This window comes from Streptosporangium sp. LJ11 (assembly GCF_051918945.1).
Lineage (GTDB): Bacteria > Actinomycetota > Actinomycetes > Streptosporangiales > Streptosporangiaceae > Streptosporangium.
The window spans coordinates 1-109,641 of record NZ_JBPXMB010000027.1; the positions used below are offsets into that span (position 1 = coordinate 1).

Here is a 109,641-nt window from a genome sequence, read left to right on the forward strand (position 1 = left end):
CGGGCATCCTTTCCGGGAATCGGGGAGAAGACGTCGAGGGGCGACATCACGGCCGCGCACTCACGGCGAGGCCTCAGAGACAATGGGCGCATGGCGCATCGACGGGCGCACGAACAGTTGTTAGCGCTAACATCACTGCGTGCACCTCGTCCCTGCGAGCTTGACAATGGGGCGATTGATTCCCGATGAAGGGCCGGCGATCGGGTCGCATTCATGTTTCTGTTGTATTTCCGCAAAGTGTTTAGGCTTTACAGGCGGGATGTCAACATCTCGCTACAAGAAATTCGTCTCCGTGCGGTCGACATCCTGCGGCAGCGGCGATGGCGTGCGGTGCGGGTCTCCGGCCGCAGACGGTTATATCGCCTGTTCAACCCTCTTTTCGGTGCCCGTAGCCGGTGGCCCGGGTCGTCGTGCCGGCCTCCGGGCCGCGGGTCGGAAGGTCCTGTACGGTCGATGACAGCGGGTGTTGACCGCACTGATGTGAACGAACGCGGACACTGGTGTGATGTCGATGTGACCCGCCGCCCTGTCGCGGTTACGGGCCGCGCTTCGCGCCGGTCGCCCGGCCGACAAGCGCCGCGGTGATGAACGTGCCCGTGGTGGGCGTCATGGTGGCCGGTGGCACCCTGTGGGGGCCGGCACCGTTGTCTTCCCTACCCGGCGGCTCCCGGACGGCCGCGCACGGCACGGCCGCGCACGGCACGGTCGCGTGGCGGCGCCCGGGGGGCGGGTGCCAGAATCGGGGTGGCCGGTGACCCCGGCCGCCCTTTCGTCGTCCGCGCCGCGACCCCGTGCCGGGACCCGGAGCCCGTGGACACGACCCCCTCCCCGCGAACCCTGGGGCGGGTCTCCACGCTGGAAGGACTCAGATGACCGTTGAGCGCGTTCTGCCGACCGGCGACGCCCATGACCTCCTGGACCTGGTCCGCGACCTGATCGGCAAGGAGGTCGCCCCCCGGGCCGCGGCCGACGAGTCCGCCGGGCGCTTCCCCCGGGAGGTGTTCACCACGCTCGGCCGCGCGGGGCTGCTCGGCCTGCCCTACCCCGAGGAGCACGGCGGGGCGGCGCAGCCCTACGAGGTCTACCTGCAGGTGATCGAGGAACTCGCGGCCGGCTGGCTGGCGGTCGGTCTCGGCCTGTCGGTCCACACGCTGTCGTGCTTCCCGGTGGCCGCCTACGGCACCGCCGAGCAGCGCGCCGCGCTGCTTCCCGAGATGCTGGGCGGCGAGTGGCTGGGCGCCTACTGCCTGTCGGAGCCGCAGTCGGGGTCCGACGCCGCCGCGCTGACGACCAGGGCGGTTCCCGGGGACGGCGGCTCCGCCGGTCCCGCCGGCTACACCGTCGACGGGGTGAAGGCCTGGATCACCCACGGCGGCGCCGCCGACTTCTACACGCTGATGGCCCGGACCTCGGACGACGGCGCGCGCGGCATCTCCTGCTTCCACGTGCCCGCCGGGACGGAGGGGCTGTCGTTCGGCGCCCCCGAGCGGAAGATGGGGATGAAGTCCTCGCCGACCGCCCAGGTCCGCTTCGACGGGGTGCGGCTGCCGCCCGAGGCCCTGCTGGGCTCCGAGGGGGAGGGGTTCCGGATCGCGATGGCCGCGCTGGACGGCGGCAGGCTCGGCATCGCCGCCTGCGCCGTGGGCGTGGCCCAGGCCGCCTTCGAGACCGCCACGGCGTACGCCGCCGAGCGCCGCCAGTTCGGCTCGCGGATCATCGACTTCCAGGGCGTCGGCTTCATGCTCGCCGACATGGCCACCCAGATCGCCGCCGCCCGCGCCCTCTACCTGGACGCCGCCAGGCTGCGCGACGCGGGCCGGCCGTACGGCACGCGGGCCGCGATGGCGAAGCTCTTCGCCACCGACGTGTGCATGAAGGTCACCACCGACGCGGTCCAGGTCCTCGGCGGCTACGGGTACGTGGAGGACTTCCCGGTCGAGCGCCTCATGCGGGAGGCCAAGGTCCTGCAGATCGTCGAGGGCACCAACCAGGTCCAGCGCCTGGTCATCGGCCGCGCCCTCGCCAAGGAGGCCGGGAACGCCGGGCGGTGACCTCCACGGCGTCCACGGTGTCCGCGCCGTTCAGGACGTCCACGGGCCGGTGACCCGCCGGGTGGTCCCGGCGACGGAGGTCAGGGCCGGGAGCGGGGCGTCGCCTCCCGGCCCCGACGCCGTGTCGGAGCCCGTACCTCGGCATCGGGGTCCGGACGTCGGCGTCAGGGCCGGATGTCGGCGTCAGGGCCCGGAGGCCGTGCGAGAGCCCGCACGTCGTGGTCAGAGCCCGTACGTCTCCAGCAGCCGCAGCCAGATCTCGCTGACCGCGGGGAAGGACGGCACGGCGTGCCAGAGCCGGTCGAGGGGCACCTCGCCGACGACCGCGATCGTCGCGGAGTGCAGCATCTCGCCCACGTCGGGGCCGACGAAGGTCACTCCCAGCAGGACGCGGCGCCGCTCGTCCACGACGGCCTTGGCCCTGCCCCGGTAGTTCTCGCCCCGCAGGTAGGCCCCCGTCACCCTGCCCAGGTCGTACTCGACCACGCGGACGTCGAACCCCTCGGCGCGGGCCTCCGCCTCGATTTTGCCGACCGAGCACACCTGAGGGTCGGTGAAGACCACCTGCGGCGCGCCGTACGCGTCCGCCGCGTCGCGCAGGCCCGGCAGGTCGTCGGACTCGCCCTTGGCCCGCGCCGCGATGACGTCGCCGCACACCCGCGCCTGGTACTTGCCCATGTGGGTGAGCAGGGCGCGGCCGTTGACGTCGCCCACCGCGTACAGCCAGCCGCCGGAGACGCCGGTCGCGCGCATGCTGTCGTCGACCTCCACCGTGCGTCCCGGCTCCAGGCCGACGGTCTCCAGTCCGAGGTCGCCGGTCGCGGGACGCCTGCCGGTGGCCACCAGCAGCTCGTCGGCCTCGACGGGCGGTCCCTCGGACAGGTGGACCGTCACCGGGCCCCCCGGCGTGGGCCGCTCGACCCGCGTCACCCGGACGCCCGTGCGCACCGTGATACCCGCCTCGGCGAACGACTCGGCCACCAGCTCCCCGGCGAACGGCTCCATCCTGCCGAGCAGCCCGCCGCGCGCCAGCACCGTCGTCTCCCGGGCGCCGAGCCCGTGCATGGCCTGGGCCATCTCGCAGGCCACCACGCCGCCGCCCAGCACGGCCAGCCGCCCCGGGACGCTCTTCGCCGCCGTCACCTCGTGGCTCGTCCACGGCGACGCCTCCGCCAGGCCGGGGATCGGCGGGACGGCCGCGTCGCTGCCGGTGGCCAGCACGACCGCCCGCCGGGCGGTCAGCGCGCGGACCGAGCCGTCCTTCCCGGTCACCACGACCCGTCCGGGACCGTCCAGCCGCCCGTGCCCGCGGACGAACTCCGCGGGCACGTTCCTGATCCACTCGACCTGGCCGCCGTCGTCGAAGTGGGACACCGCCTCGTCCCGCCGGGCGAGCACGGCGGCGGCGTCGATCGGGCCCACTGTCAGGCCGGGCATCCTGGAGACCTCGGCGGCCAGTTCCACCGGGCGCAGCAGCGCCTTGCTGGGAATGCACGCCCAGTAGGAACACTCGCCGCCGGCCAGGTTCCCCTCGACGATCGCGGCGCTCAGCCCTCCCTTGACCGCGCGGTCGGCGACGTTCTCGCCCGCGGGGCCCGCGCCCACAACCACCACGTCGAACTCGTCCGACACGACTTACCTCCCAAAGAGAACCGGCCCGTCGACCGTGCGCCATCTCTGGCGACGCGGTCCATACCAGCTTCGCATCCTCCCGCCAAGGCCGTGACCGGGGCCACCCTCCGGTGACCCCGGCGGGTACGGGACGAGGCCGTTCCATGGGCCGCCCGTGGGCCGCGGACCCCTCTCACCCCTCCCGCGGGCGTCCGGTGAAGAGCGTGACGGGCCCTTCGAGCTTCACGCCGTCCACGACGATGTCGACGACCTCGTTGTGGAAGGCGACGTGATCCCTGATCCTCCCGGCGGCCGGGATCGGGTCGGGGTAGGCCCAGGCCACGTCGGCCGGGACGGAGCCGCCCTGGCGCGCCGACCAGGAGGACGCGACTCCCGGACCAGCACCGGGCGGCGGCTGTCGACGACGGTGACGTCGCCCCTGGTCCCGCGGACCCAGCGCTCGCCGGGCTCCCCGTTGAACGTTCCCGACGCGGGCACGGCCTACGCCTCCGCGAGTTCGGTGACGTAGGGCCTGCGCTCGCGCCAGGCCGCGGTCTGGTCGGGCCGTCCGAAGACCCGCAGGTACTCCTCCACCTGCCCGCCGGCCTGGTCCCACAGCAGCTCCGGCTCGAAGTCGCTGCCCTCGGGGCCGACGAACGGCTCCAGCGGCTCGATCACCGTGTCGAGGCTGGGATGCCAGAAGACGCCGGTGGAGCGCCGGGTGACCGTGCCGCCACCGCGGGCTGATCTGGCCGGCTCTGACAGGGGTGCGGCCGGAACACGGAGGAAACGGGTCGTGGACCGAGCCGGCAGCCGGCCGGCGGCGGTCGCGGCGTCGTCGTCCAGGAGTACGCGAAGCGCCCACAGCCGCACCGGGCCGACGTCACGGGGCCGGCGCGACGGCGTCGCAGGACTCGCGTGCCCGCGACGAGGACGACGGAGACGGCGCGGCGGGTGACCGGCGCGAGAGCAGATATCCCGTCAGCGCGGTGAGCAGGCCGGCCAGGCCGGCCGCCGCGAAGCCGCCCGCGGGCACGGACGCGTCGATCGCCACTCCCACGACCGGGGCGCCGAGCGCGAACCCCGCGCTCGCCGCCGAGGACTGCATGCCGGTCGCCTCACCTCGCACACCGGCCGGCGCCAGCCGGCTCACCGCGTCGGAGACCGTGGAAAGGGTCGGCGCGGTGAGCAGCCCGGCACCGATGACGGCCACACACAGCCAAGGCCAGTCACGGGCGAGTCCGGCCGGAACCGTCAACAGCCCGAGCAGGCCGAGCAGCAGCCAGGTGGGCATCGGCCGGGGCAGCGCTCCGTACACCAGACCGCCCACGACGGACGTCACCCCGAACACGACGACGACCACGGCCGCCCACGAGACCTGACCGGCTTCTCGGAGAGTGGCGACGATGGCCAGATCGACGCCGCTGAGCAGCATCGCGACGCCGAACCCCATCGTCAGGACGGCGACCATGCGCGCTCCCAGCCACTCCCGGCGCCTGGGCCGGCCCGCCGCCTCGCCGCCCGCCTCGTCCTCGGCCCGCATCGGCGGGTCGAGCAGGGCGATCCCCGCCCCGCCGACGACGATCGCGGCGCCCACTCCCCACGCCACCACGCCGGGGGACACCGTCGCCGCGCACACGATCACCGCCGCCGGGCCCACGATGTACGACAGCTCGCCCACCACCGACTCCAGCGCGAACGCCGCCCGCCGCTGCCCCGCCGCCGTCATGGCGGCGATCGCCTGCCGGGTGACCGACTGGACCGGCACCATCAGCAAGCCGGCGGCGAAGGAGGCGCACAGCAGGATCGCGTACGGCAGCACGGGCACGGCCGACCAGAACACGAGCTGCGGTACGACCGTGGCGAGCAGCACGGTACGCAGGCCCCGCCGGTCGATCATCCGGCCCAGCAGCGGCCCGCCCAGCGCGACACCGGCGGTGAGCGCCGCCACCACGGCCCCCGCCGCCGCGTAACTCATGTCGAGGGCGATGACGACGTACATCGTCAGCGCCGTCGCGTCCGCCGTGATCGCGGCACGAGCGAGCAGCGAGACGCCCAGCAGCGGCGTCATCCCCGGCACCACGAGCACCTGTCGAAATCTGATCACCGCTTCAACGCTAGGTCACCCCGAATGCCATAGGAAGCCGTCAATTCGTTGGACCAGGCATAATGAACGCTTATGGCACGTGATCTCGACACCGCCCTGCTGCGGTCGTTCGTCACCGCCGTGCGAGCGGGCAGCATCAGCCGTGCGGCGGCGGCGCTCGGCCGTACCCAGCCGGCGCTCAGCCAGCAGCTGCGCAAGCTCGAAAGGGCCGTCGGCAGCCCGCTGCTGCACCGGGCGCCGTCCGGCGTCTCGCCGACCCGGGCGGGCGAGGAACTGCTGCCCTACGCCGAGCGCATCCTCGCCCTGTCGGCACAGGCACTCACCGAAACAGGACGCGCGCTCACCGGGCACTGCGGGGTGGGACTCCTCGAGGATCTCGCCGCTTCCCGCCTTTCCCAGGCACTCGCCGACCTCGCGCGGCTGCACCCCGGCGCGACGCTGGAGGTGCTCAGCCTTTCCGGCGCGGAGATGCGGGAGGCCTACGACACGGGCCGTGTCCACCTCGTGCTCGACGAGGTCAAGGACCTTCCCTGGCCACCGCGCTGGACGGTGCGGCTGCCGCTGGTCTGGGCGGTCGGGCAGGGGGTCGCCATCGACGCCGACCCGCTGCCGGTGGTGCTGTTCTCGAACACGTGCGCCTGGCGGACGTCGGTGCTGGAGGCGATGGAGGCGATGGAGGGCACGGGGCGCCGCTGGCGGGTGGCGTTCGAGAGCAACAGTCTCGCCGGGGTGCTCGCCGCGCTACGGGCCGGGCTCGGGGTCGCGGCGCTTCTGCCCGCCAACCTCGAACCGGCCATGGCCTGCCACGACGCGGCCGCGTTGCCCGCGCTGCCGGACGTCGAACTCGGCCTTGCCCGCCACCCCGGCACCGAGGGCGACGCGCTCGTCGACGCCGTGGAGACCGCCCTCCGGCGGATGATCTGAGCGGTACGCGGGTTCTTCCCGATCACCGCCTTGCCGGATCGGCCGGTGTGCGGCGGGTGCACGACGATCTCGGGGAGACCCTCCGCGCCGGAGCCTGGAGTGAGGACGTGGCCGTGGACGGCCGCCGGCCGGGCGGCCGTCCTGCGGTGGTGCGGAGACCGTCTCGTGCCGGTTCCGGTGGTGGCGGCCGGTGGCGGCCGGTGGCGGCCGGTGGCGGCCGGTGGTGGCCGGTGGGCCCCGGCCCGCTAGCGGCGGCGCCCGCGCGCCTTGAGGGGAGTCATGGGCAGCTCGGGCGCGGGCAGCGGGGCGGCTCCCGCGCCGGGCACCGTGCCGAACGCCTCGCCCTCCATCCACTCCCGCCGGAACCCGGCGATCTCCTCGTGGCTCCGGCCGACGAAGTTCCACCACATCACGATCCGCTCTTCGAACGGCTCGCCGCCGACGAGCAGCAGCCGCCCGGGGCCCTCGGCGCCCAGGGCCAGCTCCGAGCGCCCGCTGCCCAGGTAGAGCAGCGGCCCGGGGGAGAGAGCCGTCTCGCCGACCCGTACGGTGCCGGACAGGGCCAGCGCGGCGTACTCGAAGCCGGGACGCAGCGGGACCGAGGTCCCGGCACCCGCCTCCAGCGTCACCTCGGCCCCGACCAGCGGGGTGTGGATCGTCGCCGGGGAGGTGACACCGCCCAGCTCGCCCATGATGACGGTCACCGTCACTCCTGGAGAGGTCAACGCGGGCAGCGCCGGGTGGTGCTCGAAGGCGGGGGCGGCGTCGCGGGCGGCGGAGGGGAGCGCCACCCACAGCTGGACCCCGTGCAGCACGGCCTCGGCGGGCGACTCCTCCGAGTGGGAGATGGCCCGCCCGGCGGTCATCAGGTTGAGCTGGCCCGGCCTGACCAGCTGCTCGCTGCCGACGCTGTCGCGGTGCAGGATCTCACCCTCCACGAGCCAGCTGACGGTCTGCAGGCCGGTGTGCGGATGCGGGGGGACGTGCATCCTCGCCCGCTCCGGGCCGTAGTGGTCGACGAAACACCACGCGCCGACCATCCTGACGTCCCGGTTCGGCAGGGTTCTGGTGACCTTCATCGCCCGGGGGCCGCCCAGCACCACGTCCCGGCCGGTCAGTAGCTCGTTCACCGGCTCCGCCGCCACGTCCGCGAGGCCGCCGCAGGCCGACGCGCGCGGATCCGTTTCCAGATTGCTCATCCCGCGAATGTACGTCGCGATCCGCCCATACCGGGCATCGGGTGGCGTCGTTCCCCGGGAGGGGATCACGTGCGTGGCCGGCGGCGGGTTCCGGTATCTTTCGTCCACCCCGCCGGGCACCTACGGCCACGGCGGGACGGACACCGCGTGAAGTGAGAGGCCGAATGACCACCGAGACACCTCCGAGCGGATCCGGCAAGAGCCGCTGGAGCGCGCAGACGTGGTTCAACGTCGTGCTGCTCGTCATGGCCGTCCTGCTGGGGGTGTCGGCGATCGTCGGCGCCACGGTCCTGAAGAACGCGGCGTCCGCCTCCAACAGGCTGATCGACCACATCTCGGTGGGCAGGATCCAGGCGGAGCGCCTGCAGGCGACCCTGCTGAACCAGGAGACCGGGGTGCGGGGCTTCGTCATCACCGGCAAGGAGGAGTTCCTGCAGCCGTACGTGGACGGGCGGCGCGACGAGATCTCCGTGTCGTCGCAGATCGAGCGGCTGGCACCGGGCACGGAACCGCTGCGGGCACTCGACGAGGTGGGACGGCTGGCCGCCGAGTGGCGGGCCCGCTACGCGGAGCCGATGATCACCAGTGTCAGGGACGAGGGCCCGGAGAGCGTGAGCGCCGCGCAGTCCGAGGAGAGCAAGCGCTCCTTCGACGCCGTCAGGAAGGCGCTCGACACCCAGAACGCCGCCTGGGCCCACGCGAGGGAGCGGGCCCGCGCCGAGCTGGAGGCCGCCCGCACGGTCAGGGACGCCACCTTCTTCGGCATCCTGGCCGCCTTCCTGGTCACCATCGTCACGGTGGCGGTGCTGCTGAGGATCGGAGTGTTCGGCCCCCTGGCCCGGCTGCGCGAGGCCTCGCGACGGGTCACCATGGGAGACTTCGCGCACCACGTCGACACCGGCGGCCCCGCCGACCTCGCCGAACTGGCCGACGACATGGAGGCGATGCGCCGGCGCATCGTCACCGAGCTGGAGGAGGCCCGAGGCGCCCGGCTGCAGATCGCCGCCCAGGCCGAGGAGCTGAAGCGCTCCAACGCGGAGCTGGAACAGTTCGCCTACGTGGCCTCGCACGACCTGCAGGAACCGCTGCGGAAGATCGCCTCGTTCTGCCAGATGCTTCAGCAGCGGTACGCCTCCCAGCTCGACGACAGGGCCAACACCTACATCGACTTCGCCGTGGACGGCGCCAAGCGCATGCAGGTGCTCATCAACGAGCTGCTCACCTTCTCCCGGGTGGGACGGATCAGCCGGGAGCCCGTCGAGATGGATCTGAACGACGTGGTCGGCAGGGCCCTGGTCAACCTCTCCGCGGCGGTGGAGGAGTCCGGGGCCGAGATCGAGGTCGGCGACCTGCCCACCGTCGTCGGGGACCGGACCCAGTTCGTGATGCTCTGGCAGAACCTGATCGGCAACTCCCTGAAGTTCCGCGACCCCGGCCGCGCGCCCCGGATCGGGATCGAGTCCGAGCGGCTCGACGGCGAGGTGCGGATGACCGTGACCGACAACGGCATCGGCATCTCCCCCAACTTCGCCGACAAGATCTTCATCATCTTCCAGCGGCTGCACCAGCGGGACGCCTACGAGGGCACCGGGATCGGCCTGGCGCTCTGCCGGAAGATCGTGGAGCAGCACGGCGGCACGATCCGGCTGGACACCGAGTACACCGGGGGAGCCCGCTTCGTCATCACGCTGCCCGCCGAGGCCGTCTCTCCGGAGCGGGAGGGCGAGGCCGAGACCGAGGCCGGACGGGAGGACCCCGCGGAGATCGCGGTTGGGACCGTGCCGTGACACGCGGACGGTACGCGCGGTATCCGAATGCCGTTACCGTTTACCGGATGGAGGAGATCGACCGCCGTATCGTCACATTGCTGGCCAGGGATGGCCGGATGAGCTTCACCGATCTCGCCAGGGAGACCGGGCTCTCGGTGTCGGCGGTGCACCAGCGGGTGCGCCGGCTGGAGAAGCGTGGCGTGCTGCGGGGATACGCCGCGCTGGTCGACTACGACGCCATCGGGCTCTCGCTCACCGCGTTCGTCTCCATCAAGCCGATAGACCCGGCCGCCGCCGACGACGCCCCGGAGCGGCTGGCCCATCTGAGCGCCGTCGAGGCCTGCCACAGCGTGGCCGGGGACGAGAGCTACATCCTCAAGGTCCGGGTGGCCTCACCGATCGCGCTCGAGGAGCTGCTCAACCAGATCCGCACCGCCGCCAACGTCTCCACCCGCACCACGGTCGTGCTCAGCACGCCGTACGAGCACCGCACCCCGGAGCCGGCGGGCGAGGACGGCGGGAGGCCCGAGGAGCGCGCCTGACCGTCCCGGGGACGCTCCCCGCGGGTGCGTGACGGGCCCGCGCCGGCGTCCTCCCGGCGTGGCGACCGCGCACCTCCCCGGGAGGATGTTCCTGGTTTGCCGGGAACGAGGTGATTGCTCCAAGCTGGACGGGTGCCTCCCAGAAAGATCATCATCGACTGCGACCCGGGGATCGACGACGCGCTGGCGCTCGTCCTCGCCCACGGGAGCCCCGAGCTGGAGATCCTGGGGATCACCACGGTCGGCGGCAACGTCGAGCTGGCCAGGACCACCGACAACGCGCTGCGGCTCCGCGAGTTCCTGGGGTTCGGCGGCGTGCCGGTCGTCGCGGGCAGCGCGGGCGCGCTCCTGCGCCCCCGGGTGAACGCGGCCGGGGTGCACGGCGATTCCGGCCTCGGGGACGCGCTGCTGCCCCCGGCGTCGCTCCCGCCGGCCGCCGGGCACGCCGTGGACTTCATCATCGAGACGCTCCGGGCCGACCCGGGCGAGGTGACCCTGGTCGCCATCGGCCCGCTGACCAACGTGGCGCTCGCCGTGCTCAGGGAACCCGCGATCGTCGGCTGGGCGCGGGGGCTCACGATCCTCGGCGGGTCCTACACGCGGGGCAACTTCTCTCCCGCGGCCGAGTTCAACATCGCCGCCGACCCGGAGGCCGCCGCGGTCGTCTTCGGCGCGGGCTGGACGGTGACCATGATCGGTCTCGACGTGAGCCGCGGCGCCGTGACCACGCTGGCGGTGGCGGAGCGCATGGCGGCGATGGGCCGGCTCGGCACCGACCTGCTCCTGCCGTGCGTGCGGTTCTACGGCGTGATCACCGCCGAGGACGGGCCCGCGATCCACGACGCCTGCGCGATCGCCCACCTGATCGACCCGTCGCTGATCATCCTCGAACCCGCCGTCGTGGACGTCGAGACGGCCGGCCGCTTCACCGCCGGGATGACCGTGACCGACTTCGCCCTGCGGGGTCGCGCCCCCAACGCCCTGGTCGGCACCTCCCTCGACGTGGGCCGCTTCTGGGACCTCCTGCTCACCGTCTACGCCCGGGTCGCGGAGTCGATCGAGCCTTGAGGCCGGTTTCGGGGGACGGATCCCTCAGGGGATGATCCTGCGGCGGCGCAGGTCGCCGAGGATGTCCAGGAACATCGCCTCGGTATCGACGTACTCGTGGAAGCCGAAGCGCCGGGCCTTGGAACCGTCGGCGAAGAAGTCGTAGTCCCAGGAGAACACGGCGTCACCGAAGGCCCAGGAGGACACGTCCTCGTACGGGTGCGGCTCCAGCCCGTACTTCTCGGTCATGGAGTTCCAGAGCGGGCCCTTGTCGGCCATGACGACGTCGAGCGACATCGGCAGGGGAGGGGCCACCTCCAGGTCGAAGAACCCGGCGATCTTCGGCCACATGTCGTTCCAGCGGAAGAGGTCGCCGTTGTTGACGTTGAACGCCTGGTTGGCGCAGCGCTCGTCGGTCGCCGCCCAGATGGTCGCCCTGGCCAGCAGTCCCGCGTCGGTCATCTCCAGCAACGTGTCGTAGGCCCCCGGCCTGCCGGGGAAGCGCAGCGGCAGGCCCAGTTCCTTCGAGACGGCGCCGTACACCGCGATGACCATGGCCAGGTTCATCGGGTTGCCGAGGGCGAAGCCGCACACCACCGACGGGCGGATCGCGGTCCACGTCCACCCCGAGCCCTTCTGGCGCTCCTCGAGGAAGTTCTGCTGGTCGACGTTGAACTCCGGCGGCATGTGGTGCGGGTCGCTCTCGCGGGCCGGGGTCTTGAAGGGGCCCAGGTGCGCGCCGTAGACCTTGTATCCCTGCATGAGGCTGACGTGCCGCAGGCCCGGCGCCACCGGCTCGACCGCGTCGACGACGTTGACGAGCATGGCGAGGTTGGGCGGGACGAGCTCGGCCCAGGTCGGCCGGTCCTGGTAGGCGGCGTAGAAGATGTGGGTCACGTCGACGAGCTCGCCGAGCTTCTTGGCGCAGTCTTCCCGGTCGAGCAGGTCGGCCCGTATGTGGCGGACCCGGCCTGTGCTCTCCCCGCCGCGGCGTGACAGGCCGATGACGTCCCAGTCGCCGAGCGCCGCGAGGTGGTCGACCAGGTTGCGGCCGATCACCCCCTGTGCCCCGACGACGAGGGCGACCTTGGGCTGCGTGCTCATGGGTTCTTCTCCTGATCCGTGCGAAGCCTCCGCCTTGGACCGCGTCCCCCGCGGGAGGCCCGTGAACGGAGGCGGGGACTCGATTCTGCGTCGACCCATCGTCATAAGTCCAAGTGATGTTTTTTGTCCGGCCGATAAAAATTCTCTATGACGACGTCCGGGACCGGCAGAAGCCGCCCGCCGACATGGCCGTTGTGGGAGTTGTCGCGAAACTCCTCGCGCAGGGCGTCCGGCCGGCCCTGGTGGTTCTCGGCCACCAGGTGGCCGGCGATGGGCGGGCTGCCGAGAAAGGTCACGTCGTGTTCTCACTCTCTCCGGTTTCCTCGCCGGGACGCCGCAGCGTCCTGGCCTGCGCTGATGATCGAAACGTCGCGCCCGGCGGCCAACGTGAGCTGAGCCTCACTCCTTCAGAAACATAAGTAAAAATTATACTTTCTATGCTTGTGATAACTTCTGTGCATGCTGAGTCTGCGGCAGCTCGAGTATCTGGTGACGGTCGTCGACCAGGGTTCCTTCACACGGGCCGCTGAGACCCTCCACGTCACCCAGCCGGCCCTGTCGCACCAGATCCAGGCTCTGGAGCGGACGGTCGGCGCGCGGCTGCTCGAACGGCTGCCCAAGGCGATCCACCTCACGGCGGCCGGGCGTGCGATGCTGCCGCACGCGCGGGCCACCCTGGCCGACGCGGCCCGCGCCCTGTCGGCCGTACGCCGGACGACCGGGCTGGCCGGGGGAGAGCTGCGGCTGGCGACGGTCTACTCGATCAGCCTGGGCGTGCTGCCCGCTGCGCTGCGCGTCTGGAGCGGGCTCCATCCAGAGGTCGACGTCAGGCTCTTCGAGCACCGCCACGCCGGCGAACTGGCGGAGGCGATGGCGAGCGGGCAGGCCGACCTCGCCGTCGGTCCCCGGCCCGCGTCCTGGGCGGGGCCGGTGCGCACGCTCGGTGCCGAGGAGTTCGTCGTGGCCGTCTCCTCCGGCGATCCCCTCGCGTCCGGCGGGGCGACCTCGGTGGACCTGCACGACCTGCGCGACCGCCGCTGGGTCCACTACGCCCCCGGCAACGGCCTGGCCGACATCCTGGACCGCGCCTGCGCGGAGGCCGGGTTCCGGCCCAGGATCGCGGTGCGCACCGAGCAGACGGCATCGGCTCCAGCCCTCGCGGCTGCAGGTCTCGGACCCGCCCTCATCCCCGCCAACATCGTGCCCGGCGGGTACAAGGGCCACATCCTCCGGCCGAGGCCCGCCGTGACCCGCGTCCTCACCGCCTACGCTCGCACCGGGTTCGACGCCCTCGGCGGGGCCTTCCTCGCACTGCTCACCGAGAGCACGGCGGCCACGCTCCTTCCCCTGCCGGACGCCCACCCGGCCTCCTGAGCGTTCGGCTCCCCGCACGCCGCGGCCCGCGCCGTGAGATGCGGGCCGTGCGCGGCGTGATGTCAGCCCATCACGTCACCCCGTCATGCCGGGGAGTGTCATCCCCGTGAGGTCATGTCCAGAGGTCTCATGTCCGGGGGCGGAAGTGGGCCCGCAGCCGGGCCCTGGCCTCCTCGGTGGCGCCGAGGGCGTCCAGGCCCAGGAGGGCGGCGCCCATGATGGGCGCGACGTCGGCGACGATCAGCTTGGCCTGCGGCGCGCTCCCGGCGAAGCCGCGTTCCAGCAGCTCGCTCATGAGCGGGTGGCGGGCGGTGAGCACGCCGCCGCCCAGGACCACCTCCATCGGGACGGAGAGCAGGTCCAGGCGGCGCATCGCGACCACCGCGAGCACGACGACCTCCTCGGCCATCCGCGCCACCAGCGAGCGGGCCACCCCGTCCCCCTGGGCCGCGACCGCCATCAGCGCCGGCACCAGCTCGTTCAGCCTGCCGTAGGGCAGCTCGCCGAAATGGACGGCCAGGGACACCTCCTCGACGGTGCGGGTGCCGAAGTGCTCGCGGACCGCGGCGGCCAGCGCGCTCGCCGGGCCCCGGCCGTCCTCGGCGCGCACCGCGTGCCAGAGCGTCTCCTCGCCGAGGCCGAGGCCGCCGCCCCAGTCGCCGGTGAGCCGCCCCAGCGCCGGGTATCTCGCCACCTCCCCCGACGGGGAGACCGCCACCGCGTTGATCCCCGCGCCGCACACCACGGCCACCCCCGCGGGCCCGGAGGCCCCGGCGCGCAGCAGCGCGAAGGTGTCGTTGCCGACGGTCGCCTCCCTGCCGTACCCCCGGGAGAGGATCTCCTCGCGGAGCGCCTCCTCCTCCACCGGCAGGTCCGCGCCCGCCACGTAGGCGGCCACGTGGTCGGCGTACGGCGTGGCCGCGCCGGGGCCGAGCGCGGCGCGCACGGTGTCGCCGATCGCGTCGATCGCGACGCCCACCCCCGTGGTCTGGGGCTGGAAGGCGCCGCCGCGCCCGGTGGCGAGGACCGAGCCGTCCTCGGCCACCAGCGCGATGTCGGTCTTGCTGTTTCCGCCGTCGACCGCCAGGACCGTTCTCACGCGGTCGCCCAGGACAGGTGCCCGCGGTTGGCCTCGATCAGGCGCCTGGCCAGGTCGCCGGAGAGCGAGGCCTGGCCGATCAGCGGGTGGGCCAGCAGCGCGTCGGCGACGCGGTCCTCGCCGCCGTGCAGCGCGGCCTCGATCGCCAGCGTCTCGTACGCCGTGACGTGGGCGATGAGCCCGGCGAAGAGGGGCTCCACCGGGGCGACGGGCAGCGCGGCCGCGCCCGCCGAGGTGATCGTGGCCGGGACCTCGATGACCGCCTCGTCGGGCAGGAACGGCAGCGTGCCGTCGTTGCGCAGGTTGACCACCTGGGTGTCGCCGCGGTCGCCGGCCAGCGAGGCGATCAGCGCCACCGCCGCCTCGGAGTAGAAGGCCCCGCCGCGCTTGCCCAGCAGCTCGGGCTTGGTGTCCACCGCCGGGTCGGCGTACAGCTCCAGCAGGGTCTTCTCCATCGCCGCGACCTCGGCCGCGCGCGACGGCTTGGCCCGCTGCTCCTCCACCACCAGGTCGTGCTCGTAGAAGTAGCGCAGGTAGTAGGAGGGCACCACGCCCAGGTGGCGGATGAGCGCGGCGGGCAGGCCGACGTCCCGGCCGATCTCCTCCGCGTGGCTCTCCAGCAGCTTGGGCAGCACGTCCACCCCGTCCAGGTGGACGGCCCGCTCCCAGGTGAGGTGGTTCAGGCCGACGTGGCCGAGCGAGATCCGCTCCGGGGCCACGCCCAGGTTCGCGGCGAAGCGGCGCTGGAAGCCGATGGCGACGTTGCACAGGCCGATGGCCCGGTGCCCGGCCTCCAGGAGCGCCCTGGTGACGATGCCGACGGGGTTGGTGAAGTCGACGATCCAGGCGTCCGGCGCGAGCCTCCTGACCTTCTCGGCGATGTCGAGCACCACCGGCACCGTGCGCAGCGCCTTGGCCAGCCCGCCCGCGCCGGTCGTCTCCTGGCCGACGCACCCGCACTCCAGCGGCAGCGTCTCGTCCACGTTCCGCGCCGCCTGGCCGCCGACGCGCAGCTGCAGCAGGACCGCGTGCGCCCCGGCGACGCCCTCCTCGACGGAGGTGGTCGCGACGACCGTGGCCGGGTGCCCGGCCCGCGCCAGCATCCGGCGCGCCATGCCGGACACCAGCTCGAGCCGGTGGGTGTCCGGGTCGACCAGCGCGATCTCGGTCAGCGGCAGCTCCTCGCGCAGCCGCGCGAACCCGTCGATCAGCTCCGGCGTGTACGTCGAGCCGCCCCCGACAACGGCGAGTTTCACCCTTTTACTCCTGTCAGCGTGACGCCCTCGATGAAGACCTTCTGGGCGAAGAAGAAAACAATGATCACCGGGGCCATGACGAGCAGCGTCGCCGCCATGGTGAGGTTCCACTGCACGCTGTGCAGTGCCCGGAAGGACGCCAGCCCGAGGGAGAGCGTCCAGCTTGCCTCGTTCGTGTGGGCGTAGAGCAGCGGACCATAGTAATCGTTCCAGCAGTAGAAGAACTGGAACAGGCCCACCGCCGCTATCGCCGGGCGCGCCATCGGCAGGACCACCCTGATCAGGGTCCGGAAGTCCGAGCAGCCGTCCACCCTGGCGGCCTCGGTGTACTCCCGGGGAATGCTGACCAGGAACTGCCGGAGCAGGAAGATGGAGAAGGCGTCGCCGAGCAGCATCGGCAGGATCAGCGGCCACAGCGTGCCGGTCAGGTCCAGGCGCGCCCAGATGAGATAGACGGGGACCGCGACGACCTGGGGCGGCAGCATCATCATCGTGATGACCGCGAGGAAGGCCAGCCTGCGCCCCCGGAAGCGGAAGCGGGCCATCGCGTACGCCACCGGGATCGACGACAGCAGCATGAACGCGGTGCCGAGCCCGGCGTACAGGAACGTGTTGCCCAGCCAGGCCAGCAGCCGTGACCTGGCGAACACGTCGGCGAAGTTGGCCCAGTTCCAGGTGCGCGGCCACAGGTCGCCGGTGAGCGCCTGGTCGTTGCTCATCACGGCCGTCAGCGCCACGAACACCAGCGGTCCGACGAACATCAGCGACAGCGCGACGGCGAGGGCGTGGGTGGCGATCCAGTACAGGATCACCCGGCCGCGCGGGCCGCGCGGCCCGCGGGAGGCGGGCCGTGCGGCCGGGGTGGCCGAGGCGGTGAGGGCGGTCACCGGTCCCCTCCTTCGTCGAACGCGCGGAACCTGCGGAGCAGGATGAGGGTGAAGACCGTGGAGAAGGCGAACAGCAGCAGGGCCAGCACGCAGGCGTAGCCCATGCTGAAGTCGCGGAAGCCCACGTGGAACAGCCACTGGGCCAGCGTCAGCGTCGACAGCTCCGGGTAGCCGGGCACGAAGGTGCTGCCGGGGGAGTCGGTGACCCCCGCCGCGACCCGGGAGGCGATCATCGCCTGGGTGAAGTACTGCAGGGCGTAGATGACGCCGGTGACCGTCGAGAACATCAGCACCGGCGAGATCGTCGGCAGCGTGATGCTCCTGAACTGCCGCCACGCGCCCGCCCCGTCGATGGCCGCCGCCTCGTACAGGTGCTTGGGCACGTCCAGCAGCGCCGCCAGGAAGATCATCATGGTGTTGCCGATGCCCCACATGGCCAGCATGGTCAGGCCGGGCTTGGACCAGTCCCTGTCGCCGAACCAGTCGGGCGCGGCGATCCCGAAGAGCTCGATGAACTGGTTGAGCGGCCCCGAGGGGTTCAGCAGGAACACGAAGGAGACCGTGCCGGCCACCACCGGGATCAGCGACGGCAGGTAGAACACCGTGCGGAAGAAGCCGACGCCCGCCTTGAGCCGGGTGAGCAGCCACGCCACGCCCAGCCCGAAGAGCACCTGGGCGGGGACCATGAGGACCACCAGCCACAGCGTGTTCCCGATGGAGACCCAGGCCCGGTCGTCCACCAGGAAGTAGCGGTAGTTGTCCAGGCCGATGAACTCAAGCGTGAACAGGTCGTAGCGGTGGAAGGAGAAGTAGACCGTCGCCGCGAGGGGGTAGGCGAAGAAGACCGCGAACCCCACCAGCCAGGGCGACATCCAAAGGAGGGCCTTGAGGCCCTCGCCGCGCCGCCACCTGGGCGGCGCGGCGTGGACGGTGCTCATCGAGGATCAGCCCCCGGAGAGCTTCATCTTGTCGTCGAGGCGCTTGTCGACCGCGGCGAGCCCGGCGTCGAGGTCGGTGGCCGAGCCGTTCTCCCACTTGACCAGGAACTCCTGCAGCGAGTCCTGGTTGAAGGTGCTGTTGACGTTGGCCGGGACCGTGCTCGTCTTCGGGTGGGCGAAGATGTCGAGGAAGGTCTGGAAGTTCGCGTCCTTCTTCAGGTCGGGCGACTCCAGCGACGCCTTGGTGGTCGGCACGTTGCGCAGCGCGTTGGAGAGCGTGACCAGCGCCGAGGTGTCGGTGGTCAGATACTTGACCAGCTCCCAGGCGGCCTGCGGGTTCTTGGCGCCCTTGGGCACGCCGATCACGGTGCCCGCGGTGAAGCCGCTGCCGTACAGGTCGGGCTTGGTGTCGGAGACCGGGAGCGGCGCGGTGCCGTAGTCGATGTCCCCGGCCTCGTTGGCGAGCATGGCGTTGCGCCACTCGCCGTCCAGGATCATGGCGATCTTGCCCTTGTAGAAGGGGTGGTCGGCCGACCACTCCTGGCCCAGGCTCTTGCGGAACTTCTCCAGCTTGTCGTACCCGTACCAGTCGACGAGCTCCTTCTGCCAGCGCAGCAGCTCCTTCCACGCCGGGTCGGAGCCGACCGCCGAGGTGCCGTCCGGCTTGTACCAGGTCGCGCCGACCATCGGGCCCATGTGCGAGGCGGAGTTCTCGTAGTACTGGAAGCTCGGGACGAACCCGGCGACCTTGATGTTCCCGTCGGCGTCGCGGACGGTGAGCTTCTTGGTCAGCTCGGTCAGCTCCGAGAGCGTCCTGGGCGGCTGCTCGCCCTTCATCAGGGCCTTGTTGTAGTAGAGCCCGTACGCGTCGGCGAGCAGCGGCATCACGCACCGCTTGCCCTCGTACTCGGTGTAGGAGCGCGAGACCTCCGGCAGCACGGACAGGTCGATGCCGTCCTGCTCGATCACCGAGGTGAGGTCCTGGAACGTTCCGCTGCGGCACCACTGGGCCACGTTGTCGGTGGTGAACGAGGAGGCGACGTCCGGCGCCTTCCCGCCGCGCACCGCCTGGGTGATCTGGTCGTCCTGCACGCCCTTGACCAGCTTGACGGTGATCTGGGGGAACTTCGTGCGGAAGCCTGCGACGGCGTCCTCGAACGCCTTGACCTCGGCGGGCGCGGAGAACCCGTGCCACAGCTCGATGGTGGAGGCCGGCAGCGCCGCGGAGGCGGAGCCCGACGGTCTGGGCTGGGAGCCCAGCGCGGGCGCGCTCTCGGTGCCCGCGGTGCAGGCGGTCAGGGTGGTGGCCGTCAGGGTGGCCAGGGCGAGGGTGAGAAAGCGTCGGTGCACGACGGCTGCCTCCTGGGGGCGGGGGATCTGGCGGGGTTCCGGGCGGGGTCCAGCGGGGCCGGGCGAGGTCCGTACGGTCCGTACGGTTCGGGGCCCGTGCGGGGTTCGGGGGGTCAGGAGGGGACGGTGGAGCTGAAGACCTCGTCACGCGCGGTCGCGAGGGCGAGGTCGAGCGCGCCGGCGAGGACGGGATTGCCCTCGACGGTGGACAGCAGCAGCGGGGGCCGGGGGATGGTGAGCGCGTGGAGCTCGTGCTCGACGAGCTCGCGCAGGGTGTCGCCGCCGGCGAGGAGGGTCCCGCCGGTCAGCACGATGATCTCGGGGTCGACGACGGAGGTGATCGCGGCCAGCCCGACGGCCAGCCGGGAGGCGATGTCGCGCAGTCCGGCGCGGGCGTCGTCGGCGCGCCTGCCGGTGGACGCCGAGGCCTGCACGGCGTTCAGCACCGCCTGCGCGGGCGCGGTGCCGCGCACGCCGTACGACCTGAGGATCTTGAGCACCGCCGGGCCGCCGGTGAGGGCCTGGTAGCCGTGGTTGGCGTAGCGGCCGGTGTCCCTGGCGGTCGGCGCGCCGGGGGTGGGCATGTAGCCGACCTCTCCCGCGCCGCCGGTGGCGCCCCGGTGCAGCCGCCCGCCGAGGACCAGCGCGGCGCCGAGGCCCTCGTCGGCCCAGAGCAGGACGAAGTCGCGATGGCCGCGGCCCACGCCGTGCGCCTGCTCGGCCTGGGCGACGAGGTTGACGTTGTTCTCCACGGCGACCGGCACGCCCAGGCCGTCGCCGAGGGTGCGGACCAGGTCCGGGATGTGCCAGCCGGGCATGTCCTTGCTGGTGGCGTACGCCATCCTGCCGGTGCCGGGGTCGATCGTGCCCTGGACGCCGATGACCACGCGCCGCAGCGCCGCGGGGGCGCCCGCGCCCTCCAGCGCGGCCCGGACCCGCTCCAGCGCGTCGCCGCCGGAGCGGCCGGGGCTGGGCAGGTGGTGCTCGCCGACCACGGCGCCGGTGATGTCGGCGACCCTGACGTCGATGCCCGCGCGGGTGACGTCCAGCGCGGCGACGTGCGCGGCGGCGGGATTGAGCCGGTACACCTCGGCGGTGCGACCGGGCAGTCCCTCGCGGATGCCGTCGAGCACGACCAGGCCCGCCTCCTGCAGGCGGATGAGAAGCTGTGAGGCGGTGGGCTTGGACAGGCCGGTGAGGGCGCCGATCTCCGGGCGGGTCAGCGGGCCGCGCTCCAGCAGCGCCTGCAGGGCGGCGCGGTCGTTGATCGCGCGCAGCAGGCTGGGAGTGCCGGGCGTCGGCTGGGTCACTGATCCTCCGCGTGCGTCCTTGCATCCACTGATGACGCAAAGTTAGGAAACTTTCCTAACTTCGAGTGAATGTAAGGAACCCGGCGGATTTTCGTCAAGCAGGCAGGGAGCGCCGCAATCAAGCTGTGATGACGGAGGGGCGGGTAAACTTCTCGACGGACCTGCTAAGGTGATGGTTTGTCATAACAACCAGCGCAATGGCCCGGAGTATCCCATTACTAGCAACGATAATGGAGCGACGGCAACCCGTCAAATCGAGCTGACCCGGGAGCAGGAGTATGTTTCCTGCCTTTATGCCCGGCTCGATCTGCTGCGCGAGCGCACCCAGCGGCAGCTGGACGGCGTCCTCGCGCAGGGCGGAAGTGGCGGCACGCATCAGAACCGCTCCGAGCGCGACAGCTTCGCCGGGATGTACGCCGAGCGCCTGGGCCGCCTGTGGGCGGTCGAGAACGGCCTGTGCTTCGGCCGGCTCGACAACGCCGACGACACCTCACTCTACATAGGCCGCATCGGCATGGCCGACGACGACCAGCGCCGGATGCTGATCGACTGGCGGGCGCCGGTGGCCCAGCCCTTCTACGGCGCCACCCCGGCGGCCTCGATGGGCGTCACCCGCCGCCGCCACCTGCAGACCAAGGGCCGCACGGTGATCGGGATCGACGACGATCTCCTGGACCTCGACAGCCTCACCGAGGAGGACGTGGCCACCCTCAACGGGGAGGCCGCGCTGCTGGCCTCCCTGGGGGCCAAGCGCACCGGCCGGATGCGCGACATCGTCGCCACCATCCAGTCCGAGCAGGACCGCATCATCCGCTCCGACCTCAACGGTGTGCTGGTCGTGCAGGGCGGTCCCGGCACCGGCAAGACCGTGGTCGCGCTGCACCGCGCCGCCTACCTCCTCTACACCCACCGGGAGAAGCTGGCCCGCAGGGGCGTGCTCATCCTCGGGCCGAACCTGACCTTCCTGCGCTACATCGAGCAGGTGCTGCCCTCCCTGGGCGAGACCGACGTGCTGCTGTCGACCGTCTCCGAGCTGTACCCGGGGGTCGTCCCGGGCCGTAAGGAGCGCCCCGAGGTGGCGGCGGTCAAGGGCGACGCCCGGATGGCCCAGGTCGTCGCGCGGGCCGTGCGCGAGCGGCAGCGGGTGCCGCGCAAGCCGATCGAGATCAAGCTCGACCGCTACACCCTCCGGCTGGAGGGCAACGTCCTGGAGGCCGCCCGCAGCCGGGCCGCCCGCTCCAAGAGGGCGCACAACGAGGCCCGCGCGGTCTTCGTCCGCCACCTGCTCAACGCGCTCGCCCGGCAGGCCGCCAGGCAGCTCGGCAAGGGCATGATCGACGACGACGAGCTGGCCGACATCCGCGAGGACCTGCGCACCGAGCGGCCCGTCAAGGCGGCCCTGAACCGGCTGTGGCCCTACGTCACCCCGCAGCAGCTCCTGATCGGGCTGTTCACCTCCCGCGAGCGCCTCGACCACGCCGCCGCCGAGTTCGGCGAGGCCGAGCGCGAGCTGATGCTGCGCGAGCCGCCCCGCACGGGGGAGAACTGGTGGGCCGAGTCCGACGTGCCGCTCCTGGACGAGGCCGCCGAGCTGCTCGGCGACATCGACCCCGCGGTGCTGCGGGCCGGGGCCTGGATGGCCGAGGAGGAGCAGGCGGCGCAGCGCGCCGCCGCGCTCGACGAGCGGCAGCACCAGCTCGCCTACGCCAAGGAGGTCCTGGAGCTGACCGGCCTGTCCGACATCATGGACGCCGAGAAGTTCGCCGCCCGCCACCTCGGCGACGACGTCTTCCTGACCACCGCCGAGCGCGCGGCGGCCGACCGCACCTGGGCCTTCGGCCACGTCATCGTCGACGAGGCGCAGGAGCTGTCGCCGATGGACTGGCGGATGCTGATGCGCCGCTGCCCGACGCGGTCGATGACGATCGTCGGCGACCTGGCCCAGACCGGTTCGTCGGCCGGGGCGCGTTCCTGGGGTCGGGTCCTCGACCCGTACGTGTCGGGGCGCTGGCGCGAGGAGACCCTCAGCGTCAACTACCGCACCCCGGCCGAGCTGATGGCCGTGGCCGCCGACGTGCTCACCCTGGTCGACCCGGCGCTGACCGCCCCGGCCTCGGTCAGGGAGACGGGGTCGCACCCGTGGGCGACCTCGCCGACGGCCTCCCTCGGCGAGGTCGTCAAGGCCGAGGTCGTCGAGGGCGGCCGGCTCGTCGTGATCGTCCCCGAGTCGCGCGCCGGGGAGTTCGGGGAGATCGTGGTCCGCTCCGTCGACGGCGCGGTGGCCGGGCCGGGGGCGGCGGCCCTGGACGCGCAGGTGGCGGTGCTGACCGTCGCCGAGGCCAAGGGGCTGGAGTTCGACGCGGTCGTCGTGGTCGAACCGGAGCTGATCCTGGGCGAGTCCCCGCGCGGGGCGAGCGACCTTTACGTGGCGTTGACCCGCGCCACCCAGCGGCTTGGCGTCGTGCACGACGGTCCGCTCCCCGGCGCGCTCGCTCGACTTGAGAGACATCGGATCACATGAGACCATTGACGGCTCTCGTCGATCATGTCCCAGCTGCGAAAACTTGATGTTTCCGCAGTTGGTGACACGGTTGACATCTGCGCTGGGCTCGGTAGTTTGCTGCCCAGTCCAGCACGGGACTGGCCGGTCGGCCGCCTTTCGACATCGCCGTCTCCTGCGCCCGTGACGGGGGATCACCCCGTCCGTACAGCCAGGCGCAGGGCCGGCAGTCCGTCGAGGCGGGGCACTCCTTCCGGGCGGGGGGTTGGACCCAGGAGGGGTCCGGGCACCCAGTAGACAACGGCAATCCGCGCTCGCCGCCGACGGGACGGAACCGGTCCGAAGGGTCGCCCGGGCCCTCTTCCCGCTCCCGTGCGAGCGCCGCAAGCGTCGGGGCGGCCCGGGGTGTCGAAAAGGACACCCCGGGCCGCCCCGTTGCCGCGTCTGAAGACACTTGTGGCAGTTTTTGTCGGATTTATCGTGCTTTAGTGTTGTTTCTGATTGATATGGTGCAGGGCTTTTGGGGGCGTGCCCACCGGGCGGTAGCGTTCCGGCTAGGAAGACCGGCTGGGAAGACCAGGCGCCACCCGCCCGCACGACATCGCAAGGAGCCCCGCCCGTGGTGCAGGACAAGACGGCCGTCCCGGTACCGGAGAGGCCCGCGGCGGGCGATCCCGCGGACGGCTCGGCGGCCGGCCCGGTGAGCGGTCCGGCGGGCGGTCTCGTGGACCGTCCGGTGGCCGGGGGCGCGGACGGCCCGCCCGGCGCGGAGGACCCGTCCGGCGCGGAGACCCCGCCCCCTGCCTCGCGCCTGGCACTGCCCGCCCGCGTCGCGGGCGCGGTGGCCGGCGGCCTGCTGATGTTCCTCGCCTTCCCGCCGCTCGGGCTGTGGTTCCTCGCGCCGCCCGGCATGACCCTGGCGGTCCTGGCGGTCCGCGGCACCCGTCCGCGCCGGGGCGCGTGGCTCGGGTTCCTGGCCGGGGCCGCCCTGCTGCTGCCCGGCCTGCACTGGGTGAGCCCGATCGGCGCCGACGCCTGGCTGGGCCTGGTCGCGATGGAGAGCGTCTTCTACGCCGCCTGGGGGGCGGGGGTCGCCCTGGTGACCCGGTTGCCCCTGTGGCCGTTGTGGAGCGCCGCGCTCTGGGTGGCGGCCGAGTGGGCGCGGGGATGGTTCCCCTTCGGCGGATTTCCCTGGGCGCGGGTGGCCTTCAGCCAGGGGGAGTCGGTCTTCACCCCGTACGCCGCGCTCGGCGGGGCGCCGCTGGTGAGCTTCGCGGTGGCCCTGTGCGGCGGCCTGCTCGCCCTGGCGGCGGTGCGCTCGTTCCCCGCCCTCCGCTCGATCGCGGCCTCCCGCCCGATCGCGTCCTCGGGCCCGCCGGCGTCCTCTGGCCCGCCCGCCTCTCCCGGCCCCCGCCCCGCCCGGGGCGCGCGCCGGGGACGGGCGCTGGCCCTGCCGCTGGCCCTGCCGCTCGCCGGGGCGCTCGCCGTGCCGGCCGCGGCCCTCGCCGTTCCCCGGTACGGAGACGAGGGCAGGAGCGTGACCGTCGGCGTCATCCAGGGCAACGTCCCAGGCCGGGGCATGCACCCGCTGGGCGACGAGCCCGCCGTGGTCCTCGGCAACCACACCCGGATGCTCCACCAGATGGCGCGGGACGTCAGGGAGGGCAGGACACCCCGCCCCGACCTCGTCGTGCTTCCGGAGAACTCCACCGACATCGACCCGCTGAGCAACGAGTTCGCCCGGAACGAGATCGACGCGGCGGTCAAGGACGTCGGGGTGCCCGTCCTGGTCGGCGCCGTGGTCAGGATCGGCGAGAACAACCGGGCGACCCGCAGCATCGTCTGGGACCCGGTCACCGGTCCCGGCGCCTACTACGACAAGCAGCAGCTGGTCCCCTTCGGGGAGTTCACCCCGCTCAAGGGTCTCGTGCTGGCCCTGTTCGAGCGGGCCTCCCTGGTCGGCAGGCAGTCGGTGGCGGGCACCCGCGACGGCGATCTCAGGCTGGGCCCGGTGACCGTCGGGGCGATCAACTGCTACGAGGTGGCCTTCGACGGCATCGTGGGCGACACCGCCAGGACGGGCGCCACGCCGCTGGTGGTGCAGACCAACAACGCCACCTACGCCCTGACCAACCTGCCGCCCCAGCAGCTCGCCATGTCCCAGCTGCGGGCCGTGGAGCACAATCGAGCGGTGATCACTTCCGCGATCACCGGCATATCGGCGTATGTGACCCCGAGCGGTTCGATCGCCTGGCGGACCGGCGAGCTGGTGCCGGCCATGAACGTGCTGACCGTTCCGGTCAGGACCGCGCGGACCGTCGCCACCCGCGTGGGCGCGCTGCCCGAATGGGCCCTGATACTTGTGGGTGCGGGTGCGGTGGCCGCCGCCTGGCGGCGCCGGAGACCCCGCGTGGGGCACTCCGTGAACCGGGAGGATGATCAGCAGGTGGGAGACGCGTGATGAAGCGGAGGCTTGGTCGGGTGCTCGTCATCGTCCCGACGTACAACGAGCGGGAGAACCTGCCGCTGATCACCCGGCGGCTGCGCGAGGCGGTGCCCCAGGCCCACCTCCTGATCGCGGACGACGACAGCCCCGACGGCACGGGGGCGATCGCCGACAAGCTGGCGGCCGACGACGACCACGTCCACGTGCTGCACCGGCCGGCCAAGCAGGGACTGGGCGCCGCCTACATCGCGGGCTTCCGCTGGGGTCTGAAGGAGGGCTTCGGCGTCCTCGTGGAGATAGACGCCGACGGTTCCCACCAGCCGGAGGAGCTGCCCAAGCTGCTGGCCGCGCTGGCGAAGGGGGCCGACCTGGCGATCGGGTCCCGGTGGGTGCCCGGCGGCAAGGTCGTCAACTGGCCCGCCTCGCGGGAGTTCCTGTCGCGCGGCGCCAACATCTACACCCGGCTGGTGCTCGGCCTCCCGGTCAGGGACGCCACCGCGGGCTTCCGCGCCTACCGCGCCTCGGCCCTGGAGAAGCTCAACCTGGACGACGTCGAGTCGCGCGGCTACTGCTTCCAGGTGGACCTGACCCTGCGTACGGCCGTCTGCGGGATGCGCGTCAAGGAGGTGCCCATCACCTTCGTGGAGCGCACCGTCGGGGCCAGCAAGATGAGCCGCGGCATCGTGGTCGAGGCCCTGTGGCGGATCACCGTCTGGGGCGTCACCGGCCTGCCCGCCCGCCTGCGCCGCCGCCGCGACCGCCGTCGCTGACCTCGCGGCTCCGCGGCTCCGGGGTCTCGCGTCCACCCGGACGGTCCGGGCGGCCCGGACGCGGCTCCGCGGTCCCGCGGCCGGGCCGTCCGGGGCGCTCCCGCGAGGCCGCCGGACTCCCCGGGGGGCGCGATCCTGAGAGTCCGCTGAGGACGCCGTCCACGCTGAGCGAAAGCGGAACGCGCCGCCGCTCCGGGACGTTGTTCATGTCGTACGGCTGTCGCACGAGTTGAGGCGAAAATGCGCATTCTGCTGTTCCTGACCTTCCTCGTGGTGCCGGTCCTCGAGATATGGGTGCTCATCCAGGTCGGCCAGGTCATCGGCGGGTGGCCGACGGTGGCCCTCCTGCTCGCCGACAGCCTGCTCGGCGCCTGGATCGTGCGCCGCGAGGGCCGCCGGGCCTGGCGCAATCTCCAGGGCGCGCTGCAGAGCGGCCGGATGCCCGACCGCGAGCTCGCCGACGGCGGGCTGGTCCTCGTGGGCGGCACGCTGCTGCTCACCCCGGGGTTCCTCACCGACATCCTCGGCTTCCTGTGCCTGCTGCCGTTCACCCGGCCGATGGTCCGCAGGCTCGGATCCTGGTTCTTCGCCCGCCGGGTCCGCACCCTCGTCGCCAGGAACGCGGCGGGCGCCGGGCTCGGCTCGCCGTTCGGCGGCCCGGGATCTCCCTTCGACGTGCTGCGCGACGCGGGGAGGCCTCCGGGCTCGGGGCCGGTCGTCCACGGCGAGGTCGTCCGCGACGAGCCGGGGGGCGCGGGGGCGCCGGGTGGCGCCGGAGACTCCGGCCGGGGTCTCACCGATCGCTGAGCGCGGCCAGGCGGCGCAGCGAGAACCGGAACAGGGCCGCGTTCAGCGGCTTGATCACCTGCCAGCCGAGCCGTCCGGCCGCGCCGAACGGCACGTCGAGATCCTCCTCCCAGACGATCGTGCTGCCGCCGCCCTCGCGGGGCAGCACGCGGAAGACCCCGGTGCCGCGCACCGGCCACCCGGTGTGCCGGACCCCCACGCTCCTCGGCGGGTCCCACTCGGTGATCTCCATGGTGTCGAGGAACCCGGCCGGTCCCACCCCGGTGAAGGCCTCCAGGCGGCTCCCGACGCTGTGGCCGTTCCCGGCGGTGACGCGCGCCCGGGTCAGGACCATCCACTCGTCGTGTCTCGGCCAGTTGGTGAGCACGGCGAACACCCGTTCCGGCGGGGTGTGCGCGTCCACCGAGACGCTGATGCGGGAACTGGTCATGCCCGGATCCTTCCCTCGTGGCCGGTGGCCGACCCTCGGGCGTCGCCGTGTCCGTGAGATCCTGCCATGGACGTTGACAGGAAAACCCTGTTTTTCTACCTTTTAAGTCGGAATTTCGCATGACTCGGAATCGTGAGGGTGTGACGGCGCGACACGCGCCGCGGCGAGCCCGGGGCGGTCCGCGGCCGCGAGAACGGGGAGAGGGGCGGTTTCGCACATGACCGCGTTCACGCAGGGAACCGGCCTGGTCGAGGTCCGGCCGGTCGGCTGGGACGACGCGGCGGCCGTGGCGCTCCGGCGGGCCATGACGGAGGAGATGGACGCCCGCTACGCCGACGTGCTCGCCGCGGGCCTCATGCCCAGCGGCATGAACGTCGAGCCGGGGACCGTCGCCTACACCGGGGTCGCCCACGCGGCGGAGGGCGTCGCGGTCGGCCACGTGGCGCTGCGCCGGCTCGGTGACGACATGGAGCTCAAGCGGATGTTCGTGACCCCGTCCCACCGGGGCACCCGCGTGGCGCGGGCCCTGCTGGCCGCCGCCGAGGACGCGGCCCGCGCGCTGGGCGCGCCCCGGGTCGTCCTGCAGACCGGTCCCCGCCAGCCGGACGCGGTGCGGATGTACGAGCGGGAGGGCTACACCCCCATCCCCGTCTTCCCTCCCTACGACCGGCTCCCGGGCTCCCTCTGCTTCGAGAAACTCCTCTGACGCGGGCTTCGCACGCCGGGGGCCGGGCGTTCCGGTGGATCTCCCGCCCGCCGGGAGCCGGGCCTTGGCCGGTCCCCGGACACGGGTTCGCCGGCCCGGCCGAGGGAACGGCCGGACCGGCGAGGCGCTCGCGGGCGTCCGTCTAGGACGGGGACGCCGCGTACTCGGGACTGTCGACGTAGATCTGACCGAAGTCGATCGCCGGGGCGAAACCGGCGAAGTTGCGCTGGACCTCGGCTCTCTCCGCCGTGTTCGGGTTCGGGTTGGTGCAGCTCGTGCCCGCGCTCGCGCCGGACATCAGGTCCGTGCACCGGCCGGTACGCCGGTCGGGCAGGCCCAGGATGTGGCCGATCTCGTGGGCGGCGATGCGCAGCGGGTTGTGGCCCTGCGCGGTCGCCTGCCGTCCCATCCACACCGTTCCGCGACCCAGGCTGATGGGCTGCGCGCGGGGCCAGCCGTTGTCGGCGAGCACCACGAAGTCCGCGGGGCTGCCGGCCACCAGTCGTACGTTCGAGACGCTGGAGTTCCAGATCTGGGCCGCCTGGTCGACGGCGGACCGGAACTCCGCGGCCCTGCTCGCGTCGTATCTGAGCACGCGAACCGCCGCGGTGCGGGCGTCCGCCGCGTGGGCGGGCGCCGCCTGGGCGGGGGTGACCGTCACCAGGAAGGCCAGCCCCAGGATGAGGGCGACGCCGAAGCGGATGATCCTTGACATCTCTAGCGGGCCTCCTCGGCCATCGGGGGGTTGCTCACGGGGAGCAGCTGGTGAGGAGGCGAGATCAGCCGGTGACGAGCGTCAGCCCGTACGCCGAGAGGATCTCGTTGACCGGCTGGTGGTAGGTCGTGCCGCCGACGCTGCAGTTGCCGGAGCCGCCTGAGGTGACACCCTGGGCCTGGCTGCCGGAGATGAACGAGCCGCCGGAGTCGCCGGGCTGGGCACACGCGCTGGTGCGGGTCAGGCCGCTCACCGTGCCCTGCGAGTACCTCACGCTGGCGTTGTGCTGCTGGATGACGCCGCAGCGCCAGCCGGTGGTGGAGCCGGAGCGGCAGATCGAGGCGCCGACCGAGGCCTGGGTGGAGCCGCGCACGGTGACGTTGGCGCCGCCGGAGCCGCGGACGTAGGGGGTCACGGTGTGGCCGGGGGTGGAGACCCAGGCGTAGTCGTTGCCGGGGAACGACGAGCCGTAGAAGGTGCCGGAGGGGCTGCTGGTGGTGGCTCCCGCCCTGCCGCAGTGGCCGGCGGTCACGAAGCCGGGGGCGCTGCCCCGGCGCGCGGAGAAGCCGATGCTGCAGCGGCTGCTGCCGATGTAGTAGGCGTTGCCACCGATGATGTTGATGAAGGCCTGGGGCTGCTCGGTGGAGAGCACCACCTTCACGACGCCCTTGTCGGCGCCCGCGGCGGCGGCGAGGGCCTCGCCCGCGGCCTGGCTGCCGGCGAGGATCACGACGCTGTTGGTCGTGACGTCGACGTACCAGAGGGACGCGCCGGCCTTCGCCTCCGCCGACGCCCCGTCGAGCTTGGCCTTGACGGCCTCGAGGTTGGCCAGGGAACGGCCGACGATCACGGGCTGCGCGCCCTTGGCCCTGATGGCGCCCGCGTCGGCGGCGTCGGTGGTGGCCACGGAGAGCTGGGAGGCGTCACCGTTGAGCCAGGCGCCGGCGTACTCGGCGCCGAGCTCCTGGGTCAGGGCGGCCTCGGAGGCGGCCGCGCGGTGCTCGTTGGCCAGGCGCTGGACGGCCTGCTCGGCGGTGAGACCGAGGTCGCGCTGGAGGGCCTCGATCATCGTTGCGGGAGGCTGGGCAGGGGGGGCGGATGCCGCGACGGCGGGCGCCACGGTGGCGACCAGGTACAGGGCCACGGTAGCGGCGCCGGTCAGGAGGGTACCTCGACGTAACATGAACACTCCTTGTGAGGGGTGATGTCAAGGTATGGGGGAGAGGCCTGCGGAGGGATCTCCCAAAGAATCCCTATCGCGATGTTATGGGGACCTTGATGGCTTTCTGGGGCGATGAACGGTGAGGGCACGGCGACCTGTGCGAGGACCGCGGACGCCTTTCCCCTGGAGGCGTGATGTGACCGAAACGGTCGAGGAATATGGCCGAAACGGCGGGCGAGTGATCGACGATCGCGTGATTTCCCCCTCGCGCGGCCGGGGGGAACTCTGGAAGACTGGTCGCCGCGCCTTCGGCGCACGGGTGCCGACTTTTGACAGCGATCAAACGGAGCAGCGTCGATGACTTGTTCTGGACATCCAGAACTCGCGAGGATGGGTCGCTGCGCCGCACGTGCGGCCGCCCGCGGGGAAGGCTCCCTCGCGGGATCCGTTCCGTGTCTCCCCCGGACGCGCCCCGCGCGGACCGTCGTCCCGGCCTCCCACCGTCCGGCCGTCACGGCACGGATGTCACAGAAGGACACGTGTCATGACTGACGAAGCCGCCGCCGACGGCGGGAGCGAGGAGACGGCGACGCTGCCGCGCCGCGTCGACGCGCTCCGGTGCCCGCACACCGAGCCCGGCGAGCGCCGCTGCGTCCTGCCACCCGACCACGATCTGGACCACGTCTACCCGCACCAGAAGGCTCCCGCGCTGTGCGCGGGTGAGTGACGGGCCGGCCGCCCACCGGTCGTTCCCGCCTCCGGCCCCGCGGACAGGCCCGCCGGTGCGGGGGAGATCCCCTCAGAGGGCGCCGGCCACCTCGGCGGCGGCCACGGCCGCGCGGACGGCCTGCGCCGGGTCACCCTCGTGGTAGCGCCGCTCGCTGGGTTCGATGTTGTCGAGGAACTCCTGGTAGCGGAGGGCGTACGCGAGATGCTGCAGCGGTTCCGCCAGGATCAGCGCGCGGGCCGGGTCGCAGCCGGGGACGCTCGCCGCCCACGTCTCGCACCAGGCCTCCGCCGCCGCCTCCCAGCGGTCGGCGGGCAGGAAGTCGCGGGGCCGCAGCCCGTCGAGGGCGGGGTGGCCGTAGTGGCTGTCGGCGAAGTCCAGCACGACGGTGCCGCGCGGCCCCGACACCCAGTTGCCCGGGTGGAAGTCGCCGTGCACCAGCGTGCACGGCAGGCCGCAGGACTCCAGCGCGGCGGTCAGCGACGGCAGGCGGTCGGCCAGCCGGTGGGCCAGGCGCAGCTCCCCGGCGTCCAGGTCGCCGGCCGCCTCGCCGTCGAGCAGCCCGCCCACCAGGGCGGCCAGGGCCGAGGGCGTGCGGTCGAGGAGCCCGCCGGGCCGCCCGCCGCCCCAGCGCCCGGCGAGGGCCGCCTGCGCCCTCGCCAGTCGGCTCACCGCCTCGGCGACGATCTCCCGCGGGGCGTCGCGACAGTCGGCGCCGGGCACGTGCTCCAGGAGCACCCGCCGGTTCGGGGTGTCGGCCGCCACGACGGCGGGCACCAGGCCGGGGTCCTCCGCCGCGAGCATCCCGATCGCGCGGGCCTCGTCGGCGGCGAAACCAGGAGTGATCTTCAGCCAGACCGGCCCCGGACTCGTGGGGATGCGGAACAGCCCCGCCAGGTTCCACGTCCTCACCTGACGCGCGGGCCCCTCGGGGGGCCTGCCCGCCTCGCGCAGCGCGGTCCCGGCCCAGCCCAGTGCCTCGCGCACCCCCGAGGCCTTCGCCCACTCCGCCCGGTGCGCCACGGGGGCCGTCAGGTCCGCGGGCGCGGACGGCCTCCCGGCCGCGTCCGCGGCGCCGGACCCGAAGGAGGCCGGGCCGGCCGCAGGGCGGCCGAGGGCCTCGACGTGGTAGGTCGTGTGGCCCTCGCGGGGGCCGCGGCCCCGATCCTCGGCGTCGACCAGGCGCAGCACCACCACGGGCGTGCCGAGCGTCTCCTCCAGGTGGGCCACGACCGATCCGACCTCGGCCCACCAGGGGTCGGCCACCGGGAACGGCCCGACCGTTCCCAGCCACTCGTCGCCGGCCGTCACGAGGGCGCTCACCGTGCGGCCCGACGCCTCGGCTTCGCTCACGGGGTGCTCACCGTGCGGCCTGATGCCTCGGCTTCGCTCACGGGGGCGTTCACCGTGCGACGCGATGTTTCGCTCACGCGGGCAGTGTGCCGTCGGGGAGGCCGTCGCCGCCACGGGTTTTCGCCGGGCCTCCTCGGGCCTCCCCTGGCCCTCCCCTGGCGGGGAGGGTGCCCGGTCAGTGCCCGGGGCCGTGGTCGTCGAACAGGGACGGCTCGCGCCGCCGGTTCGGCCGCGCGTGGGGTTCCATCGGCCCGGCGGGGTGGCGGTCGTCGCCCGCGCGGTCGCGCCGCAGCTGCGACCGGAGTTCCGCGTCCTCGCGCAGCTCCTGCTCGGAGGGGGACAGGAAGATGGCCAGGAGCAGTCCGAGGGTGAGCAGGCTGATCCCGACGAGCAGGGGCAGCATGAAGTCCATCCCCTGTGCCCCGCTCGCCGGCGCGGCGTCGGCGTGCGCACCGACGCCGACGGCGAACATGCCGGTGTAGTGCATTCCATTCACTGCGAGTCCCATCAGCAGGGCGGCGCCGGTGGTGGCGAGCGCACCGCGTACGCGCAGGCTGAACCAGAGCGCCACCGTCGCCGCGACCACGGCGATGAGCAGCGACAAACCGACCAGCAGAGGGTCGTAGCTCACGGGCGCGGACATGTTCATGGCCGCCATGCCCAGGTAGTGCATCCCGGCCACGCCCAGGCCGGTGAGCAGCCCGCCGCCGACGAGCGCGCCGGTGCTGTTCTCCCTGCGCGAGACCAGGAAAAGGCCGGCGCCGACGACGACGACCGCGAGCAGCGCGGACGCGACGGTCAGCGGTACGTCGTAGCGGATCGACGTGCCCTGCACGTCGAAGCCCATCATCGCGATGAAGTGCATCACCCAGATGCCGGTCCCGCCGATGGACAGGGCCGCGCCGCCGAGCCAGAGCGCGCGCGAGCCGCCCTCCGCCCCGCGCGCCCGCGCGGCGAGCAGCAGCCCCAGCAGACAGCCGATGCTCGACATGAGGTACGAGGCCGCCGGCGTGACGAACCCGTAGGCGAAATGGTCGATGGCAGGCATGGCGGGCTCCTGGCGGAGGGGAGAGGGTTGGAACGTGCCAAAGGAAGGTCGGGTCTGGCGGCGTGCGGGATCGGTCGTGGGGTGGCCCGGACCGTGACTGGTTGACCGACCAATCACTGCGAGGGGTGCTCACCTTACAGTTCCGTGGCTCCGAATGGCCATAATGGGGTGATTAAGAATGTCTAAAAGGATCACTCGGTGACTGTTCCGCTCACGTGAAGTGAACATTCCAGGAGAGGAGGAGAGCCGATGACCAGGCTCACCGGTCAAGGACGGAAGACGCCGCCCCCGGTATGGCCGGAGGACCGCTACGAGGTCGTCTGCGAGCGTGACGAGCCGCACGGGGGCACCCGCGACCGCTACCACTTTCCCCGGCACGCGGTGCACTCGGCTCGTGACCTGGAGACGGCCGGGCTCGCCAGGAGGGTGCGCGTGGTCAGGCTGTCCGACGGAGCGGTGATCTACGACCGTGTCGACGGCGTCGACCTGCCCGCCGACGAATGGTGATCCACCGTTCCCCGGAGGAGGGCGGGGGAGCCGGGTCAATCCCCCGGGCGGGGGTAGAGATTCTGGATGGACGCCGATGCGCCACCCGCGCCGGCCGCCCTGGGTGGTGCCGTGAGTGTCGAGGAGTGGTCGTGGACGGATCCATGTCATCTGTACCGCGAACGGACGGGAATCGCGGGAACGGCAGGATGAGGCCCTGCGAAGGACGCGCGAGAATGCTCGCGGGACTGGCCGAGGCCAGCCACATGAGCGCGATGGAGGATCTACCGGCCATCGTCGAGGAGCACGCCGCCCACGTCGGGCTGTACGACGTGCTGATCTACCTGGCCGATCTGCAACAGGAAGTGCTGCGCCCGCTGAACGGCCATGGCGCCGGTGAGGAGACGGATCGGGAGAAGGGCGAGCTGCGGATCGACGGGACGCTGGCGGGCCGGGCCTTCCAGGAGGTGCGCATCCTGTCCAGGCCCCCTCTGGAAGACGAACCGGGCCGTTGGTGGGTGCCGCTGCTCGACGGCACCGAACGCCTGGGGGTACTGCGCGTCAGTCTCCGGCCGCGGACGGACGGGAAACGGGCCCAGGAGGACATGAGGCATCTCGCGTCCATGGTCGCGCTGCTGCTGGCGAGCAAGCACTCCCAGAGCGACTCCTACGCCCGGCTGGTACGGACCCGGCCGATGAACGTCGCCGCCGAGATGCAGTGGAACCTGTTGCCGCCGCTCACCTTCGCCACCGAGAAGGTGGTGATCGGCGCCGCGCTCGAACCGGCCTACGAACTCGGTGGCGACGCCTTCGACTACGCGCTGGCCGGCGATTCCGTCCACCTGGCCATCTTCGACGCGATGGGCCACGACGCGTCCGCGGGGCTGACCGCGAACCTCGCGGTGGCCGCCTGCCGCAACCGCCGCCGCCAGGGCGCCGACCTCGTCGAGGTCAGCGAGGGGATCGAGGAGGTGCTGATCGAGGAGTTCGGCGTGGGCAACCGCTTCGCCACGGGGATCCTGGCCGACCTGGACATGCGTACCGGCGTGTTCACCTGGGTCAACCGCGGGCACCACCCCCCGGTGGTGATCAGGAGGGGGCGCTGGGTCGCCACCCTGCAGTGCCCGCCCGCTCACCCGATGGGTCTCGGCCTGGGACTGGCCGTGACCCCGTGCGGGGAGCAGCTGGAACCCGGCGACCGCGTGCTCCTCTACACCGACGGCATGACCGAGGCCCGTAACCGGCTGGGGCAGGAGTTCGGCCTGGAGCGCTTCGTCGACTTCATCATCCGCCGCAACGCCGACGGCCTTCCCGTACCGGAGACCTTGCGCCGCCTGATCCGCAGCGTGCTGGAGTATCACGACGGGAGGCTGCAGGACGACGCGACCGTCCTGCTGGTGGAGTGGCGGGGCGGCGCCCAGGGGAAACTGCGCCTCTGAACCGGGCGCCGCGGAGGCCGTGCCGTCCGTGCCGCCCGTGCCGGACGCGGGGCGCCGGGGTCAGGGCGCGGACAACCCCGGAGGGTAGGGGCTCTCGCCGTCCCGGATCGCCGCGAGCATCCGGGCCGCGTACGCCCGCACGGCCTCGTGCAGGCCGTGGCCGAAACTCACGCGGGCCACCCCGAGGTCCGCCAGCTCGCCGAGCGACGGCGTGCCGGGGCGGAACAGGATGTTGATCGGCCCGCCGATCCCCTCCACCAGCGCGCGGACGGCCCCCGCCTCGGCCGCGAAGATCGGATAGACGCAGTCGGCGCCCGCCTCCAGGTAACGGCGGCCCCGCCGCACCGATTCGGCCAGCCTCTCCTCGGCGCTCCCCGTACCGTGGATGTAGGTGTCGACCCGGGCGTTGATCACCAGGTCCACGCCCGCGGCGGTCGCGGCGGCCCTGACGGCGCCGAGGAGGGCGGCCTGCTCGTCGACGTCGGCCATCGCCCCGGTCCGGGGGTCGGAGTCCTCCAGGTTGCAGCCGGACGCCCCCGCGGCGACCAGCCGCTCGACCAGCTCCGCGGGCTCCAGCCCGTAGCCGCGCTCCATGTCGGCGGTGACGGGCAGGCCGACCGAGCGGCTGATCCTGGCGATCGCGGCCAGCATCTCCCCGACGGGCGTCTCCTCGCCGTCGTCGTACCCGAGCACCGGGGCGATCGCGGCGCTGCCGGTGGCGATCACCGGGAAGCCCGCCGCCTCGACGGCGCGGGCCGACGCGGCGTCCCAGACGTTGGGCACCACCAGCGGGCGGCCGGGTACGTGCAGCGCCCGCAGCGCCGAGGCCTTCCCGCGGGCCGTGGACGCGGTGCCGCCGGTGTCCTCGCTGGTAGAAGTGGTCATGGGAGCGACCCTAGGGGGAGAGCGGACCGATCTTAAGGGCCAATTCCGCGCCAATCCATTGGGCCACTTCCCCTCGGGCCCGCCGCCGGGGGAGGAGCCGGACGCCCTTCCGTGGCCGGGACGGCCCTCCGGGATCGGGAAAGCGTGAGACCCCCGGCCCTGGTGGGCCGGGGGTCTCACGCTTTCCGAACTCTCTGAAATCGGTCAGGCGCTCTTGCGGCGCTGGGCGCGTAGAATCGCCAGGCGCTCGTTGAGCACCTCCTCCAGGTCCTCGATCGTGCGGCGCTCCAGCAGCATGTCCCAGTGCGTCCGTGGGGGCTTGGCCTTCTTTGCCTCCGGCAGCTCGCCGTCCACCCGGAGGGCGGTCGCGCCGCACATGCGGCACTCCCAGGTCGCCGGGATCTCGGCTTCAGCGGCAAGCGGAACGTCGAATCGATGACCCTTCGGGCAGGTGTAGGACACCTCCTGGCGCGGGGCCAGATCGGTGTTGCGGTCGTTCTCGTAGCTGGTCGCCCCGAGTCTGGTGCCGCGTAGCGCACGCTCGCCCATGTCTGAATGCCTCCTGAGGGCCCCGTCGTGAGGGGTTCGTCTCCCACGGCGTACAACGCTTGATACCGTGTGTGGATTCCCACAGACAGGGTGATCCAATCGCACGTTCTTGACCCGGTCTGCGGAGGGCCCTCTTTTCTGGGGTTTCTCAGATGCGTTCGGGCACCTGGTTTCCGGCCGCCCTGATGGCCTTGGGCAGGTCGATGAGGGCGAGCAGCACGAAACCGAGCACGAAGAAGATCATCAAAGAGATGATGCCCAGGCGGTAGCTGTCGGTCAGCTGGAGCGCCAGGCCGAGGGTGAACGAGCCGAGGAACGTCGAGCCCTTGTCGCTGATCTCGTACAGGCTGTAGTACTCCGCCTCCTTGCCCTTCGGGATCACATGGGAGAACAGCGACCGCGACAGGGCCTGGGTCCCGCCCATCACGATCGCGATGGCGAACGCCAGCGCGAAGAAGGGCAGGGCCGCGCCCCTGGGCAGGAAGTAGGCCACGGCCACCACGGCGATCCAGGCGATCAGCGCGACCATCACGACCCGCTTGGCCCCGTACGAGGCGGCGAGCCTGCCGAGCAGCAGGGCTCCGAAGAAGGCCACGAACTGCACCATCAGGATCGCCTGGATCCGCACGTCCTGGGCTAGCCCGAGCTCCTCCTGGGCGTAGGTGGCCGAGAAGGAGATGACGGTCTGCACGCCGTCGTTGTAGATGAGATAGGCGACCAGGAAGCCCAGGGTCAGCGGGTAGCGCCGCAGCTCCCTGATCGTGCGGCCCAGCTGGCGGAAGCTGCCGGTCACCGCCTGGACGGTCGACTCGGCGCCCGAGGGGAGCGCCCGCCGGTTGCGCAGCCGCAGCAGCGGGATGATCGTGAACCCGCCCCACCACAGGCCCGCGGACGACAGGGCGATGCGCACGGCGTCGCCCTCGGTGACGCCGAAGGACTCGTGGTAGAGGAAGAGCACCAGATGGAGGGCGAGCAGCAGGCCGCCGCCGAGGTAGCCGAAACCCCATCCCCTGGCGGAGACCTTGTCACGCTCGTCCGCCGTGGCGATCTCCGGCAGGAACGAGTTGTAGATCACGAACGCGGCGGCGAAGGCGACGCTGGACACCAGGAACAGCGCGCCGCCCAGCAGGTAACGCCCGTCGGCGACGAACCAGAAGCAGACGGTCGCACCGGCGCCGAGGTAGGCGAACAGGCCGAGAAGCTCCTTCTTGCGGCCGGTGTGGTCGGCCAGCGCGCCCACCAGGGGCATCAGGATGATCTGCAGGATGGCCGCGAAGCCCACCACGAAGGAGTAGTAGGCGCTGGGCCGCACGTCGAACCCGATCACGTCCACGTACGGGCGCCCCTGGGCGGCGGCCTCCGCGATCGTCGTCAGGTACGGGCCGAGGAAGACCGTCAGGATGGTGGTCGGGAAGGCGGAGTTCGCCCAGTCGTAGAAGTACCAGCCGCGTTGCTCGCGGCGCCGGGACTGGGGGGAGTCCTCGACGGCCTGTTCGGAGGTCATGAGCGGTCCTCGGTCTGTCGGGAGGCGGGGGGAAATCGGGGAATCGAGGGAGGAGCGGGGAACGGGCGGAGGACTCGCGCCCGCGCGGCCTACGCGGCGAGACGACCTGGATACCACTGGCCGCGGGACTCCAGCACGTCGCGCAGCCCCGAGATGTTGTCGGTCATCAGGCCGTCCACACCGAGGTCGAGCAGGCGTTCCATCACCCCGGTGTGGTTGACGGTCCACACGTGGATCTGCATGCCGAGCGCGTGGGCCGTGCGGATCAGGGCGGGCGTGGTGATCCGCAGGCCGCGGAAGCCCACCGGCACCTGCGCGCACGGCACACCGGCGCGGGCCAGGCGGGCGAGCAGGCGGCCGTACCCGGAGGTGGTGGCGGCGGCGCGCAGGGTCGCCACGCCGCGCGGGCCCAGCGAGGAGCACACCTCGCGGCCGACCGCGGCGCGGGCCCTGGCGAGCCGCTCCTCGGAGAAGGAGGTGAGGCAGATCCGGTCGTGGGAGGCGGTCCTGCCGATCGCCCGGGCGAGCGGCGCGATGGCCGCCGACTCCTTGACGTCGATGTTGAAGCGCGCCTCGGGCCACGAGCCCAGCAGGTCCTCCATCAGCGGTATCTCGTCCACGCCGCCGATCCGCGCCTCGCGCACCAGCCGGTACGGCAGCTCGGCGATCCGGCCCCGGCGGTCGGTCACCCGGTCCAGGGTGTGGTCGTGGAAGGCCAGCAGCACCCCGTCGGCGGTGGCGTGCGCGTCGGTCTCCAGATAGGTGTAACCGAGTCCGACGGCCCGCTCGAAGGCGGGAAAGGTGTTCTCCCTGCCCTCGGCGGCTCCACCCCGGTGGGCGAAGGGCAGGGGGCCGGGATGGTCGAGGAAGGGATAACGGCGTTGCACGTGCAGGAGTATGCCCCCTGCGAGCTGGACGCGTCATCGCGGGCGGGTGAACGTTTGGATCACAAGGTGCCGAACGGGACGCGGCCGGACCCCGGGCAGGACTTTGCCCTGGCCTGCCCATCGCCGTGGATGATGGGAAATACCTGGTTGTCCACGGCCGACCTCGCTGTTTCGCCTGATTTCCGGTTTTCCGGGGCGCGGCGGCGTCGAGGCGGAGGTCCGTGAGAACGGAGGCCGCGCATGAGCAAGGGAAGCACGTCCGGACGCCTGGCGAGCGTGAGCGGTTTCGCCGACGACCGTCTCGGCACGGCGGGATTCCTCAAACGGAACATGCGGAAGATCTTCCCTGACCACTGGACCTTCCTGCTGGGGGAGATCGCTCTCTACTCGTTCGTCATCCTGCTGCTGACCGGCACGTTCCTGACGTTCTTCTTCAAGCCCGTCATGGAGGAGGTCGTCTACAACGGCTCCTACTCGCCGCTCAAGGGCATCGCGATGTCCGAGGCGTACGCCTCGACACTGGACATCAGCTTCGACGTGCGCGGTGGCCTGCTGATGCGGCAGATGCACCACTGGGCGGCCCTGCTGTTCATCGGCGGCATGATGATCCACATGCTCCGGATCTTCTTCAACGGGGCGTACCGCAAGCCGCGGGAGCTGAACTGGCTGATCGGCGTCGCCCTGCTGGCCCTCTCCCTGTTCGAGGGCCTGACCGGCTACTCGCTGGCCGACGACCTCCTCTCCGGCGCCGGGTTGCGGATCACCGCCGGTGTGGCGCAGTCACTGCCGCTGGTCGGCACCTGGCTCACCTTCCTCCTCACCGGCGGCGAGTATCCCGGCGATGAGATCATCCCGCGGTTCTACTCGATCCACATCCTGCTCCTGCCGGGCATCCTGCTGGCGCTCATCACCGCCCACCTGATCCTGACGTGGGTGCTGAAGCACACGCAGATGCCGGGCAAGGGCCGCACCAACGACAACGTGGTGGGCGGGCCGACCTACCCCTCCTTCATGGCCAAGTCGGGCGCCTACTTCATGTTCACCTTCGGCGTCATCGCGCTGCTGGGCACCTTCGCCCAGATCAACCCCGTCTGGCTGTACGGCCCCTACACGCCGTCCGACATCTCGGCGGGCTCCCAGCCCGACTTCTACCTGGCGTTCCTGGACGGCTCGCTGCGCCTGATGCCCTCCTGGGAGATCAACCTCTTCGGCACCGAGGGGGGCACGCTGCCGATGAGCGTGATCATCCCGGCGCTGCTCCCGCTGGGGATCATCCTGGTGGGCCTGGTCCTGTACCCGTTCGCCGAGCAGTGGGTCACCGGGGACCGCCGCGAGCACAACATCGTCGACCGCCCCCGCAACAACCCGCACCGCACCGCGATCGGCATGTCGGCGGTCACGTTCTACGGCGTCCTGTGGCTGATGGCCGCCACCGACGTGATCGCCGCGAACTCCCGCCTCTCGATAAACGAGATCATCTACACCGGCAGGGTCCTGGTCTTCCTCGGTCCGGCCGTGGCGTACTACGTCACCTACCGGATCTGCCTGGGCCTGCAGCGCCGCGACGCCGAGGCTCTCGGGCACGGTGTGGAGACCGGTGTGATCAAGCGCCGGCCCACGGGGGAGTACATCGAGGTCCACGTCCCGCCCATGGAGTCCATCGAGGCCCAGGTGCGCGGCAAGGAGCCGGTCCCGATCCTTCCGGGGACGGCCGAGGACGGCGACGGGGAAGGTGTCCCGGCGCACAACGGGAAGCATCACCCGCTCCGCAGGCTTCGCGCCATGATGAGCAGGGCGTACGGCGGGGAGAAGGTCCCGCTCGACGGCGACCGGGACCACGACGGCCACGGTGAGCACGACGGGCGTGACCGTGCCGGGCGCGCGGCCGTCGGGCCGGGAACGGACGAGAACAGGTCGCCGTGACCGGCCCGGCGGCCGCGCGCCCTCACTCCTCGGGCGGCACCTTGCCCGACCACTCCTGGCGGCGGGCCTCGGCCACCGCGATCGCCGCAGCCACCGCGACGTTGAACGAGCCGACCCGGCCGACCTGCGGGATGTAGCAGACGCCGTCGGCGGCCTCCAGCAGCGCGGGGGAGCACCCGTGGTCCTCGCTGCCCACCACCAGGCACACGTCCCCGCCCAGCTTGGCCTCGGACAGGGGCACGGCGTCCCCGGTCAGCTCCACCGCGATCACCGCGAACCCGTCCTCCTTGGCCGCCCGTACGGCTTCCAGGACGGGGACCGGCTCCTCCCAGGCCACCAGCCGGTCGGTGCCCAGCGCCGTCTTCTGCGCCTTGGGGTTGGTCGGCGGCGTGGCGTTTCCCGCCAGCCAGATCCGCTCCACACCGAAGGCGGCGGCCGTGCGGAAGATGGAACCGATGTTGAACGGGCCGGTCACCGACTCCAGGATCAGGGCCAGCCGCCCCTCGGTGTTCCTCCGCCAGGTGCGGTTGAGGCGCTTGACATCGGTCGGGCGCAGCTGCCTGCGCGGGTTCGCCGTCATCGGTCGTTCACCGTTCCTCGTCGTTCCTCGTTCGTCCCGTGTGTTTCGCGGTGATCCGCTTCTCGCCCGCCACCGTGCCGCCGCCCGTGCCCGCCCGTGCTCGCCTGCCCGTACCCGTCGCGCCGGCGTGCTCGCGGGGGAAGCGGGGGCTCACCGCGGCTCCGCCTCCGGGCGCGCCTCCACCCGGAGGATCCGGTACGAGGAGCGGGAGGCCACGCGCTCGGCGGGCCAGCCCCGCTCGTTCAGCCAGCGCTGCAGGGAGTCGGAGCCCAGGTGCTTCTGGACCACCAGGTGGGCGACGCCGTCCGGGGTGAGGCGCGACAGCCAGCGGGTCAGCATCTCGTGCATCGCGGCCTTGCCGATGCGGATCGCCGGATTGGACCAGATGGCGGAGAACCGCACCTCCGGCGGGACCTCGTCGACATGCATCGACCTTACTTTGTCAAGGGAGGCGGCCCTGGCGTTTCTCGCGCACAGCTCGATCGACCTGCGGTTGACGTCCACCGCCCAGACCGTCGCCTCCGGGGCGCGCGAGGCCATCGTCAGCGCGATCGGCCCGTAGCCGCAGCCCAGGTCGAGCAGGTCGCCGCCCGGCGGCGGAGGGGGGACGCTCTCCAGCAGGATCCGGGTGCCCTGGTCGACGCGCTCGGCGGAGAACACCCCGCTGTCGGTCTCCAGTCTCAGATGGAGGTCGGGGAGCACGAGCGTGACCGAGCCGGGACGGCCCGCGGTCTCCGGACGCTCCTCGAAGTAATGTGCCACGTCGTAGAACGTTACCAACGGCCGGGACCGGCTCAGGGCGGCCGCGCCCCCGGCCGCGATCCCCACCCGTAGGCCCGCCCCCGCCGGACGAGGGTCACGGGGGTCACGGGGGTCAGGGGATCCGCGACCCCAGCAGCAGGGCCACCCCGGCGGTCAGCAGCCCGGCCAGGATCGCCGCCACCACGAACCAATGGGTGATCTCCTGGTTGACCGTCCGGTAGCCCAGCGAGGTGCCGATCTGCTCGTACACCTGCTTCAGCTCGCTGCCCGACTCCGCCTGGTAGGCCCGGCCGCCCGTGCCCTCCGACAGGGTCTGCAGGGTGGCCTTGTTCACCGGGACGTTCACGTCGCGGCCGTCGATCGAGACCGTCCCCTCCTGGGTGCCGTAGGCGATCGTGGAGACCGGGACCCGTACGCTCTTGGCCGAGTCGATCGCCTCGGCCACCGAACGTCCCGAGGTGTTGTCGCCGTCGGACAGCAGCACGATCGCGGCCGGGGGCGGGTCGGTCACCGCCTGCTGGTCGAAGGAGCGCAGCGACTCCAGGGAGCTGAACACCGCCTCGCCGATCGCGGTGCCCGCCCGGGTGCCGAGGGTGCCGAGGGAGGTGCCGACCGCCTGGTGGTCGGTGGTGGGCGAGACCACGACCGACGCGGAACGGGCGAAGGCGACCAGCCCGACGTTGAACCGTTCCGGCAGGTCCGCGACGAACTTCTGGGCGGCCTCCTTGGCCGCGGTGATCCGGTTCGGCTGGACGTCGTCGGCCTCCATCGACAGCGAGACGTCCAGCGCGATGATGATCGTCGCCCGGTCGCGGGGGATGCGCACCGAGTCGGCGGGACGGGCCGCGCCCACGATCAGCAGGCTCATCATGACGAGGAACAGCGCCGGGGCCACGTGCCGGCGCCAGCCGGGCCCGGCGGGGGCCACCAGCGTCAGCAGGGGCAGGTTGGTGAAGCGCAGCGCGTAACGGCGCCGGGCGAACTGGGCGGCCACGTAGCCCGCCACCAGCAGCGCCAGCGCGGCGAACAGCCACATCCAGGCCGGAGAGAGGAATGTCACCGTGTCGCTCCCGACCTCGGGGGCCGATGGGTCAGGTGCGCCATGCGACGCTGCCGCAGCACGAACTGCGCGATGTCGAACACCCAGTCGCGGTCGGTGCGCAACACCAGGTGGGCCACCCCGCAGCGGCGCAACGCCACCTGGTTGGTCATCCGCTGCGCGGCGGCGGCCTCCGCGTAGGCCTGGCGGACCCGGGACGTGAGCTGGATCTGGCGGCTCCGTCCCGTCTCCGGGTCGGTCATGCTGACCAGCCCGACCGGCGGCAGCTCCAGCTCGCGAGGGTCGATCACCTCGACGGCCAGCACCTGGTGGTGGGCGGCGAGCCGCCGGATCGGCCGCTCCCAGGGCAGCTCCAGGCCGGGATCGAGGGTGGGCTCGGGGTCGAGGAAGTCGGAGACGATCACCCGCAGGCCGCGCCGCCGCCGCGCCGAGGCCAGGATCTCGATGGCCTCGGCCAGATCGGGGGCACCGGCGACGGCGCGGCCCCTGGGGGCGTCCATCAGCGAGTGCAGCAGGCCGTACAGCGCCGGGCGGCCGCTCCTGGCGGGCATCCGGTGGACGTACTCGTCGTGCAGGACGTACGTGCCGAAGCGGTTGCCGATCCGGCCCGACAGGAAGCCGATCGCCCCGACGGCGGCCACGACCAGGTCCCGCTTCTCCATGCCGGCGGTGCCGAAGTCCATGCTGGGCGACAGGTCCGCCAGAGCCCAGGTCTCCAGCTCCCGGTCGGCGATCAGGTCGCGCACGTGCGGGACGGTCGTGCGGGCGGTCACCGCCCAGTCCATCCGCCGGATGTCGTCCTCGCCGGGCACGTAGACGCGGCTGTCGCCGAACTCGCTTCCCGGACCGGGGAGGAGTCCCTGGTGGGCGCCCTGCAGCAGCCCGTCCAGGCGCCGGACGATGGTGAGCTCCAGTCGCCGCAACGCCTGCTCGGCCGTACTCAGGTCGGGATCGCCGGCGCCTTCGAGGCCGGTCACCGGGAGCCCTGGTTCCAGACGACGAGCGGGGGCGGCACCGCGGCGAGGACCTGGCGGACCACGTCCTCGGGGTCGATCCCGTCGGCGATGGCGTCGAAGGTGAGCATCAGCCGGTGGGACATCACGTCCACCGCCACGTCGCGCACGTCGTCGGGGAGCAGGTAGTCGCGGCCGCGCAGCAGCGCCAGGCCGCGTCCCGCGGCGACCAGGCCGAGGGTGGCCCGGGGGCTGACGCCGATCTCGATGTTCTCCTGCAGCTCGGGCAGGCCGTATTCGGCGGGGGAGCGGGTGGCCATCACGAGCCTGACCACGTAGTCGGCGACGAGCTGGTGGACCGAGACCTGGTCGGCCATGGCCTGCAGCGCGGCCAGCCGCGCGGGGTCGAGCACCGGCCTGGGGGTCGGCGGGGTCACGCTCATCCGGTGCAGGATCTCCAGCTCCTCGTGGGCGCTGGGATGGGTGACGCGGACCTTGAACAGGAACCGGTCGCGCTGGACCTCGGGAAGGGGGTAGACGCCCTCCGACTCGATCGGGTTCTGGGTGGCCAGCACGATGAACGGCCTGGGCAGCGGATGGGTCTCCCCGGCGAGGGTCACCTGCCGCTCGGCCATGACCTCCAGCAGCGCCGACTGGACCTTGGCCGGGGCCCTGTTGATCTCGTCGGCGAGCAGGAAGTTGACGAACACCGGGCCGAGCTCGACGTCGAAGGCCTCGCGGGACGGGTGGTACACCCGGGTTCCCACGATGTCGCTCGGGACCAGGTCCGGGGTGAACTGGATGCGGGCGAACTCCCCGCCGACCACCGTGGCCAGGGTCGAGGCCGCCAGGGTCTTGGCCACCCCCGGCACCCCCTCCAGCAGGCAGTGGCCCCTGGCCAGGAGCGCCACGAGCAACCGCTCCACCATGTGCTCCTGCCCGACGATGACCCGCCGGACCTCGGTCAGGGCGTCGCGCAGCAATCCGGTGTCGGTCTCGCTCGGCAGTTCTTCGGCGACGGTCATGTCGGTATTCCATCAAATGAAATGGCGGCTCGCACGACGGGCCCGCCCCGTATTTCCTGACAGCGCCCGCCGCGTGCCCGCCGCGTGCCCGCAGGGCGCCCCCGGCGTGCCCCCGCGTGCCCGCGGGGCGGCCCGTCCCGGCGGCCCGCGGGGCGTGGTGTGATCGGCCGGGTGTGCTTTCATGTCAGACGTGGCCACTCCACTCCAGTACGGTGACCCGCCCCAGCTGGGGCCCTTCCTCGTGCAGGCCCGCCTGCGCGTGGGACCCGCCGGGCTGGTCTACCTCGGGCTGGCGCCCGACGGCCGGGCCGTCTCGGTCGCGGTGCTGACCAAGGGGGCGGCGCTCGACCCGGCGGCCCGCGACCGCTTCGTCACCGGGGTCCGCGACGCGACGGCGAGCCGTTCCGGCGTGCGGGGCTGGGTGGCCAGGGCGACACGCGCGCGCACCGCGGTGGCCGACACGGTCCCGCAGGTGCTGGCGATGGACGGCGGGAGCGCCCCGTGGGTGGCCACGCCGTACGAGCCCGACAGGGCCGGGGCGGAGCGGTTCCTGGAACCGGTGCTGGTCAGCGGCACGCTGATCGGCGAGCAGCACGGCCCCGACTTCGCGCCGCACTGGGTGGGCGACCGCTCGCCCGCGCTGCCCGCGCCGCCCAAGGGCGCGCCGCCGCCGACCGAGACCCGCAGGTCCGTGATCATCGCCGGGGTCGTGCTGACCGTGCTGCTCGTGCTGCTGGCGGTGATGGTCTGGTTCCTGCTGCGCAGGGAAGACGATTTCGAGCCGTTGCCGAGGCCGCTGCCGCCCACGGTGTTCGTCCCGACCCCGCCGCCGGTCCCGGCGACGCCCGAGCCGGGCCGGCCCACCCCGTCGCCGTCGCCGAGCCAGAGCGGGACCGGCACGCCCGGCCCGCAGGAGGGCGACGAGAACGAGGGCGAGCCCATCTAGGGGCGCCCGCCCGGTGCGTCCGGACGCCCCGGGGCCGGACACGCCCGCCGGGCCCGAAGTGAACCGGGTGGACGCCCAGGCGGGAAGATCGCATCTCCCCTGTCGAAAAGGCCTGCCCGGGCGAGGTGCCTCCGTCGGGCTTTAAGTGAGCCGGGTGCGTGTCCGGGGGGAGATCCCATGGGTCTTCTCTGTCTTACTACTCGCTTACGAGTACTCATGTTTGACTATCCCCATCTACTCGTGTTTGAGTAGTCGCATGAGTAGTACGCGATTGTTCATCCTGGGGGCGCTGGCCCGCCGGGGGCCGATGCACGGTCACCAGATCCGGCAGAGCGCGCAGACGGACCGGACCGAGCTGTGGACCGACATCAAGGTCGGGTCCCTGTACGGGGCGCTGCACCGGATGGAGGCCGAAGGGGTGATCGAGACGGTGCGCACCGAGCAGCAGGGCAACCTCCCGGCGCGGACCGTCTACGCGATCACCGAGGACGGCGGGCTGGAGCTGGAGTCGCTGCGCGAGGCGGCCCTGCGCGACACCCGCCTGCGGCCCGACCCCGTGGACCTCGCTCTCCAGCTCAGCTCCGACATGGGCGAGGGGGAGCTGCGGGCCGTCATCGAGGACCGGCACCGCAAGCTCACCGCCGAGCTCCAGACCTGGCAGCGGCTGAGGGAGGCGGCCACCCCCCACCTCCGCGGCCTCGAACCGCTCGGTTTCGACCACACCCTCGTCCGCCTGCGGGCGGAGATCACCTGGCACGAGACGCTGCTCGACGAACTGCCCCGGCTCCTCGGCGCCGGGGGATCCCCCGGGACGCCCCCCGGCGACAACGACGGCGACAACGACGGCGAAGGAGCCTGACATGCCCGCGAGACCACTCGACGTCCTCGTCGTCGGAGGCGGCATAGGAGGCCTGGCGCTGGCCCAGGCGCTGCTGCCCTCCGGGGTGAACGTCCAGGTCTACGAGCGCGAGCGCGACGCCGCCGGCTGGGTGCGGGGCTACCGCATCCACCTGAACCAGATCGGCAGCCGGGCGTTGCACCGGTGCCTGCCGGGCCCGCTGTGGGAGGCGTTCCTCGCCACCTCCGGCCACCCCGGCCCCGGCTTCGGCTTCCACACCCACCAGCTGCGAGAACTCGTGTTCGTGGAGGAGAGCGTGATGACCGGCGGGGCGGCCGACCCCTCGGGGGGCCAGTACGCGGTCAGCCGCACCACCCTGCGCAGGCTCCTGCTGGCCGGGCTGGAGGGCGTCGTCCACCACGGCAGGACCTTCCAGCGCTACGAGGTGAGGCCGGACGGCAGGATCGTCGCCTTCTTCGCCGACGGCACCTCGGCCACCGGGGACGTGCTGGTCGGCGCGGACGGCGCCAACTCGCGCGTACGCGGCCAGTATCTGCCGCGGGCCCGCCGTGTCGACACCGGCGCGCTCGCGATCGGCGCCCGGCTGCCGCTGGACGACCGGGTCCGCGGGTGGCTGCCCGGAAACCTCGCCGACGGGCTCAACCTCATCCTGCCGCCGAGCGGGAGCGCCATGTTCACCGCGGCCTTCAACGGCAGACGCAGGGCGGATCGCCTCCTCGCCCGGGGGGCGGGTCCCGGTTCCGCCCGTGAGCCCGGGGTCGCCGGAGGAGCCGGCCGCACCGCGCGGGAAGAGGGCCTCGCCGATCTGGAGACCGGCCTCGCCGGGTTCGGGCTCGACCTGAGGTCCCTGGTCGACGATCTCCAGGACTACGTGCTGTGGGCCTTCGTCGCCCCTCACGGGACCTATCCGGCCGGGGCCGCGGACCTCGACGGTGACGGGCTCAAGGCTCTGGCCGGGACGATGACCTCCGGCTGGCACCCCGACCTGCGCCGCCTGGTCGCCGAGGCCGACCCGGCCAGTGTCCAGTTGATGCCGTTCAAGACCTCCGTCCCCGTCGGCCGGTGGCCCGCGACGCCGGTGACGCTGCTCGGGGACGCCATCCACAACATGACGCCCGCGATGGGCTTCGGCGCCAACACGGCGCTGCGCGACGCCGCCCTGCTGGCGAGCAGGCTGGTGGCGTTCCGGCGGGGCAGGGGCGGCCTGACGGAGGCCATAGGCGGCTACGAGACCCGGATGCGCGAGTACGGCTTCGGTGCCGTCCGCACCTCCGCGAGGTTCGCGGAGTTCATGATCTCCGGCAACCCTCTCGTCCGGCGCGGCGCGAAGGCCTGGTTCCGCCTGTGCGACACCCTGCCGCCGGTCAAGCGGATGAGCTTCGGCCGCCTGTGGACCGACGGCGCGGCAGGGGAGGGGGAGACGGTGGCGCGCCCCTGAGGGCGGGCGATCCGTGACCGCCCCCGCGTTCCCCGGCTCCTCGCCGGTAATTCGCTTGAGTCTCCCGTAACGGGAGCCTTTACCGTCGCGGGCATGGAAATCATCGTTCACGACACCCCACGGGTCATGCTGGACCTGGCGAATCTCCCGCTGGAGCGGCGCCCGGAGGCGCTGCGCGCGATGCTGGCGCCCATGCGCGAGGCCATTCCCATGTCCGGCGACCTCGTCGACATCCACCACATGGGCGGCGGCTTCCGCGTGGACCGTGACGACGACCGCCACCTCCCCGCGCTGCGGCGGCTGGTCGAGCGGGACGTGCGCGGCCAGATCGAGGACGCCCTGCGGTCCGCCTGGAGGCATCTCGGCGACGCCGTGCCGGACCTCAAGGGGCCGGAGAGCCTGCAGGTCATGCTCGTGCTCGGCGACCCCGACGACGCGTACCTCACCAACGTCGCCGGCGGCTACTACGGCATGGGCGGCTCGCCGGGCTGGCTCTACCTGCTGGCCTGGCCCTCGGACGACGTCATCGGCAGGATCGCCCACTGCGCGGTGCACGAGTTCCACCACCAGGTGCGCTACCGCAACGTGGAGTGGAACCCCGCGACGGTCACGGTCGGCGAGCACGTCGTGTCCGAGGGGCTGGCCGAGGCGTTCGTCAGGGAACTGTCGGGCCCCGAGGCCATGGGCCCGTGGTCGGGGATGGTGACCGGCGCGGAGTTCGACCGCGCGTACGAGACGATCACCGCGGCCGCGGGTCTGCAGGGCATGTGGAACACCCCGGCCTACGTGCTGGGCGACACGGCCATGAGCAGGTTCGGCCGGGAACCGGCCGGCGTCCCCGACATGGCCGGTTACGGGGTGGGCCTGCGCATCGTGGACGCCCACCTGGCCGCGTCCGGCCTGACGGTCGCGCAGAGCACGGTGCTGCCCGGGGAGGAGATCCTGCGCAACGCCGGGGTGACCGTCCAGCCGTCCCAGCCGTCCCAGCGGTCCCAGAAGTCCCAGGTGGTCTCCGGGGTCTCGGCGGGGGGAGACGAAGCCTGATCCGCAGGCGGCGGTGACGGCCTGGGCGCGGTCGAAGGCTCCGGCCGCCACCCTCGTACCCTCCCTCCCCAGGAGTTCGATCGCCGCTCTCATGAGAGGGACCACGCGGGGTAGGGGGCGGCCGTGAGCGAACTCCGGCAGAGCGACCCCGCCGAGCCCGGCATCCTGCGACGGCGCCGGGGCAGGGGGTTCAGCTATCACTATTCGAACGGCACGCCGGTCCGCGACCGCCGTGTCCTCAACCGGATCAGGGCGCTGGCCCTGCCGCCCGCCTGGACCGACGTGTGGATCTGCCGGTCGGCGGACGGGCACATCCAGGCGATCGGCACCGACGCCGCGGGACGCCGCCAGTACCGCTACCACGACGTCTGGCGCGAGGAGCAGGACCGGGCGAAGTTCGACCGGGTGCGGCGCATGGCCGAGCGGCTGCCGGTGTTCAGGGAGCGGGTGGCCGAGCACCTGGGGCGGCGCGGGCTGCCGCGCGAGCGGGTGCTGGCCGCCGCGGCGCGGATGCTCGACATCGGGTTCTTCCGGGTCGGCGGGGAGTCGTACGAGTCCTTCGGGCTGGCCACGCTCAGGATGGAGCACGTCACCTGCTCGGCGGGGCGCGTCATCTGCTCCTACCCGGCCAAGGGAGGCAAGCCCAGGGAGCTGCAGATCGTCGACGTGGACGTGTGCAAGGTGATCACCGCGCTGCACGACGCCGAGGGGGAGGGGGAACTGCTGCGCTACCGGAACGGTTCCGGCTGGACCGACGTGCGCAGCGACGACATCAACGCCTACCTGCGTGAGACGCTCGAGACCGAGGTGTCCGCCAAGGACTTCAGGACCTGGCACGCGACGGTCCTGGCCGCCGTGGGCCTGGCCGTCTCCTCCCGGGCCCGCTCCAGGAACGGCAGGAGGAGGGCGGTCAGCCGGGTGGTCGCGGAGGTGGCCGACTACCTGGGCAACACCCCGGCCGTCGCCCGCGCCTCCTACATCGACCCGCGCGTCATCGACGCGTACGGCAGGGGAAGGACCGTCGCGCGGGCGCTCGACCGGCTGGGCGCCGACACCGGGTTCGGGCGGCTGGCCACGCACGGCGCCGTGGAGCGGGCCGTCGTCTCCCTGCTGGGCGGGAGGTGACGGCATGATCGGCGATCGGGCGGGCATGTCGCCGTTGAGGTTGTGCCCCGCGAAGAAAGAGGAGAGGTGACCACGCAATGCCGGCACGCGAGGAGATCCCGACCACCCTGCGGCGTTCGCCGAAGAAGGCGCAGGAGACGTGGATCAAGGCACATGACTCCGCGGTGGAGACCTACGGGGAGGGGGAGCGGGCGCACCGCACGGCGTTCGCCGCGCTGAAGCACTCCTTCGAGAAGGTCGGCGACCACTGGGAGCCGAAGGGCCGCAAGGGCCCGTCCGACACCCAGGCCGCCCGGAGCAGGCCCAAGGCGGGCAAGACCGCCGAGGGGGTGGACGCCAACGCCTCCAAACAGCACCTGTACGACGTGGCCAGGCGCCTGGACGTCAGGGGGCGGTCCACGATGTCGAAGGAGGAGCTGGTCTCGGCCATCAAGAAGGCGAACCGGCGGGCCACGGCGAAGGCCCGCTGAGCTCCTGAGCTCCTGAGCGCCGCACGCCCACCCGGGGACCGTGTTCCCGGGTGGGCATTGCCATGCGTAAATCACTGCCCCTTTTTGCGAAGATTTTCTTCCTTATCGCCATAAAGCGCCTTATGTCGGATAAGGGGGCCGTGTATCGATATGTATATCGCACGCCGAAGCGATCGCGGCAGGGAAGGAAGCGTCGTCATGACGGATGTGTCGAGCATGGGACCCCAGCCGGGCGATGACCGTCCGGTCCTGACGAATCGTCAGGGGCACCAGGTCTACGACAACCAGAACCAGCGCACGGTCGGCGCGAGGGGCCCGGCCACGCTGGAGAACTACCAGTTCCTGGAGAAGATCAGCCACTTCGACCGTGAACGCATCCCCGAGCGGGTGGTCCACGCCCGGGGGACGACCGCCTACGGCCACTTCGAGGCCTACGGCAAGCTCGGCGACGAGCCGATCGGCCGCTACACGCGGGCGAAACTCTTCCAGGAGGCCGGCAAGCGGACCGACGTGGCCGTGCGGTTCTCCACGGTGATCGGCGGCAGGGACTCCTCGGAGGCCGCCCGCGACCCGCGCGGGTTCGCGGTGAAGTTCTACACCGAGGACGGCAACTGGGACCTCGTCGGCAACAACCTCGGCGTCTTCTTCATCAGGGACGCCATCAAGTTCCCCGACGTGATCCACGCGCTCAAGCCGGACCCGGTGACGTTCAGGCAGGAGCCCGGCCGGATCTTCGACTTCATGTCGCAGACGCCGGAGAGCATGCACATGATCGTCAACCTGTTCAGCCCGCGCGGCATCCCCACCGACTACCGGCACATGCAGGGCTTCGGCGTCAACACCTACAAGTGGGTGAACGACCAGGGCGAGACCCACCTGGTCAAGTACCACTGGATGCCCAAGCAGGGCGTGCGCAGCATGACCGCCGAGGACGCCGCCGCCGTACAGGGGCAGGAGCTCGGGCACGCCACCAAGGACCTGCGCGAGGCGATCGACCGGGGCGACCACCCCGAGTGGGAGCTGCTCGTGCAGATCATGAGCGACGACGAGCACCCCGAGCTGGACTTCGACCCGCTGGACGACACCAAGGTGTGGCCGGAGAACGAGTTCCCGCCCATGCCGGTCGGCAGGATGGTCCTGGACCGCAACGTGGCCAACAACTTCGCCGAGAACGAGCAGATCTCCTTCGGCACCGGCGTCCTGGTCGACGGTCTCGACTTCTCCGACGACAAGATGCTGGTGGGCCGCACGTTCTCCTACAGCGACACCCAGCGCCACCGGGTGGGCCCGAACTACCTGCAGCTGCCGGTCAACCAGGCCAAGAACGCCGAGGTGCGCACCAACCAGCGCGACGGCCAGATGACCTACCACGTCGACGGGCAGGGCGAGAACCCGCACGTCAACTACGAGCCGTCCATCACCGGGGGGCTCAGGGAGGGGAGGTACCCCACCCACGACGAGCAGGGGCCGGTCGTCTCGGGGCGGCTGACCCGCAAGCGCATCCCGCGGACCAACGACTACACCCAGGCGGGCCAGCGCTACCTGCTGATGGAGGAGTGGGAGCGCGACGACCTCGTGCTCAACTTCGTCGGCATGCTGACGCAGGCCGACCGCGCCGTCCAGGAGCGCATGGTCTGGCACTTCCTGATGGTCGAGGACGACCTCGGGCTCAGGGTCGGGGAGGGACTCGGGATCGGCCCCGACGACGTCTCCCACCTGGAGCCGCTGGCCAGCCAGGACCTGAGCGAGGAGGACCGCGAGCGGATGTCCCGACTCGGCAAGAACGGGCCGCGCGACGTGACCGGCCTGAAGATGACCCACTGCGTGCCCGACGAGAGGACGCGGGCGCAGCTGTAAGCAGCCGCCGCCGGACCGGAGCGGGCCGCGCTCCGGTCCGGCGCGGAGAGGAGTCGCGAACGGGGGCGACGGCATCGGGACGGTGTCCCGATGCGGCGGGCAGACAGTCCGTTCGCCCCGGGCCACCCTCTGACCAGGACGATCAGGGCAGCACGAAATCCTCGGTCAAGGTCGCCCGATTTTTCCGCTTAAAAGGTATGAATGCCATTACAGCGGGCACGCGATCCTCAACCTGAGCCGCCGACACCTGAGCCGTTCCTACTCCCAATTGGATCGCCATGCCTGTTAAGAGCAACGTCATTCCGATCATCCACTGGTCCCGCCGCTCGTCCTGCCTCAGCGAGGACCCCGAGCTTTTCTTCCCCGTGTCCTACGAGGGACCGGGCCGTGAGCAGTACGAGCGCGCCAGGGCGGTGTGCCGCCGGTGCCCGGTGCGCGGGCGCTGCCTGGAGTACGCGTTGAACACCCAGCAGATGTACGGCGTCTGGGGAGGAACCACCCCGGAGGAGCGCAGGGCCGCCATGACCGGGGAGAGGCGCAGGGTCAGATAACGCCTTCCGCGGCGACGGGCCGTCCCGGCCCTCTCCGGCATTTTCCGGGTCCCCGCGTCCCGGTCCTTTTCCGCGTCGGCCGTCAGCCGGCCATCCGGTCCTTCCGTGACCTGCCCGCCCCACCCTGCCCGCCCGGCGCGTAGTCCAGGGCGAGCTGCCCGCCCGGCTCGTCGGCTCCACCCCGCTCCCCGCGCTCCCTGGTCTCCCCGCGCTCCCCGGTCTGCCCGACGAGGGCGCGGAAGCGGGCGGCGTTGCGCTGGGAGTTGTCCGCGCAGCAGTTGTTGAAGAGCACGTGGGTCACCTCGGCACCCTCCGCGAGTTCCAGGACCCTGGCCGCCCACCGCGCGAGCTCCGCCTCCGAGTACATGTACGCGAAGCGCTCGTCGACGTTCTTGCTGGTCCACTTGTCGGAGTGCCCGTGCAGCCGCAGCACGGCGAGGCCGGAGGTCGCGGCCAGGACCGGCGGGATTGACGAGGTGTGCCCCTGGGGCATGTCGACCCCCACGTACGCGAGATCGTGCTCGGCGAGGAAGGCCAGGGTGTCCTCGCGGTTCTCCTCGTCCATCCAGGTGTGGTTGCGGAACTCGACGCTGACGCGCATCGGCGCGCAGCGCCGGGCGCACTCCAGGATGTAGCGCCTGTTGCCCTCCCCGATCGGGAACCACGGCGGGAACTGGAAGAGCACCGCCCCCAGCTTGCCCGCCTCGTGCAGCGGTTCCAGCGCGCCGAGGAACCGCCGCCAGACCTCGTCGGCGATCTCCCGCGGCACGTCCTTCGGGTAGAGGTTGCGCTGCGGGGGCGCGCCGAGGTCCTCCCGCAGGTCCTTGTAGAGGGAGGCGGGCCGGGTGGGATGCCCGGTCAGCAGGGAGAACGCCTTGACGTCGAAGGTGAAGTCCGCGGGCGTACGGTCGCGCCACGCCTCCACGGTGCTCTGTGACGGCGGGTGGTAGTAGGTGGCGTCCACCTCGGCGATCGGGAACCTCGTCGCGTAGTAGGCCAGGCGTTTCGCCGGGGTGGAGGCGTCGGCGGGATACCAGCCCGACTCCAGCAGCGACCGGTGCGTCCACGAGGCCGTGCCCACGAGGATCCTGCCCATACCCGCGTCCTCCCTGACGAGTCCGATGTCCGCCCGGGTTCCCGTTCCCCGAGCTCTGAGCCCCGGGCCCCGTTCGCCCGAGCCCGGCCCCCGACCTCCGAGCCCCGGCTTCGCGCCGGGCCCCGTCCCTCGCCGGCCGTCCGCCGCTCGGTGACGGCCCCGGCCGGGGGGCCGGCCGGGGGCGGGGCCGTCACGCCGCCGGGCCGCTAAGGCCTTCCGCCGACGCCGCCGGCCAGCTCACCCAGGCGCGCGGGCCCTCCGGTGCTCGGCGACAGCGGCGGGGTGTCCATGCCCTGGGCGCCCTCGGCGCCCCGCAGTCCCTCGAACAGCTCTTTCATCGCCTCCACCGCCGTGTGGCGCGGCTGCCAGCCCAGCTCGGCGCGGGCGCGGCCGATGTCCATGATCGGCATCCTGAGCACCAGGTCGACCAGGCCCGGCGAGGCGGGGATCAGCCTCATGTGCCAGGCCGCGGCGACGGTGCTCCTGAGCGCCCAGCCCGAGACGGGAACCAGCCGGGCACCGAGCAGTTCGGCCAGCACCGAGGGCTCGATCACCGGGTCGGCGGCGATGTTGAAGGCACCCGACACCGGCCGGGTGACCGCCAGCCGGTAGGCCTCGCCGACGTCGTCGGTGTGGACCGTCTGGAAGCGGAGCCCGGGAGTGTCGGGCACGAACGGGATCAGGCTCGGCCGTACCAGCCGCTGCGGCACGAACGGCCCGCCGAACAGGCGCCGCTGCCCGACCGCCGCCTCCCGCTTGAAGATGAACCCCGGCCGCAACCGTACGACCCTGATGTCCGGGTGGTCACGCTCGAACAGGTCGAGCACCCGCTCCACGTAGGCCTTCTCCCGGCCGTAGGCGGCACCGGGCCAGCCGTGGGTCGGCCACTCCTCGGTGACGGCCCGGTCCTTGGGAGCGGAGGAGTAGGCGCCCACCGAGGAGGCGTGCACGAGCGCGGAGACACCCGCCCGCGCGGCGGCCTCGAAGACCCTGATGCTGCCCAGGACGTTGTTCCGCCAGGTCGTCACCGGGGCACGGGTGGGCTGGAACAGCCACGCCAGGTGGACGACCGCGTCGGCTCCCTCCAGGTGTGGCGCCAGGTCGCCGCCGGCGACGTCGGCGGTCCGCCAGGTGGTCTTGGGCGGATTCCAGTCCGGCTGCCTGCGGGCCAGGCCCACGATGGATGTGACATCCTGATCGGCCGCGAGGGCGGACACCACGCTCGTGCCCACGTTTCCTGTCGCGCCGACGACTACTACTCGCATGCCTACCGGGTGCCCCGGGAGGGCCCGGTGAATCCATCCTCACGACTGCTTTGCCGTACGGGGGGACGATCCGGCGACACTCGATCGCCGCGTCCGGCCGTTCGGGGGCGTCGTCCACCGGCCCGGCCGGACGCGGAGGACGGGTTCGTCGCCCGCCGTCCGAGCCGGCCCGGACGGCGGGCGACGGGTTCCCGGAGCCGCCCGCGAGGGGCGGCGAGGAGACGGGGGAGTCAGCGCCGGGGGGACGGCCAGGGGTTGGGGCGGCAGCCGTACAGGGACTTGGTCTGCTGGAGCATCACCGGCGCCCGCCGGCCGCGCCCCGGGCAGGACACGTGGCCGTGGCCGAGGCCGTGGCCGACCTCGTGGCTGATGACGTACTCGCGGTAGGAGGCCACGTCGCGGCCGTAGCCGGTCGCCCCGCTGTTCCAGCGGACCGCGTTGATGACCGCGCGCCCGCCGTTCCAGCAGGAGAGGATGCCGTTGGTCCGCATCGGCAGGCACCGCCTGTCGGTCGTCTCGGGGCTGTTCAGCGAGACCCTGATCCTCACCGGGCCGCGGGCCACCCGCTTGAACCGGTATCCCCAGCCGCGCGGGTCGTTGAGGATCCGGTGCACCTCGGCGGCGAACTCCTCCACCTCGAACGGCAGGCCCCGCTCGACCTCCACCGCGTACCGGATCACCTTGCCCTTCCCCCTGGGAGGCCGGGCCTCGCCGGGGGCGACGGTGTAGCGGCCCTTGGCCGACCGGGGAACCCTCACCTTCAGCGGCTGCTGCCGGCCGTTGGCGAGCAGCAGCGGCTCCTGGGCCGGTGACGGGGGCGTGGGACCGGCGGAGTTCGCGGGCGCGGCGGTGTCTCGAAGGTCCTGGGGTTGCGGCGGCGGGGTCGGCGTCGCGGGCACCGCCGGTATCCCGGGCGGGGCGGCGTCAGGAGGCACGGGCCTGTCGGGAACGGGTTCGAGGTGACCGCTCAGCACCGTGGCCCCACCGGCCGTGAAGGTGACCACGATGCTCAGCGCGAGAAGCCACAGAACGGTCTTAGGGTCACGTCTCATTGCGTTCCTGGACATAGACCGTAAACCTTATTGCCCCGCGGCGGTAACTGATCAAACCAGGAGAAAATCCGTCATATGACGGCGGCGCCGGGGAACTTCGAGGGGTACGCCGACGGCGGCCGTATGCTGCGGCCGCCGTCGGGTCAGGGGTTTTATGGGCTTAACAAGCCTTTCGCTGGCTTAACAGATGGTTTGCTGGCCTATGTCGCCGAGCGCCACCGGCTGTCGCCGGGAACCACCGGCCGGCGGCGGAGGCCGCGGCCGGTGTCGTGGCCCGATGGCGGCCCCGCGGTCCTACGAGTGCGGGCAGGTGTCCCGGTACTCGGAGATGCTCAGGCTGACCTGGGGCGCCGGGCACAGGAACTGCTCGTAGCGGGTGTCGTCGTCGATGAAGCGCTTCATCCAGGAGACGCTGTACTTGGCGATCGTCGTGTTGGAGGAGTTGGGCGCGAAGTGGCTGGCGCCGTTGAGCTCCAGGTACGCCTTCTCCGAGGAGGAGGGGATGCTGTTGTAGAACGGCTTGGAATGCAGGGCCACCGAGGCGACCGAGTCGTTCTCCGCGCCGATGATCATTGTCGGGACGCGCACGCCCGACCAGCTCTTGGTCGTGTGCCACGGGGTCAGCGGGATGGCCGCCTGCAACTGCGGCCGGCTGTCGGCGGCGGCCAGCGTGCCGCCGCCGCCCATCGAGTGCCCGGCGACGCCGAGCCTGCTCGCGTCGACCCGGTTCGCGACCGAGCTCTCCCGCGTGAGGTAGTCGAGCGCGGCCAGCAGCTGCCGTCCTCGGCTGGCGGGCTGGTCGGAGCGGGTGAGGGTGTCGATGTTGAAGACCACGAAGCCGTGGGAGGCCAGCCGCGAGGCGAGCCAGGCCATGGTGGACCTGCTCGCGGTGTAGCCGGGGGCGATGGCGATCCCGCCGAACGTCCCCTCGCTGGTGGACGTCGGATAGTAGATCGTGCCTCCGCCGAAGCCGCTCACCCGCAGCGAGGAGACGGTGGTCTCCGAGATCGAGAACGGTCCTCTGGCCGCCTCGATGCTGGAGTTGGTCGGGTCGGGGCCGCGGTCGTAGGGACCGGCGGAGGCGGCCTGCGCGGCGGGGGCCGCGACGGCCTGCGCGGCGGGCGCGAGCGTCCCGCCGGTGCCGAGCAGAGCGAGTGCGAGGGTCAGCGTGGCGACCGTCGTCGCCCGGCGGGAACGCCTGGGCGCGGGGGCCTGGGGGGTGGTGCCGTACGGCTGCACGTTGCTGTACTCCGTTCCTGTGGGGGGAACCACGGCGATACGGCGGTCGAGGCTGACGGCCGTTCGTCGCGCGTCGGCCCGCCACCGGGAACGGCGGCGGTACGGTCAGCGCACCGGGGTGACCCCTCGGGTTCCTGACAGACGCCACTTTCTCCCTGTCAGCCCCGGAGTGCATCGGTGAAATCACCCGTACTCCATCGCACCGGTCAACACCGGTGAATCACGACATCAACCGCACCAGTTCCACCCGGGAGCGGATGTCGAGCTTGGCGAAGATGTTCCTGAGGTGGTGCTCGACGGTCCTCGGGCTCAGGAAGAGCCGGGCCGCCACCTCCCGGTTGGTGGCGCCGTCCGCCACGATGCGCGCGATCTGGTACTGCTGCGCGGTGAGCTTCTCGGTGGCCTTCGGGCGGTGCGACCGGACGGCCTCTCCCGCCCCGCGCAGCTCGGCGCGGGCCTGCTCGGCCCAGAGCCGCGCGCCGGAGCGCTCGAACGTCTCCAGCGCGCTGTGCAGGTGCTCCCTGGCCGCGCCCGGACGCCGGTTCCTGCGCAGCGCGCTGCCGAAGAGCAGCTGGGTGCGGGCCGTCTCGAACTCGGAGAACCCCTGGTGGTGCAGGTCGAGCGCGGCCCTGAAGTACTCCTCGGCGTCGCCGGGGGCGGCCAGGAGCGCGTGGCAGCGCGTGGCCAGCGCGCGCCGGTCGGGACTGCGGGTGCTGCCCACCCAGCGGTCGAGCACCCGCAGCGCCTCCCTGGCCCGCTCCCGGTCACCGGTGCGGGCGGTGGCCTCGACGAACAGAGGGGTGGACATCACCCGTATGACGAGGTGGCCGTTGGTCCCGTCCGCCCTGGTCGTGGCCCGCAGCCGCTTGGTGGCGTCGGCGTGGCGGCCCGCCGCGAGGTCGAGATGGGCCAGTGCCCAGTTGCCGAGGGCTCCCGCCACGCACACCCCGTGGGCGCCCGCCAGCTCGATGGCGCTCGCCGCCCTGATCGCGCACGTCTCCTCGTCCCCCTCGACGGCCGCGGTGAGGGCCAGCCACCCCAGGTGCTGGCCCGCGCTGTTGGGCCGCCCGCGCTCCTGGGCCAGCCGGAGTCCCTCGACGGCGCTGGCGGTGATGGAGGCGTAGCGGCCCATCCAGAGCTCGGCATGGATCATGAACTCCAGGACCTGCGGCACGGTGGAGACCGCCCCGCGGGCGCGCGCCGTCTCCACCGCCCGGCCGCACAGCCGCACCGCCTGCGCGTCGTCGCCGAGCAACAGGCTGGCCACGCCCGCCCACACCAGCACCGAGGGGGTGCGCACCGAGGGCGCGAGCTCCAGCACCCGGCGGAGCGGATCGGCCGCCTCCCGGTGACGGCCGTCGAACGTCGCCGCCGTACCGGCCAGGTACTCGAACATCAGCTGGGTGGCCGCCGGGTCGTCCGGGCGGCGCAGCGTGGCGGCCCACCGTGCCATGTCCAGGTAGCGAAGGTTGTCGCCGGCCAGGTAATTCGCCTCGCCCGCGCGGATGAGCACCCGGACGGCCTGCCCCCGGTCCCTGTCCAGCAGCGACTCGGCCGCCGCCATCAGGTCGTCCCCGGCGCTGCCGGTCTTCCCGCTGCGCAGCTCCAGGCTGCCGCGGATCAGCTCGGCCTGGCTGCGCACCTCCTCGGAGATCGTCAGCGACTGCAGGCGGGTGAGCAGCGACCGGGCGCGGCGGGGCAGGCCCGCGTGCCAGGCGCGATTGGCGGCCGCGGCCAGCCGCGCGGCCTTGACGTCGCCGTGCTCGGTCAGCTCGGCCGCCCGCTCGAAGGCGAGGAAGGTCGCCGGGTGGCCGCCGGGGGAGGTCACCGCCGCCGCGGCCGCCGCCAGCTCGTCGGCGAGCGACTCGGCGGGGCCGTCCATCGCGGCGGCCCGGTGCCAGGCCCGCCGCAGCCGCTGGTGGTCGTGGCACAGCATGCCCGCGAGCAGGCGGTGCGCGGCGCGGCGGCGGGCGAGAGAGGCGCCGGCGTACACGACCGTCCGCATCGCCGGCTCGCGGAAGTCGTAGCGGTCACCGGCACCGTCGCCGCCGGCGCCGCCGACATGGACGATCACCCCCGCCCGCTCCGCCGGTTCCAGCGCGGCCAGCGCGCGCTCCGGCTCCGCGGCGCCGGCCAGGGTGACCGTCTCCAGATCGGGATCCGCCGCGAGCAGCAGGAGCATGTCCGCGGTCTCGCCGGGCAGCCGCGCCAGCCGGTCGGTGTACGCGCGCCACAGCCGCCCGCCCCTCGGCAGGGTTCCGGGCGGGGCGGCGGCGCCGGAGATCTGCCCGGGGCTCAGCGACCCGGCGAGCTCTCCGAGCGCCAGCGGGTTGCCGCAGGCGATCTCCAGCAGCGACGCCCGTACGTCGTCGGCCAGTCCCGGCACCAGGTCGTCGGCGAGCCGCCTGGCCGCCTCCTCGTCCAGGACGCCCAGCTCGAACGCCGGTATGTCGTCGGGGGCGGCGCCGTCGCCGCCGTCGTCGGTCCCGAACAGCAGCACGACCGGTTCCCCCGCCAGCCGTCTGGCCGCGAAGAAGAGCGCCGCGCGGCTGGGCGCGTCGAGGTGGTGAACGTCGTCGACGCAGGCCAGTACCGGGCCGCCGGCGGCCGCCAGGAGGTTGAGGACCGCCGCGGGAAGCGTCAGCCCGCCGTCCGCCGCGCCCAGCTCCAGCGCCCGGGTCAGCGCCTCCGCCTGCGCCGGGGGGAGCGCGGGGAGCCGGTCGGCGACCGGCCTGAGCAGGCCGTGCAGCCCGGCGTACGGCAGGTGCGACTCCGCCTCGGTACCGCGCACCCTGAGCACGACGAAACCACCCGTGCCGCCCGTGCCGCCGGTGTTACCGGTGCCGCCCGCGTGGGCCGCCGCGAGGTCGAGCAGCGCGGTCTTTCCCGTGCCCCGCGCCCCTCGCAGGATCGCCGCGCCCCCGGAGCCGCGCCGGGCGGCGTCGAGTAATCGCAGCAGCGCGTCCTGCTCCGTGTCACGGCCGTGCAGCGCCGGTGACCGGGTGGCGGCGGAGGGGGAGGCCATCCCTCAGTGTTACGCCCGTGTGTCGCGCCTGGAAAGAGCGCGTGGCGGGGTTCCCCACCGGCCTCCGCCGACCTGCACCGGTGTACCGGTGGCCCGGGAAAGACCGGTGATTTCACCGATGCGCGCCGAGGGGCGGGGGCGGGGTGTTCACCGGTCCGGGGCGATCGCCTTCCTGGCCCGTCCGGGGTCGTCGGCGGCCAGGGCGATCCTGGCGTTGTCGCGGCACCGCTCCAGGGAGTGGGCGGCGAGAGCCTCCCGTACCGGGGAGATCCCGGGTGCGGACATCGACAGGCTGGTGACGCCCAGGCCGACCAGGACGGTCGCCAGAAGCGGGTCGGCCGCCGCCTCGCCGCACACGCCGACGGGCTTGCCCGCCGCCCGCCCGGCCGCCGCGCAGTCGGCGATCAGCTGGAGCAGCGCGGCCTGCCAGGGGTCGAGCAGGTCGGCGAGTTCCCCGTGCTGCCGGTCGGAGGCGAAGGTGTACTGGCTCAGGTCGTTGGTGCCGATGCTCAGGAAGTCGAGCTCCTCCAGCAGGCGCCCGGCGCGCAGCGCGGCGGCGGGGACCTCCACCATCGCCCCGACGCGCGCGATCCCCCGGGCACGGGCCCGCCCGGCGAAGTCGGCGGCCTCGGCCACCGTCGTCACCATGGGCGCCATCACCCACGGCTCGGTCCCGGTCGCGCGGGCCGCCTCGGCGATGGCGTCGAGCTGGGTGTCGAGCACCTCGGGCCTGACCCGGGAGACCCGCAGTCCCCGTACGCCCAGCGCCGGGTTGGTCTCCTCGGCCAGCCCGAGGAACGGCAGCGGCTTGTCCGTGCCCGCGTCGAGGGTGCGGACCACGACGTGCCCGCCGGGGGCGGCGCGGAGGACCGCGGCGTAGGCGGCCACCTGCTCCTCGTGACCCGGCTCCTCGCGGCGGTCCAGGAAGAGGAACTCCGTGCGGAACAGCCCCACCCCCTCGGCGTCCACGCCCCCGGCCCCCTCCGCCGGGGGAACCCGGACCGGCGGTGCGAGGTCGGCCGCCGAACCGATGTTGAGCAGCAGCTTGACCGGGTGGCCGTCGGAGGTCCGGCCGGGGCCCCGGACGGTGCCCGCCCGGCGGCGGTCGGCCTCGGCCCCGCGCTGGATCTCGGCGGCGGCCCCCTCGCCGATGCCGACCTCCACCTCGCCCCGCAGGCCGTCGACCGACACCCACGTCCCCTCGCCGATGTCGCCCGCCCCCCGGCAGGCGACCACGGCGGGCAGGCCGCGGGCACGGGCCAGGATGGCGGTGTGGCTGGTCGGGCCGCCCTTCTCGGTGACGAGGGCGAGGACGGACCCGGGATCCAGGTTCACCGTGTCGGCGGGGGACAGATCCGCGGCGACCAGGACGAACGGGTGACCCGGGTCGGGCACCCCGGGGACGGGCAGGCCCAGCACCGCCGCCACGGACCGGTTGCGGATGTCGTCGAGGTCCGCGGCGCGCTCGGCGAAGTAGCCGCCCGCCGCCACCAGCGCGCGCCGGTGGTGGGCGCAGGCCTCGTCGATGGCGTGCGCCGCGTCCTTGCCCGACCTGACGTTCGCCTCCACGGACTCGTGCAGGCCGGGGTCGTCGGCGATGAAGGACTGCGCCTCCAGGATCGCCCTCGCGTCGGCGTCGGGCGCCTTCTCCGCCCGCGCCGCCAGCTCGGAGACCGTGGCCCGCAGCGCGTTCATCGCCCGGTCGAGCTCGGCGCCCGCGTCGGTGACGGGGGAGGGCGCGGGCAGCTCCGGCGGGCCCGCCATCCGGCAGACCCGCCCGGCGGCCCGGCCCGAGCTCACGCCCAGGCCACTGAGCGTCTCAGCCACGGGAGGTCTCTCCGGCGCCACGGGGGACCTCTTCGGCGTCGAGGTCGCGGGCGAGCAGCCCGGCGAGGGAGTCGAGCGCCTCGTCGGCGCCCGGTCCCTCCGCCTCGATCGTGACCTCCGTGCCGTGCGTGGCCCCCAGCGCCAGCACGGCGAGCATGCTGTTGGCCGGTACGGGCTTGCCGTCCCCGACGCGGATGCGGACGGGCATCCCCTGCTTGGCCGCGGCCTGCACGAAGATCTTCGCGGGCCGGGCGTGAAGGCCCGTGCGTGAGGCGACGACCACTGTCCTCTCCGGCATCTCCGGTTCTCCTTCTGCGCGTTCTGCGAGTGGTTCGGGTGGTGCGGTCCGACGGGGCCTGCGCGAACTCGGCGGGCCCGTTCGGGCCTGCGTGTGTGGGGGCGGCCCCTTCCGCAGGGCTCGGCGGAAGGGGCGTGGGAGACCGGAGCCGGTCAGGGTTCGACGGTCACCTTGATGGCCTCGCCCCTGCTGACGATGTCGATCCCCTCCAGGACCTCCGCGAGCGGCAGCCGGTGCGTGATGAGGTCGGCGACCGGCACCGAGCCGTCGGCGATCAGCCGCAGGGCCCGGGCGTTGTGCGCCGGGCTGGACCCGTTGGCGCCGACGATGGTCAGCTCCCGGTAGTGGACCAGGTTGGAGTCGCACTGGATGATCGGGTTGTCCTTGGGCAGGCCGCCGAAGAAGCTGATCCGTCCCTGACGGGCCGCCATCCGCAGTGCCTGCTCCTGGGCGGCGCCGGAGGCGGCGGCGGTGATGACGACGTCGGCCCCCCTGCCGTCGGTGAGCTTGAGCACCTGCTCGACGACGTCCTCGCCGTGGACGACCGCGTCCGGGTGGACCAGCCCCGCGGCCATCTCCAGCCGCCCGGCGTTGATGTCGACGAGGAAGACCCGCGCCGCGCCCCGCGCCCGCGCCAGCCGCACGTGCAGGCAGCCGATCGGGCCAGAGCCCATGATCACCACATCGTCGCCCTCGCCCACGCGGGCCAGCTCCTGGCCGTTGAGCACGCAGGCCAGCGGCTCGGCCACCGACGCCTCGGCGAAACCGACGCCGTCCGGGACGCGGTTGACGCCGTCGACCGCGAGGACCTTCGCCGGGATGATCATGTACTCGGCGAAACCGCCGTCGTAGTGGTAGCCCATCGACTCCTGGTTCGGGCAGACGGTCATCCGGCCCCGGCGGCACTCCGCGCACTTCCCGCAGGGGATCGCGGCGATCACCTGCACCCGGTCGCCCGGGGCCCACTCGCCCGCGTCGACGGCCTCGACCACCTCGCCGGCGATCTCGTGCCCCATGACCCTGGGCGGCTTGATGTGGTGGTGACCGTGCTTGAGGATCTTCGCGTCGGTGCCGCAGGTCGAGCAGTTGCGCACGCGTATCTTGATCTCGCCTGGTCCGGTGACGGGTTCCGGCGCCTCCTCGACGCGGATGTCGCCAGGGGCGTAGAAACGGGCGACCTTCACTATGCTTCGTCCTCTTCGTTCGGTTGCAGCAGCCGGACCACCTCGGCGACCTCCGTCGCCTCGCGAAGGGCCCTGGCCTGGTCGGGATCCATCAGGATCTGGGCGAGTTCGGCGAGCAGCCGTACGTGGCCGTCGCCCTTGGCGGCGATGCCGATGCACACCGTCACCCGGTCGCCGTCCCAGTCGACACCGCCGGGAAAGCGCACGACGCTGATGGCGTCGTGCCGGACGGCGTCCTTGGCGGCCAGGGTGCCGTGCGGGATGGCGACCCCCTCGCCGACGTAGGTGGAGATCGAGCGCTCCCGTTCGAGCATGGTGTCGATGTAGGCGCTCTCCACCGCGCCGACGGCGAGCAGGGCCTCCCCGCACTGCCGGATCGCGTCGTCGCGGTCGGCGGCCGAGGCCGCCAGCCGGATGGCGCGCGGGTCCAGCGGCAGCGGCGCCGTCTCAGGCATTGACGGTGCCACCACTCTTGATCGTGCTGACCAGCCTGGTCACCGCGGGGTCCCCGATGAAGACCTGGAACGGGATCAGCACCTTGTCCGGGGCCCCGGCCCTGGCCCGGTTCGCCAGACCGGCGTGGCAGACCACCACGTCGGCGTCGGCGGGGATCGAGTTGACCGGGGTGTGCTCCACCTGGACGTTCTGGTCCTTCAGCTGCTTGCGGAGCTGGGTGGCGAGCATGACGCTGCTGCCCATGCCCGCGTCGCAGGCCACGACGATCTTGTGGATGTCCTTGCTCTCGATGCTGGCCATCGGTCAGGCCTCCTTGGCGACGGGTGCGGTCTCGGTCTCGGTCTGGGCCGGGGGTTCCTCGGGGTTCTCCTCCGTCTCGTCCTTACCCCTGCCGAAGCCGAGGAGGGCCGAGGCGACGGCGAAGGAGACGAGGGTCGCGGCGAGGACACCGGCGATGGTGCCGAACCACCCGCCCCTGGGAGTCACCGCGAGGAAGGCGAAGATGCTGCCGGGCGACGGCGTGGCCACCAGCCCGGCCCCGGTCATGATGAAGACCAGGACGCCCGTGGCGCCACCGGCGATGACCGCGAGGATCAGCCGGGGCTTCATGAGCACGTACGGGAAGTAGATCTCGTGGATGCCGCCGAAGAACTGGATGATGATCGCGGCGGGGGTGCTGGGGCGCAGCGCGCGGGGGCCGAAGAACATGAAGGCCAGAAGCAGGCCGAGCCCGGGTCCGGGGTTCGACTCCAGCATGAACAGGATCGACTTGCCCGTCTCGGCCGCCTGTGCCACGCCCAGCGGGCCCATCACGCCGTGGTTGATGGCGTTGTTGAGGAAGAGCACCTTGGCGGGTTCGATCACGACCGAGGCCAGCGGCAGCAGGTTGTTGCCGATCAGCCAGGCGACCGCGTCGCTCGCGGCGCCGGTGATCTCGGCGACGACGCGGCCGATGACCTTGAGGCCCACCAGGGCCATGGCGCCGCCGATGATGCCGGCGCTGAAGTTGTCCACCAGCATCTCGAAGCCGGCCTTGACCCGGTCGGCGACGAGCCCGTCGAACAGCTTCAGGATGTACGCGGTCAGCGGCCCTATGATCATCGCGCCGAGGAACATCGGGCTCTCCGCGCCGACGACGACGCCCATGGTGGCGACGGCGCCGACCACGGCTCCGCGCTGGCCGTGGACCATCCGTCCGCCGGTGTAACCGATCAGGATCGGCAGCAGCACTTTGACGATCGGGTCGACCAGGGCGGCGAATTCCTTGTTGGGCAGCCAGCCGGTGGGGATGAACAGGGCGGTGATCAGGCCCCAGGCGATGAACGCGCCGATGTTGGGCATGATCATTCCGGCGAGATACCCGCCGAAACGCTGGATGTGCGCTCTCGCTCCGGTTCCCGTGACAGTCGGGGTGTACTCGCTCATGTGTGCTGCTCCTTCCGGGGCGGCCGGCGGCTGGGCCGGCCAGGGGGGTGGATCCGCGCCACTGTCAGCCCCCGGACCGCAGCGGCAGGGCGGGATCGGCTCCGGTGACGCGGACGTCGTCGCGCCGGATGTGGTGCGGGGAGGGCATCCGGCTTCCCGGTAGCCCGACCGCGGCGGTCGCCCAGGCCAGCGCCTCGACCAGCGCGCTCTCGCCGCGCGCCCCGCCGGCGAGGAACCCGGCGAGCATGGCGTCACCGGCGCCGACGGTGCTGCGCGGCTCGGCCACCGGGCACTGGCCGTGCCAGATCTGGTCGTCCTGCAGGAGGATCGCGCCGTCGGCGCCCAGGCTGGCCAGGACGGCGCCCGCGCCTCGGACCCGCAGGCTCTCCGCGGCCTTGATGGCGTCGCCCAGGGTCGAGATGGCGATCCCGGTGGCCTCGCCCAGCTCCTCCCGGTTGGGCTTGACCAGGGCGGGGGCCTCGGCGAGCGCCGAGACGAGGGCGGGGCCGCTGGTGTCGACCGCGACGTTGATGCCTGCCGCGCCGAACCGCTCGCACAGGCGGGCGTAGACGTCGGCGGGCACCTCGGGCGGGAGGCTGCCCGAGGCGACCACCCAGTCCGCGGAGCTGGCCGCGCCGAGCACGGCCTCGGCGATGGTGTCGAGCTCGGCCGGCGACAGGGCCGTCCCCGGCTCGTTGATCTTGGTGACCGTGCCGTCGGGCTCGGCCAGGGCGACGTTGGACCGGGTGGTCCCGGCGACGGGGACGGTGATCATCTCGATGCCCTCGGCCGAGAGCAGGCTCACCAGCCGCCGTCCCTCGTCGCCGCCGAAGGGGACGACCGCGCACGAGCGGATCCGGTTGGCCAGCAGCGCCCGGGAGACGTTGACGCCCTTGCCGCCGGGGTCGAGGTGGGCGGCGGCGGCGCGGATGACGGCCCCGCGGGTCAGCGACGCCACCTCGATCGTCCGGTCCAGGCTGGGGTTGAGGGTCAGGGTGACGATCACGCCGGGGCCACCTCGATCGTACGGCCGGGGCCGAGGTCGGGACCGGGGGACAGGGGGACGGTCACGCCCGGACCACCTCCGGCCCGGCGGCGGCCATCTCGGCCGCGACCCCGGTGTCGAGCCCCGTGTCACTGATCACCACGTCGATCTCCTGGATCGAGGCGAAGCGCGCCAGGTAGGTGTTGGCGAACTTGGTGTGGTCGGCGAGCAGCACGCACCGCTGCGCCGCGCCGATCATCGCCCGCTTGATGGCGGCCTCGGCCGGGTCGGGCGTCGTCAGCCCCTTGGCCACCGAGCACCCGTTGGTCGCCATGAACGCCACGTCCACGTGCAGGTCGGAGAGGGGGCGCAGCGCCCAGTCGTCGACGGTGGCCAGGGTCCGCCCGCGCACCCGCCCGCCCAGCATGATCACCGTCAGGTTGGGGCGGGTGGCCATCGCCGTCGCCAGCGGCGGGGAGTTCACGATCACGGTCAGCTCCCGGTCGACCGGCAGCGCCTGCACCAGCCTGCCGGTCGTCGACCCGGCGTCGATGATGATCGCGCCGTCCTCGGGGAGCTCGGCGAGCGCCGCCTTGGCGATGCGCTCCTTCTCTCCGATCATCACCTCGTCGCGGGCGGCCAGCTCGGGTTCGAATCCCAGCCGCTCGACCGGGATCGCACCGCCGTGCACGCGCCGCAGCATCCCGGAGCGCTCCAGCACGGTCAGATCGCGGCGAACGGTCTCCGTGGTGACGGCGAACTCCTCCGCCAGCGTCACCACGTCCACCCGGCCGACGGTCCGCGCCCGGCGCAGGATCTCCTGTTGCCGCTCCTCGGCGTACATGCTGTTGATTCACCACCGTTTCAGTGTTGTTTCAGCTTTATTTACACCCGTATGTGTTGGAACGTCAATGGGTTGACTTCCCTCTAAACCAGCATGAACATGAAAAAACCCCAGGTGTTTGCCCGGGGGTGTGTGCGAGGTGGGAGTGGCCCGAGGCTGACCCAGATTTTGGAATGCGTTGGAAATCCTGTGGCCCCGGCGCGAGGTGAGGCGGGGATCCGAGTTCCTCAGCCGGGGAACGAGATGTGGGCGGGCGGCACGTGGGCGGCCAGCCATACGCCGTTGGCGCTGACCCGGAACTCGTGACCCGCCCGGTGCATCTCCCCCGAGCGGACGACCAGCACGACAGGCCTGCCCCGCCGCGCGCCCACCCGGGTCGCGGTCTCCCGGTCGGGGGACAGGTGCACGGCGTGCCGGCTCATCGGCCGCAGGCCCTCCTCCCGGATGGCGGCCACGTACGGGCCCACCGTTCCGTGGAACAGGAACTCGGGCGGCTCGACCGGGGCGAGGCCCAGGTCGACGTCGATCGTGTGGCCCTGGTTGGCGCGGATCCGGTCGCCCTCGATGGCGAAGCGCCGCTTGTCGTTGCCCGCGACCACCTGCGCGAGCTCCTCACGGGTGATCGTGAAGCCGTGCCGCGCGGCGGCCGCCAGCAGGGCGCCGATGTCCGTCCAGCCCTGCGGGCCGAGGACCAGCCCGATGCGTTCGGGCTGGTGCCTGAGGTGTTGGGAAAGATACTTGGAGACTCGAACGAGCCGTCTGTCGTCCATGGGACACCAGGATGCTGGCTCACACCGCCGTTTTCCACCGGATTCGCGCCGGGCGCTTTTCGGCCTGAGCGCATGTCCGGACACCTTCGTTGTCCGTGCCTTACGTGTCCGGACGCCTTCGTGTGCCCGTGCTTCGCGGGCCCGGACGCCTTCGCGGTGTCCGTACCTTCCCGCCGGGCGGCCGCCCGGGGCCGGCGCGGAGCGGGCTCAGCCGTCGGCGGCCCAGCCGTGGGTGCGCTTGAGGACGGCGGCCACGCGGGCGAAGCGCGCGCCGTCGAGGACGGAGCCCTCGCGGCGGATGTCGCCCTCGGCGAGGGCGAAGACCCGGTCCAGGCGCAGGTACGAGACCCGGTTCTCCCGGTCCCACTGGCCGGGGCCGATCTCCAGCCAGTCGCCCGGGTCGCCGCCGCCGGCCCGGCTGGACAGCATCAGCGCGAGCAGCTTGCGCCCGTGGCGGCCGACGACCAGCAGCGGCCTGTCCTTGCCCCGGTCCGGATCCTCCTCGTAGGGGACCCAGGCCCAGACGATCTCGCCGGGATCGGCGAGGCCGTCGAGGTCGGGGGAGTAGTGCAGGGTCGCGGCCCGGTCGACGCGGCGGACCTCGCTGACCGCGCCTCGAGCCGGCCGGGGGTCCTCACCAAGATCACGCACGTGCACAGCCTATTGCAGACCGCGGACGCTTCCAAGGGGCGCAGGGAGCCGGTGGAGGGAGCGCGCCGCCCGCTGGCCGGGGCCAGCAGGGCGGCCGAGATCCGGATGGGCGGGTGCCCTGGTCCGGACCTGGTTCGAAAGACGGCTCAGCCGCCGCTCTTGCGGCGGAAGGAGCGCTTGGCCGCCGCCGGGCCGTGAGCACCGTGGATCTTCGAGGAGTTCTTCCCCTTGCCCCCGGCGCCCGCGTCCGCCTGGGCGAGCTTCTTGCGCTCCAGTGCCTCGCGGAACTTGCGCTTCAGCTCGTCGTCGGAACTTTCGGAACCTTCGGGTTCCGGCGTGACGTCAGACATTACAGACCTCCTGATCTATCGGGCGGTCCAACCCCGACCAACAGGATCATCATCCTCTCATCCGGACCCTTCCGGCGTGCAGGCCCCCCGCTTCGGCTCTGAGAGGAAGTCCCGGAGGAAGGGGGGGAGCGGTGCGGGAAGGCCGCGTGCCGCGAGCTTCGCCGGCACGCCGTCCGGCCACGTCAGTGCATGCCCAGGGCCATCATCAGCAGCAGGCCGGCCAGGTGGCCGACGACCACGAAGACGATCACGAAGATGAAGACGAACTTCGCCGGGCCGTGCTCGAAGTGCCGGCCCTCCTTGAGGGTGGAGCGCTCGGCCTGACGTTCGGCGATCCGCTCCTCGATCGGCTTGCTGTGAAACATGGGGATCCTTTACTCGCCGACGATTGGGGCGATAATGGTTTGTACACTAATTATCGTACTATGTCGGTTGGAGGCGTGCGTGAGTGACATGGTCGATCCCCTGAGCCTGGACCGCCAGGTGTGTTTCGCCCTGGCGATCGCCTCGCGCAACGTCATCGGGCTCTACCGGCCCCTGCTGGAGCCGATGGGGCTCACCCACCCCCAGTATCTGGTCATGCTCGCCCTCTGGGAGCGGGCACCGCGGTCGGTCAAGGAGCTGAGCGAGCTACTGAGACTCGACCCCGGTACGCTGTCCCCGCTGCTGAAGCGTCTCGAGGCCGTCGGCTACATCCGGAGGCGGCGTGACAGCCAGGACCAGCGTGTCCTGGCCGTCTCGCTCACACCGGAGGGTCACAGGCTGCGGGGCGAGGCGGAGAAGGTTCCGCCGGCGATCGTCGAGCGTCTGGGTATGAACCTGGAGGAGCTCCAGGAGCTCCACCGGTCACTGACGCGGGTGATCGCCGCGGCGGACGGCGCGCATCACTGATTCGCGGAGAATCAGAGAACAGGGAGAGGAAAGACTCATGGCTGGAAGTCACGGGGGAAGCCCCAAGTCTTGGCTCGCGGTGATCGTCATCCTGCTGGGGTTCACCGTGGGGGGCGTCGCCCTGTGCCTCGGCCCCAACTGGACGTTCTTCTGGGTCGGGGCCGGGATCATCGCGATCGGCGGCGTGATCGCCCTGGTGGTCGACATCTTCTCCGACGTCATCGTCGACGCGCCCCGCGTGCCGATGGACCAGGGAAACAGCTGATCAGGCCTTCTGCAGCGCCTCCTCGACAGAGGCGAAGACCTCGAAGGAGGAGCGCAGGCCGGTGATGGTGAGGATCCGCTCCAGGGTGCCGTGCACACCGACGAGGGCGAGCCGGACGCCCAGGGTGCGGCTCCGCCGGAGCGCCAGGATCAGCTCGGCGACCCCGGTGGAGTCACAGAAGGTGAGACCCGCGACGTCGGCCACGACCAGGGAGGGCGGCTCGGCGGCCCATGCCTTGTCCATCTCCGCGCGCAGGGCGGGAGAGTGGCGGTAGTCGAGTTCTCCGAGCGCCCGGACGACGAACGCCGTCCCGAGCAGGCTCGATGAGACCGTGAAAAAGGCCATGCTGCACTCCTTTGCCCGCGGGTGGCAGGGCGGGCTGCCTTTTTCCTACCAGTTCCGGGGCCACCGTGCCCCGGCGGGGCCTCAAATGATCCGGTAGAGCAGCTCGGGCCGTCCGAGGCCACCGTACTGGGGCACCCGGTGTGTGATCCCGCTCTCCGTCAAATGCTCCAGGTAACGGCGGGCGGTCACCCGGGAGACGCCGATCGCCGCCCCGGCGGTCTGGGCCGACAGGCCGCCGGGAGACTTGCGCAGCTCCGCCAGCACGGCGTCGAGGGTGGCCTGCGTCATCCCCTTCGGCAGGAGGTTCTGCGCCGGGCCCCGCAGCGCCGCCAGCGCGCGGTCCACCTCGCCCTGACCGCTCGCCTCTCCCGCACCCTCCACCGACGACCGGAACTCGGCGTAGCGGGTGAGTTTCTCGTTCAGCGAGGCGAAGGTGAACGGTTTGAGCAGGTACTGGGCCACGCCGACGGAGACGGCCGACCTGACCACCGACAGGTCCCGCGCCGAGGTGACCGCGATGACGTCCGACATCACGCCCGCCGCCCGCAGCGCCCGGCACACCTCCAGCCCGTGCATGTCCGGCAGGTAGAGGTCGAGCAGGATCAGGTCGACGGGGTGCCGCCGCAGGAAACGCAGCGCGTCGCCGCCGGACCTGACCACACCCGCCACCCGGAAGCCGGGCACCCGCTCCACGAAGACCCGGTTCGCCTCGGCGGTGATCTCCTCGTCCTCGACGACCAGTACCGAGATCATGACGTGTCCTTCCCCCGCAGCGGCAGCCGTACGGTGAACACCGCGCCCGTCCCGTTCTCCGCCGGTCGCCCGGCGTCTCCCCCGCCCGCGACCGCACGGGCGGCCTCTTCGGCAGGGCTCGGCTCGCCCGTCCCCCCGACCTCGATCGTCCCGCCCATGCGGCGGACCGCCTGGCCGACCATGGCCAGGCCGAGGCCGCGGCCGTCGCCCTTGGTGGTCCATCCCCGCCGGAAGGCCTCACCCGCCGTCGCCGGGTCGAGGCCCTGGCCGCTGTCCGCCACGCTGATCACGAAGGCCGTCTCGTCGGCGCGCAGCCGCACCTCCACCCGCGCGGGCCGGGTGCCCGCCATGGCCGCGTCCGCCGCGTTGTCGATCAGGTTGCCGACGATCGTCACCAGGTCGCGGGTGTCCAGGCCGAGGTCGTCGAGCTCGCTGTCCGGGGTGATCGACAGCTCCACCCCCCGCTCCCCGGCCTCGGCGCTCTTGCCCAGCAGCAGCGCGGCGAGCACGGGTTCGCGCACGGCGCCGACCACCCGGTCGGTGAGCTGCTGCGCGGCCTTGATCTCCTCGGTCGCGAACGCCACCGCCTGCTCGGCGCGGCCCAGCTCGACGAGGGTGATGACCGTGTGCAGCCGGTTGGCCGACTCGTGCGCGGCGGCCCGCAGGGAGTCGGCGAAGCCGCGCTCGGCGTTGAGCTGCCCGGTCAGGGACTGCAGCTCCGTGTGGTCGCGGAGGGTGACCACGGTACCGAGCGAGCGGTTGCCGGAGCGGACCACCGCCGCGTTCACCACCAGCGCCCGCTCCCCGGTCATGTGGATCTCGTCGGTACGGTTCTCGCCCGCCGAGAGCCGCTCGCCCAGCGAGGGGGGAAGGCCCAGCCGGGTGACGTGCCTGCCGTTCACCTCGCCCGTCAGGCCCAGGAGCTCCCTGGCGCCGTCGTTGCAGAGCGTCACCGTGCCCGCGTCGTCGACGAGCAGCAGGCCCTCCCGCACGGCGTGCAGGATCGCGTCGTGGTACTCGTACATCCGGCTCAGCTCGGTGGGGCCCATCCCGTGCGTCTGGCGGCGCAGCCGGGCCCCGACCAGGTAGGTGCCCGCCCCGCCGACGGACAGGCCGAGCAGGCCGATCAGCACGGCGCCGGTGATCTGCCCGCGGAGCCTGACGCTGATCTTGCTGATGGTGATGCCGCCGCTGACCAGGGCCCGTACCTCGCCACGGGCGTCGCGGACCGGGGCGACGGCGCGGACCGAGGGGCCGAGCGTGCCGGTGTAGGTCTCGGTGAAGACCTGCCCCGCCAGGGCGGGCGCGGTGTTGCCGAGGAAGCGGCGGCCGATCTCGGCGGGGTTGGGATGCGTGTAGCGCACGCCGTCGAGGCTCATGATCGTGATGAAGTCGACCCCGGTCTCCCGCCGCACCCGTTCCGCGTACGGCTGCAGGGCCGCCGAGTCGCCCAGGGAGGCGAGGACGGAGGGGGAGTCGGCCACGCTGACGGTCACCGCCCTGGCGGTGCCGGTGGCCTCCTCGACGAGCAGGTCGCGCATCTGCAGGAACGCCAGCAGGGCGCCACCGGTCACGGTGACGCCTACGACGACGATCTGGAGGGCCAGCATCTGCCTGGCCAGGCTCCAGTCGCGCATGCGTCTGGGAAGTTTCCGCAAGTTCACGAACGAAATGTACGCAATGGTGACTTAGATCACAGGGCCGGAGATAGTCGCTCGACCGGATTTTTCCTCTAGCGCGGTGGAGCACGCATGAGCGCGGCCCGAGACAAAACACATTACCTGTACATCGCCGTCATCGTCGCCGTGGTCGCCGGCATCGCGATCGGGTTCGCGGCCCCCGACGTCGGCGTGGCCCTGAAGCCGCTCGGCACCGCCTTCGTCGCCCTGATCAAGATGATGATCAGCCCCATCATCTTCTGCACCATCGTGCTCGGTGTCGGGTCGGTCACCAAGGCCGCCAAGGTCGGCCGGGTCGGCGGCCTCGCGCTCGGCTACTTCATCGCCATGTCGACCGTCGCGCTGGGCATCGGCCTGCTCGTGGGCAACCTGGTCGACCCCGGGCAGGGCCTGCAGCTCACCGACGAGCTCCGCAAGGCCGCCGAGGCCGAGGCGGCCAAGGGCGGCGAGACCGACACGGTGTCGTTCCTGCTCGGGGTCATCCCGACCACGCTGGTGTCGGCGTTCACCGAGGGCCAGGTGCTGCAGACCCTCCTGGTCGCGCTGCTCACCGGCTTCGCCCTGCAGGCGATGGGCGAGCGCGCCAAGCCCATCCTGAACGGCATCACGCACATCCAGCGGCTCGTCTTCCGGATCCTCGCCATGATCATGTGGGCCGCCCCGGTCGGCGCGTTCGGCGCGATAGCCGCGGTCGTCGGAGCCACCGGCATGGACGCGCTCAGGAGCCTCGGCGTCATCATGCTCGCCTTCTACCTGACCTGCGTGCTCTTCGTGTTCGTCATCCTCGGCCCGATGCTCTGGCTGGTGGCGCGGGTCGGCCTGTTCTCGCTGCTGCGCTACCTGGGCAGGGAGTTCCTGCTGATCCTGTCGACCTCGTCGTCGGAGTCGGCCCTGCCCCGCCTGATCGCCAAGATGGAGCACCTGGGCGTGAGCAAGCCCGTCGTCGGGATCACCGTGCCGACCGGGTACTCCTTCAACCTCGACGGCACGGCCATCTACCTCACCATGGCCACGCTGTTCGTCGCGAGCGCCACCGGCGCCCCGCTCGCCTTCGGCGAGCAGGTCTCCCTGCTGGTGTTCATGATGATCGCGTCGAAGGGCGCCGCCGGGGTCACCGGCGCGGGCCTGGCCACCCTCGCGGGCGGCCTGCAGTCCCACCGCCCCGACCTGGTCGACGGCGTCGGCCTCATCGTCGGCATCGACCGCTTCATGTCCGAGGCGCGGGCGCTGACCAACTTCGCCGGCAACGCGGTCGCCACCGTCCTGATCGGCACCTGGACGGGCGAGTTCGACCGGGAGCGCGCGACCGAGGTGCTGGCGGGCAGGGCGCCGTTCGACGAGACGACCCTCCTCGACGACGAGCACGGCGACGACACCCCGCCGCCCCCGCCGCCCGCCTCACGGTCGGACGACCCGGCCCTGTCGCCGGTGTAGCCGGTGTAGCCGGTGTAGCCGGTGTGCCGGTCTGGCTGGTCCCGGCCGGTGCCGAGCGGGGGCCTGCGTGGCGACGGCGGCCCTCCGGCGGGCGTACGGGCCGGTGGTGGACACTCCTCTCCGGGGAGCGTCCGCCACCGGCCCGTACGCGTGAGGGCGGGCGCACCGCCCGTACGGCCACCGGCCCACCGGCCGGTTCCCGCAGGCCGACGGCGTTGACACCCCTGCTGCCTCGCCCTAGTTTGTGCAGATTCGGATGATCTATTGAGGAATCGAAGGGGAGCGGTGGATGGCCGTCATCGATGCCCACCAGCACTTCTGGAACCTGGAGACGGGCTCCTACTCCTGGCTGACGCCGGAGGCGGGACCGCTCTACCGCACCTTCACCCCCGAGGAGCTCCTCCCGCAGCTCGCCGCCGCCGGCGTGGAGCGGACCGTGCTGGTTCAGGCCGCCGACACCTACGCCGACACCGACGCGATGCTGGCGCAGGCGGACGCCCATGACTTCGTCGCCGCCGTGGTGGGATGGGTGCCGCTGAACCGGCCCGACGAGGCGGCCGGGGCGCTGGAGCGCTACGGCAGGCATCCGAGGTTCGCCGGGGTCAGGCATCTCATCCACGACGACCCCGACCCCGACTGGGTCGTCCAGGACACGGTGGTCGAGAGCCTGGGCCTGCTCGCCGCGGCGGGGCTCCCGTTCGACGTGGTGGCGGTGCTGCCCAGGCATCTGGAGCACGTGCCGTTCCTCGCCGAGCGCGTCCCCGGGCTGCGGCTGGTCATCGACCACCTGGCCAAGCCGCCGATCAGGGAGAAGGGCTGGGAGCCGTGGGCGTCGCTCATCTCCCGCGCCGCCGAGCATCCCAACGTGTACGGCAAGGTGTCCGGTCTCAACACCGCCGCCGACCACGAGACCTGGACGGCCGAGGACCTCCGCCCCTACGTCGACCACGCGATCGAGGTGTTCGGCCCCGAGCGGCTGATGTTCGGCAGCGACTGGCCGGTGGCCGTCCTCGCGGGCGACTACGCCAGGGTCTGGGAGGAGACCGGCGTGCTGCTGTCGGGTCTCGACGGGGCCGGCAGGGAAGCCGTCCTCGGCGGCACGGCCGCGCGCTTCTACGGCATAGAGGTCTGACCTCACCCGTTCTGCCCCCAGGCCGGTTCGCTCCGCCCTCAGGCAGGTTCGCGCAGGAAGCCGACGCTCGCCGCGAGGCCGCGGAGGTCGACACCGAGGCCGCGCAGGATGGAGACCGAGGCGTTCGAGGAGTCGGCCAGCAGGCCCTTCAGCAGATCCTCGTCGGTCACGTCGGATCCGGTGCCGGTGCCGGAGGTGTGCAGGGCGACCTCGACGACCTTCCTCGCCCCGGCGGTGAGGAGCAGGTCACCGGCCGGCCCGCTGAGCGTCACGTTCAGCGGGCGCAGCCGTGAGCGCGTCAGCCGCCACGCCAGGGGGTCCGTCCGCCGGGCCGGGAGGCGCCGTCTGATCTCGTCCAGGTCGACGCCGATGGCGGCCAGCAGCTCGCGGTCGCCCGCCCGGCCCCTCGCGGCCTCGCGGTTCCGGATCTCCGCGCCGACCGCCTCGGGGGTGACGGCCTCCGCGCCGGCCACCCCCGGTGTGACGGTCTGCGGGGTGGCCGCGAAACCCGTCACCGGCCACGACTCGACCAGGGCGAGCAGGAACATGTCCTCGTCGAGCGTGGTGCGGCCGTGGTCGAGCGACAGCAGTCCGGCGCGGACCGTGGTCCGCCGGGCCTCGGGGGTGAATCTCGCGAACATCGTCAGCTCCCGCCCTCGGTGATTCGGTGTGCGTGCTTGCGGTGTGCCGTCTGCCGCCTGACTCCGAGCGCCGCGGCGATGACCTCCCAGGACGAACCCCGGTTCCTGGCCTCGATGACGTGCGCGGCCTCAAGCTCCTCCAGGAGCCTGCGCAGTGCCGCCACGGCCGCCAGCGCCACCACCGGATCCTCGCCGTCGACGGCCCCGGCGAACTCGCTCAGCGATTCCATGTCGTCAGCATATGCTGACAAGCCCATTTTTGTCAGCATTCGCTGACAGAACTTCGGCGCCCCATCGGGCACCTCGCCGAGCGCCTCGCCGGTGCCCCGATACCTTCTGGCGCTCCCGGTGCTTCGCAGCGTTCCGGGCGGGGACGCGCTAGCGTGCAGGGGTGGACAGGATCTTCACCGTCGAGGAGGCGCGGGCGCTCATGCCCGTGCTGCTGGAGCGGGCCGCCGCGTTCGTGGCGATGCGGGGTGAGCTGGCCGAGCTCGCGTACGAGCTCCGCAGCACCGGCACCTCCGAGGCCGGTGGGCTGGCGGAGGCGAAGGCCTACGAGGCCAGGCTGGAGGAGATCCTCGGCTGGTTCGAGGAGCGGGGCATCGAGGTCAAGGGTGTCGCGCCCCTGCTGGTCGACTTCCCCTCGGTGCTCGACGGGGTGCGGGTGCGGCTGTGCTGGCTCGAAGGGGACCGCGAGCTGGTGTGGTACCACCGGGACGAGCTCGGCTTCGCCGGCCGCAGGCCTCTTCCCTGACCGCGATCCCCGGGAACCCGACCACTCGATCACGAGGCCGACCGGGATGTTGCCCCGGGTGGCGTTGGAGTAGGGGCATACCTGGTGGGCGGCCTCCACGAGGGCGGTGCCGGCCGCCTACCGCAGGGTGCCGGCCGACCTCGGCCTGACCTGCCCGCAGTATCTGGTCATGATGGCACTCTGGGAGCGCGAGCCGGTCTCGCCCCCCGCCGAGGTCCTCGACCTGCAGCGCACCCTGCGCCGCGTCATCGCCTTCCTCGACGAGCCGGCGCGGTGATCAGGAGGTTCCGCTGAGGTGGACCTCCCGGGCCAGCTTCGTCGTCTGGGCGGTGGAGCGCTGCCAGGTGGTCCCCGCCGGGTGGGCGGTCAGCAGGACCACGATCCAGCGCTCCTTGGGCCCGACGAGCCCGGTGGTGTGCAGGACCGGGCGCCCCAGGTCCGGCACCGGCCCGGTCCGGGCGGGCACGGCCTGCGCAGCGGGCACGACCTGTGCGGCGAGCGGGACGTCGCCGCCGGACGCGAGCCGGGCCGCGGACGTGGACACGGGCGCGGACGTGGACACGGGCGCGGGCGCGGGCGCGGACACCGGCGCGGACGCGGTGGAGGTCGCGGGACGGCAGCGGACCGGGGGCGTGGAGCCGTATCCCGACCAGCCCTGCTTGACCGCCCACGGCCCGCGCACCGCGCGGGGGATGCCGAAGTACTGGTCGAAGCCGTCGGAGCCACACTGCCCCGACCTGCGCAGATGGCCCAGGATCAGGTCGCGGACCCTGGGGTCGGCCCGGTCGAGCAGGTAGCGGTAGGTCTTGACGACGTCCATCGCGCTGAGCGAGGTGTAACCCCAGAAGCCCGGCTTGTCGGCCGGTGGGGGAACGGTGTCGGTGAGCCGCAGCTTGCGCGCCATCCGCTGGATGATCCTCCCCTGGCCGCCCCGGGTCCAGAAGGACGTCGCCGCGTCGTCGTCGCTGACCCGCAGCATGGCCTTGAGCAGCGCCAGGTCCCGCTGGGGAACGCTCTTGCGCGACTCCAGATGGTCGATCGCGATGAGGATCTTCACCACCGACGCCGACCGGAACCTCCGATGCGCGTTGCGGTACTCGGTCACCTTCGCCGCCTGCCGGTCGAAGACCACGTACCCGGCGGTCACTCCCGCCGGGACGTGCGGCTTGCCGGGGGCCGCGGCCGAAGCCGGAGCCGTGGCCGCCATCAAGGGGAGAACCGTCGCGAGAACTGCCACGAAGCGCATCACGGGACGAATGCCTATCAGATTCCGGCGCCGACGTCAGGAGGACGTCCCTCCCGGGGGCTCCTCGTCCCGGGGACGGCGGCTCGACGGGCAGGCTTCCGCGATATAACCGACTAAACATGTAGAGATTAAGGGTTTTGGTGTTATCGTCGTCACATGTCGGCAGTTCCCTTGCATCTCGCCGTCGCTCTCGACGGCGCCGGATGGCATCCCGCGGCCTGGCGTGACCCCGCCGCCTCCCCGAAAGCCCTGTTCACCGCCGCCTACTGGGCCGCCCTGGCGGCCGAGGCCGAGCACGGCCTCCTCGACTTCGTCACCATCGAGGACTCCCTCGCCCTGCAGAGCACGCGCCTGGACGGCCACGACGGCCGCACCGACCAGGTGCGCGGGCGTCTCGACGCCGCCCTCGTGGCCTCCAGGATCGCCCCGCTGACGAGCAGGATCGGGCTGGTGCCCACGGTCACCACCACGCACACCGAGCCCTTCCACGTCGCGAGCTCCATCGCCACCCTCGACTACGTCGGTTCCGGGCGGGCCGGATGGCGCGCCCAGATCTCCGGGCGCCACACCGAGGCCGCCCACTTCGGCCGCAGGGAGGTTCCCGCGCTGAGGCCGGAGGACCTCGGCAGCGGCATGGACAGGGCCCCCCACGTGCGGGAGCTGTTCGGCGACGCCGCCGACGCCGTGGAGGCGGTGCGGCGCCTGTGGGACAGCTGGGAGGACGACGCGGTCATCCGCGACGTGGCCACCGGCCGGTTCGTCGACCGCGACAAGCTCCACTACGTCGACTTCGAGGGCGAGCACTTCACCGTCAAGGGGCCCTCCATCGTGCCGCGGCCGCCCCAGGGCCAGCCGCCGGTCACCGCGCTGGCGCACTCCCGGCTGCCGTACGAGTTCGCCGCGCGCGGTGCCGACGTCGTCCACGTCACGCCGCACGACACCGAGCGGGCGCGGGCCGTCGTGGCGGAGGTGCGCGAGATCGAGGAAGAGGTGCGCGATCCCGGCGCCGGCGCGCTGAAGATCTTCGCGGACCTCGTCGTGTTCCTGGGGGAGGACGGGGACGACGCCCGCGAGCGCAGGGCCCGGCTCGACGAGCTCGACGGTGCCGCGTACACCTCCGACGCCGCGATCTTCACGGGCACGCCCGGCGAGCTCGCCGACCTGCTCCTGGAGTGGCGCGCGGCCGGTCTGGAGGGCTTCAGGCTCAGGCCCGCCGTGCTGCCGGCCGACCTGAACGCGATCACCCGCGGCCTGGTGCCGGAGCTGCAGGGACGCGGCGCCTTCCGCCGCGCGTACGAGGCCGGCACGCTGCGCGGCCACCTCCGCCTGCCCCGACCCGCCGGCCGTTACGCGGGGAGCCGACGATGAAGCAGGTCATCCTCGCCGCCCACTTCCCGGGCGTGAACAACCACACGGTCTGGAGCGATCCCGCCTCGGGCAGCCAGATCGACTTCGCCTCGTTCACCCACCTGGCGCGGACCGCCGAGCGGGGGAGGTTCGACTTCTTCTTCCTCGCGGACGGGCAGCGGCTGCGCGAGCAGCGCGGGAGGATCCACGACCTCGACGTGGTCGGCCGCCCCGACTCGCTCACCGTGCTCTCCGGCCTCGCCGCGGTCACCGACCACCTGGGCCTGGCCGGGACGATCAACGCCACCTTCAACGAGCCGTACGAGCTCGCCCGCAAGCTCGCCACCCTCGACCACCTGTCCGGCGGCCGGGCCGGATGGAACGTCGTCACCTCCTCCGACGCGTTCACCGGGGAGAACTTCCGGCGGGGCGGTTTCCTGGAGTACTCGCGGCGCTACGAGCGGGCCGAGGAGTTCGTGCGGACCGTCAACGAGCTCTGGGACTCGTGGGCCGACGGCGACCTCGTCGCGGATCCGGCGGCGGGCACGTTCGCCAGGGCGGGCGCGGGGGAGTTCGCCCACCGGGGCACCCACTTCGACATCGGCGGCCACTTCACCGTGCCGCGCAGTCCGCAGGGCCGCCCGCTCACCATCCAGGCCGGAGACTCCGAGGGCGGCCGGGCCTTCGCGGCGGCCACCGCCGACGCCGTCTTCTCCCGGCACAGCAGGCTCCAGGAGGGGCAGGCCTTCTACCGCGACATCAAGTCGAGGCTGGCCGCGCACGGCCGGTCGCCCGACTCCCTGAAGATCCTTCCCGGTGTCACGTTCGCGCTCGGCGACACCGACGCCGAGGCCCAGGAGAACGCCGACCACATCCGCCGCCAGCAGGTGAGCCCGCAGACCGCGATCCTGCTGCTGGAACAGCTGTGGAACCGCGACCTGTCGGCCTACGACCCCGAGGGGCCGCTGCCCGAGATCGACCCGGACGTCTCGGACGACTCGATCATCAAGGGCCGGACCCGGATGTTCCGCGACCCGCTCAAGACGGCGGCGGAGTGGCGGGCCCTGGCCGAGGCCAAGAAGCTCGGCATCCGCGACCTGATCATCGAGGTGACCGGCAGGCAGTCCTTCATCGGCTCGCCCTCGCGCGTCGCCGAGGAGATCAACGAGTTCGTGCAGGGCGACGCCTCCGACGGCTTCATCCTGGTGCCGCACCTCACCCCCGGCGGCCTGGACGCCTTCGTCGACACGGTCGTACCGCTGCTGCAGGAGCGCGGGGTCTTGCGCGCCGAGTACGAGACCACCACGCTGCGGGGCCACCTGGGGCTGGAGAACGAACGATGAGATTTCTGGCCATCACCCTGATCGTCCATGGTCCCGACCCCATCACCGGCGAGCTCAAGTCGACCAACGCGCGCCTGCGCGAGGTCGTCGAGAACGCCGTGCTGGCCGAGGAACTCGGCTTCGACGGCTTCGGCGTGGGGGAGCGGCACGAGCGCCCGTTCATCTCCTCGTCCCCGCCGGTCGTGCTCAGCCACATCGCGGCCAGGACGTCGACGATCAGGCTGTTCACCGCGGTCACCACGCTGAGCCTGCTGGACCCCGTACGGGCCTACGAGGACTACGCCACCCTCGACCACCTCTCCGGCGGCCGCCTGGAACTCATCATCGGCAAGGGCAACGGCGCCGCGCAGGCCCAGCTGTTCCACGTGACCGGCGAGGACCAGTGGGAGCGCAACCGGGAGGGCTACGAGCTGTTCCGCCGCCTGTGGCGGGAGGACAAGGTGACCTGGTCGGGAAGGTTCCGGCCGTCCCTGACCGACGCGGAGACCTGGCCGCGCCCGCTGCAGCGGCCCATCCGCGTCTGGCACGGCAGCGCCACCAGCAAGGAGTCGGTGGAGCTCGCCGCCCTGTACGGCGACCCGCTCTTCTCCGCCAACGTCAGCAACCCGGTCGAGCCGTACGCAGAGCTGGTCCGCCACTACCGGGAACGCCGGGAGTTCCACGGCCACGACCCCGCCGACGCCCTGGTGGGCGCGGGCACCGCGGGCTACTACGCGGCCAGGAACTCCCAGGACGCGATCGAGACCTACCGGCCGATCTTCAACGCCAGGCTGGAGCTGTTCAGGAAGGTCGGCGTGACCCCGGTCTTCCACACCCTGGAGGACGCGATCGAGCGCAGCTCGATCCTGGTCGGCAGCCCGCAGCAGATCATCGACAAGGTCCACCGCTACCACGAGCGGCTCGGACACGAGGTCATGCACCTGCACGCCGACGCGGACGGCCTCACCGACAAGCAGCACCGGACGACCCTGGAACTCTTCCAGAGCGACATCGCCCCCGTGCTGCGCGCGGAGATCCCCAGCAGGCCGTTCCCCCGCCACGGGGACTCCGGGCACGGGACCCCGAGCCCGGGACCGGACAGCGCCCGGCACGGGGGCTCACGGCACGGAGACGCGCGGGACGGGAAGCGGCCGTGACCTCCCTGTCGATCCTCGACCTCGCCCCCATTGCCTCCGGCGGCACCCCGGGCGAAGCGCTGCGCAACACCCTGGACCTGGCCCGGCGGGCCGAGGAGCTCGGCTACCGCCGCTACTGGGTGGCCGAGCACCACCTCGCGCCCGGCGTCGCCAGCGCCGCCCCCGCCGTGCTCGTCGCCCTGCTGGCCGCCGCGACCAGCACGATCAGGGTCGGCTCGGGAGCCGTCCAGGTCGGCCACCAGACCGCGCTGTCCGTGGTCGAGCAGTTCGGCCTCGTCGACGCGCTCTACCCGGGCCGCGTCGATCTCGGCCTGGGCCGCTCCGGCCGGCGCAAGGCAGAGTTCGCGGAACCGGCCAGGAGGACCCCGCCCCCGCCGAAACCCGCCAGGATCGTCGACGGGCTGCTCATCCCGGAGGCCTTCTCCTTCGCCGCGCTCGCGAAGTCGCCGCTGTTCTCCCTGTACGGCGCGCTGCTGCAGCAGCCGGGCGCGGAGAGCCCCGACTTCGCCGACCAGGTCGACGAGATCGCGGCGCTGCTGGCCGGGACCTACCGTTCCCCCGAGGGGGTGGCCGCGCACGCCGTGCCGGGCGAGGGCGCGGATCTGCGGCTGTGGATCCTGGGCAGCAGCGGCGGGCAGAGCGCGCAGGTGGCGGGGGAGCGGGGACTGCCGTTCGCGGCGAACTACCACGTCAGCCCGTCCGGGGTGCTGGACGCCGCGGAGGCGTACCGGGCGGCGTTCAAGCCCTCGAAGGTCCTCGCCGAGCCCTACCTGGTCGTCTCGGCCGACGTCGTCGTGGCGGAGGACGACGAGACGGCCAGGGAGCTCGCCTCCCCGTACGGGCTCTGGGTCCGCAGCATCCGCACCGGTGCCGGCGCGATGCCGTTCCCGACACCGGCCGAGGCCGCGGCCCACGAGTGGACGGAGGAGGACCGCGCGCTGGTCGCCGACCGGCTGGCCACCCAGTTCGTCGGCTCCCCGCGGACCGTCGCGGAGAGGCTGCGCGTGCTGCGCGACGTCACCGGCGCCGGCGAGCTGCTCGTCACCACCATCACCCACGACCACGCCGACCGGGTCCGCTCCTACGAGCTGCTCGCCGCGGAATGGGAAGGAGGCGCCGTCACAGGTTGAGCCCGCATCACCCACGCCCTCTCCGGCACCCGGCGGTCACCGCCGGGTGCCGGAGATTTTTTCCGGGAATCCGGCCGGGGGATGTCGAGAACGCGTCGCGGGCTCCGACGTCCCCGGTGAGGCGCCCCGCGACGGGGCGTCCGCGATCCGTCAGCCGGAGAGAATCCGTCACGGGACGACGATCCGCCGGCGGGAGACGACCGCCGGCGGACGGCGATCCGGCACGGGAGGCGAACCGGGAGAACCGTGCCCCGCGGGGTGCGGGAAGGGACAGTACTGTGAAAACCTCTGCCCTCGGCAGCATCCTGTTCGGCAGCGCCGACCCGGCCAGGCTGCACGCCTGGTACCTCGCCGCGCTGGAACCCGAGCACTTCGGAGACGGCTTCATCGACTTCGGCGGTGTCCGGGTGCTCTTCGAAGGCCGCGCCGACGTCGCCCCCGCGACCGCCGAACCAGGACGGGTGATCTTCAATTTCCACGTGGAGGACGCCCGCGCCACGGCCGCGCATCTCGACGGCCTGGGAGTGACCTGGCTGGTCGAGGTCGAGCGGCGGGACGCCGGGCTGTTCGGCACCCTGGTCGACCCGGACGGCAACTACATCCAGATCATCGAGCTCAGCCAGGAGTATCTCGCCGCCGCGCGGCGATGACCCGCCGGGGAACGGCGAGAAGACGACCCGTCAGGGGAACGACGGGGAAGAGGACCTGTCCGGGGAACGACGGGAGAAGGAGAAGCACATGTTCCGGCAGACCAAGGCGTTCAGCGGGTTCGCGGTGGACGACGTCGAGACGGCGAGGAAGTTCTACACCGAGACCCTGGGACTGGAGGTGTCGGAGGAGAACGGCATGCTGATCCTGCACCTCGCCGGGGGCGGGAAGGTGCTGGTCTACCCCAAGCACGGCCACGTCCCGGCCTCGTACACCATCCTCAACTTCCCGGTGGACGACATCGACGCCGCCGTCGACGGGCTGGTCGGGCGCGGGGTGGTCTTCGAGCGGTACGACGGCTTCCCGCAGGACGACAGGGGCGTCATGCGGGAGGAGGGGCCCGCCATCGCGTGGTTCAAGGATCCCGCGGGCAACATCCTGTCCGTACTCCAGGACGGATGACCCGCCGAGCGGCCGTGGGGGTCCCGCCCGACCCGCCGTCCCGGCGGGTCGGGCGGGACCTCAGGCGCGCTTGGCGACGGCGGTGATGAAGGGCTGGACGAGCCGCGCGGCCAGCGGGCCGAACGCGGCGAGGATGAGGACGTACGCGGCGGCCAGCGGGCCCAGGTCGGGATGGACCCCGGCGGCCACCGCGAGTCCGGCGATCACGATGTTGAACTCGCCCCGGGGGATGAGCGCGATACCGGCCCGCGCCTGCCCGGCCTTGGCGATGCCCGCCCGGCGGGCGGCGTAGGCGCCGGTGAGCAGCTTCGTGATCATGCTGATCAGGGCGAGCAGCGCGGCCAGCCCGGCGACCGGCAGGATCTTGGTCGGGTCGGTCTGCAGGCCGAAGAAGACGAAGAACACCGCGGCGAACAGGTCGCGGATCGGGGTGAGCAGCGCCTGGGCGTCCTCGGCCAGCTCGCCCGAGAGCGCGATGCCCACCAGGAAGGCGCCGACCGCGGCCGAGACCTGCAGCTGCTGGGCCACCCCGGCGACCAGCAGCGCGAGCCCGATGACCTTCAGCAGCAGCACCTCGGAGTTGGGACTGGAGACGAACGCCTCGATGGCCTTGCCGTAGCGGAGCGCGACCAGCAGCACGACGCTGACCGCGGCCAGCGCGATCGCCACGGTGATCGCGCCGCCGGCGAAGCTCAGCCCGGCCAGCACCGCGGTGAGGACCGGCAGGTAGATCGCCATCGTGAGGTCCTCGAAGACCAGCAGCGACAGCACCACCGGCGTCTCACGGTTACCGATCCACCCCAGGTCGGACAGGACCTTCGCGGTGATGCCCGAGGAGGTCGCGTACGTGACGCCGGCCATGGCGATGGCGGCCACCGGACCCCAGCCCAGCAGCAGCGCGGCGATCGCGCCGGGCGCGGCGTTGAGCACCAGGTCGACGATGCCCGCGCGCGCGTTGCTCTTGAGGCTCGTCACGAGCTCGTCGGCGTTGTACTCCAGGCCGAGGGTGAGCAACAGCAGGATGACGCCGAGCTCGGCGCCGACCGAGATGAACTCCTCGCTGGTGGCGAGGGGCAGGATGCCGCCGGTGCCGAAGGCCAGGCCGGCGATGAGGTAGAGGGGGATGGGCGAGATGCCCACCTTCAGGGCGAGCGCTCCCAGTATGCCGAGCCCGAGAAGGACAGCGCCGAGCTCAAGGAAAAGAATCGCAGTGTGCACCCGGTGCCCTACCCGCCGGAAAGGATGTCGGAGACGGCGGACGTGCTCTCGGGGCTGCCCACCACGACCACCACGTCGCTCTCGGCCAGACCGAAGTCGGGGGCGGGGCTGGCGAACACCTGGCCCTCGCGCACCACGGCCACGATGGAGGCACCGGTGCGGGTGCGGACGCGCGCGTCACCCATCGGCCGGCCGGCGTACGGGGAGCCGGGCAGGATCGGCAGCTGCAGGCTGACCAGGCCCTCGACCTCGCGGTGCAGGTCGTTGAGGCGCTGCACGATGCGCGGGGCGCCGAGCAGCTCGGCGAGCGCGTCGGCCTCCTCGTCGTTCATCTTGATGGTCTCGCACGCGCGGTCGGGATCGTCGGGGTCGTATATCACCAGGTCGCGGCGGCCGGTGCGGTGAGAGACGATCCCGATGCGCCTGCCCGACCGCGTCGTGAACTCGTGCCGCAGTCCTATACCGGGCAGTGCCGTCTGCTCGACCTCCACCGTGCCAGCTCCTCCGCGTGCGCGTTCACTCGTCCTTTGCGGAAAACCTACCAACCGGGAATCTTGGGCGCGTAACTCGCGATAACCTGTATTTCAGATTGGCTTTATTGGTTGTTCGTCGGGCGATGGGAGGGAACCCAGCCTCCGGCCGTGAACGGGCAGATCGCCGGCGCCACCGGGCTCCTCCCGGAACGGCTCCTCGCCTCACCCCTGAAGATCCTCACCACCGCCGCCGGGCTCGGCCGGGTGGGCTTCGCGGGGACGCGCGCCCTAGCCCACCGCCTGCTTCACCAGCGCGCCGATCCGCGCCTCCACCTCGGCCGTCACCTCGGTCAGGGCGAAACCGGCCGCCCACATCGTGCCCTCGTCCAGCTTCGCCTGGTCGCTGAATCCGAGCGTCGCGTAGCGCGCCTTGAATTTCTCCGCGCTCTGGAAGAAGCAGACGATCTTGCCGTTCAGTGCGTAGGCGGGCATCCCGTACCAGAGCTTCGGCGCCAGGACCGGGGCGGTGGCCGTGATGACGGCATGGACGCGCTCGGCCATCACCCGGTCCGAGTCCCGCATCTCGGCGATCTTGGCGAGCACGTCCCGCTCCGCCTCCGCCGCCTTCTCCGCCGACTTGCCGGCCCGCGAGCCGCGGCGCGCGGCCGTCTTCAGCTCCTGGGCGTGGTCTCTCATCGCGGCCCGCTCCTCGGCCGTGAATCCCTCGTACGTGCTGCTTTCTGCGCTGCTCACGGCAGATCTCCCCCTTGAGGGTCTTGATATTCGGAGTCTTGCGAAGGGACCTGATGGTCCTCTACCCGGCCGGTGTCGGCCCGCGGCCGGGCATTCCGTCCGCTCGCCGGTTTCCTTGGATGAGCTCGGCATCACCGGCCCGTACCTGCGCGATGAGATCGCCGAGGTCACCCCGCCGCGCCTCAGTCGGCCTCGAAACCGACGTAGTAGGACGAGTCGGTCTGCGGCGGGACACCGAGCAGGGCCGCGTACACCGCCTTGGCCGCCGCTTGGTCGGACACGGGGTGCAGCACGGTCTTGATTCCCCGGGTGGAGGAGCCGCTCATGGTCACTCCTGAAGTCATGGGTCGCATCGACCCGGTGTGCAGGTGTTCACAGCATTTCGCCCGGCCTGCCGATCCACCTCCGTGGTGACCACGGAAGCGTCCACGGATCGAGCACGGTGGCCACCGCGGATGGGGTACTGAGGGGTTTGCGGCAGACTGGGACAGTGATCGCGGCAGTGGATGTCTCCCCTCGGGAAGCCGAGGTGCTGGAGCTGGTCGGGGCCCATCTCAGCAATGCCGAGATCGGCGCGCGGTTGTTCATCTCGGTGCGCACCGTCGAGAGCCACGTCTCCTCGTTGCTGCGCAAGCTGGAGGTACCGGATCGGCGGGCGCTCGCCGGGCGAGCGGCCGAACTGGCCCGCGCCGACGAGCCTCACGCGGCGCCACCGGTCCTGCCGGCCTCGCTGACCTCGTTCATCGGCCGGGTGCGCGAGCGAGCCGAACTGGCCGAGATGATCAGGGCCTGCCGGCAGGTGACCGCGGTCGGCCCCGGCGGAGTGGGCAAGACCCGGCTCGTGTTGACGGTGGCCGCGGACGCGTCCGGCGAGTACGCCGACGGGGTGTGGTTCGTCGATCTGGTGCCGGTCACCGATCCGGGTATGGTCGCGGCCGCGGTCGCCGGGGCGCTCGGCCTTGGTGAGCAGCCTGGCCGTGGCATGACCGAGTCGGTGGTCGCCGCCCTGGCCGACCGCCATGCGCTGCTGGTGGTGGACAACTGCGAGCACGTGGTGGACGGGGTGGCGCTGTTTTTCGAGCGGCTGCTGGCGACGTGCCCTCGCGTGACGGTGCTGGCGACCAGCCGGGCGCGGCTGATGGTTCCGTTCGAACGGGTGTACCCGGTCCCGCCGCTTTCGCTGGCCGTCGACGGCGAGTCGGACGCGGTCGCGTTGTTCATGGAGCGGGCGGCGGCGGTCGGCCGGCCACTGGATCCTCCGCTGCGCGACCAGATCGCCGCGATCTGTGAGCGGCTGGACGGAATGGCGCTGGCGATCGAGCTGGCCGCCGCCCGGTATCCCACGCTCGGGCTGGACGGCATCACCGCAGCCCTGTCCCACCCGCTGCGGATGCTCACCGGCGGCTCCCGTGCCGATGAGCGGCACCGTTCGGTGCGGGCGGCGCTGGACTGGAGTCATGCCCTGCTGGAGCCGGGCGACCGGGCGCTGCTGCGCCAGGTGTCGGTGTTCGTGGCGCCGTTCACCGCTGCTGCGGCGGCGGACGTCACCGGGTCCGAGGAAGGCCTGGTCGCCGACGGGCTTGCCCGGCTCGCCGAACAGAGCCTGCTGACGGTGACGGCGTCCCCGGACGGGACGGAGTACCGAGCGCTGGAGACCATCCGACAGTACGCGACCGAGCGGCTCATCGAGGCCGGTGAGCTGGCCGGCACCCGGGCCCGGCACCTTCGCTGGTGCCTGACCGAGGCCGCCGGCCTGGCGGTGGTGGGAGCGGACTGGCGGGCCCGGTTCGACGCGGTCGCAGACGACTTCCGCGCCGCCCTGGCCTGGGCGGCCGACCAGCCGGAGCGGCATGCGGACGCGCAGCGCGTCGCCCGGCGTCTGGCGGAACTGACCTTCAACCGCAACCTGATCGGCGAATCCCAGCAGCGGTACGAGCAGGCGGCCGCGCTCGCCGACGCCCCCGCCACCACCGCGTCGATGCTCCGGCACGCCGCGGCCGTGGCCGGCTGCCGAACGCGTGGTGATGACATGTACCGCCTCCACCGCGCCGCCGCGGACGCTGCCCGCCGAGCCGGGGACACCGCCGCCGCCGCCCGTGACCTGGCGACCGCCGCCACCGTCGCGTACCGGTTCTCGACCACGTTCGTGCGGCTCCCGCCCCGGGAGGAGGCGCTCGAGCTGATCACCGAGGCGCGGGAGCCGGCCGGCGACGACCCGGCCGCGCGGGCCGCGGTGGCGCTTGCCGAGGCCGCGGTGCTCACCGACGCGTTCGGTGCCGCCCAGGGCCCGGCCGGCAACGCCGTACCGGCGACGATCGCGCGCGCCGAGCGCGCGGTCGAGCTCGCTCACCGGACCGGCGACCCGCTCGCCGAGTCGGCCGCGCTCGACGCGCTCATCGGCGCTCAGAGCTGGGCCGGCGACACGTTCGCCACCGCGGCCACGGCCCGGCGCCGGATCACGCTCCTGTCGTCCCTGCCGATCTCGCCGGCCGGCACCCACGAGCTGATCGACGCGCTCGGCATAGTCACCGAGGCCGGCCTCGGCGCGGGGGACGTGCCGGGCGCCCGCCGATGGGCACGCCAACTGGCCGACCATCCATCGCTGGCGGAGGTCGGTCACCGCGCCACGTGCCGGCTGCTGATGGTCGACGCGCTGGCGGGCAACGTCGACGAGGTGCTCACCGGCAGCGTCCGGTTCCTCGACGCGTGGCGGCGGGCGGGCAGCCCCGCCCAGTCGCTCCTCTGCCCGGCGGCGGCCGCCGTGGCGATGATCCACGGCCTCCGCGACGACCATGACGCCCGGCGCGCCTGGCAGGAGATCCTGGATCGGCTCGGCACCCCACCGGAGCACACCTACGGCTACGGGGCGGTCTTCGACGCAATGGTCCTGCTGCACCACGGGCAGGCACCGAAGGCGCTGGAGCGGACGGCCCCCGAGCCCAGGCAGGTGTGGAAGTGGGTCACCTGGATCTGGCACCACTGGTATGTCGCACTGCGCACCGAGGCCGCCGTGCTCGCCGGGAGCCCTGACGCTCGCGACCGCCTGGTCGAAGCCCGGACCGTCGTGGCCGGCAACCCGGTCGCCGCCGCCATCGTGGAGCGAGCCGAAGCCCTGCTCGACAAGGACCGGGAGCGGTTGCTCGCCACGGCGTACGCCTTCGACGCGGCCGGCTGCCGGTACCAGTCGGCGCGGACCCTGGTGCTCGCCGACGGCGACCATGCCGCCCGCGGCGCCGCCGCGCTCGCCGATCTCGGCCTCGCCCCGATGGCCCCACCCCGACACCCGGACTGACCCGGCCACCCCCGTCCGGAGGAGTCGTACTGGTTCGGCGAGAACGTGCTTCCCCGGCTCGCCGCCGCGCCCGTACCGAGGTGAGGGTGGGGGCACGGCGGAATCCGCGCCCGTTCCGGGGCGGGCACGGAGGTGGTCATGGCGGAACCCGCGCCCGTTCCGGGATGAGCACGGCCATCGCGCCCGTCCCGGGTGATCGCGCGACACCCGGCGGTACGCCTTGCGTCAGGCATGGGCAGGGAGGATTCTCTGCCCATGCCTGACGATCGCCCGTACGACATCGTGCTGTTCGGCGCCACCGGGTTCACCGGGGCGCTCACCGCCGGCTATCTCGCGCGCCACGCCGGTCCCTCCGTGCGCTGGGCCCTGGCCGGGCGCAACCGGGCCAGGCTCGAAGCGGTCAGGGACCGGATCGGCCTGCCCGAGCTGCCGCTGCTCCACGCCGACGCGACCGACCCCGCCTCCCTGGCGGAGATCGCGAGGCAGGCCAGGGTCGTCGCGACCACGGTGGGCCCCTTCCTCTCCTACGGCGAGCCGCTCGTGGCCGCCTGCGCCGACGCGGGCACCCACTACGCGGACATCACCGGCGAGTCCGAGTTCGTCGACCGCATGTTCATCCGACACCACGAGCGGGCCAGGCGGACCGGGGCCAAGCTCGTGCACGCGTGCGGCTTCGACTCGATCCCGCACGACCTCGGCGCCTACTTCACCGTCAAGCACCTGCCCCGGGGAGTGCCGCTGGAGGTCAGCGGGTTCGTCAGGGTCTCCGGCAGCGCGTCGGGCGGTACGGTGCACTCCGCCGTCACGGTGGTCTCCCGCTTCCGGCAGGCGGCCGAGGCCGCGCGTCTCCGGCGCGAACTCGAAGGACACCCCTGGGCGGGTCCCGCGCCCGGGACCAAGGCCGCGGCCGTGGCGGCTTCCGGGGGCAGGAAGGCGCGCGGCGGGCCCGGGTCGCTCCGCTACGTCGGAGGCTGGGCCCTGCCGCTGCCCACGCTCGACCCGCAGGTCGTCGCCCGCTCGGCCCGCGCGCTGGAGCGCTACGGCCCCGACTTCACCTACCGCCACCACTACGCGGTCAGGCGACTGCCCGTCGCGCTGGGCCTCGCCGCGGGGGCGGGGACGCTCGCCCTGCTGGCCCGGATCCCCCCGGCGCGTTCCCTGCTGCTGCGACGCTTCGCCCCCGGTGACGGTCCCGGCGCCGAGCAGCGGGCCAGGAGCTGGTTCAAGGTGACCTTCCTCGGCCAGGGGGGCGGGGCGCGCGTCGTCACCGAGGTCGCGGGCGGGGACCCCGGTTACGACGAGACCGCCAAGATGCTCGGCGAGTCGGCGCTCTGCCTGGCGACCGACGACCTGCCTGACGTCTCGGGCCAGGTCACCACCGCCGTGGCGATGGGCGACGCGTTGATCGACCGGCTCCGGCGGGCGGGCATCACGTTCACGGTGCTGAGCGACTCGCGGAAGGAGGCGCCCGCCTGACCGGCCGGTACCCGCTCCGCCGAACCTGCTCCGCCGGAAACCGGTCGAGCGGGTCACCCCCGGTCGGTGCCTGCTCACAACATGCGATTGGCCCCAGAGACATCCCAGGAGCTCGGGTGTCAATCTGGATCAAGGCGGTTGCCTCGTCGTAGCACGTGCCGGTCTTGAGGCATCCGTGCGGGATGCCGACGAGGCGGTTGGCCGTTCGGGTGGGGCCGCCGTCTCAACCGACGAGGGACGGGGCCCATTCGGCAACGCGCAACCCCCGGGTCGTCCAGCTGCGCGGTGCGTAGCCGAAGTTCCCCCGTACCTCCCAGGCGAGGTCGACGACCCAGACGCCACGGCTCGCAGTCACCCGCCTGGCCGTTCCCGATCAGATGTGAACCACTGGTGTGTACTAGCAGTACACTTCGGCCATGCGAGTTGTCGTCAAGACCGTGGGCACCGTCCTCACCGCGATCCTCCTCGGCTACCCGCTCTGGGCGCCGGAGTGGGGGCCGGGGATCCTGGGGGAGATCAGGGCGCTGGGAATGCCCGGCGGGCTGATCGCCCTGGCCGTTTTCCTCGGCCTCGTCGCGCTGTACTGCCGAGCCCTCCAGCGGACGATGACGCTCGTACGGCCCGAGGCCAGGACCGCCTCCCCCGCGTCGGTCTGGTGGATGTTCGCGATTCCCTACAACTTCACCGAGGACTTCTTCATCGTGCGGGCCGTCTCCGCCTCGGTGGCCGCCTCGATGACCACCTCGACGACCGATGACGCGCGCGTGCCGGGCGGATTCGTCCGGTGGTGGACGGCGCTCGGATACGGCTGGTGCGCTTTCCAGATCCTGTCGCTCTTCCCCGGAACGGCCGGGTACGTCGGCGGAGCGATCGCCCTCCCGCTGTGGGCCGCACACTGGATCATGACGGGCCGTGTCAATCGCAGGCTTGCCACCCGGCAGCCGGCCGCCCCGCTGACAGAGAGCCTTTAGGGAACCCATGCCGCTTCCACGCTTCGACCGGCTGCCGGCCGACGCGCGAGCCTCCATCCTCACCGTCGCCCGCGCCCACTTCGCGCGCGACGGCAAGGACGCCGCGTCCTTCAACCAGATCATCGCCGAGGCCGGCATATCCAAGACCTCCGCCTATCACTACTTCGACGGCAAGGACGACCTCTTCGGCGCCGTGGTCGCCGACGCCGGCACCCGGACGCTCACCGCCCTCGGCCCCTGGGTCGACGTGGCGGCCGGGGACGAGCTGTGGGAGCAGGTGGCGGCGGGTACGGCACGGCTGGTGGCACACCTGCGTGAGCACCCGGACGACCGGGCCGTACTCGCCCAGCGGCCCCACCTCGCCCGCGACGGCCGTTCCTGGATCCACAGGCTCGTCGCGAACGGCCTGCGCATCGGCTTGATCGATCCGTTCCCGAACGCCGAACTGATCACCGTGGCGACGCTCGGCGTCTTCGACGCGCTCGACGCGTGGGCGCTCGACCACCCGGGCGAGCCCGGCGACTCCGTCACGGGCACGCTCACCCTGTTCCTCGCCCGGCTCTGGAACGCCGCCCCCGAAGGTGAGGACGCCGGGGCGTAGACCGCGCCGGGCATGTGCCGATCTGGAGGTTCGTGAACCGCGCCGGGATCGCCGGAGACCGGTGACCCGCGCGGATCGGCTCACTTCCGGGCCGGGGACACGGCCGGGAGAAGGCCGCCCGGTCCGAGGGGTCGCCCGGTCACGGTGCGGACCGATGGCGCCTGCGGTAGGCGCGTTGCCGGCAGGCCCGCGAGCAGTAGGCGCGGGGACGGCCCGCCTCCGCCCGGTCCATGCTCGTTCCGCACATCACGCATGAGGCACTTTCGTCACGCCTTTCGTCACGGTTCGCGTCATGGTTCGCATCACGCTCGCGGACCAGCGCCTCGATGCCGTCCAGTATGCGCCGCAGACCGAACTCGAAGGAGTCCTCCGGCTCGTCGTAGCCGCCCGCCTCCCAGATGCGGGTCAGCGTGGGGTAGAGGTGGAGCTCCTCGTACAGGGAGTCCCTGGCGCCCCACCACTCCTCCTCGGAGACCCCGGTGTGCCGCTCGACCTTGTCGATCTCCGCGGCCCTGGCCGCCTCACTGTCCACGAACCGGCCGACGAGGCCCACCACGGCGACCATCTCGGCGGGCTTCAGGCCGGTCCCCGCCACGGTGCTGAGCGCGTACTCGAAGTGGGCGATGGAGTTCGGGCCGGGAACGTGCCGGGTGCCGCGCACCCCGGCCAGCCAGGGATGGCGGCGGCACAGGGCCCAGCCGCGACGCGCCCACCCCTCGAGCGCCTCGCGCCACCCGTGCGGCGTGTCCCCCCAGGTCCCCGCCGCCCCGCCGCCGACCTCGCTCCTCGCCGCGTCCGTCACCGCGTCGTCCGCCACAGTGCCCGCCACAGTGCCCGCCACAGTGCTCGTCGCGGTTTCTGCCGTGACGTCGCCCGTCACCGCGTCGCACATCAGGTCGATGAGCTGCGCCTTGCCCGGTACGTGCCGGTACAGCGACATGCCGGTGAAGCCGAGCCGTTCGCCGACCCGGCGCATGGACAGCCCCTCGATCCCGTCGGCGTCGGCGATCTCGACGGCGGCGCGCACGATCGCGTCGACGCTCAGCCCCTGTCTCGGCGCGGCGTCCCGCGGCTCCCGCCACAGCAGCTCGACCGTCCGGTCCGGATCCTCCTCTTCGGCCACCCGTCCTCCTTCGACTTGACACTCGACCTCAATATCTGTTTATGCTGTATATCACTGTTTACATAATAAACGAGGAGTGCCCTTGAACGAGCTCTACGTCTCCCCCTCCGGCGACGACGCCTGGCCCGGCACCAGGGAACGCCCCGTCGCCACCCTCGCCCACGCCCGTGACCTGGCCCGCGGCGCGGGCACCGCGGGCGCTGCGGTCAACCTGCTGGCGGGCACCCACCGGCTCGCCGAAACCCTCCGGCTCACCGAGGCCGACTCCGGCGTGACCTACCGGGCCGTGGGCGAGGCCGTCGTCAGCGGCGGCCGGAGGATCACCGGCTGGCGGGAGCGGGACGGCGTCTGGCTGGCCGAGGTCGGCGACCTCGACACCCGCCAGCTCCACGTCGACGGCCGCAGGGCCGAGCGGGCCTCGATCGACGCCGTTCCCGGGAACGCCACCAGAACCGACACGGGTTACGTCACGGACAGCACCGCTCCACAGAGCTGGGGCAACCCCGGCGACGTCGAGTTCGTCCTGCGCGGCGTCTACCCGTGGACGGAGGCCCGCCTCGGCGTCGCCGCCGTCGAGGGTGACGGGCACTCGACCACCATCACGATGGCCCAGCCCGCCTTCGGCTGGGCGATCGAGCTCTACAACTCGGTGGTGCCCTGGGAGGGCGGCGGCGAGTCCTACGGTCCCGGCCTGCCGACCCGGGTGGAGAACGGCGCGGGCTTCCTGACCGAGCCGGGCACCTTCGTCCTCGACAGGTCCCGCCCCGGCCGTCACGTCCTGCGCTACCGGCCGCGTCCCGGCGAGGATCCCGGGCGGACGGAGGTCGTCGCGCCCGTGCTGGAGGAACTGGTCACGGTCACCGGCGCCCGCGACGTCGCCTTCCTGGGCATCACCTTCGCCGACGCCACCTGGACGCGGCCGAGCCGCCCCGAGGGCTTCCTGCACTACCACGGCACCGGCTACTACGACGGCGGCCCCATCGAGAAGGTGTCGTTCGCCGAGGGGGCGTGGGTGACGGTGCCCGGGGAGTCGCTGACGATCCCCGCGAACGTCGTGTTCGAGGGCACCGAGCGTGTCGCGATCGAAGGCTGCCGCTTCACCCGGCTGGGCGCCACGGCCCTGCGGATCTCCGGCGACAGCGCCGAGGTCCTGGTGCGGGGCAACGTGTTCGAGAACGTCTGCGGCGGCGGGATCTCGATCGGCGGGAGCCGTGGCGTCACGGTCGAGAACAACTGGATCCACGACATCGGCCTGGAGTACTCCGGCTCGCCCGGCATCGCGGTGACCGCGAGCGAGGGCTCCACGGTCGCGCACAACCAGGTGAACGACGTCCCGCACTGCGGCATCGTGCTCGGCCCCGGTAAGAGCACCCGGGTCCTGCGCAACCTCACCTTCAACACCCTCAAGGTGCTCGCCGACGGCGGCGGCATCTACCTGTCGGGCCCGCAGGGCGACTCCCACGACAACGGCGCGACGATCCTCGGCAACGTCGTGCGCGACACGCTCACGCCGTACAACTTCGGGCTCTACACCGACTACGGCGCCGCCTGGGTCACCGTCGAGGGCAACGCCGTCCAGCGCGCGGACAACACCGCCACCCTGCAGGTCTGGCCGCCGTTGGAGAACGTCGTCCTCCGCGGCAACCTCTGGGACGCCGACCCGGTGGGCTGGGACGACCCGCCGGAGGGGGTCACCCTGGAGGACAACGCGACGGTGGCCGACGAGGAGGACTTCGCGGCCCGTACGGCGGGCATCGCCGCGCGGGCGGGCCTGGAGCCCGGCTACGCCCACCTGCTCGGCCGCTGACCGCAGGGCCCTCCGCCCTTGAAACCCGCCGGCACGGGACGAACACCCCGGTTCTCTTGGAGAAGCCTTGGGACCCGTATGAGCGTGAAGGCGACCGGCGCGCGGTAGGAGACGGGGTAGTCCCGGCGCCCGTACGCGGGCACGGGCCGCGTCACGTCCGGCCGCGAGCATCGGCGACCGTGACATGGCGCGGCGCGAGGCGGGCCGACGTTCCGGACGCCACCCGGGACGCGCCGCCACGGGCGAGACCGACAGACCAATGGGCGACAGGCCCCGGCGAGGCTCGCAGAGCCCGGGACCGGCCCGAGCCCTAGGAGAGTTCAGCCATGGAAATGCCCGCGGTCAACGAGTGCCAGGTCGAGGCGTGCGCGTACAACACGGAGCACTCCTGCCACGCCCTGGCCATCACGGTCGGCAACAGCAGCCACGCGGAGTGCGAGACCTTCTTCAAGGTCGCGGCGAAGGGCGGCGACCCGTCCGCCACCGGCCACGTCGGCGCCTGCAAGATGGCCAACTGCCAGCACAACGTCCAGTACGAGTGCCAGGCCTCCGGCATCGTCGTCGGCTACGCGCAGAACGACATCGACTGCCTCACGTACGCGCCCGCCTGACACCGGGCGACCCGGGTCGGGGCGACGGGCGCCACGCCCCCGTGGACCCGGCCGACTGTCCGGCCGGCCGGGACGAACAAGCCGGTTGTTCAGCGCGGTTCTAGAGCACGGCCAGGCGGGTGAACGCCTCCGACCCGTGCCCGGCGTCGATCGCCCGTTGCACGGCGGCTCGCGCGGAGCTGAGCACACCGTTGTCAAGGTCGTTGGCCCGGATGGCATGCAGGACGTGGTCCATGCTCGCCGCCGCGGAGACCAACGTGGACTCGTCACCCGGATGGTGGCCGGCGGTGAGGTGCTCGGCGACCACGTCGATCAGAACGGGGAGGAGGCCGGTCGACACCTTCACGTAGTCGGCGATGTCGGCAGGGGCGATGTTCTCCGCGGCGGCGAGCTGGAACGCGTGCACGACCCCGCTCAACGACGTCCAGAACGCGTCCAGCATGGACGCGTCGAATCCTGCCGCCCGGCCTGGATCCTCGCCGATGTGGGTCGCGTTCTCGCCCAGTGCGGCGAGCGCGGGCCGATGCGCCCGGTAGACGTCGCTCGGCCCGCTGAACAGCAGGGTCGCCTCCGGGCCGCCGATCGCCCCGGCCGAGCCCATGATCAGGCCGTCGAGGTAGTCGATGCCGTGCCCGGCGGCCCACGCGGCCATCTCGCGGGCATGCCGTGGTGAGCCGCCGGTGAGGTTGACCAGGGTGCGGCCCTTCAGGGCGTCGACGTCGAGGATCGACCGCGCGGCCTGGTAGTCCAGGACGCACACGACGACGAGCGGGCTGGCGACGATCGCCTGGGCGGCGGTCTCGGCGACGGTGGCGTCGAGGTCGTCTCCCTTGCCGGGCGTGCGGTTCCACACGGTGGTGGGGTGGTCGGCGGCGGCGAAGGCGGCGGCCAGCGCACGCCCCATGGGGCCGAGGCCCAGGACGGTCACGGGTGTCATGCCGGTTAAGCTAAACCTTCACGCTGATGTCAGAGTCAACTCTGGAGCCGGGATGCGGATCGGGGAACTCTCGCGGCGGACAGGTGCGAGCGAGCGAGCGCTGCGGTACTACGAGGAACAAGGCCTGCTGCGCCCGCAACGGCGGCAGAGTGGCTACCGCGTCTACAGCGACGCCGATGTGGCGGCGGTACGGCGGATCAGGGTTCTGCTCGCGGCCGGGCTCAGCACGGCGCAGATCCTCGAAGTGTTGCCGTGCATCGTCGACGACGACGGCCTGCTGGTGCCCGGTTGCCCCGAACTGGTCGACGAGCTGGTGAAGCAGCGGGACCGGATCGGCGCGGCCATCGACGAACTGGCGGCGACCCGCGCCAACCTGGACGCCATCATCGCCGGCCCACGGCGAGCAGGCTGAGGTCGCCGAGCATCCCGACGACGCTCCGCGCGGCGCACGGCACGACCGGGCACCGGGCACGAGGTCGTGCACGAGCCCGGCCTGACCGATCCCTTCGGCAAGGGCACCCCGCGGCCCGCCGCCACCGAGGAGGGGAGCCACCGGCCGGCGCGGCCGGACAGCCGCTCAGGACCGGGCGGCCCGGCGGGAGGTGATCACGTCGGTGACGGCCACGACCAGCGCGACCAGCACGAAGGCGATGGTGACCAGCAGCGAGTGCCGGAACGCCGTCGCGTAGTCGCCGTGCGAGGAGGCGACCTCGGCGAAGAACACCGAGCCGATCGCCGCGATGCCCACGGCGGTGCCGATGCGCTGCCCCGTCTGGAGCACGCCCCCCGCGGAGCCCGCCCCGGCGACCGGCACCTCGGACAGGGTCAGCGTCTGGTTCGGGGAGATCACCAGGCCGCTGCCCAGGCCGGCGAGGAGCAGCGGCACCGCCACGGCCCAGGCCACGTGCGTGCCGGGGACCAGCTGCACGGCGAGCGCCGTGACGGCGAGGGAGACCGCGACCAGCACCAGCCCGGCCACCACCAGGGGGCGGCCCAGCCGGGTGACGATCCGGCCGCCGAACAGGGACGTCACGGCCGAACCCGCCGCGAACGGCGTGGTCGCCAGCCCAGCCTCCAGGGCCGAGTAGCCCAGGCCGTTCTGCAGGTACAGGGTGAGGACGAAGAAGATCGCGGTGAAGCCCGCGAAGTAGAGCGCCCCGACCAGGGCGCCGAGCGCGTACGAGCGCCTGCGGAACAGGGACAGGTCGACCACCGGCTGGTTGCGCCGCCCGTACCGGCGCTCCCAGACCGCGAAGACGGCGAGCACGGCGAGCCCGCCGAGCAGGGACGGCCACCTCGCCGAGGCCTCCCACTCGTGCCCCTCGACGAGCGGCAGGAGCACCAGCACGACGCCGGCGGCGAGCAGCAGCACGCCCACCGGGTCCATGGACTCCCGTGGCCGCGACTCCTTCGCGGCGGGCCGGATGTAGCGGTACGCCAGGACCACGGCCAGGACGCCGATCGGCACGTTGACGTAGAAGACGAGGCGCCACCCGTCGGTGCCGCCGCCGAGGTTGATGAGCAGCCCGCCGAGCAGCGGGCCGATCGCGGTCGAGATGCCGATCACGGTGCCCAGCATCCCGAACGCCCTGCCGCGCTCGGCCCCCCGGAAGAGCTGCTGGATCAGCCCGCTGACCTGCGGGTTGATCACTCCGCCCGCCAGTCCCTGCACGAGTCTCGCGACGACCAGCAGGGTGGGGTCCCCGGCGACTCCGGCCGCCGCGCTGGCCAGGGTGAACAGCACGACCCCGAAGACGAACGCGTTGCGCCGGCCGTACATGTCGCCGAACCGCCCGGCGGGGACCAGTATCAGCCCGAAGGTGAGCGCGTACCCCGACACCACCCACTGCAGGGCGCTCTGCGGGGCGTCCAGCCCGGCGCGGATGGCGGGCAGCGCGACGTTGACGATGCTGACGTCCAGCAGGGTCATGAAACCGGCGACGAGGCAGACGCTCAGCGCCTTCCAGCGGCGCGGGTCCGCCCCCGCCCGATCCTGGGGAGGCGTCACCCCGCCCGGTCCGGTGCTCATCCGGCCGCGTGGGGGAGCGGCGCCCCGGCCCGTGATCGGCTGAGCATCGTCATGACCGCCTCGTTCCCCGTCTCCGGTCGAGCTCTCCACCTTTCAGCAGCGCATACTTACCCTTTCCGGACTTCCCAATCACCGTTCGCGATCCGGAGTGCGATCCGGCCCTCGCGGGCGCGCCCACGAGGGCCGGGGGTCACCGCCGGCGCGGCGGAGTGCCCCGCCTCACGGGCAGGACACCTCGCCGCTGGTGGCCGGGACGTTCACCGCGCTCCAGGCGGCCTTGACCGCGTTGACCTCGACGCAGCCGCTCGGGTAGAGCGACTTGGCGGCGGCCACGGTGGCCCTCCGCGCCTTCGCGTGCGTCCACGGGGCGGTCTTGGTGTTCAGGCCGGCCATGTAGATGCGGCCGGCCTTCTGGATGCCGATGCCCGCCAGGCTCGTCGGGCCCGAGCAGACGGAGCTGGACGGCTTGCCCACCGGGTTGGTGCCCTCGGAGAGCAGGTAGAACCAGTGGTTCTGCGGTCCGGCCGCCGCGTGCACCGGGGTGGAGGGGATGGAGGAGCTGTAGCAGTTCGGGTGACCCTTGGCCGAGGGGTTGTACATGTTGCGGATCTCGCCCGCGCCGGTCAGGTTGACCTCCTCGCCCACCAGGTAGTCCGGCGGGTCGAGGGTGGCGGGCTGGTTGGCGTAGTGCTCGGTCAGCGCGCCGAAGATGTCACCGGTCGACTCGTTCAGGCCGCCGGACTCGTTGCCGCTGCCCCCGCCGCCGCTGCCGGAGGTCTGGAAGATGGCGTGACCGTACTCGTGGCCGACCACGTCCATCGGGGTGGCCTGCCTGGTGTTCGCGCTGTTGCGCCCGAAGCTGGTGTAGCTGCCGTTCCAGTAGGCGTTGACGGCGCTCAGGCCGACCCGGGCGGGGTAGGCGCCGCCGGAGCCGTTGAACCCGTTGCGGCCCAGCCAGTTGCGGAGCATGTCCCATTCCTTCTGCGCCGCGTACAACGCGTCGACGCAGGCGGTCTCCAGGCTGGTGCCCGAGCCGTTGCCCCAGGAGTCGTCGGTCCCGGTGTAGGTGGCACCGTTCTGCCCGCCGCAGCGCAGGCCGGGGCGGGTGGTGTCGGTCATCGAGTACGAGCTGCCCGAGCCCGAGGTCTGGATGGTCACCGGGTTGCCGTTGTAGTAGCTGTTGCCGGTTCCGGCGTGCACGTCGTCGTAGGAGTCGACGATCGATCCGTCGAGGGCGTCCACGAAGACGTGCAGGACGCTCGGGGCCTCGGCGGTGGCGCCGCTGACGATCACCTCCCAGGCCAGTCTGGGCGTCGTGGTGGTCGCGTGCACGACCAGCCTGGGCGCGGCCACGGTCTCCACGACGGGCAGTTGCGCGCGGGCGGTGGAGGCCGCGGCCCCGGCGTCCACCTTGCTCGTGACGTCGATCGTGATCCTGGCCTGCTGGCCCGAGCTCACGGACCCGACGAGCTCTCCGGCCCTGTCGGTGGCGACCACCACGTCGCCGCCGTGAACCGGCAGCCCGCGGTAGGTGCGCGCGTAGGTCAGGTACTGCAGGCCGTGGGCGCCGGCGATGTTCCTGGCCAGGGTGAACTTCTCGTTCTGTCCCTTGAGGACGGCCTCCGACCTGGCGGCGAGGGTCGCGTTGGCGGTGGTGACCGCGCGGCTGCGCGCCTCCGCGTCCGGCGGTGCGAACACCGGCGGCTCGGCGGACGCGGTACGGGCTGCGGCGCTGTCCGCCGGGGTGGCGGCGTTCACCGCCGTGGGGGTGGTCATGGCGGCGACGGCCAGTACGGCCACGGCGCCAAGCTTGACCTTCGGATTCACGCGGGGTGACTCCTCTCGGTGTCCCCTGGGGGGTAGGAGGGATGCAAGGAGCCCTGAGAGTCCGGGCTCCATAAAGTTGGCATCGAGAAGGGCCGCTGAATACCTAGCAAAGTTCCATAACGCGGTGATATGGGCTGAGATGCGCCCCGCAGTGGCACGCTCACCTGCGCGGGAGCGTCACACTCCGCCGCGAGGTGGGGAACGGCGGCCCGTGCTGGGAACGCGTCAGGGCCGTGTGGCGGACGTCGCAGTGGACCGGTATCGCGAGGGCGTGACCCCGTACCGGTCGGCGAACGCCTGGCGCAGGGTCTCGGCCGTCCCGAACCCGCAGCGGGCCGCCACGCCGGTCATCGGCAAGGAGGTCGAGGTCAGGAGGTGCGCGGCGGCCTCGGTACGGGCCTGCCGCACGAACCGCCCCGGCGCCAGCCCGAGGTGTTCCAGGAACAGCCGGGTCAGATGCCGCTCGCTCACGCCCGCGCCGCGTGCCAGCGCGCCCGTGCTCAGGTCGGCGTCCAGGTGTCCCGTGACGTACTCAACGACCTGCCTGACCAGGCTGTTCTCCGGCGAGGGTGCGGCGGTGAACATGCTCATCTGCGCCTGGTTGCCGGGTCGCTGAAGGTAGGTCACCAGGGCGCGCGCCACCCGCCGCGCCAGCTCGGCGCCGTTGTCCTCCTCGACGAAGGCGAGAGTGAGGTCCAGGGCGCTGGTGACCCCGGCCGCCGTGTAGGTGTTCCCGTCACGGACGAAGATCGGAGCGGGATCGACGGAGACCTCCGGGTGACGGGCGGCGAGGATCCTCGCCGACTGCCAGTGGGTGGTGGCGCGCCGCCCGTCGAGCAGGCCCGCCGCGGCCAGCACGGCGGCGCCCGTGCACACCGACGCGACGCGGCGGCTCTCGCGCGCCAGGCGGCGGACGTGACCGAGGATCGACCGGTTGCCGGCCGCCGCCTCGTGCCCGAGGCCTCCCGACACGACGAGCGTGTCGAGCGGCCCGATGACCCGTTCGAGCGCCTCCTGGGCCTGGAGCGTCAGGCCGGTGCTGCAGACGATGGGATTTCCCCCGGGGGTGGCCAGGCGCACGCGGTAGGCGGGAGCGGCACCCTGCAGGTTCGCGTTCTCCAGGGTCGTGGTCACGCAGGCGATGTCGAGCAGCTCCGCCGCGTCGTACCCGATGACGGCGACGCGGCGTTCGGACATGGGGGGACCCTATGCCAGAACGGACAGGAGTCCCAGATTTCCGGACCTGTGCGACCGCGTTCCTTGGAGCGTGACCGGTACGGCGACACAGTCGGACCATGACACAGACAGCACCGACCAACCGCCGGTGGGGCCGCTTCGCCTGGCACTACGTCGAGATGGTCATCGCGATGTTCGCCGGGATGTTCGTTCTCGGCATGCTCCTGTCCGCAGCCGGGCTCGGCTTCTCCCACGACCGGCAGCCCGAGCTCGCCTACCTGCTGATGGCGTTCGACATGTCCGTCGGCATGGCCGTCTGGATGCGCTATCGGGGCCACGGCTGGGCTCCCACCCTGGAGATGTGCGCCGCCATGTTCGTCCCCGTCGTGCCGCTCTTCCCGCTGCTCTGGCTGGGCCTCATCGACGGCGGGGCGCTCATGATGATCGCCCACGTGGCGATGTTCCCGCTGATGCTGGCCGTCATGTTCCGGCGCCTCGACGAGTACGCGGGCTGCGCGGCCTGAGGCCGGCGGCCGCCCGGGTCGTGTTTCCCGCGGGGGCTGGAACAGGCTCCGGGCGCCCTCTCGAATCATGGGCGGCTCCATGTGTGCCCGGCCGGATGTGTGTCCGGCCGGGCAGAGCCTTCCCGTACGGAATCCCGGGTAGGGGGCGAGCCCGGCGCGGGCGTCTCCGAGCGGTCCTTTCGATGGAAAGGCACGTGGAAGGCTTGCATACTTGCGGGCATGGGAACACACGTCACCGACGCGGTCGTGGGAGAGCTGACGCTCACGCTGGATCGAGACGCCGGCGTCATGCGCGTCGAGGGTGACGCGATTCCCACGGTCGTCGTGCGCCGATCCGCCGAAGCCGTCGCGCAGCGGCACGTTCCCATCGGCACCCGCGGCCCCGGCCGGCTGACCATGACCCTCGACGGCGCCCCCGTCCCGCTACGCCCCGGGCCGGGGCGCGTCACGCGCCACTCCTACCGGGCCGAGGTGGAACACGCGGGAACCACCTACACCCTGGTTCCCACCTCCGAGGTGTCCAGTGGCCTTTTCCGTGGTGAGCACGGCCTTGGGGAGTTCACCACGCTCGCCGACGGCGAGGTCAGGGCCGAGTGGGTCGCCTCGCCGAGCCCGGAGGAGGCCGCCATCGGCTACGCGCTCGCCGCCTGCTTCGGCAGCGGGGCGGAGCATGCCCTGCTGGCGATCCTCAGCCTCTTCTCCTTCTGAAACCGGCGCCCGTCAGGCCGCGAGTTCCGGCAAGCGCGCCAAGACGACGGAGGGACCTGTCCGGTGGACGCTCAGCCGGTGGCGTGTTCCCAGTAGGGGTCGCGGTAGAGCATGACCGAGGTGCCGCGGAGCAGTTCGTCGGGTGCGGAGATCAGCACGAGCTCGCCCTGGGCCTCCAGGCCCCGCAGGATGTCGCGGACCCGCGGGCCGACCGGCAGGCGGCCCACCGGCAGGTGGAGGGTCTCGCGGACCAGGTCGGCCACCTCGGAGAGCCGGAACGGCTCGGTGAAACCGGCGATCAGCCCGCGGACGAACTCAACGGTGATCACGGACTCGGCCTCGACGTGGGCGAGCTGCCAGGTCAGCTGAGCCCTGCGCCGGCCGGTTCCGGCGCAGGCGGTGCACGGCTGGGAGAAGCCGGGCACGATGTCCTCGACGGTGGTGCCCAGGCAGGTGGTGCACTGGTTGGTCTCCGACGCGTGCGACTCCGCCGCCGCCCGGTCGGCCAGCTGCCTGCCGCACATGCACAGATAGACCCGGAACCCGCCGCGCACCACGGCGAGGTCGTCGGCGTCGTCGGGTATCTCTTCCCACAGTGCGGTGATCGTGTGCTTTCTCATCGTCGTGCGACTCTACCCATTCCGGATTCCTGCCGGCTCGTCACCGCAGCATGACCGGGACCAGCCGCATCGGAGCGCTCCACAGCCACTCCTCGGTGATGTAGGTGGAGGTCAGCAGCGTCATCAGGCCCAGGGTGCGTTCGGTCGCGGTGGAGGGGTGGGCGCCGCAGTCGCCGAAGCGGCACATCCACAGCTCGACCATGCTGTCGTCGGAGAGCTGCTCGTGGACCGAGGGCCGCCCCGCGGGAATCCCGTCCCGCCAGATGTCGACCGACGGGCTGGTGGACGGGAACGCCCCGGCCAGCACCCCGCCGCCCGAGGTGACCGCCCTGCCGACCCTGTCGCGCACCGGCAGGATGCCGCCGGACTGGAAGAGCACCACCCCGCCCCCCGGCGGGCTGGCCACACGCAGCACCTCCACCGGGGAGGACTGCTCCGCACCCCACAGCTCACCGGTCTCCATCGGCGGGCACGCCTCCGGCGCGGCGCCCAGGCGGCGGATGACCTCGTCCTCGCCCACCTCGCCGACGAAGGCCACGCACAGCTCCTCGCTGTAGTCCTCGTACGAGAACATCATCGCGTCGACGGTGTCCTGGAGTTCGCGGAACCTGGGGCTCACGCTGGGAGCTCCCGGCAGGTGCGCGAACAGGCCGGCCATCTCGGTGAAGAGGGCCTGGACGCCGGGGGAGCGGCCCGCGATGCACGGCCGCCAGGGATCGGCGCCCGCGGCGAGCAGGATCCGTACGGCGTCGTCCCAGCCGTGGCGAACGGCCTCCCACAGCGGGGTGGCGCCGTCGGCGTCGACGGGATCGACCTCCGCGCCCGAGGCGAGCAACAGCTCGATCACCTGCGTGGCGCCCTCCTGGGCGGCCTGGTGCAGGGGGGTCGTGTGCAGCCACGGCAGCCGCCCGCCGGGGTCGAACCCGTTCGCCAGCCGCTGGCGGATCTGCGCCAGGTTGGTGTCGCGCCACGCGTCGACGTCCTCGGCCCACTCGTCTTCGCCCACTTCTATCCCATCTTGTCGTGCTGAGCGGATCCAACCAGGTCCGTACGACAGTTTTCGGTCAGAAACCGTCGCGAGAGGCGGTCGGCGGTGCGGGTGGTCTCGGGAAGGCGGTAGCGGGGCGTCAGGTTCAGCACGTTGTGGCAGGCGGTGTCGAGGTCGACGCGGTGACCGGTGGAGACGAAGACGGGTTTGACCCCGTCCCTGGTGCGCAGCACGCGGCCGACGACGTCGCCGTCCAGCGTCAGGTCGGTCCAGGCGCCCCGCTCGGGCGCGGGCTCGGGGTAGGTGCCGACGAAGGCGGTCTTGCCGACCCCGATCGTGGGCAGGCCGGTGAGCACGCCGAGGTGGCAGGCCAGGCCGAAGCGGCGGGGGTGCGCCAGGCCGTATCCGTCGCAGACGACCAGGTCGGGGGGCGCGGACAGGCACTCGAGGGCGTCCAGCAGCGCGGGGACCTCGCGGAAGGCGAGCAGCCCGGGGACGTAGTCGAAGGTCACCCTCCCGGCCACGGCGACCTCTTCGACGATCTCCAGCGTCGTCCCGTCCAGGACGGTCACCGCCGCGGCCAGCCGGTCCCTGTCGTAGGCGACGTCCACCCCGGCGATCCTGGAGGGGTGGCGGGGTCCGGGACCGGTCAGGTCGAGCAGTGCCCTGAGCCCGTCCTGGATGGCCTCGGCCTCCGTGACAGTGTGCGGCATTTGTACCTTCATTACTCCATGATCGCTACTTTTATAGTATGACGTCATATTTCGGTACTGTTCATCGGGTTCTTCGGTGGCCGGTGAAGTCGCTGCGGGGCGAGGAGCTCCGGGATGCGCGCTTCGACGATCGGGGACTGGCCGGCGACCGGGCCTACGCGCTCCTCGGCGAAGGGGAGAACCGCGCGGGCAAGGTGCTGACCGTACGGCGGCGGGCGGAGATGCTGCACTGGCGCGCCGCCTACGGTTCTCCCGGGAGCGACTCCTCCGGGAGCGGTTCCCGGTGGAACGGTGACGCGCCGACACTGACCGGACCGGACGGCGTCACGTGGGACTGGGACGCCCCCGGCCTGACGGACGCGCTGGCGCGGTCGCTGGGCACGCCGCTGAGCCTGCGCGCCGCCGATGGGCAGCAGGACCGGGGTCCGACCGTGCTGGTCACCTTCGAGGCGTCCCTGGCGGCCCTGGGCGAGGAGCTCGGCAGGCCGGTGGACCTGCTCAGGTTCCGGCCCAACCTGCACCTCGAGACCGACGCGCCCGCGTTCGACGAGGAGAACTGGGCACCCGGCACCACGGTCACCGCGGGGGAGACGGAACTCACCGTCACCGGCGACCACGCGGGACCCTGCGTCAGGTGCGTCGTGCCCAGCTGGGACCCCGAGGGGCGCGAGCGCTGGCCCGAGCTGCAGAAGTGGCTGATCGGCGAGCACGGGAACAAGTTCGGCGTGATCATGCGGGTCACCCGCGCCGGCACCGCCCGCCTCGGAGACCGCGCCACCGCCACCCCCGCCGGATTGCCCACCGGTCCGGCCGGAAACTAGGGTGCGTGGGGAGAGGCGCGGGAAGCCGGGGAAAGGGTGAGACATGTCGGTGCTCGTGGCGTTCAGCGTGACCCCTGTCGGAGCGGGGGAGGACGTCGGCGAGCTCGTCTCCGAGGCCGTGCGCGTCGTCCGCGCCTCCGGCCTGCCCAACCGGACCGACGCCATGTTCACCACGGTCGAGGGCGAGACCTGGGACGAGGTCATGGCCGTCGTCAAGGACGCCGTCGCGGCGGTCGAGGCGCGCGCCGGGCGGGTCAGCCTCGTCCTGAAGGCGGACATCCGCGAGGGGGCGGGCGGCCGTCTGGAGACCAAGGTCGCCACCGTCGAGCGGCATCTCGCCCCGTGACGCCCCTCGCGTCCCCGCCTGTCGTCTCCGGGCGACCTGTCTCGCCCAGAGCGTAACGGGAACATCCGGTGGAGCCGGGATCGTTCTGCAGGAACGGACGATTCTCAGGAGCGTGAGCCGCATGGCGGGCAGCAGGTCGATCGGGCGTCTCCTCGCGGGCGGGCTGGCGCTGGCCGCCGCCGGGTGGGCGTTGAAGGACATCCCCGCGGAACTCGGGGGCGAGGCCAAGGGGGAGCGGCTGGAGCGGATGCGCCGCTCGCCGCGCTTCCACGACGGCGTCTTCCGCAACTCCATGCCCGGCGGCTTCGTGCCCTCCCCGCAGAGCGCGCGGGAGATCGCCTGGAACATGTTCCGCAACCGCGAGGAACGCCGCCCGGCCGCCGCGATCCCCGTGGTGACCTCACCGTCCGGCGGGCCGTCCCCGGCGGGGCTGAGCGTCATCTGGTACGGCCACGCCACCGCGTTGCTGGAGATCGAGGGCCGCCGCGTGCTCGTCGACCCGATATGGAGCAGGCGCGCCTCGCCCTCCCAGCTGGTCGGCCCGCGGCGCCTGCACCCGGTGCCGGGGCCGCTGGCGGGCCTTCCGCCGCTGGACGCGATCGTGATCTCGCACGACCACTACGACCACCTCGACCGCGCGACGGTCCGCGGGCTCACCGCGCTGCAGACCGCCCCGTTCCTGGTGCCGCTGGGCATCGGCGCCCACCTGGAGCGGTGGGGCGTGCCCGCCTCCCGGATCATCGAGCTCGACTGGGACGAGGAGGCGACCGTCGCGGGCCTGCGGTTCGTCGCGACCGCCGCCCGCCACTTCTCGGGTCGCACCTTCAACCGGAACGTCACCCTGTGGGGCTCCTGGGTGATCGCGGCCGGAGAGAAGAAGGTCTTCTACGCGGGCGACTCCGGATACTTCGACGGTTACGCGGGGATCGGCGCCGCGCACGGCCCGTTCGACCTCACGCTCATGCCGATCGGCGCCTACAACGCCGCCTGGCCCGACATCCACATGGACCCCGAGGAGGCGGTCAACGCCCACTTCGACCTGGGCGGCAGGCTGCTTCTCCCGGTCCACTGGGCGACCTTCGCCCTCGCCACCCACCCGTGGGCCGAGCCGATCGACCGCCTGTGGCGCGAGGCCAAGGCTCGCGACGTCCGCATCGTCGTTCCCCGCCCGGGCGAGCGCGTCGACACCGTCGACGTGCCCATGCTGGAGAGCTGGTGGGAGACGCTGCCCGGCGGCGAGACGTCCCGCGGGCCCCGGCACGTGCCGGGGCCGGTGCCCGCCTACCCGCCCCTGGGCTCCGACCCCAGGCTCTGATTCCCGAAACCTGCCACACCCGCCCCTCGGGTCCTGCCTCGCGGGTGCGTGACGGCCACGACGC

At 72.2% G+C, this 109,641-nt stretch carries 111 protein-coding genes; 48 read left to right on the forward strand and 63 right to left on the reverse strand.

Annotation, left to right across the window (positions count from 1 at the left end; all coding sequences use genetic code 11):
* Nucleotides 1-869: 869 nt before the first annotated feature.
* Complete coding sequence (locus tag ACTOQ3_RS33340) at nucleotides 870-2,051, forward strand: acyl-CoA dehydrogenase family protein (protein WP_440087430.1); 1,182 nt, start codon at nucleotides 870-872, stop codon at nucleotides 2,049-2,051.
* Between the two features lie 222 nt (nucleotides 2,052-2,273).
* Here the strand turns inward: ACTOQ3_RS33340 and ACTOQ3_RS33345 are convergent, their stop codons facing one another.
* The 4 genes from ACTOQ3_RS33345 to ACTOQ3_RS33360 form a co-directional block, all read right to left on the reverse strand.
* Nucleotides 2,274-3,683 carry a dihydrolipoyl dehydrogenase family protein gene (locus ACTOQ3_RS33345; RefSeq protein WP_440087431.1) on the reverse strand — a complete coding sequence of 470 codons (1,410 nt, stop codon included), beginning with the start codon at nucleotides 3,681-3,683 and terminating at the stop codon, nucleotides 2,274-2,276.
* Nucleotides 3,684-3,855: 172 nt separating this feature from the next.
* Nucleotides 3,856-4,278 (reverse strand): DUF427 domain-containing protein, encoded by a 423-nt coding sequence (locus ACTOQ3_RS33350; RefSeq protein WP_440087432.1) that lies wholly within the window; start codon nucleotides 4,276-4,278, stop codon nucleotides 3,856-3,858.
* The gene (locus tag ACTOQ3_RS33355; protein ID WP_440087433.1) at nucleotides 4,164-4,535 is read right to left on the reverse strand and encodes a hypothetical protein; all 372 of its coding nucleotides are present in this window, start codon (nucleotides 4,533-4,535) and stop codon (nucleotides 4,164-4,166) included. Before ACTOQ3_RS33355 ends, ACTOQ3_RS33350 begins: the two co-directional genes overlap by 115 nt.
* Before the next feature lie 10 nt (nucleotides 4,536-4,545).
* Nucleotides 4,546-5,769, reverse strand: a complete 1,224-nt coding sequence (locus tag ACTOQ3_RS33360) for an MFS transporter (protein WP_440087434.1) — start codon at nucleotides 5,767-5,769, stop codon at nucleotides 4,546-4,548.
* Nucleotides 5,770-5,841: 72 nt separating this feature from the next.
* Between ACTOQ3_RS33360 and ACTOQ3_RS33365 the strand changes: the two genes are divergently transcribed.
* Nucleotides 5,842-6,693, forward strand: coding sequence for a LysR family transcriptional regulator (locus tag ACTOQ3_RS33365; protein WP_440087435.1), 852 nt, complete (start codon nucleotides 5,842-5,844; stop codon nucleotides 6,691-6,693).
* A 245-nt stretch (nucleotides 6,694-6,938) separates the two neighbouring features.
* On the opposite strand, the gene ACTOQ3_RS33370 is transcribed toward ACTOQ3_RS33365, so the two are convergent.
* On the reverse strand, nucleotides 6,939-7,892 hold the full coding sequence (locus ACTOQ3_RS33370) for a pirin family protein (protein WP_440087436.1): 954 nt from the start codon (nucleotides 7,890-7,892) through the stop codon (nucleotides 6,939-6,941).
* A gap of 164 nt (nucleotides 7,893-8,056) precedes the next feature.
* Here ACTOQ3_RS33370 and ACTOQ3_RS33375 point away from each other — a divergent pair, with 164 nt between their 5' ends.
* The 3 genes from ACTOQ3_RS33375 (at nucleotide 8,057) to ACTOQ3_RS33385 (ending at nucleotide 11,271) form a co-directional block, all read left to right on the forward strand.
* Nucleotides 8,057-9,679 carry a sensor histidine kinase gene (locus ACTOQ3_RS33375; RefSeq protein WP_440087438.1) on the forward strand — a complete coding sequence of 541 codons (1,623 nt, stop codon included), beginning with the start codon at nucleotides 8,057-8,059 and terminating at the stop codon, nucleotides 9,677-9,679.
* Between the two features lie 47 nt (nucleotides 9,680-9,726).
* Complete coding sequence (locus ACTOQ3_RS33380) at nucleotides 9,727-10,203, forward strand: Lrp/AsnC family transcriptional regulator (RefSeq protein ID WP_440087439.1); 477 nt, start codon at nucleotides 9,727-9,729, stop codon at nucleotides 10,201-10,203.
* 132 nt (nucleotides 10,204-10,335) lie between these two features.
* Complete coding sequence (locus ACTOQ3_RS33385; protein WP_440087440.1) at nucleotides 10,336-11,271, forward strand: nucleoside hydrolase; 936 nt, start codon at nucleotides 10,336-10,338, stop codon at nucleotides 11,269-11,271.
* Nucleotides 11,272-11,295: 24 nt separating this feature from the next.
* Here the strand turns inward: ACTOQ3_RS33385 and ACTOQ3_RS33390 are convergent, their stop codons facing one another.
* Together ACTOQ3_RS33390 and ACTOQ3_RS33395 are read right to left on the reverse strand one after the other, a co-directional pair.
* Nucleotides 11,296-12,354 (reverse strand): SDR family oxidoreductase, encoded by a 1,059-nt coding sequence (locus tag ACTOQ3_RS33390; RefSeq protein ID WP_440087441.1) that lies wholly within the window; start codon nucleotides 12,352-12,354, stop codon nucleotides 11,296-11,298.
* 101 nt (nucleotides 12,355-12,455) lie between these two features.
* A complete protein-coding gene (locus ACTOQ3_RS33395; RefSeq protein WP_440087443.1) occupies nucleotides 12,456-12,650 on the reverse strand; it encodes a hypothetical protein in 195 nt (64 codons plus the stop codon).
* Nucleotides 12,651-12,813: 163 nt separating this feature from the next.
* Here ACTOQ3_RS33395 and ACTOQ3_RS33400 point away from each other — a divergent pair, with 163 nt between their 5' ends.
* Entirely contained in the window at nucleotides 12,814-13,728 is a 915-nt protein-coding gene (locus ACTOQ3_RS33400; RefSeq protein WP_440087444.1) for a LysR family transcriptional regulator, read from the forward strand.
* 127 nt (nucleotides 13,729-13,855) lie between these two features.
* On the opposite strand, the gene ACTOQ3_RS33405 is transcribed toward ACTOQ3_RS33400, so the two are convergent.
* The 6 genes from ACTOQ3_RS33405 to ACTOQ3_RS33430 form a co-directional block, all read right to left on the reverse strand.
* Complete coding sequence (locus tag ACTOQ3_RS33405) at nucleotides 13,856-14,827, reverse strand: N-acetylglucosamine kinase (RefSeq protein WP_440087445.1); 972 nt, start codon at nucleotides 14,825-14,827, stop codon at nucleotides 13,856-13,858.
* On the reverse strand, nucleotides 14,824-16,083 hold the full coding sequence (locus tag ACTOQ3_RS33410) for a 6-phospho-beta-glucosidase (RefSeq protein WP_440087446.1): 1,260 nt from the start codon (nucleotides 16,081-16,083) through the stop codon (nucleotides 14,824-14,826). The genes ACTOQ3_RS33405 and ACTOQ3_RS33410 overlap by 4 nt, the downstream gene beginning before the upstream one ends.
* Nucleotides 16,080-16,970, reverse strand: a complete 891-nt coding sequence (locus ACTOQ3_RS33415) for a carbohydrate ABC transporter permease (RefSeq protein WP_440087447.1) — start codon at nucleotides 16,968-16,970, stop codon at nucleotides 16,080-16,082. The genes ACTOQ3_RS33410 and ACTOQ3_RS33415 overlap by 4 nt, the downstream gene beginning before the upstream one ends.
* On the reverse strand, nucleotides 16,967-17,908 hold the full coding sequence (locus ACTOQ3_RS33420) for a carbohydrate ABC transporter permease (RefSeq protein ID WP_440087449.1): 942 nt from the start codon (nucleotides 17,906-17,908) through the stop codon (nucleotides 16,967-16,969). Before ACTOQ3_RS33420 ends, ACTOQ3_RS33415 begins: the two co-directional genes overlap by 4 nt.
* 6 nt (nucleotides 17,909-17,914) lie before the next feature.
* Complete coding sequence (locus tag ACTOQ3_RS33425; RefSeq protein WP_440087451.1) at nucleotides 17,915-19,258, reverse strand: ABC transporter substrate-binding protein; 1,344 nt, start codon at nucleotides 19,256-19,258, stop codon at nucleotides 17,915-17,917.
* 113 nt (nucleotides 19,259-19,371) lie between these two features.
* Entirely contained in the window at nucleotides 19,372-20,568 is a 1,197-nt protein-coding gene (locus ACTOQ3_RS33430) for an ROK family protein (RefSeq protein WP_440087453.1), read from the reverse strand.
* A 172-nt stretch (nucleotides 20,569-20,740) separates the two neighbouring features.
* Here ACTOQ3_RS33430 and ACTOQ3_RS33435 point away from each other — a divergent pair, with 172 nt between their 5' ends.
* From ACTOQ3_RS33435 to ACTOQ3_RS33450, 4 genes are all read left to right on the forward strand, one after another.
* Complete coding sequence (locus ACTOQ3_RS33435) at nucleotides 20,741-23,089, forward strand: HelD family protein (protein ID WP_440087454.1); 2,349 nt, start codon at nucleotides 20,741-20,743, stop codon at nucleotides 23,087-23,089.
* A 598-nt stretch (nucleotides 23,090-23,687) separates the two neighbouring features.
* Nucleotides 23,688-25,529 carry an apolipoprotein N-acyltransferase gene (gene lnt, locus ACTOQ3_RS33440; protein ID WP_440087455.1) on the forward strand — a complete coding sequence of 614 codons (1,842 nt, stop codon included), beginning with the start codon at nucleotides 23,688-23,690 and terminating at the stop codon, nucleotides 25,527-25,529.
* Entirely contained in the window at nucleotides 25,529-26,284 is a 756-nt protein-coding gene (locus ACTOQ3_RS33445) for a polyprenol monophosphomannose synthase (protein ID WP_440087456.1), read from the forward strand. Before lnt ends, ACTOQ3_RS33445 begins: the two co-directional genes overlap by 1 nt.
* A 240-nt stretch (nucleotides 26,285-26,524) precedes the next feature.
* A complete protein-coding gene (locus tag ACTOQ3_RS33450; RefSeq protein ID WP_440087457.1) occupies nucleotides 26,525-27,091 on the forward strand; it encodes an FxsA family protein in 567 nt (188 codons plus the stop codon).
* On the opposite strand, the gene ACTOQ3_RS33455 is transcribed toward ACTOQ3_RS33450, so the two are convergent.
* Entirely contained in the window at nucleotides 27,078-27,521 is a 444-nt protein-coding gene (locus tag ACTOQ3_RS33455; protein ID WP_440087458.1) for an SRPBCC family protein, read from the reverse strand. The genes ACTOQ3_RS33450 and ACTOQ3_RS33455 overlap by 14 nt on opposite strands.
* A gap of 217 nt (nucleotides 27,522-27,738) precedes the next feature.
* Here ACTOQ3_RS33455 and ACTOQ3_RS33460 point away from each other — a divergent pair, with 217 nt between their 5' ends.
* Nucleotides 27,739-28,227, forward strand: coding sequence for a GNAT family N-acetyltransferase (locus ACTOQ3_RS33460; protein ID WP_440087459.1), 489 nt, complete (start codon nucleotides 27,739-27,741; stop codon nucleotides 28,225-28,227).
* Between the two features lie 142 nt (nucleotides 28,228-28,369).
* Here ACTOQ3_RS33460 and ACTOQ3_RS33465 read toward each other — a convergent pair whose 3' ends face one another.
* On the reverse strand, nucleotides 28,370-28,942 hold the full coding sequence (locus ACTOQ3_RS33465) for a snapalysin family zinc-dependent metalloprotease (protein WP_440087460.1): 573 nt from the start codon (nucleotides 28,940-28,942) through the stop codon (nucleotides 28,370-28,372).
* 64 nt (nucleotides 28,943-29,006) lie between these two features.
* Nucleotides 29,007-30,125 (reverse strand): S1 family peptidase, encoded by a 1,119-nt coding sequence (locus ACTOQ3_RS33470; protein WP_440087461.1) that lies wholly within the window; start codon nucleotides 30,123-30,125, stop codon nucleotides 29,007-29,009.
* Between the two features lie 175 nt (nucleotides 30,126-30,300).
* Here ACTOQ3_RS33470 and ACTOQ3_RS33475 point away from each other — a divergent pair, with 175 nt between their 5' ends.
* On the forward strand, nucleotides 30,301-30,465 hold the full coding sequence (locus tag ACTOQ3_RS33475) for a hypothetical protein (RefSeq protein WP_440087462.1): 165 nt from the start codon (nucleotides 30,301-30,303) through the stop codon (nucleotides 30,463-30,465).
* 183 nt (nucleotides 30,466-30,648) lie between these two features.
* Entirely contained in the window at nucleotides 30,649-30,831 is a 183-nt protein-coding gene (locus ACTOQ3_RS33480; protein ID WP_440087463.1) for a hypothetical protein, read from the forward strand.
* A gap of 72 nt (nucleotides 30,832-30,903) precedes the next feature.
* Here the strand turns inward: ACTOQ3_RS33480 and ACTOQ3_RS33485 are convergent, their stop codons facing one another.
* Entirely contained in the window at nucleotides 30,904-32,184 is a 1,281-nt protein-coding gene (locus tag ACTOQ3_RS33485) for a phosphotransferase family protein (protein WP_440087464.1), read from the reverse strand.
* Between the two features lie 175 nt (nucleotides 32,185-32,359).
* Nucleotides 32,360-33,232, reverse strand: coding sequence for an MHYT domain-containing protein (locus ACTOQ3_RS33490; RefSeq protein ID WP_440087465.1), 873 nt, complete (start codon nucleotides 33,230-33,232; stop codon nucleotides 32,360-32,362).
* 249 nt (nucleotides 33,233-33,481) lie between these two features.
* Between ACTOQ3_RS33490 and ACTOQ3_RS33495 the strand changes: the two genes are divergently transcribed.
* Together ACTOQ3_RS33495 and ACTOQ3_RS33500 are read left to right on the forward strand one after the other, a co-directional pair.
* Nucleotides 33,482-33,739: a hypothetical protein gene (locus ACTOQ3_RS33495; RefSeq protein WP_440087466.1), complete on the forward strand. Its 258-nt coding sequence runs from the start codon at nucleotides 33,482-33,484 to the stop codon at nucleotides 33,737-33,739.
* Between the two features lie 215 nt (nucleotides 33,740-33,954).
* On the forward strand, nucleotides 33,955-35,157 hold the full coding sequence (locus tag ACTOQ3_RS33500) for a PP2C family protein-serine/threonine phosphatase (RefSeq protein ID WP_440087468.1): 1,203 nt from the start codon (nucleotides 33,955-33,957) through the stop codon (nucleotides 35,155-35,157).
* A gap of 60 nt (nucleotides 35,158-35,217) precedes the next feature.
* Here the strand turns inward: ACTOQ3_RS33500 and ACTOQ3_RS33505 are convergent, their stop codons facing one another.
* From ACTOQ3_RS33505 to ACTOQ3_RS33520, 4 genes are all read right to left on the reverse strand, one after another.
* On the reverse strand, nucleotides 35,218-36,042 hold the full coding sequence (locus ACTOQ3_RS33505; protein WP_440087469.1) for an isocitrate lyase/PEP mutase family protein: 825 nt from the start codon (nucleotides 36,040-36,042) through the stop codon (nucleotides 35,218-35,220).
* A gap of 204 nt (nucleotides 36,043-36,246) precedes the next feature.
* Nucleotides 36,247-36,591 carry an RNA polymerase-binding protein RbpA gene (locus tag ACTOQ3_RS33510; RefSeq protein ID WP_089205581.1) on the reverse strand — a complete coding sequence of 115 codons (345 nt, stop codon included), beginning with the start codon at nucleotides 36,589-36,591 and terminating at the stop codon, nucleotides 36,247-36,249.
* 148 nt (nucleotides 36,592-36,739) lie between these two features.
* A complete protein-coding gene (locus ACTOQ3_RS33515) occupies nucleotides 36,740-38,095 on the reverse strand; it encodes an MFS transporter (RefSeq protein WP_440087470.1) in 1,356 nt (451 codons plus the stop codon).
* Between the two features lie 89 nt (nucleotides 38,096-38,184).
* A complete protein-coding gene (locus tag ACTOQ3_RS33520; RefSeq protein ID WP_440087471.1) occupies nucleotides 38,185-38,982 on the reverse strand; it encodes a glycerophosphodiester phosphodiesterase in 798 nt (265 codons plus the stop codon).
* 240 nt (nucleotides 38,983-39,222) lie between these two features.
* On the opposite strand from ACTOQ3_RS33520, the gene qcrB reads away from it, so the two are divergent.
* On the forward strand, nucleotides 39,223-40,905 hold the full coding sequence (gene qcrB / locus ACTOQ3_RS33525) for a cytochrome bc1 complex cytochrome b subunit (RefSeq protein WP_440087472.1): 1,683 nt from the start codon (nucleotides 39,223-39,225) through the stop codon (nucleotides 40,903-40,905).
* A gap of 22 nt (nucleotides 40,906-40,927) precedes the next feature.
* On the opposite strand, the gene ACTOQ3_RS33530 is transcribed toward qcrB, so the two are convergent.
* From ACTOQ3_RS33530 to ACTOQ3_RS33555, 6 genes are all read right to left on the reverse strand, one after another.
* Nucleotides 40,928-41,485 (reverse strand): TrmH family RNA methyltransferase, encoded by a 558-nt coding sequence (locus ACTOQ3_RS33530; protein WP_440087473.1) that lies wholly within the window; start codon nucleotides 41,483-41,485, stop codon nucleotides 40,928-40,930.
* A 7-nt stretch (nucleotides 41,486-41,492) separates the two neighbouring features.
* Complete coding sequence (locus tag ACTOQ3_RS33535) at nucleotides 41,493-41,639, reverse strand: hypothetical protein (protein ID WP_440087474.1); 147 nt, start codon at nucleotides 41,637-41,639, stop codon at nucleotides 41,493-41,495.
* Nucleotides 41,636-42,247, reverse strand: a complete 612-nt coding sequence (locus tag ACTOQ3_RS33540) for a class I SAM-dependent methyltransferase (RefSeq protein WP_362686291.1) — start codon at nucleotides 42,245-42,247, stop codon at nucleotides 41,636-41,638. The genes ACTOQ3_RS33535 and ACTOQ3_RS33540 overlap by 4 nt, the downstream gene beginning before the upstream one ends.
* A 112-nt stretch (nucleotides 42,248-42,359) precedes the next feature.
* Nucleotides 42,360-43,307, reverse strand: a complete 948-nt coding sequence (locus ACTOQ3_RS33545; RefSeq protein WP_440087475.1) for a VWA domain-containing protein — start codon at nucleotides 43,305-43,307, stop codon at nucleotides 42,360-42,362.
* On the reverse strand, nucleotides 43,304-44,284 hold the full coding sequence (locus ACTOQ3_RS33550) for a DUF58 domain-containing protein (RefSeq protein WP_440087476.1): 981 nt from the start codon (nucleotides 44,282-44,284) through the stop codon (nucleotides 43,304-43,306). Before ACTOQ3_RS33550 ends, ACTOQ3_RS33545 begins: the two co-directional genes overlap by 4 nt.
* Nucleotides 44,281-45,285, reverse strand: coding sequence for an AAA family ATPase (locus ACTOQ3_RS33555; protein ID WP_440087477.1), 1,005 nt, complete (start codon nucleotides 45,283-45,285; stop codon nucleotides 44,281-44,283). Before ACTOQ3_RS33555 ends, ACTOQ3_RS33550 begins: the two co-directional genes overlap by 4 nt.
* A gap of 181 nt (nucleotides 45,286-45,466) precedes the next feature.
* Between ACTOQ3_RS33555 and ACTOQ3_RS33560 the strand changes: the two genes are divergently transcribed.
* From ACTOQ3_RS33560 to ACTOQ3_RS33595, 8 genes are all read left to right on the forward strand, one after another.
* Entirely contained in the window at nucleotides 45,467-46,231 is a 765-nt protein-coding gene (locus ACTOQ3_RS33560; RefSeq protein ID WP_440087478.1) for a hypothetical protein, read from the forward strand.
* Between the two features lie 256 nt (nucleotides 46,232-46,487).
* The gene (locus tag ACTOQ3_RS33565; protein ID WP_440087479.1) at nucleotides 46,488-47,090 is read left to right on the forward strand and encodes a PadR family transcriptional regulator; all 603 of its coding nucleotides are present in this window, start codon (nucleotides 46,488-46,490) and stop codon (nucleotides 47,088-47,090) included.
* Between the two features lies 1 nt (nucleotide 47,091).
* A complete protein-coding gene (locus ACTOQ3_RS33570; protein ID WP_440087480.1) occupies nucleotides 47,092-48,528 on the forward strand; it encodes an FAD-dependent oxidoreductase in 1,437 nt (478 codons plus the stop codon).
* A gap of 93 nt (nucleotides 48,529-48,621) precedes the next feature.
* Entirely contained in the window at nucleotides 48,622-49,572 is a 951-nt protein-coding gene (locus ACTOQ3_RS33575) for a DUF2268 domain-containing protein (RefSeq protein ID WP_440087481.1), read from the forward strand.
* Between the two features lie 123 nt (nucleotides 49,573-49,695).
* On the forward strand, nucleotides 49,696-50,697 hold the full coding sequence (locus tag ACTOQ3_RS33580) for a DNA topoisomerase IB (protein ID WP_440087483.1): 1,002 nt from the start codon (nucleotides 49,696-49,698) through the stop codon (nucleotides 50,695-50,697).
* Nucleotides 50,698-50,774: 77 nt separating this feature from the next.
* Nucleotides 50,775-51,167: a ChaB family protein gene (locus tag ACTOQ3_RS33585; protein ID WP_440087485.1), complete on the forward strand. Its 393-nt coding sequence runs from the start codon at nucleotides 50,775-50,777 to the stop codon at nucleotides 51,165-51,167.
* 198 nt (nucleotides 51,168-51,365) lie between these two features.
* Nucleotides 51,366-53,024, forward strand: a complete 1,659-nt coding sequence (locus ACTOQ3_RS33590; protein ID WP_440087486.1) for a catalase — start codon at nucleotides 51,366-51,368, stop codon at nucleotides 53,022-53,024.
* A 278-nt stretch (nucleotides 53,025-53,302) separates the two neighbouring features.
* Entirely contained in the window at nucleotides 53,303-53,575 is a 273-nt protein-coding gene (locus ACTOQ3_RS33595) for a WhiB family transcriptional regulator (protein ID WP_362686321.1), read from the forward strand.
* 82 nt (nucleotides 53,576-53,657) lie between these two features.
* On the opposite strand, the gene ACTOQ3_RS33600 is transcribed toward ACTOQ3_RS33595, so the two are convergent.
* From ACTOQ3_RS33600 to ACTOQ3_RS33680, 17 genes are all read right to left on the reverse strand, one after another.
* Entirely contained in the window at nucleotides 53,658-54,671 is a 1,014-nt protein-coding gene (locus tag ACTOQ3_RS33600; RefSeq protein ID WP_440087487.1) for a DUF72 domain-containing protein, read from the reverse strand.
* A 206-nt stretch (nucleotides 54,672-54,877) separates the two neighbouring features.
* On the reverse strand, nucleotides 54,878-55,936 hold the full coding sequence (locus ACTOQ3_RS33605) for an NAD-dependent epimerase/dehydratase family protein (RefSeq protein WP_440087488.1): 1,059 nt from the start codon (nucleotides 55,934-55,936) through the stop codon (nucleotides 54,878-54,880).
* A gap of 230 nt (nucleotides 55,937-56,166) precedes the next feature.
* Nucleotides 56,167-56,988 (reverse strand): DUF3152 domain-containing protein, encoded by an 822-nt coding sequence (locus ACTOQ3_RS33610; RefSeq protein WP_440087489.1) that lies wholly within the window; start codon nucleotides 56,986-56,988, stop codon nucleotides 56,167-56,169.
* A 294-nt stretch (nucleotides 56,989-57,282) separates the two neighbouring features.
* Complete coding sequence (bdeA, locus tag ACTOQ3_RS33615) at nucleotides 57,283-58,227, reverse strand: bis(hydroxyethyl) terephthalate hydrolase (RefSeq protein WP_440087590.1); 945 nt, start codon at nucleotides 58,225-58,227, stop codon at nucleotides 57,283-57,285.
* A 220-nt stretch (nucleotides 58,228-58,447) separates the two neighbouring features.
* Complete coding sequence (locus ACTOQ3_RS33620; protein WP_440087490.1) at nucleotides 58,448-61,252, reverse strand: AAA family ATPase; 2,805 nt, start codon at nucleotides 61,250-61,252, stop codon at nucleotides 58,448-58,450.
* Nucleotides 61,253-61,399: 147 nt separating this feature from the next.
* The gene (ptsP, locus tag ACTOQ3_RS33625) at nucleotides 61,400-63,079 is read right to left on the reverse strand and encodes a phosphoenolpyruvate--protein phosphotransferase (protein ID WP_440087491.1); all 1,680 of its coding nucleotides are present in this window, start codon (nucleotides 63,077-63,079) and stop codon (nucleotides 61,400-61,402) included.
* On the reverse strand, nucleotides 63,072-63,377 hold the full coding sequence (locus ACTOQ3_RS33630; protein ID WP_440087492.1) for an HPr family phosphocarrier protein: 306 nt from the start codon (nucleotides 63,375-63,377) through the stop codon (nucleotides 63,072-63,074). The genes ptsP and ACTOQ3_RS33630 overlap by 8 nt, the downstream gene beginning before the upstream one ends.
* 152 nt (nucleotides 63,378-63,529) lie before the next feature.
* Nucleotides 63,530-64,561: a zinc-dependent dehydrogenase gene (locus tag ACTOQ3_RS33635; protein ID WP_440087493.1), complete on the reverse strand. Its 1,032-nt coding sequence runs from the start codon at nucleotides 64,559-64,561 to the stop codon at nucleotides 63,530-63,532.
* Complete coding sequence (locus tag ACTOQ3_RS33640) at nucleotides 64,561-65,016, reverse strand: PTS sugar transporter subunit IIA (protein WP_350967634.1); 456 nt, start codon at nucleotides 65,014-65,016, stop codon at nucleotides 64,561-64,563. The genes ACTOQ3_RS33635 and ACTOQ3_RS33640 overlap by 1 nt, the downstream gene beginning before the upstream one ends.
* The gene (locus tag ACTOQ3_RS33645) at nucleotides 65,009-65,317 is read right to left on the reverse strand and encodes a PTS lactose transporter subunit IIB (RefSeq protein WP_344744158.1); all 309 of its coding nucleotides are present in this window, start codon (nucleotides 65,315-65,317) and stop codon (nucleotides 65,009-65,011) included. Before ACTOQ3_RS33645 ends, ACTOQ3_RS33640 begins: the two co-directional genes overlap by 8 nt.
* Before the next feature lie 3 nt (nucleotides 65,318-65,320).
* Entirely contained in the window at nucleotides 65,321-66,442 is a 1,122-nt protein-coding gene (gene mtlA, locus ACTOQ3_RS33650; protein ID WP_440087494.1) for a mannitol-specific PTS transporter subunit IIC, read from the reverse strand.
* A 64-nt stretch (nucleotides 66,443-66,506) separates the two neighbouring features.
* Nucleotides 66,507-67,448 (reverse strand): 1-phosphofructokinase, encoded by a 942-nt coding sequence (gene pfkB, locus ACTOQ3_RS33655; RefSeq protein WP_440087495.1) that lies wholly within the window; start codon nucleotides 67,446-67,448, stop codon nucleotides 66,507-66,509.
* Nucleotides 67,449-67,509: 61 nt separating this feature from the next.
* A complete protein-coding gene (locus ACTOQ3_RS33660; RefSeq protein ID WP_440087496.1) occupies nucleotides 67,510-68,271 on the reverse strand; it encodes a DeoR/GlpR family DNA-binding transcription regulator in 762 nt (253 codons plus the stop codon).
* A 227-nt stretch (nucleotides 68,272-68,498) separates the two neighbouring features.
* Nucleotides 68,499-69,041 carry an RNA 2'-phosphotransferase gene (locus ACTOQ3_RS33665; protein ID WP_440087497.1) on the reverse strand — a complete coding sequence of 181 codons (543 nt, stop codon included), beginning with the start codon at nucleotides 69,039-69,041 and terminating at the stop codon, nucleotides 68,499-68,501.
* Between the two features lie 207 nt (nucleotides 69,042-69,248).
* The gene (locus ACTOQ3_RS33670) at nucleotides 69,249-69,692 is read right to left on the reverse strand and encodes a type II toxin-antitoxin system PemK/MazF family toxin (protein ID WP_440087498.1); all 444 of its coding nucleotides are present in this window, start codon (nucleotides 69,690-69,692) and stop codon (nucleotides 69,249-69,251) included.
* Nucleotides 69,693-69,838: 146 nt separating this feature from the next.
* Nucleotides 69,839-70,042, reverse strand: a complete 204-nt coding sequence (locus ACTOQ3_RS33675; protein ID WP_329079480.1) for a DUF5302 domain-containing protein — start codon at nucleotides 70,040-70,042, stop codon at nucleotides 69,839-69,841.
* Between the two features lie 182 nt (nucleotides 70,043-70,224).
* Nucleotides 70,225-70,407: a hypothetical protein gene (locus ACTOQ3_RS33680; protein WP_440066299.1), complete on the reverse strand. Its 183-nt coding sequence runs from the start codon at nucleotides 70,405-70,407 to the stop codon at nucleotides 70,225-70,227.
* Between the two features lie 88 nt (nucleotides 70,408-70,495).
* On the opposite strand from ACTOQ3_RS33680, the gene ACTOQ3_RS33685 reads away from it, so the two are divergent.
* Entirely contained in the window at nucleotides 70,496-70,933 is a 438-nt protein-coding gene (locus ACTOQ3_RS33685; RefSeq protein WP_440087591.1) for a MarR family winged helix-turn-helix transcriptional regulator, read from the forward strand.
* A 37-nt stretch (nucleotides 70,934-70,970) separates the two neighbouring features.
* Nucleotides 70,971-71,198 carry an HGxxPAAW family protein gene (locus ACTOQ3_RS33690; protein WP_440087499.1) on the forward strand — a complete coding sequence of 76 codons (228 nt, stop codon included), beginning with the start codon at nucleotides 70,971-70,973 and terminating at the stop codon, nucleotides 71,196-71,198.
* Here ACTOQ3_RS33690 and ACTOQ3_RS33695 read toward each other — a convergent pair whose 3' ends face one another.
* From ACTOQ3_RS33695 to ACTOQ3_RS33705, 3 genes are all read right to left on the reverse strand, one after another.
* Entirely contained in the window at nucleotides 71,199-71,543 is a 345-nt protein-coding gene (locus ACTOQ3_RS33695; RefSeq protein WP_440066303.1) for an STAS domain-containing protein, read from the reverse strand.
* Nucleotides 71,544-71,624: 81 nt separating this feature from the next.
* Nucleotides 71,625-72,296: a response regulator gene (locus ACTOQ3_RS33700; protein ID WP_440087500.1), complete on the reverse strand. Its 672-nt coding sequence runs from the start codon at nucleotides 72,294-72,296 to the stop codon at nucleotides 71,625-71,627.
* Nucleotides 72,293-73,960, reverse strand: coding sequence for a sensor histidine kinase (locus ACTOQ3_RS33705; RefSeq protein ID WP_440087501.1), 1,668 nt, complete (start codon nucleotides 73,958-73,960; stop codon nucleotides 72,293-72,295). Before ACTOQ3_RS33705 ends, ACTOQ3_RS33700 begins: the two co-directional genes overlap by 4 nt.
* Nucleotides 73,961-74,047: 87 nt before the next feature.
* On the opposite strand from ACTOQ3_RS33705, the gene ACTOQ3_RS33710 reads away from it, so the two are divergent.
* Nucleotides 74,048-75,409: a cation:dicarboxylate symporter family transporter gene (locus ACTOQ3_RS33710; protein ID WP_440087502.1), complete on the forward strand. Its 1,362-nt coding sequence runs from the start codon at nucleotides 74,048-74,050 to the stop codon at nucleotides 75,407-75,409.
* 289 nt (nucleotides 75,410-75,698) lie between these two features.
* The gene (locus ACTOQ3_RS33715; RefSeq protein WP_440087503.1) at nucleotides 75,699-76,541 is read left to right on the forward strand and encodes an amidohydrolase family protein; all 843 of its coding nucleotides are present in this window, start codon (nucleotides 75,699-75,701) and stop codon (nucleotides 76,539-76,541) included.
* A 38-nt stretch (nucleotides 76,542-76,579) separates the two neighbouring features.
* Here the strand turns inward: ACTOQ3_RS33715 and ACTOQ3_RS33720 are convergent, their stop codons facing one another.
* Both ACTOQ3_RS33720 and ACTOQ3_RS33725 read right to left on the reverse strand, forming a co-directional pair.
* Nucleotides 76,580-77,182 (reverse strand): hypothetical protein, encoded by a 603-nt coding sequence (locus tag ACTOQ3_RS33720; RefSeq protein WP_440087505.1) that lies wholly within the window; start codon nucleotides 77,180-77,182, stop codon nucleotides 76,580-76,582.
* 2 nt (nucleotides 77,183-77,184) lie between these two features.
* Entirely contained in the window at nucleotides 77,185-77,412 is a 228-nt protein-coding gene (locus tag ACTOQ3_RS33725; protein WP_440087506.1) for an RNA polymerase subunit sigma-70, read from the reverse strand.
* Nucleotides 77,413-77,573: 161 nt separating this feature from the next.
* On the opposite strand from ACTOQ3_RS33725, the gene ACTOQ3_RS33730 reads away from it, so the two are divergent.
* Together ACTOQ3_RS33730 and ACTOQ3_RS33735 are read left to right on the forward strand one after the other, a co-directional pair.
* Nucleotides 77,574-77,936, forward strand: a complete 363-nt coding sequence (locus tag ACTOQ3_RS33730) for a DUF2203 domain-containing protein (RefSeq protein WP_362871438.1) — start codon at nucleotides 77,574-77,576, stop codon at nucleotides 77,934-77,936.
* A 106-nt stretch (nucleotides 77,937-78,042) separates the two neighbouring features.
* Entirely contained in the window at nucleotides 78,043-78,213 is a 171-nt protein-coding gene (locus ACTOQ3_RS33735) for a hypothetical protein (protein WP_440087508.1), read from the forward strand.
* Here the strand turns inward: ACTOQ3_RS33735 and ACTOQ3_RS33740 are convergent, their stop codons facing one another.
* Nucleotides 78,214-79,182 (reverse strand): hypothetical protein, encoded by a 969-nt coding sequence (locus ACTOQ3_RS33740; protein ID WP_440087509.1) that lies wholly within the window; start codon nucleotides 79,180-79,182, stop codon nucleotides 78,214-78,216.
* 156 nt (nucleotides 79,183-79,338) lie between these two features.
* Here ACTOQ3_RS33740 and ACTOQ3_RS33745 point away from each other — a divergent pair, with 156 nt between their 5' ends.
* The 6 genes from ACTOQ3_RS33745 (at nucleotide 79,339) to ACTOQ3_RS33770 (ending at nucleotide 85,248) form a co-directional block, all read left to right on the forward strand.
* Nucleotides 79,339-80,550, forward strand: coding sequence for an LLM class flavin-dependent oxidoreductase (locus ACTOQ3_RS33745; protein WP_440087511.1), 1,212 nt, complete (start codon nucleotides 79,339-79,341; stop codon nucleotides 80,548-80,550).
* Entirely contained in the window at nucleotides 80,547-81,872 is a 1,326-nt protein-coding gene (locus ACTOQ3_RS33750; protein ID WP_440087513.1) for an NtaA/DmoA family FMN-dependent monooxygenase, read from the forward strand. Before ACTOQ3_RS33745 ends, ACTOQ3_RS33750 begins: the two co-directional genes overlap by 4 nt.
* Nucleotides 81,869-83,008 (forward strand): LLM class flavin-dependent oxidoreductase, encoded by a 1,140-nt coding sequence (locus ACTOQ3_RS33755; protein WP_440087514.1) that lies wholly within the window; start codon nucleotides 81,869-81,871, stop codon nucleotides 83,006-83,008. The genes ACTOQ3_RS33750 and ACTOQ3_RS33755 overlap by 4 nt, the downstream gene beginning before the upstream one ends.
* Nucleotides 83,005-84,138, forward strand: coding sequence for an LLM class flavin-dependent oxidoreductase (locus ACTOQ3_RS33760; RefSeq protein WP_440087516.1), 1,134 nt, complete (start codon nucleotides 83,005-83,007; stop codon nucleotides 84,136-84,138). Before ACTOQ3_RS33755 ends, ACTOQ3_RS33760 begins: the two co-directional genes overlap by 4 nt.
* Nucleotides 84,139-84,416: 278 nt before the next feature.
* Entirely contained in the window at nucleotides 84,417-84,788 is a 372-nt protein-coding gene (locus ACTOQ3_RS33765; protein ID WP_440087517.1) for a VOC family protein, read from the forward strand.
* Nucleotides 84,789-84,876: 88 nt separating this feature from the next.
* Complete coding sequence (locus ACTOQ3_RS33770) at nucleotides 84,877-85,248, forward strand: VOC family protein (protein ID WP_440087518.1); 372 nt, start codon at nucleotides 84,877-84,879, stop codon at nucleotides 85,246-85,248.
* A 60-nt stretch (nucleotides 85,249-85,308) separates the two neighbouring features.
* Here ACTOQ3_RS33770 and ACTOQ3_RS33775 read toward each other — a convergent pair whose 3' ends face one another.
* The 4 genes from ACTOQ3_RS33775 to ACTOQ3_RS33790 form a co-directional block, all read right to left on the reverse strand.
* A complete protein-coding gene (locus tag ACTOQ3_RS33775; protein ID WP_440087519.1) occupies nucleotides 85,309-86,466 on the reverse strand; it encodes a cation:proton antiporter in 1,158 nt (385 codons plus the stop codon).
* 8 nt (nucleotides 86,467-86,474) lie between these two features.
* Nucleotides 86,475-86,957: a cation:proton antiporter regulatory subunit gene (locus tag ACTOQ3_RS33780; RefSeq protein ID WP_440066327.1), complete on the reverse strand. Its 483-nt coding sequence runs from the start codon at nucleotides 86,955-86,957 to the stop codon at nucleotides 86,475-86,477.
* 270 nt (nucleotides 86,958-87,227) lie between these two features.
* Complete coding sequence (locus ACTOQ3_RS33785) at nucleotides 87,228-87,635, reverse strand: iron chaperone (RefSeq protein ID WP_440087592.1); 408 nt, start codon at nucleotides 87,633-87,635, stop codon at nucleotides 87,228-87,230.
* Between the two features lie 239 nt (nucleotides 87,636-87,874).
* Nucleotides 87,875-88,018, reverse strand: coding sequence for a hypothetical protein (locus ACTOQ3_RS33790; RefSeq protein ID WP_440087521.1), 144 nt, complete (start codon nucleotides 88,016-88,018; stop codon nucleotides 87,875-87,877).
* A 164-nt stretch (nucleotides 88,019-88,182) separates the two neighbouring features.
* On the opposite strand from ACTOQ3_RS33790, the gene ACTOQ3_RS33795 reads away from it, so the two are divergent.
* The 4 genes from ACTOQ3_RS33795 (at nucleotide 88,183) to ACTOQ3_RS33810 (ending at nucleotide 94,032) form a co-directional block, all read left to right on the forward strand.
* Nucleotides 88,183-90,984 carry an ATP-binding protein gene (locus ACTOQ3_RS33795; RefSeq protein ID WP_440087523.1) on the forward strand — a complete coding sequence of 934 codons (2,802 nt, stop codon included), beginning with the start codon at nucleotides 88,183-88,185 and terminating at the stop codon, nucleotides 90,982-90,984.
* Between the two features lie 255 nt (nucleotides 90,985-91,239).
* Nucleotides 91,240-92,460, forward strand: coding sequence for a saccharopine dehydrogenase family protein (locus ACTOQ3_RS33800; RefSeq protein WP_440087524.1), 1,221 nt, complete (start codon nucleotides 91,240-91,242; stop codon nucleotides 92,458-92,460).
* 416 nt (nucleotides 92,461-92,876) lie between these two features.
* A complete protein-coding gene (locus ACTOQ3_RS33805) occupies nucleotides 92,877-93,431 on the forward strand; it encodes a hypothetical protein (RefSeq protein ID WP_440087526.1) in 555 nt (184 codons plus the stop codon).
* 7 nt (nucleotides 93,432-93,438) lie between these two features.
* The gene (locus tag ACTOQ3_RS33810) at nucleotides 93,439-94,032 is read left to right on the forward strand and encodes a TetR/AcrR family transcriptional regulator (RefSeq protein WP_440087527.1); all 594 of its coding nucleotides are present in this window, start codon (nucleotides 93,439-93,441) and stop codon (nucleotides 94,030-94,032) included.
* Between the two features lie 139 nt (nucleotides 94,033-94,171).
* Here ACTOQ3_RS33810 and ACTOQ3_RS33815 read toward each other — a convergent pair whose 3' ends face one another.
* On the reverse strand, nucleotides 94,172-95,155 hold the full coding sequence (locus ACTOQ3_RS33815; RefSeq protein ID WP_440087528.1) for a TetR/AcrR family transcriptional regulator: 984 nt from the start codon (nucleotides 95,153-95,155) through the stop codon (nucleotides 94,172-94,174).
* 82 nt (nucleotides 95,156-95,237) lie between these two features.
* Between ACTOQ3_RS33815 and ACTOQ3_RS33820 the strand changes: the two genes are divergently transcribed.
* Entirely contained in the window at nucleotides 95,238-96,962 is a 1,725-nt protein-coding gene (locus ACTOQ3_RS33820) for a right-handed parallel beta-helix repeat-containing protein (RefSeq protein ID WP_440087529.1), read from the forward strand.
* A 326-nt stretch (nucleotides 96,963-97,288) separates the two neighbouring features.
* Nucleotides 97,289-97,573: a DUF1540 domain-containing protein gene (locus ACTOQ3_RS33825; RefSeq protein WP_440087530.1), complete on the forward strand. Its 285-nt coding sequence runs from the start codon at nucleotides 97,289-97,291 to the stop codon at nucleotides 97,571-97,573.
* A gap of 100 nt (nucleotides 97,574-97,673) precedes the next feature.
* Here ACTOQ3_RS33825 and ACTOQ3_RS33830 read toward each other — a convergent pair whose 3' ends face one another.
* Nucleotides 97,674-98,510: an NAD(P)-dependent oxidoreductase gene (locus tag ACTOQ3_RS33830; protein WP_440087531.1), complete on the reverse strand. Its 837-nt coding sequence runs from the start codon at nucleotides 98,508-98,510 to the stop codon at nucleotides 97,674-97,676.
* Nucleotides 98,511-98,562: 52 nt separating this feature from the next.
* On the opposite strand from ACTOQ3_RS33830, the gene ACTOQ3_RS33835 reads away from it, so the two are divergent.
* Nucleotides 98,563-98,922, forward strand: a complete 360-nt coding sequence (locus tag ACTOQ3_RS33835; protein ID WP_440087532.1) for a MerR family transcriptional regulator — start codon at nucleotides 98,563-98,565, stop codon at nucleotides 98,920-98,922.
* A gap of 165 nt (nucleotides 98,923-99,087) precedes the next feature.
* Here the strand turns inward: ACTOQ3_RS33835 and ACTOQ3_RS33840 are convergent, their stop codons facing one another.
* The 3 genes from ACTOQ3_RS33840 to ACTOQ3_RS33850 all read right to left on the reverse strand — a co-directional run bounded on the left by ACTOQ3_RS33840 (nucleotide 99,088) and on the right by ACTOQ3_RS33850 (nucleotide 103,563).
* A complete protein-coding gene (locus tag ACTOQ3_RS33840; protein WP_440087533.1) occupies nucleotides 99,088-100,539 on the reverse strand; it encodes an MFS transporter in 1,452 nt (483 codons plus the stop codon).
* A gap of 219 nt (nucleotides 100,540-100,758) precedes the next feature.
* A complete protein-coding gene (locus ACTOQ3_RS33845) occupies nucleotides 100,759-102,366 on the reverse strand; it encodes a M4 family metallopeptidase (RefSeq protein WP_440087535.1) in 1,608 nt (535 codons plus the stop codon).
* A 225-nt stretch (nucleotides 102,367-102,591) separates the two neighbouring features.
* On the reverse strand, nucleotides 102,592-103,563 hold the full coding sequence (locus tag ACTOQ3_RS33850) for a GlxA family transcriptional regulator (RefSeq protein ID WP_440087536.1): 972 nt from the start codon (nucleotides 103,561-103,563) through the stop codon (nucleotides 102,592-102,594).
* A 98-nt stretch (nucleotides 103,564-103,661) separates the two neighbouring features.
* On the opposite strand from ACTOQ3_RS33850, the gene ACTOQ3_RS33855 reads away from it, so the two are divergent.
* A complete protein-coding gene (locus tag ACTOQ3_RS33855; RefSeq protein WP_440087538.1) occupies nucleotides 103,662-104,066 on the forward strand; it encodes a hypothetical protein in 405 nt (134 codons plus the stop codon).
* Nucleotides 104,067-104,285: 219 nt separating this feature from the next.
* Nucleotides 104,286-104,774, forward strand: a complete 489-nt coding sequence (locus tag ACTOQ3_RS33860; RefSeq protein ID WP_440087539.1) for a hypothetical protein — start codon at nucleotides 104,286-104,288, stop codon at nucleotides 104,772-104,774.
* 71 nt (nucleotides 104,775-104,845) lie between these two features.
* Here the strand turns inward: ACTOQ3_RS33860 and ACTOQ3_RS33865 are convergent, their stop codons facing one another.
* The 3 genes from ACTOQ3_RS33865 to ACTOQ3_RS33875 are packed head-to-tail and all read right to left on the reverse strand — an operon-like array spanning nucleotide 104,846 to nucleotide 107,095.
* On the reverse strand, nucleotides 104,846-105,394 hold the full coding sequence (locus ACTOQ3_RS33865) for a hypothetical protein (protein WP_440087540.1): 549 nt from the start codon (nucleotides 105,392-105,394) through the stop codon (nucleotides 104,846-104,848).
* A 40-nt stretch (nucleotides 105,395-105,434) separates the two neighbouring features.
* A complete protein-coding gene (locus ACTOQ3_RS33870; RefSeq protein ID WP_440087541.1) occupies nucleotides 105,435-106,400 on the reverse strand; it encodes an ankyrin repeat domain-containing protein in 966 nt (321 codons plus the stop codon).
* 2 nt (nucleotides 106,401-106,402) lie between these two features.
* Nucleotides 106,403-107,095: an endonuclease V gene (locus ACTOQ3_RS33875; RefSeq protein ID WP_440087543.1), complete on the reverse strand. Its 693-nt coding sequence runs from the start codon at nucleotides 107,093-107,095 to the stop codon at nucleotides 106,403-106,405.
* 83 nt (nucleotides 107,096-107,178) lie between these two features.
* Here ACTOQ3_RS33875 and ACTOQ3_RS33880 point away from each other — a divergent pair, with 83 nt between their 5' ends.
* From ACTOQ3_RS33880 to ACTOQ3_RS33890, 3 genes are all read left to right on the forward strand, one after another.
* Complete coding sequence (locus tag ACTOQ3_RS33880) at nucleotides 107,179-107,916, forward strand: MOSC domain-containing protein (RefSeq protein ID WP_440087545.1); 738 nt, start codon at nucleotides 107,179-107,181, stop codon at nucleotides 107,914-107,916.
* 43 nt (nucleotides 107,917-107,959) lie between these two features.
* Nucleotides 107,960-108,262, forward strand: a complete 303-nt coding sequence (locus tag ACTOQ3_RS33885; protein WP_440087546.1) for a thiamine-binding protein — start codon at nucleotides 107,960-107,962, stop codon at nucleotides 108,260-108,262.
* A 121-nt stretch (nucleotides 108,263-108,383) separates the two neighbouring features.
* Nucleotides 108,384-109,577: an MBL fold metallo-hydrolase gene (locus ACTOQ3_RS33890; RefSeq protein ID WP_440087593.1), complete on the forward strand. Its 1,194-nt coding sequence runs from the start codon at nucleotides 108,384-108,386 to the stop codon at nucleotides 109,575-109,577.
* Nucleotides 109,578-109,641 lie beyond the last annotated feature (64 nt).

What these genes read in the sequence shown, in the direction of transcription:
- ACTOQ3_RS33340 (WP_440087430.1), top strand. Translation starts at nt 870, where the DNA reads ATGACCGTTGAGCGCGTTCTGCCGACCGGCGACGCCCATGACCTCCTG.
- ACTOQ3_RS33365 (WP_440087435.1), top strand. Translation starts at nt 5,842, where the DNA reads ATGGCACGTGATCTCGACACCGCCCTGCTGCGGTCGTTCGTCACCGCC.
- ACTOQ3_RS33370 (WP_440087436.1), bottom strand. Translation starts at nt 7,892, where the DNA reads ATGAGCAATCTGGAAACGGATCCGCGCGCGTCGGCCTGCGGCGGCCTC.
- ACTOQ3_RS33375 (WP_440087438.1), top strand. Translation starts at nt 8,057, where the DNA reads ATGACCACCGAGACACCTCCGAGCGGATCCGGCAAGAGCCGCTGGAGC.
- ACTOQ3_RS33380 (WP_440087439.1), top strand. Translation starts at nt 9,727, where the DNA reads ATGGAGGAGATCGACCGCCGTATCGTCACATTGCTGGCCAGGGATGGC.
- ACTOQ3_RS33390 (WP_440087441.1), bottom strand. Translation starts at nt 12,354, where the DNA reads ATGAGCACGCAGCCCAAGGTCGCCCTCGTCGTCGGGGCACAGGGGGTG.
- ACTOQ3_RS33400 (WP_440087444.1), top strand. Translation starts at nt 12,814, where the DNA reads ATGCTGAGTCTGCGGCAGCTCGAGTATCTGGTGACGGTCGTCGACCAG.
- ACTOQ3_RS33420 (WP_440087449.1), bottom strand. Translation starts at nt 17,908, where the DNA reads ATGAGCACCGTCCACGCCGCGCCGCCCAGGTGGCGGCGCGGCGAGGGC.
- ACTOQ3_RS33435 (WP_440087454.1), top strand. Translation starts at nt 20,741, where the DNA reads ATGGTTTGTCATAACAACCAGCGCAATGGCCCGGAGTATCCCATTACT.
- ACTOQ3_RS33445 (WP_440087456.1), top strand. Translation starts at nt 25,529, where the DNA reads ATGAAGCGGAGGCTTGGTCGGGTGCTCGTCATCGTCCCGACGTACAAC.
- ACTOQ3_RS33450 (WP_440087457.1), top strand. Translation starts at nt 26,525, where the DNA reads ATGCGCATTCTGCTGTTCCTGACCTTCCTCGTGGTGCCGGTCCTCGAG.
- ACTOQ3_RS33455 (WP_440087458.1), bottom strand. Translation starts at nt 27,521, where the DNA reads ATGACCAGTTCCCGCATCAGCGTCTCGGTGGACGCGCACACCCCGCCG.
- ACTOQ3_RS33460 (WP_440087459.1), top strand. Translation starts at nt 27,739, where the DNA reads ATGACCGCGTTCACGCAGGGAACCGGCCTGGTCGAGGTCCGGCCGGTC.
- ACTOQ3_RS33465 (WP_440087460.1), bottom strand. Translation starts at nt 28,942, where the DNA reads ATGTCAAGGATCATCCGCTTCGGCGTCGCCCTCATCCTGGGGCTGGCC.
- ACTOQ3_RS33470 (WP_440087461.1), bottom strand. Translation starts at nt 30,125, where the DNA reads ATGTTACGTCGAGGTACCCTCCTGACCGGCGCCGCTACCGTGGCCCTG.
- ACTOQ3_RS33480 (WP_440087463.1), top strand. Translation starts at nt 30,649, where the DNA reads ATGACTGACGAAGCCGCCGCCGACGGCGGGAGCGAGGAGACGGCGACG.
- ACTOQ3_RS33490 (WP_440087465.1), bottom strand. Translation starts at nt 33,232, where the DNA reads ATGCCTGCCATCGACCATTTCGCCTACGGGTTCGTCACGCCGGCGGCC.
- ACTOQ3_RS33495 (WP_440087466.1), top strand. Translation starts at nt 33,482, where the DNA reads ATGACCAGGCTCACCGGTCAAGGACGGAAGACGCCGCCCCCGGTATGG.
- ACTOQ3_RS33500 (WP_440087468.1), top strand. Translation starts at nt 33,955, where the DNA reads ATGCTCGCGGGACTGGCCGAGGCCAGCCACATGAGCGCGATGGAGGAT.
- ACTOQ3_RS33505 (WP_440087469.1), bottom strand. Translation starts at nt 36,042, where the DNA reads ATGACCACTTCTACCAGCGAGGACACCGGCGGCACCGCGTCCACGGCC.
- ACTOQ3_RS33510 (WP_089205581.1), bottom strand. Translation starts at nt 36,591, where the DNA reads ATGGGCGAGCGTGCGCTACGCGGCACCAGACTCGGGGCGACCAGCTAC.
- ACTOQ3_RS33515 (WP_440087470.1), bottom strand. Translation starts at nt 38,095, where the DNA reads ATGACCTCCGAACAGGCCGTCGAGGACTCCCCCCAGTCCCGGCGCCGC.
- qcrB (WP_440087472.1), top strand. Translation starts at nt 39,223, where the DNA reads ATGAGCAAGGGAAGCACGTCCGGACGCCTGGCGAGCGTGAGCGGTTTC.
- ACTOQ3_RS33530 (WP_440087473.1), bottom strand. Translation starts at nt 41,485, where the DNA reads ATGACGGCGAACCCGCGCAGGCAGCTGCGCCCGACCGATGTCAAGCGC.
- ACTOQ3_RS33555 (WP_440087477.1), bottom strand. Translation starts at nt 45,285, where the DNA reads ATGACCGTCGCCGAAGAACTGCCGAGCGAGACCGACACCGGATTGCTG.
- ACTOQ3_RS33560 (WP_440087478.1), top strand. Translation starts at nt 45,467, where the DNA reads ATGTCAGACGTGGCCACTCCACTCCAGTACGGTGACCCGCCCCAGCTG.
- ACTOQ3_RS33565 (WP_440087479.1), top strand. Translation starts at nt 46,488, where the DNA reads ATGAGTAGTACGCGATTGTTCATCCTGGGGGCGCTGGCCCGCCGGGGG.
- ACTOQ3_RS33570 (WP_440087480.1), top strand. Translation starts at nt 47,092, where the DNA reads ATGCCCGCGAGACCACTCGACGTCCTCGTCGTCGGAGGCGGCATAGGA.
- ACTOQ3_RS33575 (WP_440087481.1), top strand. Translation starts at nt 48,622, where the DNA reads ATGGAAATCATCGTTCACGACACCCCACGGGTCATGCTGGACCTGGCG.
- ACTOQ3_RS33585 (WP_440087485.1), top strand. Translation starts at nt 50,775, where the DNA reads ATGCCGGCACGCGAGGAGATCCCGACCACCCTGCGGCGTTCGCCGAAG.
- ACTOQ3_RS33590 (WP_440087486.1), top strand. Translation starts at nt 51,366, where the DNA reads ATGACGGATGTGTCGAGCATGGGACCCCAGCCGGGCGATGACCGTCCG.
- ACTOQ3_RS33595 (WP_362686321.1), top strand. Translation starts at nt 53,303, where the DNA reads ATGCCTGTTAAGAGCAACGTCATTCCGATCATCCACTGGTCCCGCCGC.
- ACTOQ3_RS33600 (WP_440087487.1), bottom strand. Translation starts at nt 54,671, where the DNA reads ATGGGCAGGATCCTCGTGGGCACGGCCTCGTGGACGCACCGGTCGCTG.
- ACTOQ3_RS33605 (WP_440087488.1), bottom strand. Translation starts at nt 55,936, where the DNA reads ATGCGAGTAGTAGTCGTCGGCGCGACAGGAAACGTGGGCACGAGCGTG.
- ACTOQ3_RS33610 (WP_440087489.1), bottom strand. Translation starts at nt 56,988, where the DNA reads ATGAGACGTGACCCTAAGACCGTTCTGTGGCTTCTCGCGCTGAGCATC.
- ACTOQ3_RS33620 (WP_440087490.1), bottom strand. Translation starts at nt 61,252, where the DNA reads ATGGCCTCCCCCTCCGCCGCCACCCGGTCACCGGCGCTGCACGGCCGT.
- ACTOQ3_RS33630 (WP_440087492.1), bottom strand. Translation starts at nt 63,377, where the DNA reads ATGCCGGAGAGGACAGTGGTCGTCGCCTCACGCACGGGCCTTCACGCC.
- ACTOQ3_RS33640 (WP_350967634.1), bottom strand. Translation starts at nt 65,016, where the DNA reads ATGCCTGAGACGGCGCCGCTGCCGCTGGACCCGCGCGCCATCCGGCTG.
- ACTOQ3_RS33645 (WP_344744158.1), bottom strand. Translation starts at nt 65,317, where the DNA reads ATGGCCAGCATCGAGAGCAAGGACATCCACAAGATCGTCGTGGCCTGC.
- mtlA (WP_440087494.1), bottom strand. Translation starts at nt 66,442, where the DNA reads ATGAGCGAGTACACCCCGACTGTCACGGGAACCGGAGCGAGAGCGCAC.
- ACTOQ3_RS33660 (WP_440087496.1), bottom strand. Translation starts at nt 68,271, where the DNA reads ATGTACGCCGAGGAGCGGCAACAGGAGATCCTGCGCCGGGCGCGGACC.
- ACTOQ3_RS33665 (WP_440087497.1), bottom strand. Translation starts at nt 69,041, where the DNA reads ATGGACGACAGACGGCTCGTTCGAGTCTCCAAGTATCTTTCCCAACAC.
- ACTOQ3_RS33675 (WP_329079480.1), bottom strand. Translation starts at nt 70,042, where the DNA reads ATGTCTGACGTCACGCCGGAACCCGAAGGTTCCGAAAGTTCCGACGAC.
- ACTOQ3_RS33680 (WP_440066299.1), bottom strand. Translation starts at nt 70,407, where the DNA reads ATGTTTCACAGCAAGCCGATCGAGGAGCGGATCGCCGAACGTCAGGCC.
- ACTOQ3_RS33685 (WP_440087591.1), top strand. Translation starts at nt 70,496, where the DNA reads ATGGTCGATCCCCTGAGCCTGGACCGCCAGGTGTGTTTCGCCCTGGCG.
- ACTOQ3_RS33690 (WP_440087499.1), top strand. Translation starts at nt 70,971, where the DNA reads ATGGCTGGAAGTCACGGGGGAAGCCCCAAGTCTTGGCTCGCGGTGATC.
- ACTOQ3_RS33695 (WP_440066303.1), bottom strand. Translation starts at nt 71,543, where the DNA reads ATGGCCTTTTTCACGGTCTCATCGAGCCTGCTCGGGACGGCGTTCGTC.
- ACTOQ3_RS33700 (WP_440087500.1), bottom strand. Translation starts at nt 72,296, where the DNA reads ATGATCTCGGTACTGGTCGTCGAGGACGAGGAGATCACCGCCGAGGCG.
- ACTOQ3_RS33710 (WP_440087502.1), top strand. Translation starts at nt 74,048, where the DNA reads ATGAGCGCGGCCCGAGACAAAACACATTACCTGTACATCGCCGTCATC.
- ACTOQ3_RS33715 (WP_440087503.1), top strand. Translation starts at nt 75,699, where the DNA reads ATGGCCGTCATCGATGCCCACCAGCACTTCTGGAACCTGGAGACGGGC.
- ACTOQ3_RS33720 (WP_440087505.1), bottom strand. Translation starts at nt 77,182, where the DNA reads ATGTTCGCGAGATTCACCCCCGAGGCCCGGCGGACCACGGTCCGCGCC.
- ACTOQ3_RS33725 (WP_440087506.1), bottom strand. Translation starts at nt 77,412, where the DNA reads ATGGAATCGCTGAGCGAGTTCGCCGGGGCCGTCGACGGCGAGGATCCG.
- ACTOQ3_RS33740 (WP_440087509.1), bottom strand. Translation starts at nt 79,182, where the DNA reads ATGCGCTTCGTGGCAGTTCTCGCGACGGTTCTCCCCTTGATGGCGGCC.
- ACTOQ3_RS33745 (WP_440087511.1), top strand. Translation starts at nt 79,339, where the DNA reads ATGTCGGCAGTTCCCTTGCATCTCGCCGTCGCTCTCGACGGCGCCGGA.
- ACTOQ3_RS33750 (WP_440087513.1), top strand. Translation starts at nt 80,547, where the DNA reads ATGAAGCAGGTCATCCTCGCCGCCCACTTCCCGGGCGTGAACAACCAC.
- ACTOQ3_RS33755 (WP_440087514.1), top strand. Translation starts at nt 81,869, where the DNA reads ATGAGATTTCTGGCCATCACCCTGATCGTCCATGGTCCCGACCCCATC.
- ACTOQ3_RS33770 (WP_440087518.1), top strand. Translation starts at nt 84,877, where the DNA reads ATGTTCCGGCAGACCAAGGCGTTCAGCGGGTTCGCGGTGGACGACGTC.
- ACTOQ3_RS33785 (WP_440087592.1), bottom strand. Translation starts at nt 87,635, where the DNA reads ATGAGAGACCACGCCCAGGAGCTGAAGACGGCCGCGCGCCGCGGCTCG.
- ACTOQ3_RS33790 (WP_440087521.1), bottom strand. Translation starts at nt 88,018, where the DNA reads ATGAGCGGCTCCTCCACCCGGGGAATCAAGACCGTGCTGCACCCCGTG.
- ACTOQ3_RS33800 (WP_440087524.1), top strand. Translation starts at nt 91,240, where the DNA reads ATGCCTGACGATCGCCCGTACGACATCGTGCTGTTCGGCGCCACCGGG.
- ACTOQ3_RS33805 (WP_440087526.1), top strand. Translation starts at nt 92,877, where the DNA reads ATGCGAGTTGTCGTCAAGACCGTGGGCACCGTCCTCACCGCGATCCTC.
- ACTOQ3_RS33810 (WP_440087527.1), top strand. Translation starts at nt 93,439, where the DNA reads ATGCCGCTTCCACGCTTCGACCGGCTGCCGGCCGACGCGCGAGCCTCC.
- ACTOQ3_RS33825 (WP_440087530.1), top strand. Translation starts at nt 97,289, where the DNA reads ATGGAAATGCCCGCGGTCAACGAGTGCCAGGTCGAGGCGTGCGCGTAC.
- ACTOQ3_RS33830 (WP_440087531.1), bottom strand. Translation starts at nt 98,510, where the DNA reads ATGACACCCGTGACCGTCCTGGGCCTCGGCCCCATGGGGCGTGCGCTG.
- ACTOQ3_RS33835 (WP_440087532.1), top strand. Translation starts at nt 98,563, where the DNA reads ATGCGGATCGGGGAACTCTCGCGGCGGACAGGTGCGAGCGAGCGAGCG.
- ACTOQ3_RS33840 (WP_440087533.1), bottom strand. Translation starts at nt 100,539, where the DNA reads ATGAGCACCGGACCGGGCGGGGTGACGCCTCCCCAGGATCGGGCGGGG.
- ACTOQ3_RS33850 (WP_440087536.1), bottom strand. Translation starts at nt 103,563, where the DNA reads ATGTCCGAACGCCGCGTCGCCGTCATCGGGTACGACGCGGCGGAGCTG.
- ACTOQ3_RS33855 (WP_440087538.1), top strand. Translation starts at nt 103,662, where the DNA reads ATGACACAGACAGCACCGACCAACCGCCGGTGGGGCCGCTTCGCCTGG.
- ACTOQ3_RS33860 (WP_440087539.1), top strand. Translation starts at nt 104,286, where the DNA reads ATGGGAACACACGTCACCGACGCGGTCGTGGGAGAGCTGACGCTCACG.
- ACTOQ3_RS33865 (WP_440087540.1), bottom strand. Translation starts at nt 105,394, where the DNA reads ATGAGAAAGCACACGATCACCGCACTGTGGGAAGAGATACCCGACGAC.
- ACTOQ3_RS33875 (WP_440087543.1), bottom strand. Translation starts at nt 107,095, where the DNA reads ATGCCGCACACTGTCACGGAGGCCGAGGCCATCCAGGACGGGCTCAGG.
- ACTOQ3_RS33885 (WP_440087546.1), top strand. Translation starts at nt 107,960, where the DNA reads ATGTCGGTGCTCGTGGCGTTCAGCGTGACCCCTGTCGGAGCGGGGGAG.
- ACTOQ3_RS33890 (WP_440087593.1), top strand. Translation starts at nt 108,384, where the DNA reads ATGGCGGGCAGCAGGTCGATCGGGCGTCTCCTCGCGGGCGGGCTGGCG.